General features: G+C 74.5%; 103 protein-coding genes and 3 pseudogenes (2 of these 106 only partly in view). 56 read left to right on the top strand and 50 right to left on the bottom strand.

Annotation, left to right across the window (positions count from 1 at the left end; all coding sequences use genetic code 11):
- Together AFB00_RS27885 and xsc are read right to left on the bottom strand one after the other, a co-directional pair.
- Positions 1-120, bottom strand: the beginning of a protein-coding gene (locus AFB00_RS27885) for a phosphate acyltransferase (RefSeq protein ID WP_068799651.1). 927 nt of this gene lie to the left of the window's left edge; 120 of the gene's 1,047 nt are visible here — the first part of the coding sequence; its start codon is at positions 118-120; its stop codon lies off the left edge, out of view.
- Positions 121-146: 26 nt separating this feature from the next.
- On the bottom strand, positions 147-1,901 hold the full coding sequence (gene xsc, locus AFB00_RS27880) for a sulfoacetaldehyde acetyltransferase (protein ID WP_068800749.1): 1,755 nt from the start codon (positions 1,899-1,901) through the stop codon (positions 147-149).
- A 178-nt stretch (positions 1,902-2,079) separates the two neighbouring features.
- On the opposite strand from xsc, the gene AFB00_RS27875 reads away from it, so the two are divergent.
- Genes AFB00_RS27875 through AFB00_RS27865 form a run of 3 tightly spaced genes read left to right on the top strand, consistent with a single transcriptional unit; the run spans position 2,080 to position 5,542 of the window.
- The gene (locus AFB00_RS27875) at positions 2,080-2,895 is read left to right on the top strand and encodes an IclR family transcriptional regulator (protein WP_068799650.1); all 816 of its coding nucleotides are present in this window, start codon (positions 2,080-2,082) and stop codon (positions 2,893-2,895) included.
- Positions 2,892-3,842: an AAA family ATPase gene (locus AFB00_RS27870; protein ID WP_068799649.1), complete on the top strand. Its 951-nt coding sequence runs from the start codon at positions 2,892-2,894 to the stop codon at positions 3,840-3,842. Before AFB00_RS27875 ends, AFB00_RS27870 begins: the two co-directional genes overlap by 4 nt.
- Positions 3,839-5,542 (top strand): cobaltochelatase CobT-related protein, encoded by a 1,704-nt coding sequence (locus AFB00_RS27865; RefSeq protein WP_068799648.1) that lies wholly within the window; start codon positions 3,839-3,841, stop codon positions 5,540-5,542. Before AFB00_RS27870 ends, AFB00_RS27865 begins: the two co-directional genes overlap by 4 nt.
- A 5-nt stretch (positions 5,543-5,547) precedes the next feature.
- On the opposite strand, the gene AFB00_RS27860 is transcribed toward AFB00_RS27865, so the two are convergent.
- The gene (locus AFB00_RS27860; protein WP_083275879.1) at positions 5,548-6,570 is read right to left on the bottom strand and encodes a YeiH family protein; all 1,023 of its coding nucleotides are present in this window, start codon (positions 6,568-6,570) and stop codon (positions 5,548-5,550) included.
- Positions 6,571-6,656: 86 nt separating this feature from the next.
- On the opposite strand from AFB00_RS27860, the gene AFB00_RS27855 reads away from it, so the two are divergent.
- Positions 6,657-7,586 carry a LysR substrate-binding domain-containing protein gene (locus AFB00_RS27855; RefSeq protein WP_068799647.1) on the top strand — a complete coding sequence of 310 codons (930 nt, stop codon included), beginning with the start codon at positions 6,657-6,659 and terminating at the stop codon, positions 7,584-7,586.
- A 44-nt stretch (positions 7,587-7,630) separates the two neighbouring features.
- On the opposite strand, the gene AFB00_RS27850 is transcribed toward AFB00_RS27855, so the two are convergent.
- The 6 genes from AFB00_RS27850 to AFB00_RS27825 all read right to left on the bottom strand — a co-directional run bounded on the left by AFB00_RS27850 (position 7,631) and on the right by AFB00_RS27825 (position 14,269).
- On the bottom strand, positions 7,631-8,533 hold the full coding sequence (locus AFB00_RS27850) for a succinate--CoA ligase subunit alpha (RefSeq protein WP_068799646.1): 903 nt from the start codon (positions 8,531-8,533) through the stop codon (positions 7,631-7,633).
- Positions 8,530-9,681, bottom strand: coding sequence for a succinate--CoA ligase subunit beta (locus AFB00_RS27845; RefSeq protein WP_068799645.1), 1,152 nt, complete (start codon positions 9,679-9,681; stop codon positions 8,530-8,532). Before AFB00_RS27845 ends, AFB00_RS27850 begins: the two co-directional genes overlap by 4 nt.
- 4 nt (positions 9,682-9,685) lie before the next feature.
- Complete coding sequence (gene sauS / locus AFB00_RS27840; RefSeq protein WP_068799644.1) at positions 9,686-11,122, bottom strand: acylating sulfoacetaldehyde dehydrogenase; 1,437 nt, start codon at positions 11,120-11,122, stop codon at positions 9,686-9,688.
- A 53-nt stretch (positions 11,123-11,175) separates the two neighbouring features.
- The gene (locus AFB00_RS27835; protein ID WP_068799643.1) at positions 11,176-12,489 is read right to left on the bottom strand and encodes an SLC13 family permease; all 1,314 of its coding nucleotides are present in this window, start codon (positions 12,487-12,489) and stop codon (positions 11,176-11,178) included.
- A 116-nt stretch (positions 12,490-12,605) separates the two neighbouring features.
- Positions 12,606-13,025 (bottom strand): aconitase X swivel domain-containing protein, encoded by a 420-nt coding sequence (locus AFB00_RS27830; protein WP_068799642.1) that lies wholly within the window; start codon positions 13,023-13,025, stop codon positions 12,606-12,608.
- Positions 13,022-14,269 (bottom strand): aconitase X catalytic domain-containing protein, encoded by a 1,248-nt coding sequence (locus AFB00_RS27825; RefSeq protein WP_068799641.1) that lies wholly within the window; start codon positions 14,267-14,269, stop codon positions 13,022-13,024. Before AFB00_RS27825 ends, AFB00_RS27830 begins: the two co-directional genes overlap by 4 nt.
- A gap of 79 nt (positions 14,270-14,348) precedes the next feature.
- On the opposite strand from AFB00_RS27825, the gene AFB00_RS33615 reads away from it, so the two are divergent.
- From AFB00_RS33615 to AFB00_RS27810, 3 genes are all read left to right on the top strand, one after another.
- Complete coding sequence (locus AFB00_RS33615; RefSeq protein WP_197519685.1) at positions 14,349-15,167, top strand: GntR family transcriptional regulator; 819 nt, start codon at positions 14,349-14,351, stop codon at positions 15,165-15,167.
- 77 nt (positions 15,168-15,244) lie between these two features.
- Positions 15,245-16,105, top strand: a complete 861-nt coding sequence (locus AFB00_RS27815) for an aldo/keto reductase (protein ID WP_068800747.1) — start codon at positions 15,245-15,247, stop codon at positions 16,103-16,105.
- A gap of 211 nt (positions 16,106-16,316) precedes the next feature.
- Positions 16,317-17,222 (top strand): type II CAAX endopeptidase family protein, encoded by a 906-nt coding sequence (locus AFB00_RS27810; RefSeq protein WP_083275877.1) that lies wholly within the window; start codon positions 16,317-16,319, stop codon positions 17,220-17,222.
- Positions 17,223-17,250: 28 nt separating this feature from the next.
- Here AFB00_RS27810 and AFB00_RS27805 read toward each other — a convergent pair whose 3' ends face one another.
- Genes AFB00_RS27805 through car form a run of 3 tightly spaced genes read right to left on the bottom strand, consistent with a single transcriptional unit; the run spans position 17,251 to position 22,693 of the window.
- Positions 17,251-17,925, bottom strand: a complete 675-nt coding sequence (locus tag AFB00_RS27805; protein WP_068799639.1) for a response regulator — start codon at positions 17,923-17,925, stop codon at positions 17,251-17,253.
- Entirely contained in the window at positions 17,922-19,163 is a 1,242-nt protein-coding gene (locus AFB00_RS27800) for a sensor histidine kinase (protein WP_068799638.1), read from the bottom strand. The genes AFB00_RS27805 and AFB00_RS27800 overlap by 4 nt, the downstream gene beginning before the upstream one ends.
- A 2-nt stretch (positions 19,164-19,165) precedes the next feature.
- Positions 19,166-22,693, bottom strand: coding sequence for a carboxylic acid reductase (gene car, locus AFB00_RS27795; protein WP_083276177.1), 3,528 nt, complete (start codon positions 22,691-22,693; stop codon positions 19,166-19,168).
- Between the two features lie 319 nt (positions 22,694-23,012).
- On the opposite strand from car, the gene AFB00_RS27790 reads away from it, so the two are divergent.
- From AFB00_RS27790 to AFB00_RS27775, 4 genes are all read left to right on the top strand, one after another.
- A complete protein-coding gene (locus AFB00_RS27790) occupies positions 23,013-24,299 on the top strand; it encodes an NAD(P)/FAD-dependent oxidoreductase (protein ID WP_068799637.1) in 1,287 nt (428 codons plus the stop codon).
- 229 nt (positions 24,300-24,528) lie between these two features.
- The gene (locus tag AFB00_RS27785) at positions 24,529-25,485 is read left to right on the top strand and encodes a glycine betaine ABC transporter substrate-binding protein (protein WP_068800744.1); all 957 of its coding nucleotides are present in this window, start codon (positions 24,529-24,531) and stop codon (positions 25,483-25,485) included.
- Positions 25,482-26,714, top strand: a complete 1,233-nt coding sequence (locus AFB00_RS27780; RefSeq protein WP_068799636.1) for a quaternary amine ABC transporter ATP-binding protein — start codon at positions 25,482-25,484, stop codon at positions 26,712-26,714. Before AFB00_RS27785 ends, AFB00_RS27780 begins: the two co-directional genes overlap by 4 nt.
- Positions 26,714-27,640 carry an ABC transporter permease gene (locus AFB00_RS27775; protein ID WP_068799635.1) on the top strand — a complete coding sequence of 309 codons (927 nt, stop codon included), beginning with the start codon at positions 26,714-26,716 and terminating at the stop codon, positions 27,638-27,640. Before AFB00_RS27780 ends, AFB00_RS27775 begins: the two co-directional genes overlap by 1 nt.
- Positions 27,641-27,688: 48 nt before the next feature.
- On the opposite strand, the gene AFB00_RS27770 is transcribed toward AFB00_RS27775, so the two are convergent.
- Positions 27,689-28,564, bottom strand: a complete 876-nt coding sequence (locus AFB00_RS27770; RefSeq protein ID WP_068800743.1) for an NAD-dependent epimerase/dehydratase family protein — start codon at positions 28,562-28,564, stop codon at positions 27,689-27,691.
- A 217-nt stretch (positions 28,565-28,781) separates the two neighbouring features.
- On the opposite strand from AFB00_RS27770, the gene AFB00_RS27765 reads away from it, so the two are divergent.
- Positions 28,782-29,432, top strand: coding sequence for a TetR/AcrR family transcriptional regulator (locus AFB00_RS27765; RefSeq protein ID WP_083275875.1), 651 nt, complete (start codon positions 28,782-28,784; stop codon positions 29,430-29,432).
- On the opposite strand, the gene AFB00_RS27760 is transcribed toward AFB00_RS27765, so the two are convergent.
- From AFB00_RS27760 to AFB00_RS27750, 3 genes are all read right to left on the bottom strand, one after another.
- Positions 29,411-30,433 (bottom strand): transcriptional regulator, encoded by a 1,023-nt coding sequence (locus AFB00_RS27760; RefSeq protein ID WP_068799633.1) that lies wholly within the window; start codon positions 30,431-30,433, stop codon positions 29,411-29,413. The genes AFB00_RS27765 and AFB00_RS27760 overlap by 22 nt on opposite strands.
- 73 nt (positions 30,434-30,506) lie before the next feature.
- Positions 30,507-31,235 (bottom strand): DUF1345 domain-containing protein, encoded by a 729-nt coding sequence (locus AFB00_RS27755; RefSeq protein ID WP_068799632.1) that lies wholly within the window; start codon positions 31,233-31,235, stop codon positions 30,507-30,509.
- Entirely contained in the window at positions 31,216-32,772 is a 1,557-nt protein-coding gene (locus AFB00_RS27750) for an alpha/beta hydrolase (RefSeq protein WP_068799631.1), read from the bottom strand. Before AFB00_RS27750 ends, AFB00_RS27755 begins: the two co-directional genes overlap by 20 nt.
- A 110-nt stretch (positions 32,773-32,882) precedes the next feature.
- On the opposite strand from AFB00_RS27750, the gene AFB00_RS33610 reads away from it, so the two are divergent.
- The 6 genes from AFB00_RS33610 (at position 32,883) to AFB00_RS27720 (ending at position 38,815) form a co-directional block, all read left to right on the top strand.
- Complete coding sequence (locus tag AFB00_RS33610; RefSeq protein ID WP_197519684.1) at positions 32,883-33,623, top strand: MerR family transcriptional regulator; 741 nt, start codon at positions 32,883-32,885, stop codon at positions 33,621-33,623.
- A 78-nt stretch (positions 33,624-33,701) separates the two neighbouring features.
- The gene (locus tag AFB00_RS27740; protein ID WP_068799629.1) at positions 33,702-34,661 is read left to right on the top strand and encodes a LacI family DNA-binding transcriptional regulator; all 960 of its coding nucleotides are present in this window, start codon (positions 33,702-33,704) and stop codon (positions 34,659-34,661) included.
- An 80-nt stretch (positions 34,662-34,741) separates the two neighbouring features.
- On the top strand, positions 34,742-35,686 hold the full coding sequence (locus AFB00_RS27735; protein WP_197519683.1) for a PfkB family carbohydrate kinase: 945 nt from the start codon (positions 34,742-34,744) through the stop codon (positions 35,684-35,686).
- On the top strand, positions 35,686-37,005 hold the full coding sequence (locus AFB00_RS27730; RefSeq protein WP_068799627.1) for an ABC transporter substrate-binding protein: 1,320 nt from the start codon (positions 35,686-35,688) through the stop codon (positions 37,003-37,005). The genes AFB00_RS27735 and AFB00_RS27730 overlap by 1 nt, the downstream gene beginning before the upstream one ends.
- A 14-nt stretch (positions 37,006-37,019) precedes the next feature.
- Entirely contained in the window at positions 37,020-37,976 is a 957-nt protein-coding gene (locus tag AFB00_RS27725; RefSeq protein ID WP_068799626.1) for a carbohydrate ABC transporter permease, read from the top strand.
- Entirely contained in the window at positions 37,976-38,815 is an 840-nt protein-coding gene (locus tag AFB00_RS27720; RefSeq protein ID WP_068799625.1) for a carbohydrate ABC transporter permease, read from the top strand. The genes AFB00_RS27725 and AFB00_RS27720 overlap by 1 nt, the downstream gene beginning before the upstream one ends.
- Before the next feature lie 143 nt (positions 38,816-38,958).
- Here the strand turns inward: AFB00_RS27720 and AFB00_RS27715 are convergent, their stop codons facing one another.
- Positions 38,959-39,789, bottom strand: coding sequence for an HARBI1 family protein (locus AFB00_RS27715; protein WP_068796054.1), 831 nt, complete (start codon positions 39,787-39,789; stop codon positions 38,959-38,961).
- 208 nt (positions 39,790-39,997) lie between these two features.
- Between AFB00_RS27715 and AFB00_RS27710 the strand changes: the two genes are divergently transcribed.
- On the top strand, positions 39,998-40,720 hold the full coding sequence (locus AFB00_RS27710) for an RraA family protein (protein WP_335726585.1): 723 nt from the start codon (positions 39,998-40,000) through the stop codon (positions 40,718-40,720).
- Between the two features lie 10 nt (positions 40,721-40,730).
- On the opposite strand, the gene AFB00_RS27705 is transcribed toward AFB00_RS27710, so the two are convergent.
- The 4 genes from AFB00_RS27705 to lanKC form a co-directional block, all read right to left on the bottom strand.
- A complete protein-coding gene (locus AFB00_RS27705; protein ID WP_068799623.1) occupies positions 40,731-40,973 on the bottom strand; it encodes a hypothetical protein in 243 nt (80 codons plus the stop codon).
- Between the two features lie 202 nt (positions 40,974-41,175).
- Positions 41,176-41,274, bottom strand: coding sequence for a SapB/AmfS family lanthipeptide (locus tag AFB00_RS33605; protein ID WP_156819744.1), 99 nt, complete (start codon positions 41,272-41,274; stop codon positions 41,176-41,178).
- A gap of 14 nt (positions 41,275-41,288) precedes the next feature.
- Positions 41,289-42,065 carry a hypothetical protein gene (locus tag AFB00_RS27700; protein WP_068799622.1) on the bottom strand — a complete coding sequence of 259 codons (777 nt, stop codon included), beginning with the start codon at positions 42,063-42,065 and terminating at the stop codon, positions 41,289-41,291.
- Positions 42,066-42,149: 84 nt separating this feature from the next.
- Positions 42,150-43,871 (bottom strand): class III lanthionine synthetase LanKC, encoded by a 1,722-nt coding sequence (lanKC, locus tag AFB00_RS27695; RefSeq protein ID WP_068799621.1) that lies wholly within the window; start codon positions 43,869-43,871, stop codon positions 42,150-42,152.
- Positions 43,872-44,156: 285 nt separating this feature from the next.
- On the opposite strand from lanKC, the gene AFB00_RS27690 reads away from it, so the two are divergent.
- The gene (locus AFB00_RS27690) at positions 44,157-45,239 is read left to right on the top strand and encodes an amidohydrolase family protein (protein ID WP_068799620.1); all 1,083 of its coding nucleotides are present in this window, start codon (positions 44,157-44,159) and stop codon (positions 45,237-45,239) included.
- Here AFB00_RS27690 and mgrA read toward each other — a convergent pair.
- A complete protein-coding gene (mgrA, locus tag AFB00_RS27685) occupies positions 45,227-46,228 on the bottom strand; it encodes an L-glyceraldehyde 3-phosphate reductase (RefSeq protein WP_068799619.1) in 1,002 nt (333 codons plus the stop codon). The genes AFB00_RS27690 and mgrA overlap by 13 nt on opposite strands.
- Positions 46,229-46,309: 81 nt before the next feature.
- Here mgrA and AFB00_RS27680 point away from each other — a divergent pair, with 81 nt between their 5' ends.
- Positions 46,310-46,732, top strand: coding sequence for a TIGR03668 family PPOX class F420-dependent oxidoreductase (locus tag AFB00_RS27680; protein ID WP_068799618.1), 423 nt, complete (start codon positions 46,310-46,312; stop codon positions 46,730-46,732).
- A 13-nt stretch (positions 46,733-46,745) separates the two neighbouring features.
- On the opposite strand, the gene AFB00_RS27675 is transcribed toward AFB00_RS27680, so the two are convergent.
- Both AFB00_RS27675 and AFB00_RS27670 read right to left on the bottom strand, forming a co-directional pair.
- Positions 46,746-49,157: an amidohydrolase gene (locus tag AFB00_RS27675; protein WP_068799617.1), complete on the bottom strand. Its 2,412-nt coding sequence runs from the start codon at positions 49,155-49,157 to the stop codon at positions 46,746-46,748.
- Complete coding sequence (locus tag AFB00_RS27670) at positions 49,154-50,155, bottom strand: Lrp/AsnC family transcriptional regulator (protein ID WP_068799616.1); 1,002 nt, start codon at positions 50,153-50,155, stop codon at positions 49,154-49,156. Before AFB00_RS27670 ends, AFB00_RS27675 begins: the two co-directional genes overlap by 4 nt.
- 216 nt (positions 50,156-50,371) lie before the next feature.
- Between AFB00_RS27670 and AFB00_RS27665 the strand changes: the two genes are divergently transcribed.
- From AFB00_RS27665 to AFB00_RS27650, 5 genes are read left to right on the top strand one after another with little or no spacing between them, the layout of a single operon-like run.
- A complete protein-coding gene (locus AFB00_RS27665) occupies positions 50,372-51,268 on the top strand; it encodes a polysaccharide deacetylase family protein (RefSeq protein WP_068800742.1) in 897 nt (298 codons plus the stop codon).
- A complete protein-coding gene (locus tag AFB00_RS35220) occupies positions 51,265-51,795 on the top strand; it encodes an MFS transporter (protein ID WP_231974109.1) in 531 nt (176 codons plus the stop codon). The genes AFB00_RS27665 and AFB00_RS35220 overlap by 4 nt, the downstream gene beginning before the upstream one ends.
- A gap of 5 nt (positions 51,796-51,800) precedes the next feature.
- The gene (locus tag AFB00_RS35215) at positions 51,801-52,550 is read left to right on the top strand and encodes an MFS transporter (protein WP_231974108.1); all 750 of its coding nucleotides are present in this window, start codon (positions 51,801-51,803) and stop codon (positions 52,548-52,550) included.
- The gene (locus tag AFB00_RS27655) at positions 52,547-53,359 is read left to right on the top strand and encodes an SDR family NAD(P)-dependent oxidoreductase (protein WP_231974107.1); all 813 of its coding nucleotides are present in this window, start codon (positions 52,547-52,549) and stop codon (positions 53,357-53,359) included. Before AFB00_RS35215 ends, AFB00_RS27655 begins: the two co-directional genes overlap by 4 nt.
- Positions 53,356-54,363: a ketopantoate reductase family protein gene (locus AFB00_RS27650; RefSeq protein WP_068799614.1), complete on the top strand. Its 1,008-nt coding sequence runs from the start codon at positions 53,356-53,358 to the stop codon at positions 54,361-54,363. The genes AFB00_RS27655 and AFB00_RS27650 overlap by 4 nt, the downstream gene beginning before the upstream one ends.
- A gap of 30 nt (positions 54,364-54,393) precedes the next feature.
- Here the strand turns inward: AFB00_RS27650 and AFB00_RS27645 are convergent, their stop codons facing one another.
- Together AFB00_RS27645 and AFB00_RS27640 are read right to left on the bottom strand one after the other, a co-directional pair.
- The gene (locus tag AFB00_RS27645) at positions 54,394-55,389 is read right to left on the bottom strand and encodes an LLM class flavin-dependent oxidoreductase (RefSeq protein WP_068799613.1); all 996 of its coding nucleotides are present in this window, start codon (positions 55,387-55,389) and stop codon (positions 54,394-54,396) included.
- Positions 55,390-55,468: 79 nt separating this feature from the next.
- Complete coding sequence (locus AFB00_RS27640) at positions 55,469-56,119, bottom strand: TetR/AcrR family transcriptional regulator (protein WP_156819743.1); 651 nt, start codon at positions 56,117-56,119, stop codon at positions 55,469-55,471.
- A 154-nt stretch (positions 56,120-56,273) separates the two neighbouring features.
- Between AFB00_RS27640 and AFB00_RS27635 the strand changes: the two genes are divergently transcribed.
- Positions 56,274-57,128, top strand: coding sequence for an alpha/beta fold hydrolase (locus AFB00_RS27635; protein WP_068799611.1), 855 nt, complete (start codon positions 56,274-56,276; stop codon positions 57,126-57,128).
- A gap of 79 nt (positions 57,129-57,207) precedes the next feature.
- Here AFB00_RS27635 and AFB00_RS27630 read toward each other — a convergent pair whose 3' ends face one another.
- From AFB00_RS27630 to AFB00_RS34310, 3 genes are all read right to left on the bottom strand, one after another.
- Positions 57,208-57,864: a hypothetical protein gene (locus AFB00_RS27630; protein ID WP_068800741.1), complete on the bottom strand. Its 657-nt coding sequence runs from the start codon at positions 57,862-57,864 to the stop codon at positions 57,208-57,210.
- Positions 57,861-58,880 (bottom strand): CPBP family intramembrane glutamic endopeptidase, encoded by a 1,020-nt coding sequence (locus AFB00_RS27625; protein ID WP_083275872.1) that lies wholly within the window; start codon positions 58,878-58,880, stop codon positions 57,861-57,863. Before AFB00_RS27625 ends, AFB00_RS27630 begins: the two co-directional genes overlap by 4 nt.
- A gap of 162 nt (positions 58,881-59,042) precedes the next feature.
- Complete coding sequence (locus tag AFB00_RS34310; protein ID WP_197519681.1) at positions 59,043-59,213, bottom strand: hypothetical protein; 171 nt, start codon at positions 59,211-59,213, stop codon at positions 59,043-59,045.
- A 288-nt stretch (positions 59,214-59,501) separates the two neighbouring features.
- On the opposite strand from AFB00_RS34310, the gene AFB00_RS27615 reads away from it, so the two are divergent.
- Together AFB00_RS27615 and AFB00_RS27610 are read left to right on the top strand one after the other, a co-directional pair.
- Positions 59,502-59,897 (top strand): hypothetical protein, encoded by a 396-nt coding sequence (locus tag AFB00_RS27615; protein ID WP_068799608.1) that lies wholly within the window; start codon positions 59,502-59,504, stop codon positions 59,895-59,897.
- Positions 59,894-61,009, top strand: a complete 1,116-nt coding sequence (locus AFB00_RS27610; RefSeq protein ID WP_068799607.1) for an FAD-dependent oxidoreductase — start codon at positions 59,894-59,896, stop codon at positions 61,007-61,009. Before AFB00_RS27615 ends, AFB00_RS27610 begins: the two co-directional genes overlap by 4 nt.
- Before the next feature lie 16 nt (positions 61,010-61,025).
- On the opposite strand, the gene AFB00_RS27605 is transcribed toward AFB00_RS27610, so the two are convergent.
- The 4 genes from AFB00_RS27605 to AFB00_RS27590 form a co-directional block, all read right to left on the bottom strand.
- Positions 61,026-61,730 carry a GntR family transcriptional regulator gene (locus AFB00_RS27605; protein ID WP_068799606.1) on the bottom strand — a complete coding sequence of 235 codons (705 nt, stop codon included), beginning with the start codon at positions 61,728-61,730 and terminating at the stop codon, positions 61,026-61,028.
- 38 nt (positions 61,731-61,768) lie between these two features.
- The gene (locus tag AFB00_RS27600) at positions 61,769-62,704 is read right to left on the bottom strand and encodes an alpha/beta hydrolase (RefSeq protein WP_231974106.1); all 936 of its coding nucleotides are present in this window, start codon (positions 62,702-62,704) and stop codon (positions 61,769-61,771) included.
- Between the two features lie 5 nt (positions 62,705-62,709).
- On the bottom strand, positions 62,710-64,128 hold the full coding sequence (locus AFB00_RS27595) for an APC family permease (RefSeq protein WP_068800739.1): 1,419 nt from the start codon (positions 64,126-64,128) through the stop codon (positions 62,710-62,712).
- Positions 64,129-64,222: 94 nt separating this feature from the next.
- Positions 64,223-65,878: a gamma-glutamyltransferase gene (locus AFB00_RS27590; RefSeq protein ID WP_068799605.1), complete on the bottom strand. Its 1,656-nt coding sequence runs from the start codon at positions 65,876-65,878 to the stop codon at positions 64,223-64,225.
- Between AFB00_RS27590 and AFB00_RS35535 the strand changes: the two genes are divergently transcribed.
- From AFB00_RS35535 to AFB00_RS27555, 8 genes are all read left to right on the top strand, one after another.
- On the top strand, positions 65,859-65,981 hold the full coding sequence (locus AFB00_RS35535) for a hypothetical protein (protein WP_257785245.1): 123 nt from the start codon (positions 65,859-65,861) through the stop codon (positions 65,979-65,981). The two genes, AFB00_RS27590 and AFB00_RS35535, sit on opposite strands and share 20 nt — an antisense overlap.
- Before the next feature lie 99 nt (positions 65,982-66,080).
- A complete protein-coding gene (locus AFB00_RS27585; RefSeq protein ID WP_068799604.1) occupies positions 66,081-67,298 on the top strand; it encodes a PucR family transcriptional regulator in 1,218 nt (405 codons plus the stop codon).
- 174 nt (positions 67,299-67,472) lie between these two features.
- Positions 67,473-69,701 carry a S9 family peptidase gene (locus tag AFB00_RS27580; RefSeq protein WP_068799603.1) on the top strand — a complete coding sequence of 743 codons (2,229 nt, stop codon included), beginning with the start codon at positions 67,473-67,475 and terminating at the stop codon, positions 69,699-69,701.
- A gap of 14 nt (positions 69,702-69,715) precedes the next feature.
- The gene (locus AFB00_RS33600) at positions 69,716-70,123 is read left to right on the top strand and encodes a hypothetical protein (protein ID WP_068800738.1); all 408 of its coding nucleotides are present in this window, start codon (positions 69,716-69,718) and stop codon (positions 70,121-70,123) included.
- A gap of 183 nt (positions 70,124-70,306) precedes the next feature.
- Positions 70,307-71,038 (top strand): alpha/beta hydrolase, encoded by a 732-nt coding sequence (locus tag AFB00_RS27570; RefSeq protein ID WP_068799602.1) that lies wholly within the window; start codon positions 70,307-70,309, stop codon positions 71,036-71,038.
- Positions 71,039-71,146: 108 nt separating this feature from the next.
- A complete protein-coding gene (locus AFB00_RS27565; RefSeq protein ID WP_231974105.1) occupies positions 71,147-71,728 on the top strand; it encodes a TetR/AcrR family transcriptional regulator in 582 nt (193 codons plus the stop codon).
- Positions 71,729-71,741: 13 nt separating this feature from the next.
- Entirely contained in the window at positions 71,742-72,998 is a 1,257-nt protein-coding gene (locus tag AFB00_RS27560) for a DUF418 domain-containing protein (protein WP_068799600.1), read from the top strand.
- 131 nt (positions 72,999-73,129) lie between these two features.
- A complete protein-coding gene (locus AFB00_RS27555; RefSeq protein WP_068799599.1) occupies positions 73,130-74,356 on the top strand; it encodes a metal-dependent hydrolase family protein in 1,227 nt (408 codons plus the stop codon).
- An 81-nt stretch (positions 74,357-74,437) separates the two neighbouring features.
- On the opposite strand, the gene AFB00_RS27550 is transcribed toward AFB00_RS27555, so the two are convergent.
- Positions 74,438-74,830 carry a hypothetical protein gene (locus AFB00_RS27550; RefSeq protein WP_231974104.1) on the bottom strand — a complete coding sequence of 131 codons (393 nt, stop codon included), beginning with the start codon at positions 74,828-74,830 and terminating at the stop codon, positions 74,438-74,440.
- A complete protein-coding gene (locus AFB00_RS27545; RefSeq protein ID WP_231974103.1) occupies positions 74,827-77,631 on the bottom strand; it encodes a BTAD domain-containing putative transcriptional regulator in 2,805 nt (934 codons plus the stop codon). Before AFB00_RS27545 ends, AFB00_RS27550 begins: the two co-directional genes overlap by 4 nt.
- Positions 77,632-78,077: 446 nt before the next feature.
- Between AFB00_RS27545 and AFB00_RS35210 the strand changes: the two are divergent.
- Positions 78,078-78,863, top strand: a pseudogene (locus AFB00_RS35210) (aldo/keto reductase); the annotation flags it as partial.
- A gap of 138 nt (positions 78,864-79,001) precedes the next feature.
- Here the strand turns inward: AFB00_RS35210 and AFB00_RS27530 are convergent.
- Complete coding sequence (locus AFB00_RS27530) at positions 79,002-80,327, bottom strand: MFS transporter (protein ID WP_068799596.1); 1,326 nt, start codon at positions 80,325-80,327, stop codon at positions 79,002-79,004.
- An 81-nt stretch (positions 80,328-80,408) separates the two neighbouring features.
- Positions 80,409-81,362: a LysR family transcriptional regulator gene (locus AFB00_RS27525; RefSeq protein WP_068799595.1), complete on the bottom strand. Its 954-nt coding sequence runs from the start codon at positions 81,360-81,362 to the stop codon at positions 80,409-80,411.
- Between the two features lie 101 nt (positions 81,363-81,463).
- Here AFB00_RS27525 and AFB00_RS27520 point away from each other — a divergent pair, with 101 nt between their 5' ends.
- The 4 genes from AFB00_RS27520 (at position 81,464) to AFB00_RS27505 (ending at position 86,188) form a co-directional block, all read left to right on the top strand.
- Positions 81,464-81,829, top strand: a complete 366-nt coding sequence (locus AFB00_RS27520; protein ID WP_068800735.1) for a glyoxalase/bleomycin resistance/dioxygenase family protein — start codon at positions 81,464-81,466, stop codon at positions 81,827-81,829.
- Positions 81,830-81,942: 113 nt separating this feature from the next.
- Positions 81,943-83,196 (top strand): alpha/beta hydrolase, encoded by a 1,254-nt coding sequence (locus tag AFB00_RS27515; RefSeq protein ID WP_068799594.1) that lies wholly within the window; start codon positions 81,943-81,945, stop codon positions 83,194-83,196.
- Entirely contained in the window at positions 83,193-84,884 is a 1,692-nt protein-coding gene (locus AFB00_RS27510; protein WP_083275870.1) for a DUF885 domain-containing protein, read from the top strand. The genes AFB00_RS27515 and AFB00_RS27510 overlap by 4 nt, the downstream gene beginning before the upstream one ends.
- An 86-nt stretch (positions 84,885-84,970) precedes the next feature.
- Positions 84,971-86,188: a PucR family transcriptional regulator gene (locus tag AFB00_RS27505; RefSeq protein ID WP_197519680.1), complete on the top strand. Its 1,218-nt coding sequence runs from the start codon at positions 84,971-84,973 to the stop codon at positions 86,186-86,188.
- A gap of 6 nt (positions 86,189-86,194) precedes the next feature.
- Here AFB00_RS27505 and AFB00_RS27500 read toward each other — a convergent pair whose 3' ends face one another.
- Both AFB00_RS27500 and AFB00_RS27495 read right to left on the bottom strand, forming a co-directional pair.
- Entirely contained in the window at positions 86,195-87,505 is a 1,311-nt protein-coding gene (locus tag AFB00_RS27500) for an NAD(P)/FAD-dependent oxidoreductase (RefSeq protein ID WP_068799592.1), read from the bottom strand.
- A gap of 96 nt (positions 87,506-87,601) precedes the next feature.
- Positions 87,602-88,639: an NADPH:quinone reductase gene (locus AFB00_RS27495; protein WP_068799591.1), complete on the bottom strand. Its 1,038-nt coding sequence runs from the start codon at positions 88,637-88,639 to the stop codon at positions 87,602-87,604.
- Between the two features lie 156 nt (positions 88,640-88,795).
- On the opposite strand from AFB00_RS27495, the pseudogene AFB00_RS35890 reads away from it, so the two are divergent.
- The 6 genes and pseudogenes from AFB00_RS35890 (at position 88,796) to AFB00_RS35885 (ending at position 95,011) form a co-directional block, all read left to right on the top strand.
- Positions 88,796-90,790 (top strand): annotated as a pseudogene (locus AFB00_RS35890) (prolyl oligopeptidase family serine peptidase).
- Positions 90,791-90,935: 145 nt separating this feature from the next.
- Positions 90,936-92,327 (top strand): hypothetical protein, encoded by a 1,392-nt coding sequence (locus AFB00_RS27480; RefSeq protein WP_156819742.1) that lies wholly within the window; start codon positions 90,936-90,938, stop codon positions 92,325-92,327.
- Positions 92,328-92,415: 88 nt separating this feature from the next.
- A complete protein-coding gene (locus tag AFB00_RS27475; RefSeq protein WP_068799588.1) occupies positions 92,416-92,772 on the top strand; it encodes a VOC family protein in 357 nt (118 codons plus the stop codon).
- 72 nt (positions 92,773-92,844) lie between these two features.
- A complete protein-coding gene (locus AFB00_RS27470; RefSeq protein WP_068799587.1) occupies positions 92,845-93,495 on the top strand; it encodes an acyl-CoA-like ligand-binding transcription factor in 651 nt (216 codons plus the stop codon).
- The gene (locus AFB00_RS27465; protein WP_335726547.1) at positions 93,492-94,580 is read left to right on the top strand and encodes an FAD-dependent monooxygenase; all 1,089 of its coding nucleotides are present in this window, start codon (positions 93,492-93,494) and stop codon (positions 94,578-94,580) included. The genes AFB00_RS27470 and AFB00_RS27465 overlap by 4 nt, the downstream gene beginning before the upstream one ends.
- Positions 94,487-95,011 (top strand): aromatic-ring hydroxylase C-terminal domain-containing protein, encoded by a 525-nt coding sequence (locus AFB00_RS35885; RefSeq protein WP_335726546.1) that lies wholly within the window; start codon positions 94,487-94,489, stop codon positions 95,009-95,011. The genes AFB00_RS27465 and AFB00_RS35885 overlap by 94 nt, the downstream gene beginning before the upstream one ends.
- 12 nt (positions 95,012-95,023) lie before the next feature.
- On the opposite strand, the gene AFB00_RS27460 is transcribed toward AFB00_RS35885, so the two are convergent.
- The 5 genes and pseudogenes from AFB00_RS27460 to AFB00_RS27440 all read right to left on the bottom strand — a co-directional run bounded on the left by AFB00_RS27460 (position 95,024) and on the right by AFB00_RS27440 (position 100,528).
- Entirely contained in the window at positions 95,024-97,159 is a 2,136-nt protein-coding gene (locus AFB00_RS27460; RefSeq protein ID WP_068800733.1) for a DEAD/DEAH box helicase, read from the bottom strand.
- Between the two features lie 325 nt (positions 97,160-97,484).
- Positions 97,485-98,291, bottom strand: coding sequence for a YbfB/YjiJ family MFS transporter (locus AFB00_RS27455; RefSeq protein ID WP_068799586.1), 807 nt, complete (start codon positions 98,289-98,291; stop codon positions 97,485-97,487).
- A complete protein-coding gene (locus tag AFB00_RS27450) occupies positions 98,292-98,615 on the bottom strand; it encodes a hypothetical protein (RefSeq protein ID WP_068799585.1) in 324 nt (107 codons plus the stop codon). It abuts the gene before it with no gap.
- Positions 98,616-98,880: 265 nt separating this feature from the next.
- Positions 98,881-99,875 (bottom strand): annotated as a pseudogene (locus AFB00_RS27445) (1-aminocyclopropane-1-carboxylate deaminase).
- A 2-nt stretch (positions 99,876-99,877) separates the two neighbouring features.
- Complete coding sequence (locus AFB00_RS27440) at positions 99,878-100,528, bottom strand: GntR family transcriptional regulator (RefSeq protein ID WP_068799584.1); 651 nt, start codon at positions 100,526-100,528, stop codon at positions 99,878-99,880.
- A gap of 145 nt (positions 100,529-100,673) precedes the next feature.
- On the opposite strand from AFB00_RS27440, the gene AFB00_RS27435 reads away from it, so the two are divergent.
- From AFB00_RS27435 to AFB00_RS27420, 4 genes are read left to right on the top strand one after another with little or no spacing between them, the layout of a single operon-like run.
- Complete coding sequence (locus AFB00_RS27435) at positions 100,674-101,705, top strand: ABC transporter substrate-binding protein (RefSeq protein ID WP_068799583.1); 1,032 nt, start codon at positions 100,674-100,676, stop codon at positions 101,703-101,705.
- A complete protein-coding gene (locus AFB00_RS27430) occupies positions 101,702-102,727 on the top strand; it encodes a FecCD family ABC transporter permease (protein WP_068799582.1) in 1,026 nt (341 codons plus the stop codon). The genes AFB00_RS27435 and AFB00_RS27430 overlap by 4 nt, the downstream gene beginning before the upstream one ends.
- Positions 102,724-103,761, top strand: a complete 1,038-nt coding sequence (locus AFB00_RS27425; protein ID WP_083275869.1) for a FecCD family ABC transporter permease — start codon at positions 102,724-102,726, stop codon at positions 103,759-103,761. The genes AFB00_RS27430 and AFB00_RS27425 overlap by 4 nt, the downstream gene beginning before the upstream one ends.
- Positions 103,758-104,540: an ABC transporter ATP-binding protein gene (locus tag AFB00_RS27420; RefSeq protein WP_068799581.1), complete on the top strand. Its 783-nt coding sequence runs from the start codon at positions 103,758-103,760 to the stop codon at positions 104,538-104,540. The genes AFB00_RS27425 and AFB00_RS27420 overlap by 4 nt, the downstream gene beginning before the upstream one ends.
- Before the next feature lie 13 nt (positions 104,541-104,553).
- On the opposite strand, the gene AFB00_RS27415 is transcribed toward AFB00_RS27420, so the two are convergent.
- Together AFB00_RS27415 and AFB00_RS27410 are read right to left on the bottom strand one after the other, a co-directional pair.
- Positions 104,554-105,291 carry a CbtA family protein gene (locus AFB00_RS27415; RefSeq protein WP_068799580.1) on the bottom strand — a complete coding sequence of 246 codons (738 nt, stop codon included), beginning with the start codon at positions 105,289-105,291 and terminating at the stop codon, positions 104,554-104,556.
- Between the two features lie 13 nt (positions 105,292-105,304).
- Positions 105,305-105,520: a CbtB domain-containing protein gene (locus tag AFB00_RS27410; protein WP_068799579.1), complete on the bottom strand. Its 216-nt coding sequence runs from the start codon at positions 105,518-105,520 to the stop codon at positions 105,305-105,307.
- Positions 105,521-105,601: 81 nt separating this feature from the next.
- Here AFB00_RS27410 and AFB00_RS27405 point away from each other — a divergent pair, with 81 nt between their 5' ends.
- Complete coding sequence (locus AFB00_RS27405; protein WP_068799578.1) at positions 105,602-106,198, top strand: histidine phosphatase family protein; 597 nt, start codon at positions 105,602-105,604, stop codon at positions 106,196-106,198.
- On the opposite strand, the gene AFB00_RS27400 is transcribed toward AFB00_RS27405, so the two are convergent.
- The gene (locus AFB00_RS27400; RefSeq protein ID WP_197519678.1) at positions 106,153-107,241 is read right to left on the bottom strand and encodes a LacI family DNA-binding transcriptional regulator; all 1,089 of its coding nucleotides are present in this window, start codon (positions 107,239-107,241) and stop codon (positions 106,153-106,155) included. The two genes, AFB00_RS27405 and AFB00_RS27400, sit on opposite strands and share 46 nt — an antisense overlap.
- A 103-nt stretch (positions 107,242-107,344) precedes the next feature.
- Complete coding sequence (locus tag AFB00_RS27395; RefSeq protein WP_068799577.1) at positions 107,345-108,136, bottom strand: sugar phosphate isomerase/epimerase family protein; 792 nt, start codon at positions 108,134-108,136, stop codon at positions 107,345-107,347.
- A gap of 345 nt (positions 108,137-108,481) precedes the next feature.
- Between AFB00_RS27395 and AFB00_RS27390 the strand changes: the two genes are divergently transcribed.
- Positions 108,482-108,967 (top strand): DUF1707 SHOCT-like domain-containing protein, encoded by a 486-nt coding sequence (locus AFB00_RS27390; protein ID WP_068799576.1) that lies wholly within the window; start codon positions 108,482-108,484, stop codon positions 108,965-108,967.
- Here AFB00_RS27390 and AFB00_RS27385 read toward each other — a convergent pair.
- A complete protein-coding gene (locus tag AFB00_RS27385; RefSeq protein ID WP_068799575.1) occupies positions 108,954-109,538 on the bottom strand; it encodes a TetR/AcrR family transcriptional regulator in 585 nt (194 codons plus the stop codon). The genes AFB00_RS27390 and AFB00_RS27385 overlap by 14 nt on opposite strands.
- A gap of 82 nt (positions 109,539-109,620) precedes the next feature.
- Here AFB00_RS27385 and AFB00_RS27380 point away from each other — a divergent pair, with 82 nt between their 5' ends.
- The gene (locus AFB00_RS27380) at positions 109,621-110,655 is read left to right on the top strand and encodes a zinc-binding dehydrogenase (protein WP_068800730.1); all 1,035 of its coding nucleotides are present in this window, start codon (positions 109,621-109,623) and stop codon (positions 110,653-110,655) included.
- On the opposite strand, the gene AFB00_RS27375 is transcribed toward AFB00_RS27380, so the two are convergent.
- Positions 110,639-111,457 (bottom strand): IclR family transcriptional regulator, encoded by an 819-nt coding sequence (locus AFB00_RS27375; RefSeq protein ID WP_068799574.1) that lies wholly within the window; start codon positions 111,455-111,457, stop codon positions 110,639-110,641. The genes AFB00_RS27380 and AFB00_RS27375 overlap by 17 nt on opposite strands.
- 110 nt (positions 111,458-111,567) lie before the next feature.
- On the opposite strand from AFB00_RS27375, the gene hutU reads away from it, so the two are divergent.
- A protein-coding gene (gene hutU / locus AFB00_RS27370) for a urocanate hydratase (protein WP_068799573.1) crosses the window boundary here: on the top strand, positions 111,568-113,221 show its 5' portion. It continues 14 nt past the right edge of the window; 1,654 of the gene's 1,668 nt are visible here — the first part of the coding sequence; the start codon lies at positions 111,568-111,570; the stop codon falls past the right edge of the window.

Below are 113,221 nucleotides of genomic sequence, written 5' to 3'. Positions count from 1 at the left end.
CCTGGGGTCGTCGCCGTCGGCCAGCGCGACGACGGGCCGCCGGCCGGCGAGCGTGTCCACCCACCGCCGCCGGACCGGGCCGGGCAGGGTGCCGGCGGCGTCCACCGTCGTCGCGTCCATGCCGTGCCTTCCGCTCGGGGGTGGGCTCACACGTAGTCGCGGTACTTCTCGAGCATCCGCACCGGCTTGCGCAGGGCGTCCCGCCGGAACGGGTCGCCGAGCTCCCGGGTGCACATGACCTCGACGACGGTGGTGCGCCCGCCGTCCATCTGGGCGTCGACCGCCTTGCGCAGCGCGGGGCCGACCTCGTCGAGGGAGTCGACGACGATCCCGTCGGCCCCCATCGCCTCGGCGATGCCGGCGAAGCTCTCGCTCTCCAGCTCGCCCGCCACGAAGCGGCGGTTGTAGAAGTCGACCTGGTTCTTCTTCTCCGCGCCCCACTGCCGGTTGTGGAACACGACCGCGGTGATCGGGATGTCGTGGCGGACCGCGGTCATGATCTCGCCCATGCTCATGGCCCAGGCGCCGTCGCCGGAGTAGGCGATCGCCGGTCGGTCCGGGGCGGCGACCTTGGCGCCGATGATCGTCGGCAGCGCGTAGCCGCAGTTGCCGAAGCTCATCGGGGCGAAGAACGACCGCGGCTCCTCGAAGCGCAGGTAGCTGTGCGCGACCGAGTTGATGTTGCCGATGTCGGTGGAGACCATGACGTGCGCCGGCATGGCCTTCTCCAGCTCGCGGAGCACCTGGCGCGGGTGCAGCCAGCTGCCCTCCTCCTGCTCCTGCTCGGCGATCATGTCGAGGCTGTACGGGTCCCGCTCGTGGGTCCACTCCGACAGCTCGGTCTCCCACTTCTCCTTCTCCGCGCGGATCGCACCGGCGCGGACCTCGCGGGAGCCGTCGCAGGCGAGGTCCCGGCCGGCGAGGCGCTCGGACAGGGCGGTGGCGGTGGCCCCGGCGTCGCCGCAGATCCCGACCGCGATCTTCTTGACCAGGCCGAGCTTGGTGTGGTCGGCGTCGACCTGGATGACCTTCGCCCCGGCCGGCCAGTAGTCCATGCCGTGCTGGGGCAGCGTCCCGAACGGGCCCAGCCGGGTGCCCAGCGCCAGCACGACGTCGGCCCGCGAGATCAGCGTCATCGCGGCCTTCGAGCCCTGGTACCCGAGCGGCCCGCACCACAGCGGGTGGCTCGCCGGGAAGGAGTCGTTGTGCTGGTAGCTGTTGACCACCGGTGCGCCCAGCCGTTCCGCGAGCGCCCGGCACTGCTCGACGGCGCCGCTCATCACCACGCCGCCGCCGGAGACGATCACCGGGAACTCCGCCGCGGCGAGCAGGTCCGCAGCCTCGTCGAGCGTGCGGGTCCCGCCGGGGCCGCGGTCGAGCACCTGCGGCACCGGGATCTCGGTGGTCAGCTCGCCGTAGAAGTGGTCGCGGGGGATGTTGAGCTGGGTCGGGCCCATCTCCGACATCGCCCGGTCGAACGCCCGGCCGGTCAGCTCGGCCATCCGCGCCGGGTTGTTGACGTGCGCCTGGTACTTGGTGAACTCCTGGAACATCGGCAGCTGGTTGGCCTCCTGGAAGCCGCCCAGTCCCATGCCCATCGTCCCGGACTCCGGCGTGATCATCACGACCGGGCTGTGCGACCAGAACGCGGCCGCGATCGCGGTGACGCAGTTGCTGATGCCCGGGCCGTTCTGCCCGATCACCACGCCGTGCCGGCCGCTCGCGCGGGCGTAGCCGTCGGCCATGTGTGCGGCACCCTGCTCGTGCACGACCGGGATCAGCTCGATCCCGGCCGGGGCGAAGATGTCCATCGCGTCCATGAACGCCGAGCCCATGATGCCGAAGATCTTGGTGACGCCGTTGGCGGCGAGGGTCTCGACGAACGCCTCCGACGGCGTCATCTTCTGCGGTCCGACCTGCTCCGGCACGGCAACCTCCACGTCTTGAAATCCGGTATGACCTGTCTCGATTACCTGGATGTGCTTCGACAGTAAGGACGGCCGTGGCGACCGTCAACGGCTACAGCTCGAAAAGCGAGACGCTGCGTGTTAGTTTTCGGTCCGACGGAGGTGGAAGTCGATGGAGCTCATCCGACCGGCGGAGGGCACGCTGAGCGGGGAGACGCCCGCCCTGCGGGTCATCTCGCTGCTGGAGCTGATCGCGTCGCAGGACCGGCCGGTCACGCTGCCCGGGCTGGTCGAGGCGACCGGCCTGCCCAAGCCGACCCTGCACCGCATGGTCCAGTCGCTGGAGGCGGCCGGCCTGCTGGTCCGCTTCGGCGACGGGCGGCAGTACACCACCGGGGCGCGGTTGCACGGCCTGGCGGAGAACCTGCTGTTCAACGCCTCGCACGGGGGCGGGCGCCGGGTCGTGCTGCGGCACCTGGTGACGACGGTGGGGGAGAGCTGCAACATCACCACGCTGTCCCGGGACGAGGTGATCTACCTCGACCGCGTCGAGACCTCGGAGCCGCTGCGGTTCTACCTCCGCCCCGGCTCCCGGGTGCCGGTGCACTGTTCGGCGAGCGGGAAACTGTTCCTGGCCCAGATGGCGCAGGCCCAGCGGGCGCGGCTGCTAGAGAGCGCGCCGCTGCGCGCCTACACCCCGAACACGACGACCGACGTGCGGGCCCTCTACGCCGAGCTCGACCGGGTCGCGGAACAGGGCTACGCCGTCGACGACGAGGAGTTCCTCCCCGGCCTGGTCTGTGCCGCCGTGCTCGTCCCGTCCGAGGGGAACCGGTCCGGGCTGGGGGTGGCGGTGCAGGCACCCGCGATGCGGCTGTCCGTCGAGCGCGCGCACGAGGTCCTGCCCGCGCTGCGCGAGGCCGCCGTCGCGCTGTCCGAGCTGCCCGCCGAACCGGTGACCGACGGCGCGGACGAGGTCGGCTCGTGAGCGGGCCGGAGACCGGGGTCGCCGTGCGCGAGGTCTTCGGGATCGACACCGATCTCGTCGTGCCGGGCTTCGCCGCGCCCGGCCCGCACGTACCCGAGCGCGACGACTCCTTCCGCTTCCAGCGCGACGTCACCCTCGCGCTGCTCGCCGGGTTCTCCCACGACCGCAGGGTGCTGGTCCAGGGCGGGCACGGCACCGGCAAGTCGACGCACATCGAGCAGATCGCGGCCCGGCTGAACTGGGGCTGCGTCCGGGTCAACCTGGACGGCCAGCTGGGCCGGATGGACCTCGTGGGCCGGGACGCCGTCGTCGTACGGGACGGGACGGCGGTGACCGAGTTCCAGGAGGGCATGCTGCCCTGGGCGCTGCGCCGGCCGATCGCGCTGGTCCTCGACGAGTACGACGCCGGCCGCCCGGACGTCATGTTCGTGCTGCAGCGGCTGCTCGAACGCGACGGCACCTTCACCCTGCTCGAACGCAACGAGGTGATCCGGGCGCACCCGGGGTTCCGGCTGTTCGCGACGGCGAACACGGTCGGCCTCGGCAACCAGGGCGGGCCCTACCACGGTGTCCAGCGGCTGAACCACGCCCAGCTCGACCGGTGGAACATCGTCGCCCGGCTGGACCACCTGCCACCGGCGGAGGAGGTCGCCGTCGTCCGGGCCCGGGTCCCGCGGCTGCCGGTGCACGGCGACCGGGACCCGGCCGCGGCGATGGTCGCGCTGGCGGGGCTCACCCGCACCGGGTACGCGACCGGTGACCTGTCCACCCTGATGTCGCCGCGCACGGTCATCACCTGGGCGGAGAACACGGTGCTGTTCGGGGACACCGCGCTGGCGTTCCGGCTGTCGTTCGCGAACCGGTGCTCCGACGACGAGCAGCAGGTGCTCGCCGAGTACTACCAGCGCTGCTTCGACGACGAGCCGGCGCTCGCCGAGACCGCGTGAACCCAGCGACGGGCACGGCCCTGCGCGAGGTGCGGGCCGCCGAGGAGCTCGCCGCGGGGACCGCGCGGGCCCTGTCCGGCGTGGCCGCCGTGTGGTTCCGCGGGCACCTGCTGTCCGACGGCGAGCGCTTCGGCGCCGCGCTGGCCCCGCACCTGCAGGTCGACGCGGCCCGGGACGACCCGGCCTGCCTGCGCGGTGCGGCGGACGGGGTCGCGATGCAGCTGCGGTACTCCGACCCGGCCCGGCACCGGGCGTACCGGCCGGACACCCCGGTGGCGCGCTACGTCCTGGACCTGCTCGAACAGCTGCGGGTGGAGAGCCTGGTCCCGGACGAGCTGCCGGGCGTGCGGGCGAACCTGCGGCACCGGTTCCGGCACTGGGCCGTCGCCGCGCACGACGCCGGCCTGACCGGCACCGCCGTCGGCCTCCTGCTGCACACCGTCGCCGAGATGGCCCGGTTCCGGATCAACGGCGACCCGAACCCGCCGGAGACCGAGCGGGTCACCGAGGCGCCCCGCTTCGCGCTGGGCCCGCGGATCGGCGCCGACCTCGCGCTGCTGCGCCGCCACCGCGGTGACCAGGACCGCTTCGCCGGGCACGCCCGCGACCTCGCCGAACGGGTCGCGGAGCTGGCCGGGCCGGAGTCCCCGGCCGGGCCCCGGGCCGCCCGGTCGGCCGGGGAGCGGGCGCTGGCCCGGCTGCTCGGCCACGGCGCCGACGACCCGCCCGGTGCGGACGACGGCGACGCCGCGCACGCGACGGCGGGGGAGCGGTCCGGGTACCGGGTGTTCACCACCGCGCACGACCGGCAGTGCCGCGCCGCGGATCTCGTGCGCCCGGCCCGGCTCGCCGAGCACCGCGCCCGGCTCGACGAGCTCCTGGCCCGGTCGCCCGCCGGCCGGCGGGCACTGGTCCGCCGGCTGCGGGCCGAGCTGACGACCCCCGTCGACGACGGGTGGGAGCACGGCCTGGAGACCGGCCGGGTGGACGGCCGCCGGCTGGCCGCGCTGGTCGCCTCGCCCGGCGAGCGCCGGGTCTTCCGCGACGCCGCCACCGCCCCGCTGGCCGACGCCCACGTGACCCTGCTGCTGGACTGCTCGGGCTCGATGCGCCGGCACGCGGAGTTCTCCGCGGTGCTGGTCGACGTGCTCGCCCGCGCGCTGGACGAGGCGGGTGTCCCGTGTGCGGTGCTCGGGTTCACGACGTCGTCCTGGAACGGCGGCCGCGCGCGCCGGGACTGGCACCGCGCCCGCCGCCCGGCCCGGCCCGGGCGGGTCGCCGAGCGGCTGCACGTCGTGCTGAAGGAGGCCGGCGAGCCGTGGCGGCGCGGACGGCACGGGATCGCCGCACTGCTGGCACAGGACCTGTTCCGGGAGGGACTCGACGGCGAGGCGGTCGACTGGGCCGTGCGCCGCACCGCCGGGTCCGGGTTCCGGCGCCGGATCGTGCTCGTCCTGTCCGACGGCGGCCCGGCGGAGAGCGCGACCACGGCCGCCGACGACGACGGGGGACTGCTCGACCGGCACCTGACGGGCGTCGTCGACGCCGCGACCCGGGCCGGGTGCGAGGTGCTCGGGCTGGGCCTGGGCCGCGACCTGGGCGCCTACTACCCGCGGTCGGTGATCCTCGCCGCGGCGACGGTGCCGACCCCGGCCACCGTCGGCGAGGTCGCCGGGCTCCTGCGGCGGTGCCGCCGGTGACCGGCTCAGCCGGCCACCGCGACCGCGGCCAGGCCGACCGCGCCGACCAGCAGCGTCGACAGCGCGCCGAGCACGATCCCGCGCCGCCCGGTCCGCAGCAGAGCACCGATCCGGACCGCGCTGCCCAGCCCGAACAGGGCGGCGGCGAACAGCACGGTCGTCGTGACCTGCACGACCGAGACCACGCCGTCGGGCACGAGGCCCGTGGTGCGGACCCCGAGCATGACCAGGAAACCGACCACGAACAGCGGGACGATCGGCGGCCGGGCCCCGGTGCCGGCGCCGCGGCGGCGCTCCAGCAGGCTCACCCCGGCCACCATCGGGGCGAGCAGCACCACCCGGGTCAGCTTCACGACGACCGCGACGGCGACCGCCGCCGCCCCGGCCGGCGACGCGGCCGCGACCACCTGGGCGACCTCGTGCACGCTCAGGCCGGCCCAGATCCCGAGCTGCTCCGGGCCCATACCCATCGCCGAGCCGAGCAGCGGCACCAGCGCGATCGCGATGCTGCCGTAGAGGGTCACCAGGGTGACGCCGGTCGCGACGTCCTCCTTCTCGGTCTCGCTCACGCTGTCCATGGCGGCGATGGCCGACGCACCGCAGATCGAGAACCCGGTCGCCACCATCAGCCCGAGGCCGCGCGACACCCCGACCAGCCGGCCGAGGGCGAGCGTGCCGAAGAACGCGAGCAGCACCGTCGCGACGACGGCCGCGACCGTCCCGGCGCCGAGCCCGAGCACCTGGCTCAGGCTCAGCTGCAGGCCGAGCAGGACCACCCCGAGCCGGAGCAGCTTCTTCGTCGCCCACTGCAGCCCGGCGCGGGTCGACGCGGGCAGCGCTTGGCCCACGACGACCCCCAGGACGACGGCGACGGTGAGCGCGCTGACCGCGGGCAGCAGCCGGTTGACCGCGAGCGCGGCACCGGTGCCGACCGCGACCGTGAGCAGGCCGGGCCCGACGGCGCGGAGCGTGCCCCGGAGCCGGTCGGCCCTGCTGGTCCGGACCTCGTCGTCCTCGGTCGTCGTCATGCTCCGACGGTGCGCCCGGCCGCGGGACCCCGGTACCCACTGATCACCTTCGACCCCATTCCGCCGCGGAATGTGCAGGGACGGCCATGAGCGAGGACCCCGATCCGGAGACGCTGCGGCTGCTCGTGCTCGTGGGGGAGTGCGGCAGCCTCGGGCTCGCCGCGGCCCGGCTCGGGATGAGCCAGCCGTCGGCGAGCAAGCGGATGACCACACTGGAGCGCCGGCTGGGCCTGCGGCTGCTCGACCGCTCCCGGCGCGGCTCGGTGCTCACCGAGGCCGGTGAGCTCGTCGGCGGCTGGGCGCAGCGGGTGCTCGACGAGTACGCCGCGCTGCGCGACGGCGTGGAGCTGCTCCGTACCCGCGCCACCGCGGCGCTGCGGGTCGCGGCGAGCCTCACCGTCGCCGAGCACCTGCTGCCCGGCTGGCTCGCCGGCCTGCGGCGCAGCGCGCCGGACGTGCGGGTCGGCCTGCAGGTCACGAACTCGACCCGGGTGTGCGAACTCGTCCGCGACGGCGGTGTCGACGTCGGCTTCATCGAGTCCCCGCAGGTGCTCCCCGGGCTGCGGACCCGCACCGTCGGGCACGACCGGCTGGTGCTCGTCGTCGGGCCGGACCATCCGTGGGCCCGGCGCCGGCGGCCCGTCGGACCGGAGGAGCTGGCCAGGACCCCGCTGCTCACCCGCGAGCCCGGTTCCGGCACCCGGGACACCGCCGAGCGGGCCCTCGCCGCGTGCGGGACGACGCCGGTGCCGCCGCTGCTGGAGCTCGGGTCCAGTGCGGCGATCCGCAGCACGGCGGTGACCGGGGCCGGGCCGGCGTTGCTGAGCGGGCTGGTCGTCACCGACGACATCGCCGCGCACCGCCTGGTCGAGGTGCCGACGACCGGGATCGACCTGGAGCGCCGGCTGCGTGCGGTGTGGCGGTCGGCGGCCGCGCCGTCCGGGGACGCGGCCGCCCTGATCGGGCAGGCGCTGCGGTCACAGCCGGCGGGCCGTCCGGGCCCGGCGCCGTCCTGAGCGGCGCGGGCCCCGCCGTGACCGCGGCGGGGCCCGGTGACGGGTCAGGCCGGGACGTGGTCCCGGTCGCCGGTGGGCACGATCCCGTGCGCGCGCAGCGCGCCGGGAATCTGCCCGGGCACGTCGACGACCGTGACCCCGGCACCCCGCAGGGCCTCCACCTTGGACGCGCCGGTGCCCCGGTTGCCGCTGACGATCGCGCCCGCGTGTCCCATCCGGGTGTCCGGGGGCGCGCTGCGACCGGCGACGAAGGCGACCACCGGCTTCGTCATCGTCGCGATGTACCCGGCGGCCTCCTCCTCCATCGCCCCGCCGATCTCGCCGACGAGCACGACCGCGTCGGTCCCGGAGTCCCGGTCCAGCTCGCGCACCGCGTCCAGGGTCGTGGTGCCGAGGATGGGGTCGCCGCCGATGCCGATGAACGCCGACTGCCCGTACCCGGCGTCGACCAGGTTGAGCGACACCAGGGTGCCGAGGCTCCCGCTGCGCGAGAGCACCCCCACCCGGCCGGGCCGGAATATGTTCCGGGCGAAGCCGGGCATGATCCCGACCGAGGACCGGCCGGGCACGACGAGACCGGCGGTGTTCGGGCCGAGCACCTGCGCCCCGTAGGTCCCGGCCTCGGCCAGCACGTACATGACGTCCTGGTAGGGCACGTGCTCGGTGAGCAGCACGATCCGGCGGACCCCGGCCCGGATCGCGTCCAGTGCCGCCGTCTTCGCCGCGAGCGGCGGCACGAACAGCACGCTCGCGTCCAGCCGGTGCTCGCGGGCCGCCTCGGCGACCGAGTCGTACACCGGGACCCCGGCGGCGGTACGGCCGCCCTTGCCCGGGCTCGCCCCCGCGACGACCGCGGTGCCGCACTCGGCCATCCGCTCGGTCCAGAACGAGCCCTGCCGGCCCGTGACGCCCTGGACGATCACGTTGTGCTCGCTGGTGATGATCACGCGGGAACCTCCTCACCGGCGGCGGCGCGCACCGCCGCGCGGACGGCGTCGTCCATCCGGTCGTAGGGCGTGACGCCGAGCCGGTCGGCCAGCAGGGCGACCGCCTCGGCCTCCCCGGTGCCGTGCACCGAGAAGAACACCGGGACGTCCGGCGACAGCTCCTCGATCGCCTGCACCACCCCGGCGGTCATGACGTCGGTGCGCGCGAACGCACCGCAGAAGTTGACCAGCAAGCTCCGCACCCGGGGGTTGCGCAGCACCAGGTCCAGCGCGGGGGTGGCCTTGGTGTAGGCGTCGCCGCCGATCTCCAGGAAGTTCGCCGGACGCCCGCCGTGATGGTGCACGGCGTCCAGCGTGGTCATCGTCAGGCCGGCGCCGTTGGCGAGCACGCCGACGTCGCCGTCGAGCTCGATGAACTGCAGGCCGAGCTCGCGCCCGCGCCGTTCCAGCTCGGTCCCGGCCGGGGCAGCCTGCTCGACGAGCTCCCCGGTGAGCTCCCGGTGCCGGGGCACGGCGCCGGGGTCGAGCGAGATCTTGCTGTCCAGCGCCACGACCTCGCCGGAGCCGGTGAGGACCAGCGGGTTGATCTCGACCAGATCGGCCTCGAGCGTCCGGTAGAGCCGGTACACGGCGAGCATGAGATCGGCGATCCGGTCGACGACGTCGCCGGGCAGGTCGGCCGCGCCCGCGACCAGCTCGCGGCACTCGTCACGGCCGGGCCCCCGGCGGATGTCGATCGGCAGCCGGGCGACCGCCCCGGGGCCGGCCTCCTCGACGTCCATCCCGCCGTGGGCACCGAACAGCAGCAGCGGTCCCTTCGTCGCGGGGTCGTTGAGCAGCGCCGTGTAGAGCTCGCGGTCGATGTCCACGCCCTGCTCGACCAGCAGCCGGTCCACCCGGAAGCCGGCGATCTCGCTGCCGAGCAGCCGTCCGGCCGCCGCGGCGGCCTGCCCGGGGTCGTCGGCGAACAGGATGCCACCGGACTTGCCCCGCTTCCCGGTCCCGATCTGGCTCTTGAGGACGACCCGGCCGCCGACGATCTCGGCGGCCGACGCCGCGGCGTCCACGGTGGACACCACCCGGCCGGTCGGCACCGGGATGCCGGTGCTCGCGAACAGTTCCTTGCCCTGGTGCTCCAGCAGGTTCATCGGCTCACCGTCCGTAGGTCTCGTGGTAGCGGCCCCAGAGCTGGTCCTCGGTCGGGATCCGCTCCGGGATCACCGTGGACAGCCGGGTGATGTTGAGGAAGTGCCGGTAGGACAGGTTGTCGCTGATGCTGTTCCCGGCCCAGGTCCCGGCGCCAATCGTGAGGGTGAAGCCGAGCCCGTTGTCGAAGCCGCCGCCGGTGCCGAAGCAGTGCGCCTGGTTGACCAGTACCCGTGCGACCTCCAGCCGGGCGGCCACCCGCTCGGCCCGGGTGATGTCGGCGGTGTGGATGCCGCAGGAGTGCCCGGCGCCCTGGAAGTCCAGCAGCCGCTGGATGCGGTCCAGGCACTCGTCGAGGTCGGTGAACCGGTAGACGGTGAGGACGACGGAGAGCTTCTCCCCGGAGAACGGGAACTCCGGCCCGACGCCGTCCTCGGTCACCAGGAAGAACGCCGCCGAGCGGGCCTCGGGGGAGTCGAGCCCGGCGAGCTCGGCGATCGTCGCGGCGGACTGCGCCGTCACTGCGGAGCTCAGTTTCCCGTCCGGCCACATGACCCGCTGCAACCGCTCCTTCTCCGCGCCGGTGAGCAGATAGCCGCCCTCGGCCCGCAGCGCGTCGATCGTCGCGTCGTAGCACGCGGTGTGGATGTGCACCGAGTTCTCCGAGGAGCAGCTCGTGGCGTTGTCGAAGGTCTTGCTGCGCCGGATCTTCTCCGCGGCCGCCGGGACGTCCGCGCTGTCGTCGACGATCACCGGTGCGTTCCCGGCGCCGACCCCGATGGCCGGGGTGCCGCTGCTGTAGGCCTGGCGCACGTTGCGCTGCGACCCCGTGACGACGACGAGATCGGCCTGGCGCATGAGCTCGTAGGTCAGGTCCTTGCTGGGCCGCTCCACCATCTGCACGAGGTCCTCCGGCGCCCCGACCTTCCGCAGCTCGGCCCGCATGTGGTCGACGAGCAGCCGGCAGGTCGAGGCCCCCTTGGGCGAGGGGGAGAGGATCACCGCGTTGCGCCCCTTGAGCGCCATCATCGTCTTGTTCGCCGGTGTGGCCGCCGGGTTCGTGGAGGGGCAGACGGCGGCGATCACCCCCATCGGCTTGGCGTAGGAGACCAGGCCGTCCCCGGGGGACTCCTCGATGACGCCGACCGACCGGGCCCCGGTCAGGTCGCGCAGCGTGCCGAGGGTCTTGCGCCGGTTCTTCGCGATCTTGTCCTCGACGTTGCCGAGGCCGGTGTCGGCCACGGCCAGCTCGGCGAGCTCCCTCGCCCGGTCGGGGCGGTAGATCGCCCAGGCCACGCCGGCGACGACGTCGTCGATCCGGTCCTGGTCGTAGCCGGCGGCGACGCGCTGCGCGGAGCGGGCCCGCGCCACGAGCCCGGCGATGACGCTCTCGGCCGGCTCCGGTTCGCTCGCCGGACGCGGAACGGTGGGACTGACGGACATGCGCTGCGCCTTTCGTACGTGGGGTCGGGACCGGGCACTCGTCGCCCGGGGGATCAGAACGGCAGGACGAAGACGGACCAGGTGACGATCGGGATGACGGCGACGAGCGACATCCCCCAGATCATGAGATTGCGGAACACGGCCTTCTGCTCGGATTCCTGGCTGTTCGCGACGATCAGCGCGCCGTTCGTGGAGATCGGGCTGGAGTCGACGACCGACGCCGAGATCGAGAGCGCGACGAGCAGGCCGATCACGCTGACCTCGCCGCCGACGAGGATCGGCACGGCGAGCGGGATCAGGGCCCCGAGGATGCCGACGGTCGAGGCGAAGGCCGAGACCAGAGCGCCGATGTAGCAGACCACCAGCGCGGCGACGATCGCCGCGCCGATCCCGGCCACCGCGGCGCCGAGGTTGTCGATCGTGCCCATGTCCTCGAGCAGCGAGATGTAGGTGATCACCCCGCAGATGAGCAGCACGGCGCCCCAGCTGATGTCGTTCACCGCGCTGCCGCTCGTCCTCGGGAACGCCAGCGTCAGCCCGACGGCGATCGTGACGGCGACGAAGCCGACGTCGAGATCGAGCAGGACGGTCCCCAGCACCAGCCCGACCAGCCCGGTCACGGTGACCCACTGCTCGGTGGTCATCCGCCGGGTGGCCGGTGCGGCCTCGATCGTCGCCACCGGCCCGGGAGCGGGGTGGGTCCCGGAGGTACCGGACGTCACGTCACCGCCGGTCGGCCCACCATCCCGCACCCGCGGCCTGCGCATCAGCTCGCGCCCGCCGAAGAGCAGGAAGGCCACGGCGGCGAGCACGACGTTGAACGCGAACGTCGCCGCGTAGAGCACGAACGGGTCGGTCGGCAGGCCGTTGCGGTCCGCGACGCCGTTGGTGATCACCCCGAACACGCCGATCGGCGAGAAGCTGCCCGCACACGCCCCCTGCACGACCATGATCCCGACGAGCAGGGTGGAGATCCGGTGCCGGGCCGCGAAGCTCAGCCCGATCGGCGCGATGATCGCGACGCCCGCCGCGGAGACCGCACCGACCGAGGTGACCAGCGCGGTGCACAGGAACATCACCCACGGCATCAGCGCCAGCCGGCCGCCGATCATGCGCACCGCACCGTGCACGAGGAGATCGATGGTCCCGTTGCGCCGGGCGATGGCGAACAGGTAGGTGACGCCGACGAGGATGATGAACAGGTCGCCGGGGAACCCGCCGAGCAGTTCGCTCGTCGAGTCGCCGACGAAGGCGAGGCCGACGAGGAAGGTGGCGACGAAGGCGACCGCGCCGACGTTCACCGGTCGGATCATCGCGATGACGAATATGGCGATCAGCACGAGGAGTGCGATCAGGTCGGGATTCATGTGACGGTGCTCCCTGGTCCACGCTGACGAGAGAAACGAGTGATCGACTTCCATTTCCGCGGTGGGATCCGTTCCGGACCGGCCACCACCGGTTCACGGCCCGCGGCGGGACCGGATCAGCGCAGCACCGTCACCCGGAACGACCGCGGCGAGATCCGGATCCGGTCGCCGGAGCGCACGTCGTCGAAGAAGGCCGGGTCGACGCCGGCGACGATGGGGATGCCCGCGGTCACGGCCCCCTGGACCATGACCGGGTTGACGGCGCCGAACACGAGGCCGGACGGCCCCACGCCGAGGCCGCGCATGGACAGGAACGCCCAGCCCGCGGCCACCCCGCCCTGCACCCCGGGCGCGACGAGGATCCGGCCGGCGACCGAGCGGCCCTGCAGCGGGTGCCCGGTGCGCGAGACGATCCCGGTCTCGCGGTCGAGGTCGTAGCGCGCGCTGAACGCGACCGGGCTGACGAGTGCCTCGGCCTCGACGTCGGAGCCGGTGGCCCGGTCCACGGTGTACCCGGTCCGGTGCGCCGCCGTCATCGGGCGGCGACCTTCCCGGTCAGCGCGGCGTCGAGGCACTCGTCGGTGCGGCGCAGCGCGGGTGCGTACCCGTGCGCCCGGATGATGTTGACCAGCTTCGCCGAGTTGGTGACCAGGTTCGTCCAGCCGAAGTGGGCCCGCTGGGCCGCGGGATCCATGACGTACCAGCAGGTGCCGCGCAGGACGATCCCACCGGCGTCGGTGATCGCCGACAGCTGGCCCTGCTCGCGCAGTGCCTCGCAGACCGAGCCGTTCGTGGTGACCAGCAGCCGTACCGAGTCGGCCACCGTGCGGCCCTGCAACCGGTCCGCGATCCGCCCGGCCTCGAAGAACGAGACCTGCGGCCCGCTGAAGACGACGAGATCGACCGGGCCGCCGTCGGGCAGGTCCCGGTGCATGAAGTCGTCGATGTCCGCGCCGGTCACCTCGAACTCGTCGACGACGGTGCGGCCGCCGTTGGCCGCCTCGAACGTCGGGGCCTCCGGGGTGGTGCCGACGACGTGGTACATCGCCATCGACCCGAAGCTGGCGAGGCTGGCGCCGAAGTGCTTGAGCTCGTCGGACAGCGGCCCGTCCCGGTGCACCAGCTCCACGGCCGGGACGTTCCAGTAGCCCCTGGCGCGCTCGCCGATGATGCCGCCGAGGGCGCCCCAGTCGGCGAGGTCCGGCAGCGGCGCGGTGACCCGGACCCGGACGTTCGCCCGCCGGTGGGTGTCGAGGTGGTACCCGTACGCCGGGGTCCGGCCGGTCAGCGCGGCGGCGAGCCCGGCGGCCCCGGACTCGTAGTTGGTCCGCGCGCCGAGCACCGAGTTGGCGTAGGCGACCGTGCCGGTGTCGCCCCAGGCGACGTGCTCGCCGAACCGGGGCTGGTAGACGCTCTGGTAACCGATGCAGGTGTTGACCGTCGCGACGCCGAGGCTGCGCAGCAGCGGGCGGGTCTCGGTCTCCCCGTCGACCAGCTCGGCGGACTGGGCGAGCAGATGGGCCTGCTCGAGGTCGACGGACTGGGCGTTGCGGGTGGTCGGGACGCGTACCCGCAGTCCCGCCGCGGCGAGCCGGTGCAGGTACTCCGAACCGGCCCGGCCGAACACCTCCCGGTCGCCCATGAAGTGCGCGTTGGTGATCTCGACGAACCGCTCGGCGCCGAAGAACTCACCCACCCCGACCTGCTCGCGCAGGACGTCGGCGAGGGCCGCACCGTGCTTGCCGTTCAGGATGTCCCGTTCGCTCGCTGTCAGGTGCATCGAGCCTCCTGCCGGAGAGGTAACCTTGGGACCTAGAGGGCACACTACAACTAGGTACAAGTCAAGCGGCTTGGAAGAGATGACTGAAGACAATTCGTCGCCCGGCCTGCACGCGAGCGGTCTGGCGAACATGCACGAGCAGCTGGCGGCCCGGCTCCGCGACCTCGCCACGCGTCTCGGTCCCGGTGGGCGCATGCCCCCGGAGCTGGAGCTCTCCACCGAGTACTCGGTCAGTCGCACCACGGTCCGCCGGGCCGTCGCGACCCTGGTGGCCGAGGGGCTCCTCATCCGCCGTCAGGGGTCGGGCACGTTCGTCACCGAGGGGCGGGTGAGTCATCCGCTGGACAGCCTGCGGCCGGTCGTGTCGATGTTCGCGGGTGCCGGGCGGTACCCGGAGGGGCGGATCCAGCGGTTCGAGTGGACCGAGCACGGCCCCGCGCTGGCCGCGCTGAAGAGCGCCTCCGGGCTGGCGATCCGGCGGGTCTACCTGATCGACGACGTCCCGCAGGGGCTGGTCGACATCACACTGCCCCGGGAGATCGGGGCCCGGATCACCCGGGAGCAGATCGAGGAGAAGCCGATCTACCAGATCCTCGAGCGCGACCTGGGTCTGACGCTGGGGCACGGCGACATGACCTTCGCCAGCATCTCCGCGTCGCCCGATGCGGCGGAGGTCCTCAACGTGCCGGTGGGGGACCCGCTGCTCTCGCTGTCCCGGCTGACCTACGACGACGACGGCCGGATCATCGAGCACGCGAGCTACAGCCTGATCGCGGGGCTGTTCGAGCTGCAGCTGACGGTGCAGGCGAGCGGCCTGGAGGGGATCGACTACTCGTTCAGCCGGCCCGGCCCGAAGATCGTCATGCGGTCCACGTCCGGGGGAGCGGCACCGGCATAAGCGGAGGGCGCTCCGTTTGAGTGGTAGCGTCGGGGTGCGCGGCGCCGCACGGCGCCGTCCGGGTGGAGGGACCGACGATGACCAGCACCGACACTTACCCCGGCGGAGCGGGCACCCTGGCCGGGCGCCCGGTGGCCCGGATCGGCTACGGCGCGATGCAGCTGCGCTGGGCGGAGACCGACGACGAGCCGGTCGCGCTGCTACGCCGTGCCGTCGAGCTGGGTGTGAACCACATCGACACCGCGGAGTTCTACGGCCACGGAGTGGTCAACCGGCGTATCCGGGCGGCGCTCGCGCCGTATCCCGGCGATCTCGTGATCGTCAGCAAGGTCGGGGCCACCGCACACCGGGGCGGGGAGTTCCCGCTGCGGCTGGCCCAGCACCCCGCCGAGCTGCGCGCCGAGGTCGAGGCCAACCTGCGCTCGCTCGGCGTGGAGCGCCTCGACGTGGTGAACCTGCGCCGCGGCGACAGCGGGCCCGGGCTGATCGCCGAGGGCGACCAGATCGTGGACTTCGACGACCAGCTCGCCGAGATGGCCGCGCTGCGCGCGGAGGGCAAGATCGGCGCGATCGGGTTGTCCCACGTGTCGGCCGACCAGGTGCGACGGGCCGCTGGGCTGGGCGTCGTCTGCGTCCAGAACGCCTACTCCCTGGTGGACCGCAGCTCGGAGCCGGTGCTGGCGGAGTGCCGCGAGCGCGGGGTCGCCTGGGTCCCCTACTTCCCGCTCGGCTCCGGATGGGCCGGTGCGCCGAAGGTCGTGGACCTGCCCGAGGTCGGCGCGACCGCCGACCGGCTCGGGATCACGCGCTCGCAGGTCGGCCTGGCCTGGCTGCTGGCACACGCCGCGGAGACCCTGCTCATCCCCGGCACGCGGAGCATCGCCCATCTCGAGGAGAACCTCGCCGCGGGCGACGTCGCTGTGACCGACCCGCTGTGACCGCGTTGCTGTGACGATCCGCGCCGGTCGACCCGCGCCGGCCGACCCGTGCCGGCGGATCCGTGCCGGCGGATCCGTGGTGACCGACCCGCGCTGACCGTTCCGCGGTGGCGGACCGGCCGCGCGAGCCGTCTCCACCTTTCGACGGCACCGCCCGGAGTCGATCCTTCGCCGCTCGAACCACCCGCCGTCGCCGCACAGACTTCGGGTCATGACGATCCAGAACGAGAGGCCCCGGCACGCACCCCCGGTGCGGTCCGGGCGGGGCGTGGCGGGCCTGATCCGCCGTCGGCCGCTGACCGCCTTCTGCACGCTCGCGCTCGGCATGAGCTGGCTGGCCTGGCTGCCCTACGTGCTGTCGGAGAACGGCATCGGCGTGTGGTCCTTCCGGTTCCCCGAGCTGCTGGGCACCGCCCAGTTCCTCGGCGTGCTGCCCGGTGCCTACCTGGGACCGATCGCCTCGGCGGTGCTCGTCACGGCGATCGCCGACGGCCGCCCGGGCCTGCGGCGCTGGGTCGGGCGGATGTGGCGCTGGCGGGTGAGCGGGCGGTGGTACGCGGTGACCCTGCTCGGTGTCCCGGCGGCCATGGTCGCGACCGGATACGTGTTCTCCGGCGGCCAGATCGCCGCCCCGACGACGATGGCGCTCGCCGCCTACATCCCCGGCCTGCTGATCCAGATGCTGACCACCGGCCTGGCCGAGGAGCCCGGCTGGCGCGACTTCGCGCTGCCCCGGCTGCAGCGCCGCTTCGGGCCGCTGACCGGGTCGATGATCCTCGGACCGCTCTGGGCCCTCTGGCACGTCCCGCTGTTCCTCACCGACTGGGGCGGCTACCCGGACGCGGGCTGGGTCCGCCCGGTCGCCTTCACCGTCTTCTGCGTGGCCTTCAACCTGGTGATGACGTGGGTGTTCAACCGGACGGGGGAGAGCCTCCCGCTGTCGATGCTGCTGCACGTGAGCGTCAACAACTTCGCGTCGATCGTGTGGGCCGACATGTTCCCGACGATCGACGCCGACGGTGCGATCGTGGCGATGGCGGGGGGTGCGGTGGTCGCCGCCGTCGTGGTCGTGGCCGGCACCCGGGGGCGGCTCGGCTACCGCGTACCGGCCGCGTGACCGGGTCCCGCCGCCCCCGCGGCCCCGCTCAGGCCGGCGGCCCGGGGACGGCGACGACCCGGTTCTGGTACGCCCACACGACGGCCTGCAGGCGCGAGGTCACCCCGAGCTTGGGCAGCATCCGGGCCAGGTGCGACTTCACCGTCGACACCTCCACCACCAGCGCCCGCGCGATGTCCTCGTTGGACATCCCCTGGGCGAGCAGCAGCAGGATCTCGTGCTCGCGCGGCGTGAGCAGGTCCTCCACCCGCCGGCCCGCCACCGGCTGCAGGCTGCGCCGCTGCACGAACTCGCGCAGCACCCGCCGGGTCAGCGTCTGGTCGATGGTGCCCTGCCCGGCGACCACCTGGTGCACCGCGCGCACGATGTCGTCGGGGTCGCTGTCCTTGAGCAGGAACCCCGAGGCGCCCGCCTCCAGCGCCCCGAAGACGTAGTCGTCCAGGTCGAACGTGGTCAGAACCAGCACCGGGACCACGACGGCGGCGTCCGGCCCGGACAGCTCCCTGGTCACCTCGATCCCGTTGCGACCCGGCATCCGGATGTCGAGGCAGGCGATGTCCGGCCGCAGCTCCCGGGCCATCGTGAGTGCCTGGTCGCCGTCCTCGGCGACACCGACGACCTCGAGGTCCGGTTCGGCGCCGAGCAACGCGCTCAGCCCGGTCCGCACGAGGTGCTGGTCGTCGGCGATGAGCACGCGGATCATGCGGTGTCCTTCCCGGACGACGGCGGTACGGCGGGCACCGTACCGACGACGTCGGGTGGCGGGAGCCGCAGCCCGACCTCCCAGCCGCCGTCCGCGGTCGGCCCGTGCACGAGACCGGCGCCGACCAGCCGGGCCCGCTCGGCCATGCCGAGCAGCCCGAACCCGCTGCCCGGCCCGGGATCGGGTCCGGTGGCGCGGCCGTTGCGGACCGACAGGCCCACCCCGCCGTCGGGCAGCGCCTCGACCCGCACCGTGCACGGTGCGCCCGGTGCGTGCACGGCGGCGTTCGTGAGGGACTCCTGCACCGTGCGGTGGGCGACGAGCTGGGCCAGCGGACCGGGCTCCGGCAGGTCCTCCGGAAGGTGCAGGGCGACCTCCGCCCCGGTCGCGCGGTGCCCCTCCACCAGCGTCGCGATCGTGGCGAGGGTGGCGACCGGCCGGTTCACGTCGGCGTCGCTGCGCAGCAGGCCGACCAGGCGCCGCAGGTCGTCGAGGACGGCCCGGCTCTGTTCGCGGACCTGTGCGGCGGACCGCTTCGCCGCCGCCGGGTCGGTGTCGACCTGCCGCCCCATCGCCGCGGCCAGCACCGCGATCCCGGACATGTGGTGGGCGGCGATGTCGTGCAGCTCCCGCGACATCGCCGCCCGCTCGCGCGCCGTCACCGCCTGCAGCAGCGCGTCCTGCTCGCGGCGCAGGGCCCGCACCTCGTGGCGGCGCGCCTCGGCCGCGGCCCGCTGCGCGGCGAGCGTCGACCCGAGCAGCAGCGGCAGGCCGAGCACGACGAGCGCCTGGCCCGCGCCACCGACGGCGGCCGTGCCGACGTCGACCCCGGTGCGGACGCTGCTGCCGAACTGCCCGGCGGCCAGCAGCACGCCGGCCAGCACGAGGTAGGGCCACCAGCCGCGCAGCGGCCGGGCCACGACGGCGACGAACACGGCCGCGATCTCGGCGATCGCGGTCAGGGTGAACACCGATCCCGGCTCGGCCCAGACCAGCGCCACCGGCAGGCCGGTGATCAGCGGCAGCACGACCGCCGGTGCCCGGGCCACGAACGCCACCAGCACGGCCTGCGCCAGCAGCACCGCGGTGACGGCCCACCAGCCGGGACCGCCCGGCGACGGCGCCGAGCCCAGCGACGGGTCGTCGGCGGCGACGACGGGCAGCACCAGCAGCAGCACCAGCGAGAACACCGCGCAGGCCGCGGCGGTCACCAGGTGTGCCGGTCGGGGCACGGCCACGGTCAGAGCATCTCGTGACGGCGCAGGTCGGCCACGTACTTGGCGACCAGCCCGCGGTCCAGGCGGGGCACGTCGGCGTGGCCGCCCGGCCGGGCAGCGCGGACCGCCGCACGGAACCGCTCGACCGGCACCGGGGCCGAGCCGGCCGCACCCTCCCGGTCCAGGTAGGCCAGCGCGGGCAGGATCGACCCACGTCGCCGGCGCTCCGGCAGGGCTCGCAGCGCCGTCTCGGTCCGGCTGCGCCACGCGTCGTGCTCCGCGAGCCGGGTGATCGGGTGCCCGTCCTCGACCAGCCAGTCGACCACGTCGTCCAGCGACGGTCCGTCCGCGTGCGGGTTGGCCATGTGGAACGTCCGGAAGTCCCGGCTCGGTGCGGCCCCGAGCGCCGCGACGGCCGCGGCGGCGAAGTCGACCGGCAGGCCGTCGTAGGGCCGGGCCGCCGACCCCGGGGCGAAGGAGCCCGGGGCGATCCCGGTGGTGAGGACGCTCGACAGCAGCCTGGTGAAGACGTCGGTGGTGTTGAGCTGCCCGGCGTAGCCGGGGTGGGCGAGCAGCATCGAGGACCGGAACACGGTGACGGGCAGCCCGTAGCGCTCGTGCGCCGTGCGGAGCAGCACCTCGCCGGCCCACTTGCTGGTGGCGTAGCCGCTCGCGTAGTCCGCGCTCGGCGTGCGCTGCGGGCTCACCTCGCGGATGTCGCCCTGCTCGTCGAACCGCGCGGGGTCCATCTGGTCGGCGACGGCGACCGAGGAGAGGAAGGTGACCGGCTTGAGCCGCCCGGTCAGCGCGAACCGGAGGACCTCCGCGGTCCCGGCGACGTTCGGGGCGAACAGCTGCTCGTAGGGCAGCGCGTGGTTCACCAGGGCGCCGGGGTGCACCACCGCGTCGACCCGGTCGGCCAGATCCGCCCAGGTCCGCTCGTCCAGGCCGAGCCTCGGGGCGCCGAGGTCACCGGCCAGCACCTCGAGCCGGTCCGCCGCCCGCTCGCCGAAGCGCCGCTCCAGCTCCGGGTCCCCGGACAGCGCCTCGTCGAGGCGGCGGCGGGCGGCCGCGTCGTCCGCGGCGCGGACCACGCACACCACGCTCCCGCCGGCCGGCGAGACGCGCTCCAGCCACTCCAGGCACAGGAACCGGCCGAGGAAGCCGGTCGCGCCGGTGAGCAGCACGGTCCGCGGCGGCGCCGCCGGCGGCGCGGGCAGCGCGGCGGCGGCCGCCAGGACCGCCGCGTCGACGAACCGCTCCGGCTCCAGGTCCGCGGCCCGGACGACGCCGGCGCCCGGGCCGTGCACCGCGGCCGCCGTGGCGAGCCGGTCGGCGGACCGCTGCCGGTCCCGGACGTACGCGGCGATCGAGCGCAGGTCGGCCGCCGGGTCGACGAGCACGCTCGCCGGGACCTCGACGCCCAGCACGTCACCCAGCAGCGCGGACAGCGAGACGGCGGTGAGCGAGTCCCCGCCCAGGTCGACCAGCCGGGCGCCGGGCACGGTGTCGGCGGCCGGGCACCGCAGCCGGGCCCGCACGACCCGGGCCACGACCTCCTCCGGTGCCAGGCCGGCGGCCCGCTCCCGCAGCGCCGCCAGCTCGTCGGACTCCGTGCGGGCGTGCTCGTCGTAGAGCCGGTCGAGCTGCTCGCCGTAGCGCGCCCGCAGCTGGGGGCGCAGCAGCTTGCGCACGTCGGACAGCAGGCCGTTCGCGAGGTCGAAGGGCTCCCGCTCGACGAGCACGTCGCGCGGGGTCTCGTAGCCCTCCAGCCCGGCGGCCCGCGCCGCACGGCGCAGTGCCTCGACGGACCGGTCCCGCAGCTGCTCGTCGGACAGTGCGGCGTCGAGCAGGTGCCGGGCCGGGACGACCACGGCGAGCAGGTAGGACCGCTCGCTGTCGCCGTGGACGAAGACCTGCTCGATGTCGGCGTCGGCCGTCAGCGCGGCCTCGACCCTGGCGAGCGCGACGAAATGGCCCTGGGACAGCTTCTGCACCGTGTTGCGGCGGTCGAGGTGCACGAGCCGGTCCGGGCCGGTCCGGGCCACGATGTCGCCGGTGCGGTAGAAGCCCTCCTCGTCGAACGCGGCGGCGGTCGCCTCGGGCCGGCCGTGGTAGCCGGCGAACATCCGGGTGCTGCGGACCAGCAGCTCGCCGCGGGGGTACGGCCGGTCGGTGGAGAAGTAGCCGAACTCGGGCACGTCGACGAGCTTGTAGTCGATCGTCGGTGGCCGGCTCACGGTGCCGTTCACCACGACCATCCCGCACTCGGTGGCGCCGAACCCCTCCACCAGGGGGACACCCAGGCACGCCTCGGTGAAGGCCTTCGTGGCCGCCGAGACCGGTGCGCCGCCGACGAACGCCTGCAGGATCCGCCCGCCCAGCACCCGGTCGCGCAGGTCGGCGAGCACCTCGGCGGTGTCGGTCCCGTCCGGCTCGCGCCCGCCCCCGGTGCGCAGCTGCAGCCGGGCGCGGTACAGGTCGTGGAGCATGTCGAGCACCCGCGGCACCGTGGTGATGCCGGTCGGGCGCACGAGCGCGAGGTCGTCGAACAGCGTCGACAGGTCGCCGCTCGCCGCGAACATGTTCGTGCCGCCGCGGCCGAACGTGCTCAGCACCGCGTGCCGGCCCATGAGGTGGCTCATCGGCAGGTAGGCGAGCGAGATCGCCGGCAGCGAGGTGGTGATGCCCTCGCCGTTCAGCAGGGCCAGGACCAGCCGCTGCGGGTACATGGCGCCCTTGGGCACACCGGTGCTGCCGGAGGTGTAGGACAGCAGCGCCAGCCGGTCGGCGGGCTCCGCGGGCTCGAACAGCGGGACGAACGGGACACCGGCGTGCCCGGCCAGCACCTCCTGCACCGTGCGGACCTCGCGACCGGAGGGCCGCAGCGCCGCGCGGGCCGTCTCCAATCGCTCGCGGTGGTCGTCGAGCCGCGGGTCGTGGTCGAAGACCAGCACCTCGCGCAGCGCCGGGCAGCCCTCGGCCGGCCCGGTCGCCGCCGCGAGGCAGTGCGTGCTCACGGCGAGCACGCGGGCCCCGGTGTCCCCGGCGATCCCGCGCAGCTGCGCCTGCGGGGCACCCGGCTGCAGCGGGACGGCGACGGCCCCGAGCGCGATCACCGCGAGATCGACGAGCGCGTAGTCCGCGCTGGTGAAGCCCAGCGTCGCGACCGGGTCGCCGGCGCCGACACCGAGCCGGGACCAGGCGGTGGCCAGCGTGCGCGCCCGGTCCCACACCGCGGCGTAGGTCACGGTGGCGAAGGTGTCCCCGAGGGTGCCGGTGACCCGGCCGGTCGACGGGTCCACGACGGCCGCCACCTCGCGCCATCCGACCGCCGCGCGGTCGGCGTAGCCGCGCATCAGGCGGTCGATGCTCGTGGCGAGGCTCAGCCCGGGTTCGGTCGCCGCCGCCCGCACGTCGTCGTCCGGGCGGGCGGCACGGAACTCCGCGTCGTGCCGCCCCAGCTCCGCCGCGAGAGCGGCGGAGCGCTCGGCGAGCGCGGCCGCGCCCGCTGCCGGGGTCGCCTGGGTCGTCGCCGGGGTCGTGGTCATCGGGCCGCCCACTCGTCGTCGGTGCTGGTCGTGTGCGCGGAAGGTACCGGGGAACCCCGACATCCACCCGGCAGCGGTGCCCGTGTCCCGCGACGGGGTTCACGCACCGTGGGCGTAGGGTGCCGCAGCGTCGTCGAGCCGATGGTGTTCGCAGGGGAAGATCCCCGGAATCCCGCCGGGACGACGGCCGGTGCCGTCCGGTCCGTGCGGCGGTGCCAGGGTCGCCGCGTCGCGGATCGGGGTGCGCAGCAAGACATCCCGTCCGGTCCCCGTCCGATCACCGCCCCGCGGTGCCCGGCCACACACTGCGAGGAACGCCATGACCCCCGATCGCACCCCCACCGGCCGCCCCGACGAGCGCACCCACGTCGTCGTCCTGGGGGCCGGCTACCTCGCCATCTGGTCCGCCCGCGCGCTCGTGCGGCACGGACGCGGCCGGCTGCGGGTCACGGTCGTCGCACCGTCGCCGGTGCACGCCTTCCACGGGTGGACCGGTGAGGTCATCTCCGGTGAGCTGCCGACGACGGCGCCGCACAGCCCGATCGCCGAGGCTCTCCCGCGGGCCACGCACGTGCGCGGGAAGGCCGTCCGGGTGGACCGGGAGGCGCGCACGGTCGAGGTCGAGCTCACCGACGGCGGCAGCACCCGGCTGGAGTACGACCAGCTCGTCGTCGGCGTCGGTGCGCAGGAGAAGGTGGACCTGGTCCCCGGCATGGCCGAGCACGCGTTCACCCTGCGGGAGGCGATCCGGGCCGGCCGGCTCGTCGAGCACCTCGACGAGCGCGTCGCGCAGGCCCGCGCGGTGCCGGCCGGCGAGCGGGCCGACGGGGCGCTGGACGTGGTCGTCGTCGGTGGCGGGCTGGCCGGTGCCGAGACCGCGATCGCGATCGCGCAGCGGCTGGAGCGCAACGGTGCCCGCACCGAGGGCGGCCGGGTGCGGGTGGTGTCGGCCTCGGAGACGATCGGCCGGGAGTTCTCCCCGGCGCTGCGCGCCCGGCTGGTCGCGGCGCTCACCGCGAACGGCATCGAGGTGCTGGCCCCGGCCCGGGTGGTCCGGGTCGCCGCGGACGGCGTCGAGCTGTCCGACGGGACGTGGATCGCGGCGACGACCACGGTCGCGACGGTCGGGAACCGGGCGGTGTCGGTCCCCGGCCTGGACGACCTGCCGCGCAGCGAGCAGGGCCGCCTGGTCGTCGACGACACGTTCCGGGCCGCCCCGCGGGTGTGGGCCGGCGGGGACGCGGCCGAGATCCCGCTCCCGTCGGGCGAGCCGTGCCCGAAGGACGCGGCCTGGGCCATCGGCCAGGGCAGCTGGCTGGGTCGCAACGTCGCCCTCGTGCTCGCCGGCCGGGACCCGCGCCCGTTCACCTGGCGCAGCGTCGGGGTCACCGCCGGGCTCGGTGGTGGCGAGGCCCTGCTCGATGCGTGGGGGATGCCGTTCCACGGCCGGATGGCCTGGATGTCGCGGGCGATGTTCTTCGGCTCCTACCTGCCCTCGCGGCGCCAGCTCGGCCGGGTGCTGAACGGGCTCGTGCGGTCCCGCACGAGGCGGGCACGCCCGGCGGTCGGCGCCGCCACCCCGGACACCGCCCGCTCGGGCAGGTGAGACGGACCGCGGGGGAGGGCGGTCGGTGACCGCCCCGCTCCGTGTTGCGGGGGGCGGTGCCGTGCAGGAGGCTGCCCCGGTGATCCTCGAGCTCCGGCTGGTGGCGCGTCTGCACCTCGACCTGTGCCGGATGTGGTCGTCCGCCTGTCGGTGACCGGGTGAGACCGCCGGTGCTCCGTGCGCAGCGCCGGGACGCCGACTCGACGACCACCGAGAGGACGTGCCCTTCGTGGCCGATCCGCCCCCTGCCGTGGCCCGGCCACGGCACCTCCGCCTGTTCGTGGCCCTGCTCGCGCTCCTGCTCGCCGGCTCCGGCTGCGCTTCGACCGGGAACGACGGCGCCACCGTCCGGATGGCGCAGTTCCCGTGGAGCGCCGCGAAGCTGACCAACGCCATCCTGGCCGAGGTCGTCGCGACCCATCCCGAGCTGGGCGTCGGGGAGCTGAAGACGATCCAGGTCGGGCCGGCGACCGCCTGGGCGGGTGCCCAGCGCGGCGACGTCGACGCCCTCACCGAGGTCGCGATGCCCAACCAGTCCGAGCTGGCCGCGAAGGCCGCGGACCGGATCGAGCTGGTGCACCCGACCTACTCCGGTGCCGAGCAGGGCTGGTACGTGCCGAGCTACGCCACGGAGCCCGGCCAGCCGCTCGCCGGGCTCACCGACGTGGGCCAGCTCAACGACTACGCCGACGCGCTCGGCGGCCGGCTCGTCGACTCCGACCCGAGCTTCCTGACCACCGAGTACAACGCCAAGCGCCTGGCCGGCTACGGGCTGGACCTGGAACAGGTGACCTCCAGCGAGGCGGCGCAGATCGCCGAGCTGCGCCGGGCCTACGAGCGCCGCCAGCCGATCCTGGTCTACCTCTACCGGCCGCACTACATCTTCCAGGAGCTGCAGATGACCAAGCTCTCGGAGCCGAACCCGGCCCGCGACGACTGCTACACCACCGGCGACGGCGCCTGCGCGATGCCGGCGTACTCGGCGTGGACGGCGGGCAGCACCGAGCCGGGTGCGCTGCCCCCGCGGTTCGACGCCCTGCTGCGGCGCCTGGAGATCCCGCTGGCCGACGTCGAGGAGATGCTCAAGCGGGTGGACGTCGACAACGAGGACGTCGAGCTGGTGGCCGGGGACTACGTCGCGGCGAACCCCGACCGCGTCCGGGCCTGGGTCGGTGACGCCGCATGATCGAGGTCCGCAACCTCACCAAGGTCTTCGGCGACGCCGCGGCGGTCGACGAGGCCGTGCGCCTCGCCGGTGACGGCGTCGGCCGGGGCGAGATCCTGCAGCGCACCGGCGCCACGCTGGCCGTGCACGACGTCTCCTTCGACATCGCCCCCGGCGAGCTGTTCGTGATCATGGGCCTGTCCGGCTCCGGGAAGTCGACGCTGGTCCGGCTGCTGAACCGGCTGATCGAGCCGACCTCGGGCTCGATCGGGGTCGACGGTCGCGATCTCGGCTCGCTCGGCGACGCGGAGCTGCGCACGCTGCGCAACGAGCGGATCGCGATGGTGTTCCAGCACTTCGCGCTGCTGCCGCACCGCACGGTCCGGCAGAACGCCGAGTACGGCCTGCAGATCCGCGGTGTCGCCGCGGCGCAGCGCCGGGAACGGGCCGAGTGGGCGCTCGACCAGGTCGGGCTCGCCGACCGGGCCGACGCGACACCCGCCCAGCTCTCCGGCGGCATGCAGCAGCGGGTCGGGCTGGCCAGGGCGCTGGCCAGCGACACCGACGTCCTGCTGATGGACGAGCCCTACTCCGCCCTCGACCCGCTGATCCGTCGCGACATGCAGCAGCTGCTGGTCCGGCTGCAGAAGGACCTGCGGAAGACGATCGTCTTCATCACCCACGACCTCAACGAGGCCATGCTGCTGGGTGACCGGATCCTGCTGCTCAAGGACGGGCGGCTGGTCCAGGTCGGCACCGGCCCGGAGATCCTGGAGTCCCCGGCCGACGACTACGTGGCCGAGTTCGTCGCCGACGTCGACCGCAGCCGGGTGCTCACCGCCGCGGACGTCGTCGTGGAGCCGCGGATCACCGTCCGGCTCGACGAGCGGCCGGCCGACGTGCTCGTCCGGCTCGGCCGGGCCGAGGCCACCGGTGCCTACGTCCTGGACGACGACCACCGCATCCTCGGGGTCGTCCGGGACGACCGGCTGGGCGTGGCCGCGGCCCGCCACGCGACCGCGATCGAGCCCTCGGCGCTGGTCGAGGAGTTCCGGACCACCGAGCCGGACCGCCCGCTGATCGACCTGCTGCACCAGGTCGGCCGCAACCCGGTGCCGCTCGGCGTCGTCGAGGACGGCCGGCTGACCGGCGTCGTCCCGCGCGGGGTCGTGCTCGCGGCACTGTCGACCGAGGACGCACCGTCCGCACACGAGTCCGCCGGTGCCCCGGCCGACGGGGGGAACGCCTGATGCCCAGGATCGAGCTCGGGAGCTACATCGAGGCCTTCGTCCTGTGGCTGCTGCAGGTCGCCGGCGGGTTCTTCGACGGCATCGGCGCGGTCGTCACCGTCGTCGTGGACGGGGTGACGACGGTCTTCACCGGACCGCCGTGGTGGTTGTGGCTGGTGCTGCTGGTCGCGCTCGCGCTGCTGGTGCGCGGCCCGGCGTTCGCCGCGTTCACGCTGGTCGGATTCGCGCTGGTGTCGTCGTTCGACCTGTGGACCGAGACGATGGAGACGTTCGGCCTGGTACTGGTCGCGGCGCTGATCGCGGTCGCCGTGGGCATCCCGCTCGGCATCTGGGCCGCGCGCAGCCCGGCGGCGAGCCGCACCCTGCGGCCGCTGCTCGACCTCATGCAGACCGTCCCGGCGTTCGTCTACCTGATCCCGGTCGTGCTGCTGTTCGGCATCGGTGTGGTGCCCGGCGTCGTGGCGACGATCGTGTTCTCGATCGCGCCCGCGGTGCGGCTCACCGAGCTGGGCATCCGCGGCGTCGACGGCGAGGTCGTCGAGGCGGCCCACGCGTTCGGCGCCCATCCCCGGCAGATCCTGCGCGAGGTGCAGCTGCCGATGGCGCTGCCGTCGATCATGGCCGGGGTGAACCAGGTGATCATGCTGGCGCTGTCGATGGTCGTCGTCGCGGGGCTCGCGGGGGCCGACGGTCTGGGCACCGTCGTCGTCAGCGCGGTGACCCAGCTCGACATCGGCACCGGTGCCGAGGGCGGGCTGGCGGTGGTGATCGTCGCGATCTTCCTCGACCGCTTCACCTCGGCGCTGGCGGAGCGGCCCGGGTCGAGCCTGCTCACGACGCTGCGCGCCCGCTCGAACCCGGCCGCCACCCCGGGCGCGGCCGCCGGCCTGGGAGTGGCGACCGCGGCAGCCGGCGCGGGTCGCTGAGCGGCCCCGCACGGCCGGCCGGCGCCGGTCCGGCGCCGGCCGGGCCGGTCAGCGTGCGGCCAGGCCGCTGCGGGGCTCCCAGCCGAACAGCCGGCGCGCCTTGGCGATGCTCAGTGCGCCGGCGTCGGGCCGGTCGAGGTCCCCGACCGGCGGGGCGTCGTCGCCGAAGGCCCGGGCCACGAGCTCGGCGAGGGGCTCGCCGAGCAGGTTGTCCGGCTGGGCCGCGTAGACGACCTCGTGCCCCGGGGTGTCGGCGGTCGCGGCGCGCACGGCGAGGTCGCCCAGGTCCTCGGCGTCGACGAAGGTCCACTGGTTGAACGACGGCACCGGGCCGGCGTCGCGGGTCCGCCGGACGTACCCGTCGTACATCTCGCCGGTCGTGACCAGCGACGGGCGGATCGAGACCGCCGTGACCGGCACGGCGTCGTCCTGCCGCCGGACCAGCGCGTCGAGCATCTGCTCGCCGAGCGCCTTGCTCAGCGCGTAGGCCTCCCGCGGGCGCAGCGGATGGTCCTCGTCGACGGGCAGGTAGTCGGGCAGCAGGACGGGGTCGCCGGTCATGTAGCCGGGTGCGGTCTCACTGGACATCGCCACCAGCCGCGGCACCCCGACGATCCGGACGGCCTCGGTGACGTGGAACAGGGCCGGGACGTTCGTGTCGAAGACGGCGCCCTCGGTGTCCTGGAACGGTTCCGGGATACCCGCGGTGTGCACGACCGCGTCCGGGCGGATCCGCCCGACGAGGTCGACGGTCTGCCCCAGGTCGGTGAGGTCGGCGCGCAGGTACGGAGCGGCGGCGGGGTCCGTCGGGCCGTAGGAGGGCGGTGCCTGGTCGGTCGCGGTGACGTCGTGCCCGGCGGCCCGTGCCGCGGTGACGGTCGCCTGCCCGACCTTGCCCAGCGCTCCGGTGACGAGGATCTTCATGCCCGGTGTGGTTCCCCGGACACGGGCCGGGCAACCTCGGATCGGCGCACCGCCGGTTCGACGTTCCTCGAACGACCGCCCGTGCCGGTCCCGGGGGCCGTAGGTTCCGTGCATGACCGGAACGGACCGGGAGCCGGCCCGGCGCGGGCGGCGGGTCCGCCCGCCGTCGGCCTGCCGTCCCGGCCGGTGACCGCGGTCGAGTACGGTACCGGCCAGCATGTCGCGAAGCACTCCGCCACCGCCCGAGGACCGTCCGCAGTCACCGCGGGTCCGGATGGACGTCGAGGCCCGCCGCGCGCAGCTGATGGCCTCCGGCGTCCGCCTGTTCACCGAGCGGCCCTACGACGACGTGGAGATCGGCACCATCGCGCACGAGGCCGGGGTCTCCCGCGGGCTGCTGTACCGCTACTTCCCGGACAAGGCGTCGTTCTTCGCCGAGGTGGTGGCCGACCGGCTCGTGTACCTGGCCGGGCGCAGCACCCCCGATCCGGCGCTGCCGCTGCTCGAGACCTCGCGGGCCGCGATCGACGGCTACCTGGACGTGGTCGGTGAACGCCCGCAGTGGTACGTCTCGATGTACCGCGGGTCGGCGTCCTCCGCGGCGCCGGTGCGGGACGTGCTGGCCCGGTTCGACGAGGAGCTCGTCACCGGGCTCCTGACGCTGTTCGGCGCGGACGACACGGAGCTGACCCGGGTGCTGGTCCGGGGATGGCTCGCCTACCTCGCGGCGATCGGCATGGCGGTCGTGGACGGTGCCGAGGTCGACCGGCCGGCGCTGCGGGAGCAGTGCCTGCGCGTGCTGGCGTCGGTCGCCGAGTCGGTGGCGCCGCCGGGTGGTGGCCGGGGTCAGCAGCCGGGAGCCGAGTAGAGGTCGAGCAGGCGCCGCCCCCTGGCGGTGACCGTCACCTGGACGGTGCGCCCGTCCCGCCGGCGGACGACCAGCCCGCTGCGCTGCAGCCAGTCCACGTGGTGGGTGACCGAGGCCGGGGTCAGGTGCATGGACCTGGCCAGCTGGGACATGCCGGGACCGTCCTGGGCCAGGCGCAGGACCGCGGCCCGGGGACCGGTCAGCAGCGCGTCGAGCTGGCTGCCCGCGACGGGATCGGGGGTAGGCCGCCGGGCCGGGTAGGCGAGGTAGAGATCGTCCGGCCGGTCCAGGTTCGCGACGGTCAGGCGCAGCCCGGCCAGCAGCGGGTTGAGGACCAGGGTGCGGGTGCCGATCCGGCTGTGCACCCCGTCCGGGTCGGGGTACTCGAATCCCGACGGCGTGGCACGCCCCCGGGGATGGGCGTCGGCGAGCTCCTCGGCGAGCGATCCGGTGACGGCGGCCCGGCCGATCCGGTGGGCCTCGTCCTCGCGCAGGCCGCGCTGCCGGTGCCACTCCGGCGCCAGCGCGGTCCAGAGCAGCTCCAGACCGTCGGTGAGGTCCCGCAGCCACCTGCGCGGGGCCGGGCGGATCGCCTCCCAGTGCGCCGGCAGCCGCCCGTCGAAGGTCCGGTCGAGATCGTCGCCGAGCTCGCCGTCGGAGACCGACCGGAGCCGGTCGAGGTGCTCGCGCATCCGGCGGTGCGCGGACGGGGCCGGATCGCCGTCTAACTCGGGGGTGAGGCAGTCCGGGGACAGCGAGGCACCGGGGGCCACCACACGCCCGGCCGCGAGCAGGCTCTCCGGTCGCAGGCCGGCGCAGGCGTCCGCGAACGCCGTGCGCCGGCCCGCCGCGCGGTCGCGGACCCCGGCGCAGGCGAGCCCGAGCACGCTGGCGAACGGGTCCTCGACCACCCGGACCGGCACCGGCTGATCGAGCGTGACGTGGGTCGACCGCAGCCGAACCGGAGCATCCGAGCAGACGATGACGACCCCCCAGGTCACCGGGACCGGAATGAACCCAGTTCATTAGTGAGGAAACCGTAGACCGCCGGGAGGGTCGGTGTCAAAGGGCGGATCAGGTGGAGACGGTGACGAGCATCGACACGAGCAGGGCGACGATCACCGTGTTGAAGACGAACGCGACGACCGTGTGGACGGTGGCCGCGGAGCGCATGCCGGTGCTCGTGACCGTCACGTCGCCGCTGTTGTACGCGGTGCTGATCCCGACCGACAGGTACACGTAGTCGGCGAGCCGGGGCGGGGCGGGGCCGGGGAAGCCCAAGCCGCCGGAGCGGCCGTTCTCCCGGGCGTAGTGCACGGCGTAGACGATGACGATGAGCAGCCACGACGCGACCACCGCGAGGACGGCCAGCCCGACGACGACCGGGTCCTCCCGCAGCTCCCGCAGCACCATCACGCAGATCACCGCGGCGATCGCCACCGCGCAGAACGTCAGTGCCCCGAGCGGGCCGCCGCTGCCGGCGAGCCACTCGGTGCGGCGCCTGCGCCGGCGCCCGATCCGGTCCTCGGCCAGCCAGTCCACCAGCGTGAACCCGTCCGCCCGGCGCAGCGCGATCCAGGTCAGACCGGTGTAGACGACGGAGTAGGCGGTCCACGCGCCGAAGTACACGGTGACCACGGTCCCGGGCGAGACGGCGCCGTCGGTGCGCAGGACCGGGGCGATGGCGCCGTAGATCGTGGCCAGCACGGCGGTGAGGACGATGGTGACGACGTAGCGGGCCCCGTCCGACGCCAGCCGCGGGCGCCGGGTCCGGGGTGCGACGTCAGAGCCGGCAGCGCGCATCGGTGGGCACCTCGAGATCGATGAGATAGCGGGTGACGATGTCGTCGACGCACCCGTTGCCGGGCACGAGCACGGCACCGTGCCGTTCGCCCTCGACGGTCAGCAGCTCCGAGCCGAGGGTGTCGGCGAGCGCGATGCCACCGGCGTGCGGCGACGAGGGGTCACCGGTGACCGACACGACGAGCGTCGGCGGCAGGCCCTGCACGTCGGTGGCGTAGGGGGTGCCGAGGGTGGGCTCGGCGGGCCAGTGCTCGCACACGTCGCGGGCGGTGCGTCCGAGGCCGTCGTCGAGGAAGGGGGCGGCCTGCAGCATCGCCCGGCGCATGTCGGTCTCCTGCTCCGGGCTGAACCGCTCCCGGTCGTTGCAGTGCGTGGCGAACGCGCCCTCCACGAAGGTGGAGTAGCTGCCGTCGTCCTGGACCTGGTGGGCGGCGTCGCGGGCGGCGAGCAGCGCGTCACCCCGGCCGGCTGCGAGCTCGGTCAGGCCCGCGGTGATCGTCGGCCACTTCTCCACGCCGTAGAGGTTGAACAGGACGGCCTCGATCGCGCCGCGGTGGGTCAGCTCGCGGTCGGCACCGACCGGGACCGGGTTCTCGGTCAGGGGCCGGACCAGCTCGTGGAACCGGGCGGTGGCCTGCGCCGGGTCGTCGCCCAGCGGGCAGTTCCCGGCGGCGGCGCAGGCGGCCGCCATCGTCTCGAACGACCGCTGGAAACCGGCGAACTGCTGGATCATCCGGTCCCGGATCCCGAGGTTCGGGTCCATCCCGCCGTCGAGCACCATGGCGCGGACCCGGTCGGGGAAGGTCTCGGCGTAGACCGCGCCCAGCCGGGTGCCGTAGCTCGCACCGAAGAAGGTCAGCTGCTCGTCGCCGAGCACGCCCCGCAGGACGTCGATGTCCCGTGCGGTGTCGCGGCTGCCGAGGTGGGAGATGACGTCCGCGCCGCCGGAGCCCTCCGCGCAGCGCTCGGCGACCCGGCGGGTCTCGGCCTCGTCCCAGGTCTCGCCGCCGAAGAGGAACGTGGCGATCAGCCGGTCCTCGCGCCGCTCGGCGTCGGAGAAGCAGTCCACGGTCGGCGTGGACCCACCGGTGCCGCGCATGTCGAAGCCGACGAGGTCGAACCGCTCGCCGAGCGGGGGATAGCCGGGGAACGTCGACAGGGCCGCGGCGAAGGACGTCCCGGGTCCCGCCGGCCCGCCCGGGTTGACGACCAGCGAACCGATCCGCTCACCGGACGCGGCGACCCGCAGCACGGCGAGCTCCACGGTGCGGCCACCCGGGTCGGCGTAGTCCAGCGGCACCGTCAGCCGGGCGCACTCGAGGTTCCCGACGACCCGGTAGACCTCGGCCTCGTCGTCGGTCGTGGCGTAGTCGGTGCAGGACCCGAACGCGAGCTCCTGGTCGTAGAACTCCGCCAGCTCCGGCGGTGGTGCGCCGGGGGCGGGACCGATCGCCGCCGGGGCGGTGGCGCACCCCGCGGCGAGGCAGAGCAGGACGGCGGACGCGATCAGCGGGCGGAGTCGTACGAGACGGGGCACGGTGCGCAGCCCACACCTGGCCCTCACGTCCACCTCAACATGTACCGGTGTGGCGGCGGTCACCCGCTAGGCTCGGCCCCGAGCACCGTCGGGAGGGAGGCAGCGCCGTGGTGTGGAGCCCCAGCCGGCTCGCCGAACTCGCCGGGACCAGCCGTCGCACGGTCCGGCACTACCACCAGCTCGGCCTGCTCCCGGCCCCCGAGCGGCGTTCGAACGGCTACCAGCACTACGGGGTCGACCACCTGATCCGGCTCATCCGGATCCGGCGGCTGGCCGGGCTCGGGCTGACGCTGCCGCAGATCGCCGCCGTCGGCGACACCGACCGGGTGCCGCCGGACGTGCTCCGCGACCTCGAGGCCGAGGTGGGCCGGAGCATCGACCGGCTGCAGGCGACCCGCGCCGAGCTGGTGGCGATGATCGAGCAGGCCGCCCCGATCGACGTGCCGGGGGTGGTGGCCCGGCGGGTCGAGGGGCTGCCCGCGGCCGAGCGGGCCCTCGTCGTGGTCCTCACCCGGCTGCTCGGCCCGCAGCCGCTGGACGCCTACCTCGACCTGCTCGCGCCGTACCGGGCGCACGCGGCCGTGATCGCCTTCGACAACCTCCCGGCCGACGCCGAGGGGGCGGCCCGCGAGGTCGTCGCCACCGGCGTCGCGGACCACCTGCGCGAGCTGTCCGCGCTGCGGCCCGCCCAGATGCAGCTCATCGACGCCGCGCTGCAGGACACCGGCGTGAAGCGGCGGACCGTGCAGGAGGCCGTCGGCAACCTGTACAACCCCGCGCAGCTCGACGTCCTGGCCCGGGCGCTGCGCCGCAACGGCCGGCCGCGTCCGGCGGGGTTCGGCCGGAGCTGACGCCGCGGGGCCGGGTCCCCCGGCCGGGTAGCGGACGAGCGGCCACCGAGTGTCCGGCACCGGGTAACGTGGCCGGTCGTGGTCACGCGCAACGACGTCGCCCGGGCCGCCGGGGTGTCGTCGGCGGTGGTGTCCTACGTGGTCAACGACGGCCCCCGGCCGGTCGCCCCGGCGACCCGTGAGCGGGTGCTGGCCGCGATCCGCGATCTCGGCTACCGGCGGGACAACGTGGCGCGGTCCCTGCGGGTGGGGCGCACCCAGTCGACCGGACTGGTCGTCCCGGATCTGGCGCTGCCCTACTTCGCCGAGTTCACGAAGTTCGTCAACGCCGCGGGGGAGCGCGCCGAGCACCAGATCCTGCTGGGCGCGTCCGGCTGGAGCGTGGAGCGGGAGCGCGCCATGGTCCTCGACCTGGCCGAGCGGCGGGTGGACGGTGTCGTGCTGCTGAGTGCCGACCCGCTGCAGGACTTCACCGGCCTGCACGATCTCGGGATCCCGGTCGTCGTGGTGGACCGGCCGGTGGTGACCACGCTGGGCACGCACGCCGCCGTCGACCATCTCGTCGGGCACGGCCACGAGCGGATCGGGCTGCTGTGTGGTCCGCGCGAGCACCGATTGTCCCGCCGCAGGGTGGCGGCGTGGCGGGACGCCATGCGCCGCAACGGATGCGATCCGGACCCGCGGTGGCGCCGGCACTCCGAGATCTCCCGGCGGGGCGGGCACGACGCGACCGGGCGCCTGCTCGGTTCGCCGGACCGGCCGACCGCGCTGGTGGTCGGGTCCGACGCCCAGGCGGTGGGGGTCCTGCGGGCGGCCTACGAACGCTCCGCGGGGGTGCCGGAGCAGCTCGCGGTGATCACGACCGAGGGCACCGAGCTCGCCGAGTTCTCCACGCCGAGCCTGAGCTCGATCACCCAGCCGATCGACGGGGTCGCGGAACTGGCGTTCGCCCGGGTCGTGACCGCACCGCCGGGGGTCGTGACCGTCTCCGACGACCGGTTCTCGCTGCGTGGCCGGGAGTCCTGCGGCTGCGCTTGAGCCCGTACGGAGCATTGACGACTGATTCTACTCGTGTAGATACTCGACGCACCATCCGGTCTACACGAGTAGCTCTGGAGGTGGCAGTGCAGCCATCGGGTAAGAAGCACGTGCTCGTCGTCGGGTCCGCCAACGTGGACGTCACGCTCCGCGTGGGTGTCCTCCCGCAGGCAGGGGAGACGGTCCTCGCCCGCTCGGTCCGGGAGACCGCCGGCGGGAAGGGCGCGAACCAGGCCGTCGCCGCGGCCCGGGCCGGAGCCGGCGTCCGCCTGGCCGCCCGCCTCGGCCGCGACGGCGCCGGGGACCGGCTGGTCGCCGCGATCGAAGCAGCCGGGGTCGACGTCCGGGCGGCCGGGAGGGATCCCGACCATCCGACCGGCCGGGCGACCGTCCTGGTCTCCGACGACGGCGACAATTCGATCGTGGTCGTCGCCGGCGCGAACGGCGCGCTCGGCCCGGGTGAGGTGGCCGCGGCCGTCGGGTCGACGGGACCGGGCGACGTCGTCGTGGCCCAGGCCGAGATCCCCGCCGACGCCGTCGCGGCGGCCGCCGCGACGGCTGCCCGCGCAGGATCACGGTTCGTCCTCAACCTGGCGCCGTACCGGGCGCTCACCCCCGGCCTCCTGGCGCCGGACGCGATCCTGGTCGTGAACGCCGTGGAGGCCGCCGCGCTGGCCGCCGACTCGGGGGCCGACGGGGTCGAGGGGGCCGCTGCGCTGGCCGGGCGGCTCGGGTGCACGGTCGTGGTCACCCGCGGTGCACACGGCGCCGAGATGGCCGGGCCCGGCGCCGCCGCCGTGCGGGTGCCGGCGCTCGCCGTCGATGCCCCGGTGGACACCACCGGCGCCGGTGACGCGTTCGTCGGGGTGTTCGCCGCGGGCCTGGCCGAGGGCCGGACGGTGCCGGACGCGGCCCGTCGCGGCTGTGTCGCCGCCGGTCTCAGCGTGCGCGGGGACGGGGCGCAGGCCTCGTTCCCCGACCGCGCCGGGATCGACGCCGCGGAGCGGGCCCGGGTGGACGCCTGATGCCCGCCCGGCACCGTGCTGCCCGCCGGTGGCCGGCGCTCGCGCTGCTCACCGTGACCGCACTGCTCGCCGGCTGCGGCGGGACGCCGCAGGACGAGGGCCCGCCGGGCGAGGTCGGGGGCACGATCTCCTACGGGTACTGGGGCAATCCGAGCCGTGCCGAGCGGGTCGACGCGATGGTGGACCGCTTCGAGCTCGCCCGCCCCGGGGTGGAGGTCCGGAGCCAGATCGGCGCCTACCAGTCCTACATCGAGCGGCTGACCGTGCGCGCCGCCGGCCGGGACCTGCCGTGCGTCACCAGCATGCAGAGCACCTTCTTCGCCCCGTACGCCACCCAGGGTGCGCTGCTCCCGCTCGACGGGCTGATCGCCGAGGGTCGGATCGCCGTCGACGACGTCCCGGCCGACGTCCTGGTCTCCGGTCAGGCCGGCGGGCGGCAGTTCATGATCCCGACCGGTTCCTACGTGCGCCCGGTCGCCTACAACGTCGATCTGCTGGCGGGCACCGGCGTGCCGCCGCCGCGGCCGGGCTGGGACTGGGCGGAGTACGCGGACTGGCTGCGCGCGATCCAGGCGCGGCTGCCGGAGGGGGTCTACGCCACCGAGATCGAGGCATCGAACCTGATGTCGCTGTTCAGCTGGGTGGCGAGCCACGGCGAACCCTTCTTCGACGAGTCGGGCCTGGCGTTCGACCCGGCGCTGCTGCGCGAGTGGTTCGTGCTCTGGGAGGGACTGACCAGGGAGGGCGTGACCGTCCCGCCGTCGATGATCCCCGACCAGACGAACAACCTGGAGCTCGCACCGGTCGCCCGCGGGGTCGCCGTGGCAGGGACCCGGGACATCCCGCAGCTGACGATCACCGAGAGCGCACTGCGGGGCGTCGGGCTCGGCCGGAGCGTCGGCTGGGCGTCGAACCCGGTCGCCGTGGCCGGTGCGTCCGGCAACGTGATCGGCTCGAACGGCCTCGCCATCTCGGCGGACTGCGACAACGTCGCCACGGCGGCCGCCTTCATCGACTTCTTCGCCAACGATCCGGCGGCGATCACCGCCTACCGGTCGGACAACGGCGTGGTGCCCGGAGCCCGGGGCCAGGAGGTGCTGCTCGACGACGCCGCGACACCCGAGGGAGTCCAGCGCAGCGTGCGCGTGCTGCGCGAACTGAGTGAGAGCGGCGACATCGCCTCGATGACCTACCCGCAGGGGATCCAGATCCTCACCGGCGAGCTGCGCCGGCTCTTCGAGGACATCGCCTTCGGCCGGACCGACGTCGACACCGCTGTCGAGAGCTTCTACGCCGAAGCCCGACAGGCGCTGAGCTGAACCGAGGACCCCACATGGCATCGACGACGACGTCGCATCGCCCCATCTCCGCCCGCCCCGACCCGCCGCCCCGGCGCCGCCCCTCCCGGCAGCGCCGTGACGACCTCGCCGGCTACCTGTTCCTGACCCCCTGGCTCCTGGGGATCGTGGTCATCGTCGGCGGACCGATCCTGGCCTCGCTCTACCTGTCGTTCACCGACTACTCGATCCTCGGCGTGCCCCGGCTGTCCGGCCTCGACAACTACGTCCGGATGCTGACCGACGACCCGCGGTTCTGGACCTCGCTGGGGGTCACCCTGGCCTATCTGTTCCTGTCGGTGCCGCTGGTCGTGGTGTTCGCGCTGCTGCTCGCGATGGTCCTCGACCGCGGGGTGCGCGGGCTGCCGGTCTACCGCGCGGTCTTCTACCTGCCGTCGCTGATCGGGGGCAGCGTGGCGATCGCGATCCTGTGGCGGTCGGTGTTCGGTGAGGACGGGCTGTTCAACGCCGGTCTCGGCCTGGTCGGCATCGACACCGACTTCTCCTGGATCGGCACGCCGGACACCGCGCTCGGCACTCTGATCGCGCTCAACGTGTGGCAGTTCGGTGCCCCGATGCTGATCTTCCTCGCCGGGCTCCGCCAGGTCCCGGCGGAGCTTCAGGAGGCGGCCCGGATCGACGGCGCGGGTGCGGTACGCCGGTTCTTCTCGGTGACGCTGCCGATGCTCAGCCCGATCATCTTCTTCAACGTGCTGATGAGCACGGTGAACGCGTTCCAGGCGTTCAACACCGCCTACATCGTGAGCAACGGTACCGGTGGGCCGGCCAGCTCGACGCTGTTCTTCACCCTCTACCTCTACCAGCGCGGATTCACCAACTTCGAGATGGGCTACGCCTCGGCGCTCGGCTGGGCGTTGCTGGTCGTGGCCGCGTCGGTGACCGCGTTGCTGTTCCTGGCCTCCCGCAGGTTCGTGTTCTACGGAGACCGCTGATGACGATGCTGCGCCGACCGGAGTTCCTGCGCCACCTGCTGCTCCTCGCCATGGCGTCGGTCATGTTCTACCCGCTGGCCTGGATGGTCAGCGCGTCGGTCCGGGACGACAGCCGGATCGGGGATCCCGGGCTGCTGCCCGGGCCGGACCCGACCTGGAGCGCCTACGCCGAGGGCTGGGCCGGACTCGGCGGAGTGGGATTCGGCCAGTTCCTGCTCAACTCCCTGCTGGTCGCCGTGGCCTGCGTGGTGGCGAACGTGCTGGCCTGCTCGGTCACCGCCTACGCGTTCGCCCGCATCGACTTCCGCGGCCGCCGGGTGCTGTTCGCGCTGATGATCGGCACGTTACTGCTGCCGCACCACGTGATCCTCATCCCGCAGTACCTGATGTTCCGCGAGTTCGGTTGGGTGAACACCTATCTCCCGTTCGTCGTGCCGAAGCTGCTGGCGACCGACGCCTTCTTCGTGTTCCTGCTGGTGCAGTTCTTCCGGGCGATCCCGCGTGAGCTGGACGAGGCCGCCCGGCTCGACGGCTGCGGTCACCTGCAGATCTTCTGGCGGATCCTGCTCCCGCTCGCGAAGCCGGCGCTGGCCACGACCGCGATCTTCACGTTCATCTACAGCTGGAACGACTTCTTCACCCCGCTCATCTACCTGACCGACACCGAGATGTACACCGTCCCGCTCGCGCTGCGCGGTTTCGTCGACGCGAACGCCGAGTCCGCATTCGGGGCGTTGTTCGCGATGTCGGTGGTGTCGCTGCTCCCGGTGCTCGGGGTGTTCATCGCCTTCCAGCGGTTGCTGGTCAACGGCATCGCCACGACCGGGCTCCGTGGATGAGCGGCGCCGGTCACAGAACCCGCGGGGCCCGGTCGGGCTCCGTGCCCGTCCCACCGACCCCACGGAGGCCGCACGACCGATCGAGAACCGGAATCCGTCCGCATCCGACGGAGCACACTGAGGTGTTCTCAGTAGCGTGGTGATCATGTTGTGCGGTCGTATTCGGTGTGGAGTAACACGAGCGCGGCGGCGGTGATCGCGCCGGTGCGCCAGGGACAGAGGGTGACTCGCTGTAGCGTTGCGAAGGTGGTCTTGAGCAGGGCGTTTGCTCGTTCGGCGAGTGCTCGGGTGGCTGAGTGCAGGCTGTTGACGGTGCGCTGATCGACTGTTCGGCCGCCGGCGGGGATGGGTTTGATCGGCACGGTGAGTCGGTGGGCCTCACCTTCGTAGCCGAGATCGCCCAGCGCGGCGTGGTCATCATCGATCCAGTGATCGAGGTCTTCGAGCAGACCGGGGTGGGCTCGGGCACAGGTCACGTCGTGTTCGCGCCCGGGTCTTCCCGGGGATGTCCATAGCGGCCATCCATCCGGGGCGGACACGACCTGGACGTTCCCGCCGTGGCGGTGGTGTTTACCCGACCACCACAGGTCGACCCCCGCGGTGGGGCCGAGCGCGCGGCAGCGGTCGGTGGCGATCAGGGTGCCGTCCAGGTGAACGTGGGTGTGTCCGGCGAGGCGGGCGGCGAGCAGGGCACCGTGCAGCCCGGGTGCGGCGCTGGCGAGGACGTCGATGCCTTCGTGCAGGTAGCGATAGGTGGTCGCGGTACTGATCGCGTTGTCGCGGGCCAGGTGCCGGACCCGGGTGGCGTCGCAGAACCAGCGGATCACCAGCACTGCCTGGGCGAACGGGGTCAACGCCCGCCGCCGGGGGCGGGTACCGCGGCGACAGCGTTGAGCGGCCAGAAGCCGAGCCAGGTAGGCCACGGTGTGCTCCCCGATCGGGAGGACAGCGGTGTAGGTGACAGGATCGGACATGCGGGGCCTCGGAGAGTTCGTTGATCTTGGTCGACCAACTGCTCTACCGGGGCCCTGCCCCATGTCCTAGACATCTCCACTCCCTCGGCGTGTCGCAGCGGAACGACCACCACTACTGAGAACACCTCACTCACACAGGAACGGAAGAGCGTTGTCGCTGAGCAGTGAACGCAAGAAGGAAGTTCTGGACACCGTCAGCAAGCTGCGGGTGACCGATGTCCGTGATGGTCTGGACTGGGTCGGTCTGCATCACACGGGGACGGTGTCGCCGGAGATCCGTCCGTTGTGGCGGACGAAGGCGGCGGGGTTCGCCACGACGTGTCGGCATGTGCCGACGCAGCAGACGGTGCCGACGATGTCGCCGCAGGACTACACGAAGTGGGCCTACGAGTACTGGTACGGGAAGGTCTTCGCCAACGACCTCGCCGACCAGATCGACGAGCACACCTTCCTCGTCGTCGACACCTGTGACACCGCGACGCCCGCGGTCGGCTCGGCAGATTCGATGATGTACGCCGCGCTCGGCGCGCGCGGGTGCCTGACCAACGGTGGTGCGCGGGACACCGACGAGACGCTGGCGAGCAAGCACCTGCCGGTGTGGTCGCGGTGGATCGTGCAGCCGATGTACCAGGGCCGGGTGGAGTGGGGCGGGCACGGCATGACCGTCGAGATCGGCGGGCAGCCGGTGCGTCCGGACGACCTGGTCGTCGCCGACGGCGACGGGGCCGTCGTCGTGCCGGTTGCGTACGTCGACGACGTCCTGACCTACGCGATCCAGGAGTCGGAGAAGGACAAGGCGGCGCGGGCGGTGCTGTTCGACCGGCTCGGGATCGAGCGCGACGACTCGGTCCGGCCGGTGTTCGACGTCGCGCCGCACCCGTACGCGAAGTCGGCCGAGGAGATCACGGCGATCCTCGACCGCCGGCGCTGACCCGGGGCCCTCACGTCCAGACGCGGTTGCGCCGACGGAGGTGGTCACGGACCAGCAGCGCGCCGACGCCGAGGGCGAGCAGCCCGAACACCACCCCGACGACGGTGGGCAGCGACGACAGCGACGCCGCGCCGTTGACGGTGAGCAGTGCGACCAGCGCGGCCCACAGCACCCAGCGGGGCGGCCCGCCCGGTGCGGGGCGTGCGGGGCCGGAGGGTCCGGTCGGGTCCTGGCCGGTACCGGTGTCGCTCATGATCGTCCTCGGTGTCGGGGGAGGCTGGGTCACCGCCCGGTGCGGTAAGCCTGCAGCGGGCCGGTGGGCCGACACATCGGAGGAAGGTGGGTGATCGGGGACCTGCATCCTTCGATGCAGGCGGGGCCGGAGGGCCGGTGGGGCCTGCGTGGTGCAGGCCCCACCGGCGAGCCGCTCCCCGGTCGTCAGACCGCGGCGGTTCCTAGTCGCAGAGCAGCAGGCTGACCCGGCTGCTGTGCCCGTACTCGCCGTTCTCGAGGGTCTCGGCGGTCATGTTCTGCAGCTCCAGGATGGTGTCCATGGCTGGTTCCTCTCTCAGTGGGTTCCCCGACCGGATCCGGTCGAAGTCAGGGGGCCGGCGCCGGCGGTCGGGGACCGGTGCGCGTGGCCGGGGAGGGGCAGGATCGAGGGGTGCCCGCCGCGGGCGGCGAGCGCGAGCAGGACGCCGGCGTTGCCGGTGTCGACGTCGGTGGACAGCCGCAGCAGCTGGTGACCGCCGACGGCGATGCCCGGTCCGGCCGGGGCGGCGAGGCGCCCGACCAAGGCGGTCAGCTCGTCCATGACCCGGGTGGTCGCCGGGTCGGGCGGTGCGCCGGCCAGGGTGAGGAGGAGTCCGGCGGCGCCGAGGCCGAGACCGGGGTGGACGACGAAGCCGGTGCGGCAGGCGGCGAGCAGGCCGGGCAGCGCGGCCACGCCGGCGTGGCCGGGATCGTGGCGCGCGAGCGCGAGCGCGGCCAGCGCCACCCCGGCGCTGCCACGGGCGAGGTAGGGCAGCGTCCGCGGGTGGCCGGGGTCCTCGGCCTCCAGGGTGCCGTCGCCGGTGGTCCGGCAGCGGGCCAGGTCGCGGCGCAGCGCGGTACCGGCCCGGTCGAGCCACACCGGGTCGCCGGTCCGCTCGAACGCCAGGACGTGCAGCAGGCAGATCCCGGACCAGCCGTCGAGGAACCCGGCCGCCGTCGGGCCCGGACCGTGCTCGCCCGCGCCGGCGAGTCGCTCGGCGATGGCGAGGCCGCGTGCCTGCAGGTCGCTGTCGTCGTGGGTGGCGGCGAGGTCCAGGGCGACCAGCGCGGTCCCGGCGAGTCCGCCGCGCACGCCGGGGTCCGTACCGGGTGCGCGGTCGAGGTGGTTCCGGAGCAGGTCCCCGGCGATCTCCGTGTGCCCGAGGCCGTCGAGGGCTTAGGCGATCCCGGGGGCACCGAGCCACAGCCCGGCCCGGTCGGGCTCGTACCGGGCGAGCGCGTCGAGCAGCCAGGCCTCGTGCGCGGGGCGCGGGTCGGCGCCGGCCACGCGCAGGGCGTGCAGCACGCCGGCGGCCCCGTGGCCGAAGCACAGCCCGTCGACGTCGAACTGGGCGATGTCGCCGGGGAACAGCCGGTCCCGGCGGTCCGGGGTGGCCGAGCCGAGGATCCCGGCGACCAGACCGGGGCCGAGCGCGCCGGCGCCGGCCGGTTCCCCGGTGACGCCGAGGTCCCGCGCCATCCGGTCCGACCAGCGGGAGCCGAGTGCGAACCGGCTCCGGGCGTGGTCGATCCACCCGGCCAGCGGGGCCCGGGAGACCTCGAGCAGCGGGGCGGTGGGATGGAACATCCACAGCCGCAGCACCGCGCGGGCGTGGTCGTCGGCGGCGCGTCCGGCCGGCCGCCCGGGCAGCCGGAAGCCGGGGGTGCCCAGCCCGTGGCCGTCGCGGTCGTCGAGATCACCGGCGACCTCGAAGTCGACGAGCGAGACCCGGACGGTGCCGTCGGTGTCGTCGATGTCGTCGGTGTCGTCGACCAGGACGTTGTCCGGGTTCAGGTCCCGGATCGCGATCCCGCGGGCGTGCACGGCGGCGACGACGGCGTCGATCCGGTCGGCGACGGCGGTGGCCCGCCGCGCGTACCCGGCGCCGGCCGCAGCGTCGTGGTCCTGCGCCGGCAGGTTCCGCGCCACCCAGGTCGACAGGGTGCTGCCGGGCATCGTCTCCAGGGGCAGGAAGTGGTGCCCGCCGGCGACGACGATCTCACCGGACCGGGGCAGCCCCGGGATCCCGGACAGCCGCCGCAGCATCGCGTGCTCGTGGGCCAGGCGGGCCACCGCGTCGCGTCCGGAGGCGTCCCAACCGGCATCCGGGCGGGCCTCCTTGAGGACGACGGTCCCGCCGAGACCGGCGGCGGGGGTGCCGGGGCCCGGGACGGCCCGGTAGATCCCGCCGGCGTTCGAGAACCGCACGGCCGAGGTCACCGTGAAGGGCAGAGCCGAGCCGCCGGTGACGGTCGCGTCGCGGTGCGGGACGAGGCAGCCGGGAACGTCGACCCAGTCCGGGACCACGAACCGGGGCAGGCGCCGGTCGGGGACCAGAGCCCCGTCCGGACGGCGCACGGCGGGGACGCGAGCGCCGTCGGTGTCGTCGCACCACAGGTGCCGGAAGCCGCCGTAGCGCACGTGCAACGGCCCGTCGCCGATGCGCAGGTCGCTGAGGATCCGTGGTCCCTGTTCGCCGGCCAGGAGGGGGGCGAGCCCGGCGAGCAGGCCGGCCAGGTCGGCGTCGTCGCGGGGGTAGACGGTGACGAACTTGCCGCTGCTCGCCCGGTCGGCGTCCTTCGCGTTGCCGGACAGCAGGACGCGGCGTGACCGGAGGTGCTTGAACGGCGTCCCGGTCGCGACGCAGTGCGCCGCCACCGCGGCCAGTACGCGCTCGGCGTTGTCGAGCAGCGCCGAGACGTGGATCTTCCAGCCCTGGTCGGGCAGTCGCGTCCGCGGCGGGGCCAGGTGACGCCAGGTCGGGTCGAGGACCTCGCGCCATCCGTCCGGGACGGCGGCCGACCCGTCGTACCGGTCACCCGGCCGGTCGTCGCGGGCCTCGGGCCGATCGTAGAACGTCGGGTCGGACCGGCAGTGCGCCCAGTACCGCTGCTGCACGGTCCTCCTCCGTCGAGCCATCAGGGAACGCACGGAAGGTGTTCGGTCACTTACGTTCAGTCACCCTCGGCGCTGCTCGATCCTGGCCATCGAAGGCGTTGTGGCGCAACAGGACAGGCGCGCACAGGCCGAAAATCTGCACCGCGGGACAGCGTCCATAGCGCGTTCGGGTGGCAGGTCTGGACGTGGCGCACCCGGTCGTCCGGCGGTACCGGCCCGCGGCGGCGACGATGGACGCGAGGACGGGCGCCCCGTCCCGGCGCCCAGCCCGAGGACGGGAGAACGATGAGCACGATCGCCATCACCGGAGTCCGGATCTTCGACGGGGAGCGCTCCGCCGGGACCGGCACCGTGGTCGTCGACGGCGGCACGGTCGTCGCCGCCGGGCCGGGGGCCGCCGTGCCGGCGGGGGCGGAGGTCGTCGACGGGGCGGGTGGCACCGTGCTGCCGGGCCTGATCGACGCGCACGTGCACCTCACCACCCGCCGCCACCTCGACGCGCTCGCCGCCCACGGTGTGACGACCGCGTTCGACATGGCCTCCTGGCCCGCGTCGACGACGGCGGCGCTACGGGCCGAGACCGGCACCGCCGACCTGCTCAGCGCCGGGGTACCGGTGATCGGCCCGGCCGGGCCGCACTCCCGCTTCGGGATGCCGGAGTACGCGGTGGTGACCGATCCGGACGCGGCCGCCGAGGGCGTCGCCCGCCGGATCGCCGACGGATCGGACTACCTCAAGGTGGTGGTCGAGGCCCCCGGCCGCGGCGGACCGTCGCCCGAGGTGGTCGCCGCGGTGGTGCGGGAGGCGCATGCGCTCGGCCGCCGGGTCGTCGCGCACGCGAGCCATCACGACGCGTTCGTGCTCGCCCACGAGGCGGGCGCCGACGTCCTCACCCACGTCCCGACCGGCACCCCGGTCGGTGCCGACCTCGCCGCGGCGATGACGGCCGGGGGACGGCTGGCGATCCCCACCCTCACCGTCGCGGAGGTGCTCACCGCGGCCCGGGCCGCACCGGGGGAGACCTACGGGGCGGCCCGGGACTCGGTGCGGGCGATGCGGGAGGCCGGGGTGCCGGTGCTGGCCGGGACGGACTCGGTCGAGCAGCCGGGGCTGCCGTTCTCGATCCCGCTCGGGGCGAGCCTGCACCACGAACTGGAACTGCTGGTCGGGGCGGGGTACCCGCCGGTCGACGCGCTCGTCGCGGCCACCTCGCTGCCCGCCGCCCGGTTCGGGCTCACCGACCGGGGCCGGATCGCACCCGGCCGGCGCGCCGACCTCCTGCTCGTCGACGGCGACCCGGCCACGGACATCACCGCCACCCGGGCGATCCGGGCGGTGTGGATCGCCGGCGAGCCCTACCGCCGCTGACGGTCCACGGCGTACCGGTCGATCGTGGACAGCTCCTCGTCGTCGAAGTCCAGCCGGTCGACGGCGTCGAGGTTGTCGTCGAGCTGGGCCACCGAGGACGCCCCGACCAGGACGCTGGTGACCCGGGCGTCACGCAGCACCCAGGACAGCGCGAGCTGGGCGAGGCTCTGCCCGCGGCCCGCCGCCACCTCGTTCAGCGCGCGGATCCGGGACAGCGTGTCCTCGTCGAGCATGTCGGTGCGCAACGAGCCCTCCCGGGCGGCCCGGGACCCGGCGGGGATGCCGTCGAGGTAGCGGCCGGTCAGCAGGCCCTGGGCCAGCGGGGAGAACGCGATGCACCCGACACCGAGTTCGCCGAGCGTGTCGAGCAGCCCGTCCTCGACCCAGCGGTTGAACATCGAGTAGGACGGCTGGTGGATCAGCAGCGGTGTGCCCAGCCCGGCCAGGATCTCGGCCGCCTGCCGGGTCCGCTCGGGGGAGTAGCTCGAGATCCCGGCGTAGATCGCCCGGCCGGACTGCACGGCGGTGTGCAGCGCGCCCATCGTCTCCTCGAGCGGGGTGTCGGGATCGGGCCGGTGGGAGTAGAAGACGTCGACGTGGTCCAGGCCCATCCGGCCCAGCGACTGGTCCAGGCTGGCCAGCAGGTACTTGCGGGAACCGTGGTCGCCGTACGGGCCCGGCCACATGTCGAACCCGGCCTTGGTCGAGATCACCAGCTCGTCGCGGTGGGGGCGGAGGTCGTCGGCGAAGATCCGCCCGAAGTTGGTCTCGGCGCTGCCGTAGGGCGGGCCGTAGTTGTTCGCCAGGTCGATGTGGGTCACCCCGCGGTCGAACGCCCGGCGCAGGATCGCCCGCTGGCCGTCGATCGGGTTGACGTCGCCGAAGTTCTGCCACAGGCCCAGCGAGACGGCCGGGAGGAGCAGGCCGCTGCGCCCGCTGCGGCGGTAGGGCATCGTCGTGTAGCGGTCGTCGTCCGCCCGGTAGCTCATCGTCTTGCCCTTCGCGTGGGGAGTCGTGGTGGCGACGTTACGGCGGCCCACCGACACTGCTCGCGTGCCACACTCACCGGCGTGCCGACGCTCGATCCCGACGCGTGCCGCGACCGGCTGGCCGCGGCCCCGGTCGCCCGGTTGGCGACGCTGCGCCGTGACGGCACGCCCCGCCTGGTCCCGATCACCTTCGTGCTGGTGGACGGCCTGGTGTGCTCCGCGGTGGACCGGGTGAAACCGAAGTCCGGCACCCGGCTGGCCCGGCTGCGCGACGTCGGGCGCGACCCGCGGGTGGGCCTGCTCGCCGACCGGTACGACGACGACTGGTCGCACCTGTGGTGGGTGCGTCTGGACGCGACGGCCGCCGAGCACACCGACGGCGGGCTGCGGGACCGCGCGATCGACGCGCTCGTCGGCAAGTACCCGCCCTACCGGGCCGACCGTCCGGACGGCCCGGTGCTCGTGCTCTCCCCGCAGGCGTGGAGCGGCTGGTCGGCGGTCTGAGCGACCGACCCGCTCACGCCGGGTCGAGCCATGCCGCCGCGGCCACCACCAGCGCCTCGGCCGCCCGGTTCAGGGTCGGCTCGACCCCGGTCGGGACGAAGTCCGGGGAGTGCCCGCCGGGCGCCAGACCGGCGGCGACGGCGGGCTGCGGGCGCTGCGGGCCGTCCGGGTAGAGGTCGGGGTCGAAGCCGCCGAAGTTCCAGAACACCGACGGCACCCCGGCCACGGTGCCGAACATCCCGAAGTCCTCGCTGCCCGCCTTGGCGATGGTGTCGTGCACCTGGCCGGCCCCGAAGTGCCCGGTGAACGCCTCGACGAGCCGGGCGGTCGCGGTCTCGTCGTTGCGCAGCAGCGGGAAGTCGTTGAGCGGCGCGATCTCCGGCGGCCGGGGAGCACCGCCGGCGGCCGCCTCGGCGTCGACGATCCGGCGCACGGCGGCGAGCACCGTCTCCCGGACGTCCGGGTCGAACGTGCGGATGTTCAGCTTCAGCTCCGCCCGGTCCGGGATGACGTTCTCCTTCGACCCGGCCCGGATCGCGCCCACGGTGACGACGGCGACGTCGGACGGGGCGATCTCGCGCGCGACGACGGTCTGCAGCCGGAGCACCATCGACGCCGCGATGACGATCGGATCGACGCACGCCTGCGGGGTGGAGCCGTGCCCGCCCCGGCCGAACACGGTCACCCGCAGGCTGTCCGCGGCGGCCATGAACACGCCCGGCCGGGCGTAGAGGTGCCCGCGCGGGGCGGAGGTGATGTGCTGGCCGAGCGCCACGTCGTAGGCGGGGAAGCGGTCGGCGAACCCGTCGTCGAGCATGGCCCTGGCCCCGGCGCCGATCTCCTCGGCGGGCTGGAACACCGCCAGCACCGTGCCGGACCAGTGCCCGCGGTGCGCCGCGAGCTGCGCCGCCGCACCCAGCAGCGCGGTGACGTGGGTGTCGTGGCCGCAGGCGTGCATGACCGGTGTGGTGTCGCCGTCCGGGCCGGTGGTGGTGACCGTGCTGCGGTAGGGCACCTTCTCGACCTCGGCGACGGGGAGCGCGTCCATGTCGGCGCGCAGCAGTACCGAGGTGCCGGGGCCGTTGCGCAGCACGCCGACCACGCCGGTCCCGCCGACCCCGGTGCCGATCACCCGGTCCAGCGAGGCGCTGATCGCGCCCACCGAGTTGAGGTCCCCGAGGAAGACCATGTCCCAGTCCGAGTCGCCCTCGGCGATCGTGGACCAGAACGTCGCGTTGTCGACCTTGTCCATGCGCACCTGGGCCCCGGCGTCGGCCAGGGCCGCGTAGAGGTAGTCGGCGCCCCCGGAGAACTGCCGGTTGGCGGTGTTGCCGATCATCGTGATCGGGCCCTGCCCGGTGAGGGTGCGCGCGGCGAGCTCCGGGTCCCGTTGCTGCATCAGCGACCGGTCGGTGTTGGCGCACTCGAAGCTGGCCGGGGACACCGAGGCGAGCACCTCGGCGGTGCCCTTGGAGAACACCTGGTTGAACGCCCGCTGGTCGATCGCCGCCGCGACGCCGCGGCGCAGCTCGGGCCGGTCGGCGAAGATCCGCCCCGGACGCTGGTTGAACACCACGTAGGCGGTCGACGTCGTGACCGGGTAGCGGTGCACGTCCGGCTGGGCCTCGAACCGGGCCACCGCCGCCGGGTCGGCGAACTGGCCCAGGTCGATGTCGCCGGCCAGGATCTGGTTGGCCAGGCTCGACTGGTCGGTCGAGATCGCGGCCTCGATCCGCTCCGGCGGCCTGCCCTGCAGCGGGGTCGAGAACCGCGGCCAGGCGTCGTAGTCCGGGCGGAGCGCGAAGGCGTAGGACAGTCCCTGCTGGGCCTGCTCCAGCACCCACGGCCCGGAGAACGCTCCCGGCACCGAACCCGCGGCGAGGCCGTCCGGGTCGGCGGTCCCGGCCGGGCAGACGATGCCGGCCTGGGCGATGGACAGCCCCTGCGGGAGCGTGGTGAACGGGGTCGCGAGCTGCACGCGGACCCGGCCCGCCGCGTCGTCCGCGGTGACGGTGACCGCCCCGGTGCCGAACACGAGGTTCTTCCAGGTGGACTTCAGCTCGGGGCTCGAGAGGCGGCGCAGCGAGTCGGCGACGACGGTCGCGGTGATCGGGGTGCCGTCGGCACAGGTGGCGTCGCGCCGAACGTCGAACGTGTAGTCCGAGGGGGAGACGGCGTCCCAGCCGGTAGCCAGGCCGCCGACCAGCCGCCCACCGGCGTCGCGGCGCAGCAGGGTGTCGTAGAGCAGCCCGGCGACCTGGAAGGTCTGCTGGCCCTGGGCCAGCGCCGGGTCGAAGCTCGACGGGTCCGACAGCAGCACCGTCCGGACGGTGCCGGTCTCGGCCGGGCCGGCCGGTGCCGGCGCGCACCCGGCGAGCAGGGCGCCGGCGAGGACCAGCGCTCCGGCGAGCCACCGGGTGCTCATGCGACCACCCGCTCGTCGTCGCCGAGCCGCAGCCAGGCCCGTTTCAGCGTTCTGGCCTGCAGGGTCATGTCGGCGGCCTGCACGCCGGGCAGGGACCCGACCACCCGGGTGAGGTAGTCGTAGAGGTCCCCGTAGCCGGGCAGCGACCCGTGCAGGACGAGGTTGAACCGGCCGGTGGTGGCCCCGACGTAGCGCGAGGACGGCTCCTTGGCCAGCAGCCGCCCGGCCTCCTCCAGCCGGGACGGCTCGACGGCGAGCCACTGCATGAAGTTGACGTCGAAGCCGACGACCTGCGGCTCGAACATCGCCCGGAACCGCAGGCAGCCCCGGGTCACCAGGGACTCGACCCGGCGGGCCACGGTCGACTCGCTGGCCCCCGACGCGGCGGCGATCCGGGTGTAGGTGGCGCGGCCCTGGCGGGCGAGCAGCCGGGCGATGACCAGCTCCGACTCGCTGAGCCGTTCGATCCGGCTCCAGTCGGTGTGCTCGCCCACCGCGCGGCGCGGGCGCAGCGCCGCGGTCGCGGCCGGGCCGAGCAGGCCGGTGTCCCACTCCTCGAAGGCGCGGAACTTGCGGACGACGACCATCGACTCGGTGTCGACGATGTCGTCGGGCCGCGGGAGGTCCTCGACCAGCACGGACGCGACGTCCTCGTGGCGGGGGACGACGAGTTCCGCGGCGACGTCGGCGCTGCCGGACACCACGGTGACGAAGCGGACGGTCGGCAGCTCGGCGAGTGCGTCGGCGACGGCGTTGGCCCGGCCGGGCCGGCAGCGCATGCGCACGATGATCCCGATGCCGAGCCCGCAGCGCAGGTCGTCGAGCAGGCCGGTGACGGTGACCGTGCGCGAGTCGAGCAGGTACTGGCCGCGCCGGGCCACGGTGGTCTCCGAGGTGCCCAGCGCGTGCGCCACGGCCGACCACGACGCCCGCCCGTCGACCTGCAGGGCGGCGACGATCTGCCGGTCCAGCTCGTCCAGCCTGGCGATGTCACCCATTGCGCCACTGTGATGTGAGCGAAGCCACCAGTCAACGGTTTCTCGTGATGGAAACCGGCAATTTACGCGAGCGGCTGCCGGGATCCGGCGATCCGTAGTCGGTTCTGACGGAAGGATGCGTCGGGCCCCATTGCCCTGACGGATTTCATCGTGGACGGTGGTCGCGAGGCGCCGGCCCGGCCGGTCGGTGACCATCCGCGGAGAACGGAGGGCTCCATGACCGGACCGGAGGACGCACCCTGGCGGTGGCCCGAGGAGCGCTGGCGCGGCCACGTCGAGCACGTTCGTGCCGGGCGCTCGCTCACCCCGGCCCGGTGGCCCGGCGGCAGGCGGGTGGCGGTGGCGATCTCGTTCGACTCCGACCACGAGACCCCGGCCCTGCGCGACGGCGAGGTCCTCCCCGGCAAGCTCGCCGCCGGTGAGTACGGCGCCCGGGTCGCCGTGCCGCGCATCCTGGAGCTGCTGCGCCGGCACGAGGTCCCGGCGTCGTTCTTCGTCCCCGCGGTCTCCGCGCTGCTGCACGACGGCGAGGTCGCGCGCTACGCCGCCGAGGGGCACGAGGTGGCCCTGCACGGCTGGATCCACGAGCGCAACACCACCCTGGCCCCGGCCGACGAGCGCGAGCTCATGCTGCGGGCCGCGGACGTGCTGACGGCGCAGTCCGGGACCCGGCCGGTCGGGCTGCGCACCCCGTCCTGGGACTTCTCCGCCGCCACCCTCGATCTCGTCGTCGAGCTGGGGCTGGCCTACGACTCGTCGCTGATGGCCGACGACGAGCCCTACGAGCTGCTCTCCCGCGGCGAGCCCACCGGTGTCGTCGAGCTGCCGGTGGAGTGGATCCGCGACGACGTGCCCTACTTCGGGATGGACCGCTTCACCGGGCTGCGCCCGTACACCCCGCCGCGCGAGGTCGGGCGGATCTGGCGCGACGAGTTCGACGCCGCCCGCGCGGCCGGCGGACTGTTCCAGCTGACGATGCACCCGCACGTGATCGGGCACCGGTCCCGGCTGGTCGTGCTCGACGAGCTGCTCGGGCACATCGCCGGCACCGGCGACGCCTGGTTCGCCACCCACGCCGACGTCGTCGCGCACGTGCTGGCGGCGGCCGGGTGAGCGCCGCCGAGCCGGGGACCCGGCTCGCGCCGCACCAGCGCAAGGCCCTCGTCGCCGGTGCGGTCGGGAACACCGTCGAGTGGGTCGACTGGGCCGTCTACGCCACCTTCGCCCCGATCTTCGCCGCCCAGTTCTTCCCGGACGGCGACGGCACCGCCGCCCTGCTCTCGACCCTGGCGGTCTTCGCCGTCGGGTTCGTGATGCGCCCGGTCGGCGGCGCGGTGCTGGGGGCCTACGCCGACCGGCACGGGCGCAAGAAGGGCCTGACCCTGACCATCGGGCTCATGTCCGGGGCGTCCGCGGTGATCGCCGTCGCCCCGACCTACGCGCAGGTCGGGGTCGTGGCGCCGCTGATCCTGCTGCTGGCGCGGCTGGTGCAGGGGTTCTCCGCGGGCGGGGAGTTCGGGTCGTCCTCGACGTTCATGGTCGAGTCCGCGGCACCGCGCCGCCGGGCGTTCGCCGGGTCCTGGCAGCAGGTGTCGGTCGGGGCCGGGACACTGCTCGCCGCGGGGATGGGAACCTGCTGACGACGGTGCTCGACGAGGCCGCGCTGCAGAGCTGGGGCTGGCGGGTGGCGTTCGGGATCGGCGCGCTGCTGGGGCTGGTGGGCCTGTGGCTGCGGGTCTCGGTCGCGGAGACCGACGCGTTCGCCCGGGTGGCGCAGACCCCCGGGCCGCGGCGCAACCCGTTCGTCGTGATGGTGCGCGAGCACCCGCGGGCCGCGCTGCGCGTCGTCGGGATCACCGTGGCCGGGACGTTGATCTACTACATCTGGGTCTCGTTCATGCCGGCCTACGCGCACCTGCGAACCGGCATCCCGCTGCGCGACGCCCTGCTGGCCAACACGATCGCGCTGGTGGTGTTCCTGGTCGCGCTGCCGTTCGGCGGGATCCTGTCCGACCGGGTCGGCCGCCGGCCGACGATGCTCGCCTTCGCCGGCGGCTTCGTCGTGTTCGCCTGGCCGGCCTTCGCCCTGCTGGGGAACTCCTTCGCCGGGCTGCTCGCGATCGAGATCGTCGGGCTGCTGCTCATCGTCGGCTACTCGGCGAACTGCGCGGTCGTGATGGCCGAGCAGTTCCCGGCCGAGGTCCGCAGCACCGGCGTGGGACTGCCCTACGCGCTGGCGGTGGCGTTGTTCGGCGGCACCGCCCCCTACGTGACCACCGCGATGACCACGAGCGGGCTCGGCGACCTGGTGTGGCTCTACGTCGCCGCCGCCGCGCTGGTCGGCGTCGTGGTGTACGCGACGATGCCCGAGACGAAGGGACGGCCCCTGCCGTGAGTCCTGTTACGCCGACCGTGCTGGTCACCGGGGCGTCCGGCGGGATCGGGGCGGCCGTCGCCGCCCGGTTCGCCGCGGACGCGACGCCGGGGAGGCCGGTGCGGATCACGCTGGTCGACCTCCGCGCGGCCGAGCTGGCCGAGCGCGCCGCGGAACTGCACGAGCGGTGTCCCGACGCCCGGGTCACCACCGTGGTCAGCGACCTCACCGTGCCCGGCGCCGCGGACGACGTGATCGACCCCGGCGACCCGCCGGACGTGCTCGTCAACGCGGCCGGGGTCTACCCGGCCCGGCCGCTGCTGGAGATGACCGAGCAGGCTTGGGACCGCGTGCAGGCGCTCAACGTGCGCGCACCGATGGCGCTCACCGTGGCCACCGGGCGGGCGCTGGCGGCTCTCGGGCGGCCCGGCGCGGTCGTCAACATCTCCTCCGGCGCCGCGACCCGGGCCCGGCCCGGTGCGGCGCACTACTGCACCTCGAAAGCGGCCCTGGAGATGCTGACCCGTGCCTGCGCGGTCGAGCTGGGACCGCTCGGCATCCGGGTCAACGCGGTCGCCCCCGGTTTCGTGACCGTCGACAGCGCGGTCAACCCGGTGTCGGAGACCTACGCCGCCGCGGTCTCGGCGAACCCGCTCGGGCGGCGCGGTGTGCCCGGCGACATCACCGGGGCGGTGCACTGGCTCTGCGGCCCGGACGCGGGCTGGGTGACCGGCGCGGTACTGCGCGTCGACGGCGGCTCGACCGCCGGGACCACCACGCTGCCGCTGCACTGGGACGGCGAGTCGGACCTGCAGGAGGGGACCGGATGAGCCGCTACACCGTCGTCGGCGGGGGAGCGATCGGCGGGACGCTGGCGGCGCACCTGCACCGGGCCGGGCACGACGTGCAGGTCGTCGACGCCGACACCGCGCACGTCGCCGCGATCCGGTCCGGTGGGCTGCGGGTGCGCCACCCCGACGGGAGCGAGACGGTCGCCGACGTCGTGGCCCGGACACCCGACGAGGACGCCCCCGGCGATCTCGGCGCGGTCCTGCTCGCCGTCAAGTCCCAGGCCACCGCGGCGGCGCTGGACCTGATCGCACCGCGGCTGCGCCCGGACGGCTGGGTCGTGTCGCTGCAGAACGGCCTGAACGAGGACCGGATCGCCGAGCGGATCGGCCCCGGCCGCACGGTCGCGGCGTTCGTCAACCTCTTCGCCGACGTGGAGTCGCCCGGCGTGATCCGCGACGGCGGGCGCGGTGCGCTGGTGGTCGGCGAGACCGACGGCCGGCCCAGCGCCCGGGTCGACACGCTGGTCGCGGACCTGCAGGCGTGGGGACCGGCACGGGCCGACGGCAACGTCACCGGGTACCTGTGGTCCAAGCTCGGCTTCGGCGCGTTGCTGACGGCGACGGCGCTGGCCGACGCCCCCATGGCGGAGCTGATCGACCGGCACCGCGCGCTCATGCACCGGCTCGCGGGGGAGGTGCTGGCCGTCGCGGTGGCCCGCGGTGTGCGCCCGGAGCCGTTCGACGGCTGGGACCCCGGCCCGTACCTGCCCGGCGGGTCCGGCGCGGACGCCGCGACCGACCGGCTCGTCGCGTGGCTGGCCACGATGCCCAAGGACCGCAGCGGGATCTGGCGCGACATCGCGGTGCGGCGCCGGCCGGTCGAGTCGTTCCACCACTTCCGGCCGGTGCTCGCCGCGGCGGCGGAGCGCTGCCTCCCGGTGCCGGCGCTCACCGCTCTGCTGGAGCGCCTGGCCGACGTCGAGAACGGCCGGGTGCCGATGTCGGAGTCCCACCTCGTCGCGCTGGCCGGGGCCCGGGCCTGACCGGCGCCGGCCCGGTACCGGCGGGCCGGGTCAGGACCCGGTCTGGACCTTCGACGCGAGCAGCTCCCAGCTGCGCCACCACCTCTCCCGGCGGGTGGCGGCCCCGGCGACGATCAGCTCGTCGGCGTCGGCGAGGGCGGCGAACTCCTCCAGGTAGCGGGTGACGGTGTCCGGCGTGCCGACCGCGCTGTGCCGGGTCATCGACCGGATCTGGTCACCCGCGGGTCCGTCGAGCACGACGTCGGTCTCGGCGTCGGTGAGCGAGGTCCCCCGGCGACCGGCGAACAGCCGCACCCGCTGGCGCTGGACCTGCCGGAGCTCGTCCTGGGCCTCCTCGTCGGAGTCCGCGGCGATCACGTTCACCCCGGCCAGCACCCGCGGCGCGGAGAGCTGGGCCGACGGGCGGAACTCCGCGCGGTACAGGGCGACGGCCCGCTGCAGGGCGTCCGGCGCGAAGTGCGAGGCGAACGCGTAGGGCAGGCCGAGTGCCGCGGCGACCTGGGCCCCGTAGAGCGAGGAGCCCAGGACGAACAGCGGGACCCCGGTGCCGCGGCCCGGATAGGCCGCCACGTTGGGAATCGTGCTGTGCTCGCCGAGGAACCCCTGCAGCTCCTGCACGTCCTGCGGGAAGCGCTCGGACGCGGCCGGGTCCCGGCGCAGGGCGCGCACCGTCTCCTGGTCGGTCCCCGGCGCGCGGCCCAGCCCCAGCTCGATCCGGCCCGGGTGCAGCTCGGCCAGGGTGCCGAACTGCTCGGCGATCTGCAGCGGCGAGTGGTTGGGCAGCATCACGCCGCCGGAGCCGAGGGTGATCCGCTCGGTGCGGGCGGCGACATGCGCGATGAGCACGCTGGTCGCGGCGGAGGCGATGCCGCGCATGTTGTGGTGCTCGGCGTACCAGATGCGCCGGAAACCCCATTCCTCCGCACGCTGGGCCAGCGTCGTGCTGGCCTCCAGCGCCTCGCCCACGCTCTCGTCCCGGGTGACGGTGGCCAGGTCGAGGATCGACAACGGCAGGGGGAGTGACACGGCAGGACCTCTCGTTCACGCGGGGCCGGACCTCCGGTCCAACAACGGAGGGGCCCTCCGTCTTCCGCGGGCCGCGCACTCAGGACCGACGTGTACCGAGCCGCTCCATGATCTGCTGCATCTCCTCCGGCGGCACCGGCGGGAGCGGAGCCGCCGTGGCGGCACCCGCCCGGAAACCGTCCAGGAGGAACGCGAGGTGCCGCCGCCAGATCTCCGGCCGGTCGGTGAGCGCGGCCGCCTCCAGGATCCGGGCGTGTCCCCAGGTGAGGAACACCAGGTCCTCGGCCCGCAGGTCGGCCCGCAGCGATCCGTCCTCCTGCGCGCGGGCGATGACCGCACACACGGTGCGGTAGTGCTCCTGTTTCGCCGCCCGGCAGGCCGGCGTGCCGTCGAGGTCCATCGAGAGCAGGTCGTTGAGCCCGCGGTCCGCAGCCTCCAGACGCGTCGTCCGCTCGAGGAACGTGACGAAGCCGCGCCAGGGATCGGGGTCGTCCAGCGCCGCCCTCGCGAGATCCGCGTACCTGCCGAGGACCTCGGCCAGCACGGCGTCGAGGAGCTCCGCGCGGTGCGGGAAGTGCCGGTAGAGCGTCGCGACTCCGAGCCCGGCCCGCTGGGCGACCCGCTCCAGGCTCATGTCCAGCCCGTGCTCGGCGAGCTCCGTCCGGGCGGCGGACACCAGCGCGGCACGGTTGGTGCGGACGTCCTTGCGCACGCGCCTGCCGGAGCTCACCGCGTCAGCCTAGGCCGTCACGCGTCCGGGCCACCGGATCTGTACCGTCTGAAACGGAGTCACGCCTACGTTTTGGTGTCGATGCTGCCGTCCGGTCACGGGGAGATCCCCGTCGTCGGCGCGAGCACGGTGCGGAACCGGTGAGGAGTCGTCGTTGTCCACCCGTTCACTCCGGCTGAGCGACGGCCGGGAACTCGTCTGGGACGAGCACGGCCCTGCGGACGGGATCCCGGTGGTCTACCTGCACGGAGCCCCCTCCTGCCGGGTCATGGGGCGCGGTCTCGCCTCGGCCGCCGCCGGGACCGGTGTCCGGCTGATCGTTCCGGACCGGCCGGGATGCGGGCTGTCGACCTTCCTCCCGGACCGCCGCATCATCGACTGGCCGGCGGACGTGAGTGCACTGGCCGAGCACCTCGGACTCGACCGGTACCGGGTCGTCGGGACGTCGGGTGGCGGCCCCTACGCCCTCGCGTGTGCCGCGGCCGGGGACCCCGGGGTGGTCCGGACGGCGGTGGTCTGCGGGGTGGGGCCCCTCGACGGCCCGCAGCGGATCGCCGGGCTCCACGAGGTGAACCGGGCCGTCTTCGCTGCGGCGACCGAGGGGATCGACGCCCTGACACCGATCGTCGAGCGTCTCGTCGCCGGCGGGGCCGCGGCCGCCGTCCCCGGGGACCTGCTGCCGCGCGAGGACCGGGAGAACATCGCCGCCCACCCGGAGCTCGCGGCCGACGCCGCCGCGATGCTGCGGGCCGCGACCGTCCACGGGCTCCACGGCGTCGTGCACGACACCTGGCTGCTCGTCCGGCCGTGGGGATTCGAGCTGTCCGAGGTCGGCGGCCCGGTCGACTTCTACGCCGGTGACCACGACCGCAACGTGCCCCTCCAGCACGTCGTCGACCAGGCGGCGGCCGTACCGGGGAGCACGCTCACGGTGTGGCCCGGATCGGGCCACAGCCACGCGCTCACCAGGCTCCCCGAGGTCCTCCGGCGGATCTGCGCGGAGCCCTGAGCCCGGAAGACCCGGAGTCCGGTGGACTCCGGGTCGTCGACGCCCCGACGACGGCGGGGTGGACGCTGCGACGAGGCGTCTAGTCCGAGGTGTGCATGTCCAGCAGCCAGTGGTGGCGCAGGGTGAGCGCCCGTTCCAGGGCGGCGAACGCCCCGGCGACGGCGAGCGTCACGGTGGCCCAGACCGGGAGCCGGACCGGCGAGGTGAACGCGCCCACGTGCTCGGCGACGACCGGGATGTGGGTGAGCGTCTCCGCCGTCTTCGGCAGTGCGACGGCGAGCCCGGCGAGCAGCACACAGACGGCCAGCGCGCTCACGACGGAGCTGGTCCGCGGGAACCGCCTGCCGAACCGCGCCCGCAGACCCTCGTGCGAGCGCGGATGCGGGCGCAGCACCTCCTCGTGGCCGTCGTCGCGCACGTAGTGGATGCGCTTGAGCCCGAACGCGCTTGTGGCGACCTCGATGCACCCCCCGGGCACCGGGAACACCACCGGGATGCGGGACCGGTGGACCTGCACACCGTTGCGGTAGAGGGCCGCCGGACTCGCCGTCGTCGAGCTGTCCGCGTAGTAGCGGACGTCGACCTCGAACACGTCGGGACGGCCGTACGGGCCGGGCAGCTCCAGGACGAACATCGAGCGGGAGAACAGCTGCCAGAAGCGGTACGGGGCCGGCGGGCTGCCGTCCCCGGGCCGCACCTTCGCCTGCTGCCAGCGCCGCCGGTACCTCCCGATCACGGCCGGGCACCTCGGGCGGCCACGGTCCGGGCGGGCCCGGTCCGCCGGGTGGACCACCACACCACCGCGGTGATGAGGGCCACCGTCGCGGTGGGCACGAGCTGGTAGGCCGACACCACGGCGGTCGACCGCTCGCCCAGCGCGGCTCCGAGATCGATCCGCAGCAGCGGGGCCATCGCGAGGCTGACGGTGTTGATCACGGCGTGCACGACGACGGTGACCTCCAGGCCGCCGGTGCGCCAGGTGATCAGCGCCGAGCTGGACCACCACACCAGGTACCAGAGGATGATGTACGGGTCGGTCGCCATGTGGACCGCGGTGAACAGGACGCTGGAGACGACGACACCGAGGACGAGCCCGGCCCGCGGTCCGCGCGTCCAGCTCCCGAGCACCCGGAACACCAGCCCGCGGACGCCGTACTCCTCGCCCGCGGCCTGCAGCGGTGTCAGCAGCAGGATCCCGAGCAGGACGCCGACCAGGTCGGCCTGCGACCACGGGACGCCCTCGACCGGGCCGACCGCCCCGAACAGGGTGACGACCACCAGCACCGGCCCCGCCAGCAGCAGCGCCCGCCCGAACAGGTCGAACCGGAACCGCGAGACGACCGAGTGCAGCGTTGCGCCGCGCACCCCGTAAAGCAGGCGTTGCAGCGTCATGGCCCACGGGATGAGCAGCGCGAGCCCGAGCATCCCCGAGGCGTGGTGCAGCGGCGTGTAGACCGTGCCGGGGACGGCGTCGGGCGTGGTGTTGCCGAGCTGCACGTCGACGAGGAAGGCGAGCCGGCCGAGGACGACCGGGAAGACGACGAGCCCGGCGAGCAGCAGCACGATGGCGAGCACGCCGCGCCCGATGCGCCGCTTCTCCCCGGCCAGCACCCGGTGGTACTCGACGCCCGGCGGGACCGGGCGCGGCCCGCGGCTCGGGGCGGGCGCCGCACGTCGATCGTCCGGTGCGGTGCCGGGTGCACCGGCCACCCGGACCGGCTGGGTGGGGGCGGAACGGTCGTGAGGTCGCATGACGACGACGCTAGGAGCGGACCGGCCCGCTACGGAGTGCGGTGGATCATCGGATTCCCGGTGTCGCGCACGGGTCCACCCATGACAGATGTCATGCGGATCCCGGGCGGGCGGGCTCGTCCCCGGCCCGCCCGCCCGGCGGTCCCGCCCGGGGGGCGCCCGCTAGCTCGTGAAGATCTCCAGTTCCTCGGCGGTGAAATAGTTCTGCGTCACGGCGCTGATCCGCACCAGATACTTCTCGTTCTTCTTGTCGAGATGGATGACGGTTCCCACGTTTCCCGTCATCGTCCGGCCCGTGATGCGCACGGTGTCGCCGACCGAGAATTCGTCCATGCCGGGCATGGTAGCCAGGGCGTTCCGACCTGCGCGAACCCGCATCGGGTGAATCTCGGAGAATCGTCGGAACCGTGCCGTAACGGCAGGGCCTCGTCGGGTTCCGGATGGTTCCCGAATGGGTTCCGATCCGGACCGTGCGTTTCCGGCGGTGGTCGCCGACCGGCCGTGCCGACGGCCCGTTCCCGCCTGCGAGGGTCCCGGACCTCCCCGGGTGCGGGCAGCGCATGGCCTTCTTCTTGCATCCACCGCTTGCTACATTGCATCCCAGTCGAGCGAGGGAGCGTCATGGCCGAGCATCCAGCCACCCCTGGCGACACGCTGATCTTCGAGAACGACCGGGTCCGGGTCTGGTCGATGACGCTGGAGGCGGACGGGGGGATGTTCGACTTCCACCAGCACCACCACGACCACCTGGTCCTCTGGCCGGACGCGGGCACGGCCGAGGCCCAGGAGCTGGGCGACACGGGCTGGGGCGTCCGGCAGGTCGCCGAGCCGGGGTTCTGCATGTTCAAGACCGTCGGCTCCGGTGGCCCGATGCGCCCGCACCGGATCCGCAACGTCGGCCCCGCCGCGGTCACCCACTACGTCGTCGAGTTCGTCGGTGAGCGGTCCCTGAGCCCGGTGACGCTCCCGGCGCAGACGAACGACCGCGGCCGGCTCAGCCATCCGGACCTCGGATGAGGGTCCTCGTCTCGGGCGCCGCCATGGCCGGGTTGTCGGCCGCCCACTGGTTCGCCCGGCACTCCTGCGACGTGACGGTCGTCGAGCGTGCACCCCGGATCCGCCGCGGCGGTGCGCCGATCGACGTCCGCGGTGCGGCGCTGGGCACGGCGGAGCGGATGGGCGTGCTCGACCGGATCCGGGCCGAACGGGTCCCGCCCCGGGTGCCGGACGACGTCGTCGGGCCGGACGGCGCCGTGCGCGCCCGGTTCGCGGTGGCCTGGTTCGGTGACGAGAGCCCGGACGACGTCGAGATCACCCGCGACCGGCTCGCCGACACCCTGCGCGCCGCGGTCGGGGACGGTGCACGGTTCCGCTTCGGCACCGAGGTGACCGGCCTGGACCAGGACGACACCGGGGTGACCGTCACGACGACGCAGGGCGTCGACCGCTACGACCTCGTGGTCGGCGCCGACGGGCTGCACTCCTCGGTGCGGCGGCTGGCCTTCGGCCCGGAGGAGCGGTTCGTCCGGCACCTCGGGCTCTACGTCGCGCTGGTCTCGCTGGATCCCGGCCGGGCGTGGCGCCCCGGCATGTTCAACGCACCCGGCCGGATGGCCTCGATCCGCGACGACGCCGACGGCCCGCTCGGGATGCTGATGTTCCGCAGCCCGCGGCTCGGTGACGACCGCGACGCGGACGCCCAGCGGCGGATCGCCGGTGACGTCCTGGCGGCCGACGACGTCTGGGAGGTCCCCGCGCTGCGGGCCGCGTTCCGGGCACCGGACTCGCCGGGGTTCTACTTCGACTCGGTCGCCCAGACCCGGATGCCCGCCTGGCACCGGGGCCGGGTGGTGCTGCTCGGCGACGCCGCGCACTGCGCCGCGCTGCTGTCCGGCATGGGTACCAGCCTGGCGATGACCGGGGCGGAGTTCCTCGCCGACGCGGTGCGCCGGTCGCCCGGTGACCTCGCGGCGGCGTTCGCCGACTACGAGGCCCGCCAGCGCCCCCTGGTGCGGCGGGCCCAGGGCAGCGTCGCGGGCAACGCCGACATCATGGTCCCGGCGACCGCGGCGGCGCTCGACCGGCGCAACGCCCTGCTCCGCGAGACCGCGGCGGCGGTCGGGGCGTGACGGCCGGGACCGGCGGTCAGCGGCCCGGGCCGCCCGAGCGGTCCAGCCAGTCGGCGACGGCCTCGACCGAGGACCGGATGTGGGCGGTCATCAGCTCGCGGGCACGGTCGGCCTCGCCGCCGAGGACGGCGCGGGAGATGTCGTCGTGCTCGGCGAGGTTGCGGGCGAGCAGCCGGGAGTTGCCGGCGTAGGCACCGAAGGAGATGTTGTGCGGCAACCGCCGCCGCAGCTCGGCGACCGACAGCGAGAGGTACTTGTTCCCCGCCGCCTCCAGGATCACCGCGTGGAACTCCTCGTTGGCCGCGGCCCACTCCCGGGCGAGATCGCCGGGCGCGGACCCGTCCGCGATCTCGCGGAACCGGTCCCACGCCGTCTCCAGCCGGGTGGAGAGCCGGTCGTCGATCCGGCCGGCGGCCCACTGCGCGGCGAGCCCCTCCAGCTCGGAGCGGACGGCACCGATCAGGCGGATGTCGCTCGGCGACTGCCCGTTCACCCGTGCGCCGCGGTTCGGCACGATCGTGACCACGTCGCGCTCGGCGAGGATCCGCAGGGCCTCGCGCACCGGGGTGCGGCTGATCGCGAACTCCTCGGCCACCGCGCCGTGCCGGATCCACGAGCCGACCGGGATCTCCCCGGAGATGACCCGGCCCTGCAGCGTCTCGGCGACCCGGTCGCTGAGCGAGATCCCGGAACCGTCGTCGAGCGGCAGAGCGGACGCCACGGCTTCCCCAGGGTCGAGCAACAGGTGCAATGCGGAGACTACTGCATCCGATCCGTGGCGGACGCGGCGTCGCCCCAGTGCCGCCGGAGGAACCGGACCGCCGGATCGAGCACGGCCGGCGCGCCGAAGACCGGCGCGCCGTGCCCCGCGCCGTCGACGAGCTGCAGCTCGCTGTGCCCGCCTGCGGCGCGGACCGCGTCGTGCAGCAGCTCGCTCTGGACGTGCGGCACCACCTCGTCCGCGGTGCCGTGGGCCAGGAGCAGCGGGGGCACCCGGCGGCAACGCGCGACGGCGGCGGGCAGCGCCCCGTGCCGGACCGGGGACAGGTCGCCGTCGCGGGTCACGCCGAACAGGTCGCAGGTCGTCGTCCACCACTGGTCGAGCCGCGGGTCGTCCGGTCCGTGCCCCAGCAGGGCGAGGAAGTCGACCGGCGGGTAGTGCAGGACCACCGCGTCCAGTGTGGCGTCGGTACCGGCCGGCGCCGGAACCGGATGGCCGATCGGCCCGCCGTCGGTGAGCGCGGCCCGGCCCACCAGGAAGGCGCCGGCCGAGCTGCCCCAGCCGGCCACCCGGGCCGGGTCGAGCCCGTACCCGGCGCCGTGCGCGCGGACCCAGCGCACGGCGGTGAGCACGTCCTCGACCGGCTCCGGGTACCGCGCCTCGCCGCACAGCCGGTAGTCCACCGAGACGACGGCGATGCCCCGGCCCGGTAGCGGGCCCCACGGCCCCATCCGCGGCGTCCCGGCGATGAACGCGCCGCCGTGCGCGTACACCACGACCGGGAACGGGCCGGAACCGTCGGCGGGGACGTGCACGTCGACGGTGAGCGGCCGCCAGCCCGGGATCCGGGCCACCACCACGTCGAGGAACGAGCGGGTACCGGGCAGGACCCGCAGCTCGACCGGCTCGCCGAACCCGGGGTCGACCAGATCGAACGGGCGCACGACCCCCGAGCGGGGGCGGTCGTCGAACACCGGGTTCACCCCCGCCCCCGGCCGCCGTCGGGCCGGAGCCGGGTGGCGGCGGCTCCGGTCACCGCCGCGACCAGCACGACCAGCGGCATCGCACCGATCACCGGCGAGGTGCTGCCGGTCACCTCGGCGTAGTTCACGACGATCAGTACGAGCACCGCCACCAGCCCCGCCCCGGCCAGCACCGGCGCCACGACGGTCGACCACGCCGATCCCCGGACCGCTCCCCGGGCCCGTGCGGTCACCACGCTGGCGCAGCAGCCGGTCATCATCGCGACCAGCGAGATCGAGGTGATCCCGGAGACGGCCGGGAACAGCGTGACGAGCGGATCGGCGCCGGTCAGCGCGAACGGTACGAGCACGACGACCGCCACCGCCGCGACGACCACGCACCCGACGTACGGCGTCTGGTAGCGCCCGTGCGTCCGTGCCAGCGCCCGCGGCAGCAGGCCGCCCCGGCCGAGGGTGAACAGGTAGCGGATCGCGAGGTTGGCGAAGGCGACCGCGGCGGCGAGGAAGCTGATCGCGACCAGGACGCCCAGCAGCGGCCCCGACCACGGCCCCAGGAAGCGGTCGGCCGCGGACAGCACCACGGCGCCGGGATCGGCCGCGGCGACGGCGCGGACGTCGTCGAACGCGGCGACGAGCGTCCAGGTGCCGAGGACGAACACCGCGAGCAGCAGGCCCAGCGCCGCGTAGGTGGCGAGGGTGATGCTGCGGGCCGGGGCGTCGGTCTCCTCGCCGTAGGCGGCCGCGGCCTCGAACCCGGCGAAGGAGAGCAGGCAGAACACCAGGGTGACGGCGAGGCCGGGGCCCAGCGCCGCCGCGGGGGAGAGCAGCCGCTCGTCCGTCCACGCCGACACCGGGCGCGCGGCCAGTACCGCCACGGCCAGCACCACGACGATCCCGAACTGCAGCAGCGACACCGCCGTGGTGAGCCGCTGGGCGACCTCGACCCCACGGATCCCGAGCGCGACGGTGACCAGCAGCGCCCCGGCGCCGTAGAGCCACCACGGCAGGTCCGTCCCGGTCACCGCGGCGACGGCGAGACCGGTGAAGTACCCGCTCGCGGCCACCATCCCGCCCGCGGCCAGCGTGTAGGCCAGCGTCGCCACGAACGCGACGGCACCGCCGGCGCCGCGGCCCAGTCCGAAGGCCACGAACGCCTGGTAGGCGCCGGCACACGTGACGTACCGGGCCAGCACCAGGTACCCCGCGGAGAAGATCGCGAGCAGCAGCCCGGTGCCGATCATCACGAGCACGGCGGCCGCGCCGACGCCCATGCCGAGACCGAGCGAGATGTTGGACGACAGCGCCGTCAGCGGCGCGGCCGCGGCCACCACCATGAACACCATCCCCGGCACGCCGACGGCGCCCGCCTTCAACCGGCCGGGAGCCGCCGCGGTCGCGTCCCGGGATCGTCCCACCGTGGCCACGCTGCCTCCTGGGATGCTGATTCAGTTAGATTGGATGCAACACGGTGGCACCGCCGCCCGCCGGGTGTCAACGGCGCGGCATCGGTCAGAAGCCGCCGGCGACGCCCTCCCGGCGCGGTCCGGTGCAGGTGGCCAGGCCGCCGTCGGTTGCGCGCCAGGCCATCTGGTAGGAGCCCATGTGGTAGTCGTACTCGGGCAGCGGGTTGGTGAGCACGCCCAGCCGGGCGAGCCCGGCGGACACGTCCGGGCCGAGCCGCATCTCCGCCGAGATCGTGTGGTCGTCGGCGTAGGGCAGGCAGCGGGGCGCGTCGTCCGCCGCGTAGGGGTCCATCCCGAAGTCGAGGATGTTCGAGAGCACCTGCGGCACGGTGCAGTGCACGTTGCCCGGCGACCCCAGCGAGAGCCACGGCCGGCCGTCGCGCAGGACCATGGTGTTGGACAGGATGGACCGCATCCGCCCGCCGACCGCCCAGCCCTCCATCGGCGAGCCGAGGCCGTTCATGTGGTGGCTGCCGACCATCGGCACCCCGCCGACGACCTCGCCGGGGATCCCGCCGCTCTGCAGGGTGTTCATCATCTGCACCCAGTTGCCGTGCTCGTCCACCACGGTCAGCTCGCAGCTGCCGGCCGGCTGCCCCGACGCGCCGCTCGCGGCCATCGCGGGTACGCCCCGGGTGAGCTTCACGTGGTCGGTGAGGTCGACCCTGGCGCGGGCGGCGCGCAGGATGTCGGCGACGCTGCGGATCAGGTCCGGTGAGGTGAGCGGGCCGGTGGTGTCCCCGAACAGAGCGGGGTCGTTGAGCAGGCCGGTCTCGAACGCGGCCCGGCGCAGGGCGTGCGCGAGGTAGTACAGCGCGTCGGCGTCCTGCGACCAGTGCCCGACCGAGGTGATGTCGAGCTCCTCGAGCAGGCCGAGCACGATCTGGCAGTACACGCCCTGACGCTCCGGGGCGGACAGCTGCACGACCGTGTCGCCCCGGTGCTGCCAGCGGTACCCGGTGTCCCAGACCGGGGGCTGCGCGGTCAGGTGCTCCAGCTCGACGGCCCAGCCGAGCTGGTTACCGCGGGCCACGAAGTCGCGCGCCCACCCGCCGGTCAGGAAGTGGTCGGGTCCCTCGGCGGAGAGCGCACGCATCGTGGCGGCCAGCTCCGGCGACGCCCAGCGGTCACCGACCTGCGGCAGGTGCCCGTCCGGGGTGAAGTGCCGGCGACCGGACTCGGTGTAGAGGAAGAAGTCGACCGTCTGCGCCATGACGAGGTGCTCGAAGGACGTGACCTCGTGGCCCTCCTCGGCCCAGTGCACGGCGGACTCGCACAGCCGGGCCCACGGCAGCGTCGCGAACCGCTCGAACAGGGCCTTCATCCCGGGCATGAAGCCGGGTACGACGGCGCGGGGGAGACCGGGAACGCTCGCGTAGAGGCCCTTGCCCATCGGGATCGGGGCGAACGGCGCGAGGCCGGGGACGATCCGGCCCATGCTGTTGAGCTCGGCGATCTCGCCGGTGGCGGCCTCGTACACCAGCGCGGTGACCGTGCCGGTGTGGTTCGTCATGTCCTGCTGCACCACCGCCTGCACGAGGTTGCCGGCGATCGCGGCGTCGATCGCGTTCCCGCCCGCACGCAGGACGTCGAGCATGGTGTCGGTGACGACCTGGTGCTGGCTCGACGCCACGGCCCGGTTGCCGGTGACGGTCTCCTTCGGCCCGACCCTGCCGTGACCGGTGGAGATGGTGCTGGCCATCGTCGTCTCCTCGCTGCCGTGGTGGCTGTTCCTCGCCCGCGCCGTGCTCCCGGGCGCGGGTGCAGGCCTCCACCGTCCCGCCGACCGGGACCGGCGACAATGAACATCCGTCGGAAGGGACCCGGTGACCGCACGACAGGGGTCGGCTCCGGTGGGCCCTCTACGGTGGACCGGGAGTACGGCGGGGGAGCGGAGGGCCGGCATGTCCCACGACGAGTTGCAGTCCATCGTGGACGCGCTCGCGGAGCGGCTCCGGCGCTCCGTCGCGGTCGACGACCCGGCCCTGCGGCTGCTCGCGGCCAGCCGGCACTTCGGCGACGAGGACGACCTGCGGGTGCGGTCGGTGCTCGACCGGGCCGTGCAGCCCGCGGTCGCCGAGCGCGTGCTCGCGGCCGGGGTCGCCGGCTGGGCCGAACCCGGGGTCGTCGCCGTCGAGGGGGCGGCCGCGCGGCTCTGCGCCCCGGTGCGCTGCAACGGGATGCTCCTCGGGTACCTGTGGCTGATCGACGCCGGTGGCGCGTTCGCCGATGCCGACACGGCCGCGGCCGGCGAGGCCGCGACGGCGGTCGGGACCGTGCTCTACCGCAGCCTGCTGCTGCACGAGCGGTCGACGGCCCGGCGGGAGGCGATCCTGCGCGAGCTCGTCTCACCCGACGGCGCGTTGCGGGCGCGGGCGACCGAGGACCTCTACGCCGAGCAGCTGCTCGGGGACGACTCGCTGCGCTTCACCGTGCTGGTCGTGCACTTCCGCCGGTCGGGGACCTGTGCCACCCAGCGGGTCGCCTTCGAGGCGGCGCTGGAGGAGGGCGTCCGTGCGGTCACCGACGACCTGGCGCTGACCGTGGCGAACCGGTCCTGGGCCTGGATGCTGCTGATCGGCCGGTCCGCCCCGTCGGGCACGCTTCTCGGCGCGGTCCGCAGCCGGATCACCGACCGTTTCCGGCGCCTCGTCGGCGGCGACGCGTCCCCGGTGTTCGGGATCGGCGGGACGGTCGAGGAGCCGGGGGCGGTGGCGTCGTCGTACCGGCAGGCGTTGCTGGCGGGGCAGGTCGCCATGCTGCCGGGCTCGGACGGCCTGGCCCGGTGGGGCGGGCTCGGCCCGTTCGGCCTGCTGCTGCGGCTCCCCCCGGAGGACGTGCTCGATCCCGCGGTGGTCCCGGCGCTGGCGGCGCTCGACGAGCAGGACCCGCAACGGGTGCTGGCCGCGACCCTGACCGAGTTCCTCGACCGCGGCGGGAGCGTCCGGCGCACGGCCGACGCGCTCTGCGTGCACCGGGCCACGCTGCACCAGCGGCTCCGGCGGATCGAGCAGATCACCGGTTGCGACCTCGACTCGGGTGACGACCGGCTGATGCTGCACCTGGGACTGAAGCTCCGGCTGATCGCCACCGTCGCACGGGAGCAGTTCGACGGGAGCTGAAGCGGGCCGCCGGGACCGGCCCCGGGATCGACACCTGTCGCGCCCGGCCGGTCCCGGGCGCGACCGCACGCGGTGGTCACGGGCCCGCGTGCTGCCGAGACTCGGGACCACACGGGCCGCGGTCGCAGCGCCGGCCCGTGACCCCCGCATCCCGGCGACGAGGAGAACCACCCGATGCCCACCGCCACCCCCACCGCCGGATCCGACCGGTTCCAGGAGTTCCTCGACGGCGTCGACCGCCTGGTGAGCGGTGGTGTCGTCGCGCCCGTCTGGTCACCGGACGGAACCGAGCTGGCGTTCCTCGACGGCGACGCCGACCACCGGACCGGCACCCGGGTCGACCTGGCGAGCGGGACGGTCCGGGACCTGTGCCCGGACGTCGCGGCGGTGCGCGCGCTGGTCCGGGAGGCGACCGGGGTGACCCCGGCCGGGCGGGGGCTGCCGTTCGACCACATCGTCTACGCCGCGCCGGGCCGCCTGCTCGCAGGAGTCGGCGCCGCCCGGGTGACCCTGGACCTGGACGACGGCACGGTCACCGCGGTGCCGGCCGAGCATCCGATGGACGTCGCGCTCGGCTGGGCCGAATCGGTCCGCGCCACCCCGCAGCCGTACCTGCGCAGCGTGCCGCTGATGGACCCGCGCGAGGCCCGGGAGATCCCGTCACCACGGGGCGACGTGCTCGCCTCGACGGTCGAGGGCAACGTCGTGCTGCGGGCCGTGGTCGACGGGCGCACGGTGGCGCTGACCACGGACGGCACGCCCGAGCACGAGTACCGGCTCGAGGAGCCGATCGCGGTGGCCGGGCCGGCCGCGCCGGCCGCCGGCTGGTCCCCGGAGGGCGACCGGCTCGTGGTCTCCCGGGCCGATCTGCGCGGGGTGCACCGGGCCGCCCGGATCCACTACGGCAAGCGCGGCGACGAGGTGGTGCAGCTGCCCTTCGCCCGGGCCGGCGGCGTGCTGGAACGCACCACCCTGCACGTGCTCGACCTGCAGGGCCGGCCGCCGGTCGAGCTCGACCTGGGCGACACCACCGACACCTACCCGGTGGTCGCGGGCTGGCTCGCGGACGGGGCCCGGCTGGTCGTCGTCGTGGTGAGCCGGGACTGCCGGCGCGCCGAGGTGCGGCTCGCCGACGCGGCCACCGGTGCCACCCGGGTGCTGTTCACCGAGGAGGCGGAGACGTTCCTGCGCATCCACCACGACGTCTACTACGGGCGGCGGACCGGGCTCACCGTCGTCCCGGACGGCGGCGGGCTGGTCTGGCAGTCCACGCGGTCCGGTTGGAACCACCTGTACCTCCACGACCTCGACGGGAACCCGGTCCGCACACTCACCGACGGCGAGTGGGCGGTCGACGACGTCGTGCACGTCGACAGCGAGCACGTCTACGTCACGGCCCGCCTCGACCGGGCCCGCCCCTACGACGTGCACCTCGCCCGGGTACCGCTCGCCGGCGGACCGGTGCAGCAGCTCTCGGAGGGGCCGGGCACCCACTCCATGACGATGGCACCGGACGGCGGGGCGTTCGTCGACACCTGGTCGACCCCGGCGGACCCGCCGTGCAGCGTCCTCCGGCGGGCCGACGGGACGCTGCTCTGCGAGCTCTCCCGGGCCGACGCGTCCCGGCTGGAGTGGACGCCGCCACGGGAGTTCACGGCGACCGCCGCGGACGGCGTGACGGAGCTCTGGGGCACGATGTTCCTGCCCGCGGACTTCACCGAGGACGGCCGGTACCCGCTGGTGGACTACGTCTACGGCGGCCCGCAGATCGCCGTCGCCCCGCACACGTTCAGCAGCGTGTTCGGATCGCACGCCCAGGCGCTGGCCCAGCTCGGCCACGTGGTCGTCGTCGTGGACGGGCGCGGGACCCCCGGCCGGTCGAAGGCGTTCCACGACGTCGTGTACCGGGACTGGGGCAGGGCGCTGGTCGCCGACCACGCCGCCGTGGTCGGACAGCTGCGTGAGCGGCACGCCTTCCTGGCCCCGGGCGGGGCCGGGGTGGTCGGGCACAGCTGGGGCGGGCACAGCGCATTCCGGCTGGCCGCCGAGCGCCCGGACGTCTACTCCGCCGCGGTCTGCTCCGCGCCGGGGTTCGATCCCTACTCCTCGGTCCTCTACGAGTGCTATCTCGGCTTCCCGCAGACCGATCCGGAGGCCTACCGCGCGGCCGACCCGTTCCGGCTGGCCGCCGGGCTGGAGGCGGAGGTCATGCTGGCCGTCGGCACGAACGACCACGCCACCGTCACCGACACCATGTCGATGGCCGACGCGCTGGTCCGGGCCGGGAAGCTGCACGAGTTCGTCGTGCTGCCGGGGGCCTACCACGGCTACGCGGCCGTGTACGACCGCTACTACTGGCGCAAGGTCGAGGCGTTCCTCCGGACCCACCTGCAGGGCGCGTGAGTGCCGTGGAGTTCATGTCCCCCGAGCACGTGACCGCGATGAACGCGCTCCTGCGCGACGACCCGACGGTCCGGGCGGCCTGCGCCCGGGTGCCCGGACGGCGGGTGCTGGCCTACCGGCTGGCCGACGGTCCCGGCGGGCGGGACGTGCACTGGACGGTCACCGTCGGCGGCACCGGTGGCACCGTCCGGTTCGGCCTGGACGAGGTACCGGATCCCGACGTCCTGGTCGTCGGTGAGTGGCCGCGGATGATCCGGGCGACCCGGGCGTCGCGGGACGGCGTCGAGCAGGACCCGGGCTGCACCGCGGAGGGGGACACGGCGGTGCTCGCCGAGATCGGCGAGGCGCTGGCGGTCGCCAGGGCGGTCGCGACGCTGCCGGTGGAGTTCCCGGAGCTGCCCGGCGAGCGGCACGAGGGCTGAGCGCGGCACCCGGAAACGGTTGGCGCGGAGGCGGTCGCCGGGACTAGCGTCGCGTCGACCGTGCCGGAGGACGAGGGGGTGGTACCCGTGAACGCAGTATCGACACAGGTGCTCCCCTCCGGGGTCACGGTCGGGCGATAGGTCGTCCGGGAGCGCCGCTCGGCACTCCCGAAGGGCACGACCATGCACATCACCTCCGACCGTCGTCTCGACGACGGGACTCTCGAACGCCGGTTCACCCTCGGTGACGTCCCCGGCATCCTCTGGACCTCCGGATCCACTGCCGTTCCCGCACCCCTGGTCCTGCTCGGCCACCCCGGCGGGCTGGAGCGGATGTACCCGCGACTGGCGGCGCGGGCCCGGGGAACGGTCGCGGCGGGCTTCGCCGCCGCGACGCTCGAGCTCCCCGGCAGCGGTGACCGCCCCCGCTCCGGGGCGGCCGAGCGGGCCCGCGCCGACCTGCGCCGGGCGGTGCAGGCGGGCGAGCCGGTCCCCGACGACGTCGCCGACCGGCTCATCCTCCCGCTGGTCGAGGAGGCGGTCCCGGAGCTGCGGGCCGCGCTGGACGCACTGCTCGCGCTCCCCGGGATCGGCGGCTCGGTGGGCTATGCGGGCGGGGTGATCTCGGTCGGCGTGCGGCTCGCGCTGGTGGAGCCCCGGATCGCGGCCGCGGTCCTGTTCGCCGGCAGCGTGGTGCCCCGCGCCGTCGTCGAGGAGGCGCGCCGGGTCACGGTGCCGCTGCACGTCCTGCTGCAGTGGGACGACGAGGGCAACGACCGGCAGGCGGCCCTGGATCTGTTCGACGCGTTCGGGTCCGCGGAGAAGACGCTGCACGCCAACACGGGCGGGCACACCGGCGTCCCGGAGTTCGAGGCCGACGCCGGCAACCGGTTCCTCGCCCGGCACCTGAGGTGAGCCCCGGACCACGGGGGAGCGGGTAGCCCCTGGCCGTTTTCTGACCGTCCGTGCTAATGTCTGCACATGCGAGCTAGAAACAGTACGGACGGTCAGAAGCGACGGTCCGTGATCGAGGACGTCCGGCGTGCGCAGATCGTCGAGAGCGCCGTGGACGTCGTCGCGGAGGTCGGCTACGCGCGGGCCTCGCTGGCCCGCATCGCCGAACGGGCCGGGATCAGCAGCAAGGGCGTGATCTCGTACCACTTCGACGGCAAGGACGAGTTGTTCGACCAGATCGTCGCGCAGATCTACGAGCGGATCACCGAGTTCGTCGTCCCGCACCTGGACCGGGAGACGACCGTGGTGGGCCGGCTGGGCGCCCGGTTCCGCTCGATCGCCACGTACGCGAACGCGCACCGGGCGGAGATGGTCGCGCTGACCGAGATCCTGTCCCACCTGCGTGACGCCGACGGCCGGCTGCGCTACGGCGACGCCTTCAACGAGCCCTATTACCAGCGGCTGGAGGAGACCTTCCGCGGCGGCCAGGAGTCCGGCGAGCTCTGCTCGTTCGACCCGCGGGTGATGGCCGTGACGGTCCAGGCCGCGATCGACTCGATGATCGCCTACGCCGACACCCATCCCGACCACGACGTCGAGGCACACGGCGCCGAGCTGGCGCGGACGTTCGAACGCGCCATCTCGCGCTGAGGAGAGGGAGACCATGACACTGCACGAGAAGAGCCCACCGGCACCCGGACCGGCCGGTGGCACCGGGCGGATCCCCGGCCCCGACCTGGCCCGCGGCATCATGCTGCTGCTGATCGTGCTGGCCAACACGACCTTCTACCTCTACGGCCGTCCGACCTCCCCGGCCGGCGCGCACCCGGTCGACGGCTCGGTCGCGGACCGGGTCGTCCAGGCCCTGCTGATCACCACGGTGGACCTGCGGGTCTACCCGATGTTCGCGTTCCTGTTCGGCTACGGGCTCGTGCTGATCCACCGCAGCCGCCAGTCCCGCGGGCTCGACGAGCCGTCCGCCCGGCGTGAGGTGCAGCGGCGCAACCTCTGGCTGCTGGCCTTCGGCGCGGTACACGCGCTGCTGCTGTGGGGCGGTGACGTCCTGGGTGCCTACGGCCTGACCGGGCTGCTGCTCGTCTGGCTGTTCCTGCGCCGGTCCGACCGCACCCTGCTGGTGTGGGCGGGCATCGGGACCGGGCTGCTGGCGGCCCTGACGCTGCTCACCTCGCTCGAGGCGCTCGCCGTGCTGGCCGGTGAGCAGACCGCGAGCGACCTCGGGGCCCAGGTCTTCGCGCTCGCGAACGCGACCGTCTCCACCGACGGCGTCCTCGGTGCCGCCGCCGCGCGGATGACGATGTGGCCGATCCAGTCGCTGGGGATCCAGGGCCTGGCCGGGATGGTCGTGCCGGTGTCGATCCTGCTGGGGATCTGGGCCGCCCGGCGCCGCGTCCTGGAGCGGCCGTGGGAGCACCGCCGGCTGCTGTGGACCACCGCGGTCGGCGGGATCGCGATCGGCTGGCTCGGTGCGCTGCCGTACGTGCTGACCCACCTGGGGGTGCTCGATGGCCTGGCGCCGGTGGCCTCGTTGTTCGCCGTCCCGCAGCTGCTGACCGGGCTCGCCTGCGGGCTCGGGTACGTGGCGGTGTTCGGGCTGGTCGGCGGCCGGCTCGCGGGCCGGGAGCTGGGGCCGGTCGGGGCGTCGGTGGTGGCGGTCGGGAAGCGGTCGATGACCTGCTACCTCGCCCAGTCGGTGCTCTGCGCCCCGCTGCTCGCGGCCTGGGGACTCGGGTGGGGCGCCCACCTCGGCAGCGCCGGGATGGCCGCGTTCGCCGTCGCGGTCTGGCTGCTCACCGTCGGCTACGCGGTCGTCCTCGAACGGCGGGACGCGCCCGGCCCGGCCGAGACCCTGCTGCGCCGGCTCACCGCCGGAGGGTCGCCCCGTCCCGCGGCCGCCGCCTGACCGGTGGCGGTGTATCGACACCTGTCGCGTGCGTGCGGCGGATCTCCGCACAGCTGCCCCTGGCCCGGGCCCGCCGTGGTCGAGCATCGTGGGCCCCGGTGCACCGTCGTACCCGGACCGAGGAGGACCACATGTGGTTGACCGGAGCGACCGTCGTCGACGGCACGGGGCGCGATCCGCGGCCCGGCACGGCCGTCCACGTCGAGGACGGCCGCATCGTCGCGGTGGGCGGCCGGCCGCCCCAGGGTGCCGAGGTGCTCGACTGCTCGGGCGGGTTGACGATCGTCCCCGGTCTCATCGACGCCCACGTCCACCTCGGCCTGTCCAGCCCGATCGAGGCGAGCGTGTCGCGTCGGATCTCGGTCGCCGAGCTGGCCGCGGACATGTTCGCGAACTGCCGGCGGACCCTCGACGCGGGGTTCACGACGGTCCGGGACACCGGCGGGGTGGACGGGGGGCTCGCCGGCGTCGTCGCGTCCGGCAAGATCCCCGGGCCGCGCATCATCCAGTGCGGCCCGTTGCTCTGCCAGACCGGCGGCCACGGTCACCTCGGTCAGGAGTGGGAGCCCGCGACCGACTGGGCCGGCCACGAGGTACCCGGGCTGCGCGCGCTCTCGCTGCTCTGCGACGGTCCCGACGGCCTGCGCCACGGCGCCCGGGAGGCGTTCCGCCGCGGGGCGCAGTTCCTCAAGCTGTGCGTCACCGGCGGAGTCGTGTCCCGGCACGACAAGCTCACCGACACCCAGTTCGACGTCGCCGAGATCGCCGCAGCGGTGGCCGAGGCGACCGCGCGGGGCACCTACGTCACGGTGCACGCGCACAACAACATCGGCATCCGCAACGCCGTCGCCGCCGGGGCCCGGTGCGTCGAGCACGGCTCCCAGATCGACGAGGAGACCGCGGCCCTGATGGCGGCGCACGACGTCGCGCACGTGCCGACGCTGGCCGTCGTCCACGCGTTGCTCGACGACGCCGCCGCGACCGGGCTGGCGGCCGACATCGGCGACCGGGTGGGCGTCGCACTGCAGGGGCAGATCGACGCGATCCACGCGTCCCGGGAGGCCGGGGTCCGCATCGGGTCCGGTTCCGACCTGATCGGCCCGGAGCAGGACGACCGCGGCCGCGAGCTGGTGCTCCGCTCGGCCGTCGAGACGCCGATGGACGCGCTGGTCTCGGCCACCCGGACGAACGCCGACATCCTCGGGATCGGCGACGAGGTCGGCACCGTCGAGCCGGGCAAGCGGGCCGATCTCGTGGCGTTCCGCGGCGACCCGCTCGCGACCCCGGAGCTGTTCGCCGACCGGGACGCGGTCGTGCTGGTCGTGCAGGACGGCCGGGTCGTGCGGGACACGCGCTGACCGCTCCGGTTCCCCGAGGGACGTCCGGTGTTCCAGCAGCTCCCGGTGCCGGTGGCGCTCACCGGTCCGGCGGGTCCGTCGTCACCGTGCCCGTCTCGCGCGGCCTCCGGACGGATCGCCTCGGACGGGATCGGTGAACGAGACCGGTGTGCCGGTGGCGTGGGCGTAGGCGATCTCCCGGCTCGTGGACTCACCGACGTACCCACCCGGGTTGACGACCAGGACCCGGTCGGCGAGATCGATCTTGCGCAGGTGGAGGGCGCCCAGCGCGGCCTTCTGCTCGCCGGTGATCGAGCCGTCCGCCGGGTGGCCCCCGGCGGGCGGGACGACGCACGGCGCGACGACGATCGCTCCGGCGACCGTCAGTTCACGGTTCGCCGCGCTCAGCTCGTCGGCGAACCGGGTGGATCCACAGATGCAGACGATCTCGGGTCGGGGGGACGGGCCGTGGCCGCCCGGGTCCAGCGGGCTCACGGGCGTCGCGCGGCGAGTCTGTCCTGCAGCCGGGCGTGCCGGAACTGGTAGGACGCACCGGCCTGGCGCAGCACACCGCGGCTGTGCGCGTCGTCGAGGAAACCCATCAGCCGCACGGGGGTGTGGCCGCGCAGGCCGAGCCACAGCCGGCTGACGACGAACGATCCCCACGCCCTGGACACGAACACCGCCATCCCGACACCCAGCCCGAACAGGACGCCGACGAGGACCGGGACGTGCGGGGCGTGGTCGAGCGCGAACACCTGGCCGCCCACGACGGCGCAGGCGATCCCGTACCCGACCGCCCCCCAGACCCCGAGCAGGAACTGGCCGAACACCGCCCCGGCCAGGCCCCCGGCGGCGGCGATGCCGAGGTCGAACAGCCCGCCGAGCACCAGGAAGTACTGGTCCTCCGAGGTGTAGACGTAGGCCAGCCCGTAGAACAGGCCCAGTGACACCGCCAGCGTGACGGTGAACGAGAGACCCGCCAGCCGGTCGCTGCGCAGCACGGTCCGCGGATCGGACACCCGTTCCACGTCGACCGGACGGTCCAGCCACGCGTAGGTCCCGGTGCTGAGGCCGAACACGAGCGCGATCGCGGCGATCGCCGTGGCGTGCAGGGTCCACGCCACGCCCAGCGTCGTGCCGATCCCGGCCCCGACGAGGAACCTCCTGACGAAACGGGCGGCGGTCGCCCGGAACCGCAGCTCGACGGCGACCGGTCCCGGGCGACGCCCGCAGGCGTGGGCGACGCTGCCGCCGACGGCGAAGGAGAGGCCGTAGACGAGCCCGACGCGCGGACCGCCGGCCACCCAGCCCGCGACGGCGAACAGCAGGGCGGGCAGGACACCGAGCAGCACGGCGTACGGGATCCGGGGGACGGCGCGGTCGAGCTGCCACCACAGGAGATCCCGGGTGCGCCGGGCGTGCAGGGTCCTGGCGAGGAAGGTCAGCCAGGCCTCCGCCCGCCCGGGGTCGTGCCGCGGGTCGGCCGGGGCGGTGCTCCGCCGGGCCGGTGGCTCGGGCCGCCGGGTGTAGACGGTCGGCAGGTAGGCGTCGAGCAGGTGCTCCTCGATCGCCCCGCGGTCGTCGGACTCGGCGGCATCGAGGAGCCCGGCGGGGTCGGCGCTCGGGTGGGAGTAGGTCGTCCGCGCCAGGTAGACCATCAGCGGGGTGCGCAGGGCCTTGGCGAGCGGGCCGTCCGGGTTACCCGTCAGGTGCTCGACGACGGGGTGCCACCGGTGCGCGCCCAGCCGTTCGCGCCCGGTGAGGAAGGCGACGGCGGCATCGGGCCCGACCGGGTCCACCTCGATCACGGCGGCGCTGGACAGCAGGGCGCCGGAGGTGTGGACGGCCCGTTCGTAGGCGTCGGCGCGGCAGGTGACCACGACCGGGCGATCGCTGGTGAGCGTCCGGTCGAGCGCGTCGATCGCGGCGGCGTGCAGCTCGGGTGCGATCTCGTCCAGCCCGTCGAGCACCGGCATGACGCGCCGCTGCAGGACGAGGGCGGTCGCCGCGTCCGGCCCGTACCGGGCGGCGTTGGACAGGCCCGGGTGGTCCTCGCGCAGCCGGCGTGCGAACCAGGCGTCCAGGTGCTCGACGGCCGGGTTCCAGGACGCGACCGGGAGCAGCACCGGGACCGGGTCGTCGTCGCGCCGGCCGTCGAGCAGCTCCAGGGTCAGCAGGATGGCGATGACGGACTTGCCTGCTCCGGCCTCGCCCAGCACCACGAGCTGTCGCGCCGGGAGTTCGCGGAACCGGGTGCTCAGCGTGCTCAGGTCCCCCTGGAACGCGGGGTCGGCCGTGGCCACCGCGGCGACCGGCCGGTGGGTGCTCGACCAGGTGAGGTGCACCGGCCTGGGCTGGCGCAGCGAGCGCGTCTCCGTCTCGGCGCGCCACTGGCGGGTGATCGCGTCGGTGAGTTCCCGCGCCGCCCGGTCGAGTCCGGCCGGTTGCGGTTCCGGTTCCGGGGTCGGTCCCGGTGCCGGCCCGGGTTCCTGCGCCGGGTCCACGGCCGGGCCGGTCCCGTCCGCACCGGTCAGGATGCGCTGGTGCAGCGCCACGATCGCCGGTCCGGGGTCGAGCCCGAGTTCGTCGGCGAGCCGGTGCCGGAGCTGCTGGAAGGTCGCGATCGCCTCCGCCTGCCGCCCGTCGCCGGCGAACGCGGTCATCAGCTGGCCGTGGGTCCGCTCGCGCAGCGGGTGCTCCGCGGCGACCTCGGCGATCTCGGCGAGCGCGGCCCGGTGCTCCCCGAGGGCGAACCGCCAGTCGGTGCACTGCTCGATGGCGAGGAGCCGGTCCTCGTCCCAGCGCGCCGCCCGGCCGGACAGTGCCGGTGAGCCGAGCCCGTCGAGGGCGGGCCCACGCCAGAGCGCCAGCGCCGTCCGGCACTCGGCGACGGCGTCGGCCGGCGACCCCGCGGCGGCGAGCCGGGCGGCGGCCTCGACCCCGCGGCGGAAGCGGTGCGCGTCGATCTGGTCGTCGGCGACGTCGATCCGGTACCCCGGCCCGTCGGTGACGATGACCTCGCCCGCCGTGTCGCCGAGGCGCCCCCGCAGCGAGGAGACGCAGTTCTGCACCTGCTTGACGGCGGTGGCCGGCGGGTCCTCCGCCCAGACGGCGTCGACCAGCCGGGGCAGCGGGACGACCGTGCGCGGCGCCATCAGGAGCGCGGCCAGCACGCGCTGGTGCCGGGGGCTCGGGAGGGCGATCCGCTCGTCGTCGCGCCGGACCTCCAGCGCCCCGAGTACCCGGAAGTCCACGCCGCGCAGCACCTCCCGATCCGGGTCCGGACGGATCATACCTACGCTTTGCGACACCTCCGGCCGGGTCGGTCGTCGCCGGGAGGACCACGTGATGACGCGATGATGACAGGCCCCGGTGATGATCTCGGTGGTGGATCGGCCGGTGGTGGGGAGCGACCGGAGGTTCACCGAGGGGGCGGGTGCGGCCCCCGGCGCCGGACCCGTCCGGTAACCGCGCACCGATCGCTTCGAGGGGTGGCGATCGGTGCACGGCCGGCCGCGGCACTCCTGCACGGAAGGCCCGGGGATGATCGCGACGTCCGCGTTCCGGGTCCCGATCGGCCTACGGGATCGTGCGGATCCGGGTCGAGTAGCTTTCTCGCGGTGGCGGGCTCTGCCGGAATGGGCGGAGGTCGTCCGGACCATCGAGAGAGGACGCCCCTGTGGAGAAGTGACACCTCGGCCGTCAGGGTCTGAGTCTTTCGGCCATCGGATACGGCGCGATGGGCACGGTGATGTCGTTCGGCCCGTCGAACGACTCTGACTCCGTCGCCGCGATCCGCCATGCGCACGACCTGGGCGTGACGCATTTCGACACCGCGGAGCTCTACGGCTGGGGTGCCGGGGAGAGGCTGCTCGGCGCCGCGCTGGCCCCGGTGCGCGACGAGGTCACCATCGCCACCAAGTTCGGCTTCCGGCAGCCCGACTTCGGCCTCGACTCCCGGCCCGAGCACATCCGTGAGGTCGTCGACGCGAGCCTGCGCAACCTCGGCGTCGACGTCATCGACGTCCTCTAGCAGCACCAGCCCGATCCGGAGGTGCCGGTCGAGGAGGTCGCCGGGGCGGTGAAGGAACTCGTCGACGCCGGCAAGGTCCGCCATCTCGGGCTGTCGAACACCGACGCCGACGGCGTCCGCCGGGCCCACGCCGTCCACCCCGTCTCCGTCCTGCAGGCCGAGTACTCCATCTTCGCCCGGGAGACCGAGCACCTGCTGCCGACCCTGGAGGAGCTGGGAATCGGACTCGTGGCCCATTCCCCGATCGCGCGGGGTTTCCTCAGCGGGTCGGTGCGCCCCCGCAGTGTCCTCGCCGCGGACGACATCCGGCAGAACTCCGGATGGTGGGCGCCGGAGAACTTCGACGCCAATGTCGACATGCAGCGCGCCCTCGCGGAACTCGCCGCAGATAAGGGTGTGGGGCTGTCCACTCTCGCCATCGCGTGGGTACTGGCACAACGCGACTACATCGTCCCCATCCCCGGTTCCCGTGACAGCGGCCGGGTCGCGGAGAACGTCGCCGCCGCGGAACTCGTCCTCACCGGGGCCGACCTCGCACGGATCGCCGGGATCGCACCCGACGGCGCCCGCGGCCCCCGGTTCGCCTGGTCCGCGTCGCACCTCGGGCCGCTGCGCCATCGCCGCATCGGCTCAGGACGGGGCCGTGACCCCCGTCCGCAGGTCCGCACCGCGGGTCTCCGGGATCGCCCGCAGGATCACCGGCAGCCCGATCAGGGCCAGCGCGGTGGCGTAGTAGGCGGGGGAGAGCAGGCTGCCGGTCGCGTCCACGAGCGCCTGGCTGACCAGCGGCGCGGTCCCGGCGAACACGGCGTAGGCCACGTTGTAGGGCAGCGCCATACCGCTGAACCGGACCTGCGCGGGCAGCATCTCCAGTACCGCCATCGCCCCGATGCCGAGCAGCGAGACGACCAGGAGCAGCGCGAGCATCGCGACGACGACCGCGGCCAGGTTGCGGGTGCCGATCAGCAGGTAGGCGGGGATCACCACGACCACGGCCATGACGGCCCCGGTCCGCAGCAGTGGGCGACGCCCGACGCGGTCGGCCAGCGCGCCGAACACCGGGCCGATCATCGCCGCGAACAGGGTCAGGCCGGTGATGATCGTCAGGGCGGTGCTCGACGCGATCCCCGCGGCCTGCCCGAGGTAGGTGGGCATGTAGCCGAGGAACATGTGGGTGACCACACCGAGCACGCCGAAGTAGCAGAGCAGCACGAGCAGCGTGCGCCAGTGCCCGCGCACCAGCGCACCGAACCCGATGCCGCGGGGCGTGCCCTTCTCGGCGAGCTCGGTGAACACCGGCGTCTCGTCCACCCCGAGCCGCAGCAGCAGCCCGACCAGCGACAGCAGCCCGCCGAAGACGAAGGTCCACCGCCATCCGCCGGCGGCGAACGCGTCCCCGGCCACGGCCTGGAAGACGACGATGGTCAGGGTCGCGCCGGTGACCCCGAGCATCGTCGAGCTGCCGACGACGGCCACCCACAGCGCGCGCCGCCGTGGCGGGGCGTGCTCCAGGCCGAAGGTCATCGCGCCGGTGTACTCCCCGCCGGCGGAGAACCCCTGCGCCATCCGGAACACCAGCAGCAGGATCGGTGCGGCCACCCCGATGCTCGACCAGCCCGGCAGGAGCCCGATGGCCGCGGTCGCCAGCCCCATCAGCAGCACCGACATGCTCAGCGCGGTGCGCCGGCCCATGCGGTCACCGATCCGGCCGAACACGACGGCCCCGGCCGGCCGGGCGACGAACGCGACGCCGTAGATCGCGAACGTGGCCAGCAGCGCCCCCGAGCTGCCCGGCGGGAAGAACGTCGCGGCGATCACCACCGCGGAGAAGCCGTAGAGGGTGAAGTCGAACCACTCCACGAAGTTCCCCGACGCCCCGGCCAGCATGATCCTCGCCGGCGAGCGCCGGGCGGGTGCCGTCGTCCGGTCGTCGTGCCCGGACACCACTTCAGCCATCACGTGCCTCCCGGCAGGTACCCCGTCGTCCCTGTCGTCAGAGGATCGCCGCGTGACCGGGGGCGTGGGCAGCGTCCGGTGTCACGGATTCCCGTCCGCCGCTACGACAGATGTCGCCCCGGACCGCCGTTCGAGCGCCTCGCGTACCTCGGAGCAGTGCTCGACGGCGACCGCGAGGAACGCCGCGAGGGTGGGGGAGCCGTCGTCGGTCCGGGTGACGAGGCAGAGGTCCGGCAGCCGCAGCGCCGGCCGCACCTCCAGCACGGTGGTCTCGGTGCGGGAGACCCCGCGGGCACAGGACGGCAGCAGCCCGACGCCGACCCCGCAGGCGGCGAGCCCGGCGATGGTGTGGACGTCGCGGGCCAGCGTCGTCGCGAGGGTGGGGCTGCGCCCGTCGAGCACCGCGGCGAGCGCGCCGACCGTGCCGGGTTCGTCCTCGTCCGAGGTCGTGACCAGCGGCGCGGACCGGAGCTGGTCCACGGTGACCGCCGGCCGCGTGGCGAACGGGTGCCCGCGGTGGCAGACCGCGACGAGCTGGTCCCGGCCGACCGGGATCGAGGTCAGCTGCTCGGCGCCGCGGCCGCGCGGGGCACCGCGGGACACCGCCACGTCGATCTCGCCGGCGAGCAGGGCCGCGGTGCTGCGGGTGCTCGCCAGCTCCGAGCACCGCAGCTCGACCGCACCGTGGGTGGCGCGGAAGCGGGCGAGCAGCGGGGGCAGCAGCTGGACCAGCGCCGAGCCCACGAACGCCAGGCGCAGGACGCCGCTCTGCCCGCGCGCGGCCCGGCGGGCGTCCTCGGCACCGGCCTCGACCTGCTCGAGGACGCGGCGGGCGTGCGCGATCCACACCTCGCCGGCCGCGGTCGGGACCACGCCACCGGGCCGGCGGTCGAACAGGGTGGTGCCCAGCTCGCGCTCCAGGGCCGCGATCTGACGCGACAGCGGGGGCTGGGCGATGCCGAGACCGCGGGCCGCCCGGCCGAAGTGCCGGTGTTCGGCCAGCGCGAGCGCGTAGCGCAGGTGGCGGAGCTCCACGGCCGGACGGTAGCCGACCCGCCGATACCGTGCAGGTATCGGCGCTGCTCGGATCCGGCATCGGGGCGGCGGAGCGGCGGCCGGACCGGTCCGATGGGGGCATGGCTGTTCTCAAGACCTATGCACGCGTGTTCGTCGACGATCTCGATGCGGCGCTCGGCCCGCTCGAGCAGGTGTACGGCCGGCCCGCCGATCTGCGGTTCCGGTTCGAGGAGGCGGAGCTGGCCGCGGTGGGCGACGTCCTGCTCGTCGCCGGGGACCCGGCCGCCTACCGGCAGGGGATCGGGCCGCTCGTGGTCGACGACGTCGACGCGACCGTGTCCGCGCTGGTGGAGCGGGGTGCGGAGATCCGGAGCGAGTTCACCGCGGCGACCGGGCGCGGCGCGTACGTGCACCACGACGGGGTCACCGTCGAGTACCTGCAGTGGGACGACGCGATCCTGGAGCGGGTACTGGGCCCGCGATGACCGGCCGCCCGACAGGTGTCCGAGCAGTGCCGCCGCATCCTCGACACCTGTCGGGTCTCCTGCTCCCGGGGGCGTCCTAGGCTCGGCCTGATGACCTGAACGGAGCGTGCTGCATGACCGACCCGGGGCGCCCGCCGACGTACGCCGCGCCCGACGGCCCGTACCCGGTGGGGACCCGGGAGGGCGGGACGGTCGACACCGTCCGCCCCGTCCTGCGTCCGGCCGACGCCGCCGGACGCCGCCTGCCGGTACGGGTCTGGTACCCCGCGGAGCCGTCCGGTGCGCGGTCCCGCGACTACGCCGCGGGCGACGAGACCGCGGTGCTGCGGGCGGCGCTCGCCGCGACCGGGGCCCCGGCCGACTGGGCGGCGTGGCTGGCCGCCGTGCGGACGTACGGGGTGGAGGGGGCGCCGCCCGCCCCCGGCCGGTTCCCCACGGTGGTGTTCTCGCACGGGGCGCTGGGCTGGGTCACCCAGAACACGCCGCTCATGGAGCACCTGGCCGCGCATGGCCACGTCGTCTGGTCGGTCGGGCACCCCGGCGAGGCCGGCGCGCTGCGCCACCTCGACGGCGAGCTGGTCGAGCACGACGCCCACTTCCGCGAGACGTTCGTCGCCATGCCCGGACGGCCCGGCTACCGGGACAAGCTCACCGGCGACGTCGCGACCCGGTTCGCGGCGACCCCCGGGTTCCTCGACGAGCACGGCATGGGCCCGTGGGCCCGGCGCTGGGTCGACGACCTGCGCGCGGTGATCGACGCGCTGGCCGCGGACGCGATCGACGGGCCGGCGGGGGAGATCACCGCGCACGGCGACCTCGGCCGCCTCGGCACGCTGGGCATGTCGTTCGGGGCCGCCGCGGCCGCGTCCACCGCGCAGCAGGACGAGCGGGTGCGGGTCGCGGTGAACCTCGACGGCGGCCAGTGGCTGTCGGACCTGTTCGACACCGACGTCCGGGTCCCCCTGCTGCACCTGTCGAGCGACCTGGGAGCCCAGTTCGCGGCGATGGGCCTGCCGGACGTGACGGCGATCGACGCCGACGAGTTCTTCTTCGAACCCCGGCGCACCGCCGGCACCCGGTCCGACGTGCACCGGATCTGCGTCGCCGGGGTGACCCACCTGGAGCTGACCGACGTCGTCCTGCTCCCGCCGCCGGACCGGGCCCGGGTGCTGCCCGGCGGCGGCACCGTGCGGTCGCAGCGGACGGTCGACCTGGTCAACGCGTTCGTCCGGGGCCACCTGGGCCGGGTGCTCGGCGACCCGGACCCCGGCTTCCCCGGTCCCCAGCTCGCCCGGTTCCCGGAGGCGCGCCGGGTCGACCTCACCGCCGTCCGTCAGTCCGCACCCACCCAGGAGGGTCACCGATGACCGTTGGGGACACGACGACCTCGCCCGTCGACGACCTCGGCAACACCTACCTCGAGCTGGCCGCCGCGGCGGACCCGTTCTTCGCCACGAGCTTCGGGCTCCCCGGCCACGACGACCGGGTGCAGGACGTCTCCGCCGCGGCCCGGGCCGAGTTCGGCCGCCGGACGGCCGATCTCCGGGACCGGGCCGCCGCGCTCGACCCGGACGCCCTCGACGACACCGGGCGGGCCTCCCGGGCCCTGGTCGTGCACGACGCCGGGGCCGCGGCCGAGGCGGTCGCGGCCCGGACGACGGAGTGGCAGCTGGGCGGGCTGGTCGGGCCGGTGTCCACGGTGCTCGGCGTCTGCCCCAAGGTCGTGCTGAGCGACCCGCGCCGGGCCGCCGACTACGCGGCCCGCTGCGCCACGCTCCCCGGCTACCTCGACGCGTCCGTCGCCGCGCTGCGCCGCGGCCTGGCCGACGGCCTGGTGACGAGCCGCCAGGGCGTGCGGTCGGCCGTCGGCACGATCGAGGGCTACCTGGCGAGCCCGGCCTCGGCCGACCCGCTGCTCGCCCCGCTGGGCGCCCCGGCCGCAGCCGGGGTCGCGGCGGCCGTCGAGACGGCGGTGGCCGACGGCGTCCGCCCGGCACTGGCCCGGCTGCGCGACATGCTCCGCGACGAGCTGCTGCCCGCCGCCCTGCCGGACGAGGCGTGCGGGGTGGGCAACCTGCCGGGCGGCCCGGAGATCTACGACCGGCTGGTCGCCCGGCACACGACGACCGCGCGGACGGCCGCGGACCTGCACGAGACCGGGCTGCGCCTGGCCGAGCAGCTGCGCGAGGAGTTCCGCGAGCTGGGATCGAGGGTGCTCGGCACCAGTGACGCCGACGAGGTCCGGCGCCGGCTGCGCGAGGACCCCGCCGTGCGCTACGGCAGCGCCGCGGAGATCCTCGCCGACGCCCGCGAGGCGCAGCGCCGGGCCGAGGAGGCCGTGCCGGACTGGTTCGGGCGCCGGCACCGCATCCCGTGCGACATCGAGCCGATGAACGACGCCGAGGCCGCCACCTCCGCCCTGGGCTACTACCAGCCCCCGGCCGGTGACGGCAGCCGCCCGGGGCGGTGCTGGCTCAACACGTCCGCGCCCGGGACCCGGTTCCGGCACGAGACCGAGTCGCTGACCTTCCACGAGACCGTCCCCGGGCACCACATGCAGTTCGCGGTCGCCCGCGAGCTGGGCGGCCTGCCCGCCTACCGGCGCTTCGCCTACGTCACCGCCTACGGCGAGGGCTGGGGTCTCTACACCGAACGCCTCGCCGACGAGATGGGTCTCTACTCCACCGATCTCGCACGGTTCGGGATGGTCTCGTTCGACGCCTGGCGGGCGGCGCGGCTCGTCGTCGACACCGGGCTGCACGCCTTCGGCTGGTCGCGGCAGCGGGCGATCGACTACATGGTCGACCACACCGCGCTGGACCGTCACGCGATCGTCCCCGAGGTCGACCGCTACATCAGCATGCCGGGGCAGGCGCTGGCGTACATGACCGGCCGGCTGGAGATCGTCCGGCTGCGCGAGCACGCCCGGGACGCGCTCGGAGCGGGATTCGACCTCCGTGGGTTCCACGACACGGTGCTCGGCAGCGGCTCCGTCCCGCTGTCCCAGCTCGCCGACGACGTCGAGCGGTGGATCGCGGCGCCGGCCGCCGGATGACCGGGCCCGCGCCGACGGCGGCGGAGCGGGCGGCACCACGGCAGACTGACCCCTCGGACGGTGGCTGGCGGAGAGGGGCGGCAGGCATGCAGGAGGAGCTGCGGGCGGTGGCCGAGGGGCTGGCCGCGCGGTTGCGCCGCGCCGTCGCGATCGACGACCCCGAGATCCGGCTGCTCGTGCACACCGCCCACGACGAGGACGTCGACGACTACCGCGTCCAGTCCGTGCTCGAACGCCAGGGGCCACCGGACATCGTCGAGTACGTGCGGAGCCTGGGCATCGCGACCTCCGACGGGCCGGTGCGGATCCCGGGGATGCCCGGGCGCGGGATGCTCGGACGCGCGTGCGTCCCGATCCGCTGCGACCGCCAGCTGCTCGGATACCTGTGGCTGATCGACGACGCCGGGACGCTCACCGACGGCGAGCTGCGCCTGGCCGCCGACGCCGCCGCGGCCGCCGGCCAGCTCCTGCACCGCCAGCAGCTCCTCGGCAGCCTGCGCGACAGCCGCGACCGGGAGCTGCTGCGGGACCTGGTGTCGGACAACGAGTCCGTCCGCACGCACGCCGCCGCCGAGCTGGCCAGGGCCGACGTGCTGCCGGCCGACGGCCAGGTCGTCGCGATCGGCGTGCGGATCGGGGAGGAGGTCCTCGCCGCCGTCGACGGTGCCGCGACCGAGCTGGATCTCGCGCTGCAGCGCGGCGTGCGGCACCTGGTCCCGCTCTGTCCGCTGGCGATGAGCCGCTCCGGCGGGCACGGCACGGTGCTCGTCGCCGACCGCAGGCTGCCGCCCGCGGCCACGGTGCGGTCGCACGCCGAGGAGCTGCAGTCGTCACTGGCCAGGGCGCTGGACAGCGACGACGTGCGGGTCGGCATCGGCCCCGTCGTGGCCGGCCTCCCCGCCGCCCACCGGTCGGCCGCGGCGGTCGAGGACGTCCTGCGGGTCACCGACGTCGTCCCGGGGTTCGGTCCCGTGGTGTCCTACGAGGAGCTGGGCATCTACCGGCTGCTGGTGCACCTGCCGATCGACGAGCTGCCGGTCGACGCCGTACCGGCCGGCCTGCGGACGCTGATGGAACGCGACACCGGCGGCCAGCTCGTCGAGACCCTGGAGACCTATCTCGACGAGGCGGGGGACGCCCGGGCCAGCGTGGCCCGGCTGCACGTGCACCGGGGCACGCTGTACTACCGGCTGTCCCGGATCGAGGAGATCTCGGGGATGCGCCTCGGTTCCGGCGGCGACCGGCTGGCACTGCACCTCGGGCTCAAGCTCGCCCGGCTGATCGGCCCGCCGGCCCGTCCGTGAGGGGGCTCAGCCCATCACGGTCCCGCTGGAGTCCGGGTTCAGCTCACGACGGCGGGAGAACGCCCCGAGATCGACGGTGAGCCCGGTGTGCTCGCCGCGGTACCCGACCGGATCGGCGTCGTGGTCGTGGCCGTTCTCCACGGCCGTGACGATCGCGGCCAGGAAACGACCGGCGACCGGCGCGTTCTTGAACTGGTTCCCGCTGGTCCCGATGGCGACGTAGAAGCCGTCCAGCTCCGTCCGGTCGTAGATCGGGGCCCAGTCGGTCGACACGTCGTACACCCCCGCGACGCCGCGCGGCCGGGGCGGCACGGCCAGCTCCCCGAAGCGCCGGGCGGCCCGGGTGACCTGGGCGTCGAACACCGCCGCGGTCGGGTTCGGGTCGGCGTCGTCGGGGTCGTCGAGCCACTGCAGCGGGTCGCACTCGGGTTCGGTGCCGCCCACGTAGAAGGTGCCGCCGGGGGCGCTGCGCAGGTAGGTGCCCAGATCCAGGTCGGCGACGACCGGGCCGGGGTGGTCGCCGTCGTCGTAACCGGGGGGTGTCGACACGGCGTGCACCTCCTGGCGCAACGGCCGGGTCGTCACGGAGAAGTCGGCACCGACCCCGGCGATCCGGTTGAGCTGTGCCGACCACGGCCCGGCGACGTTGACGACGACCGGCGCGTCGATCCGTTCCCCGCTGGCCAGGTCGACGCCGGCGACCCGGTCGCCGGCCCGGCGCACGGCCGTCACCCCGTCCCGGAACACGAACCTGGCCCCGGCGGCCCTGGCGGCGTCGGCGAGGTCGACCGCGGCGCGCATCGGGTCGTCGATCCAGCCGGCGTCCGGGGTCCACACCCCGCCGATCCGGCCGTCGGCGTCGGCCCAGAACGCGTCGTCGTCGAGCCTCCTGGGGGGCCAGAACCGGCCCGGGTCGAGTCCGGGCACCCGGCGCGCCAGCTCGGCGGGGTCCCACACCTCGTAGGGGACGCCGGCGCGGTCGAACAGCGGCAGCACCCGGTCCCGCGGCGCCACGTCGACGTCGAGGAAGACCATCCCGGTCCGCCGGAACCGCGCGGTCCCGCCGGTGCCGGCGGGCAGGCCGAGGTGCTCCGGCCAGGACTCCCAGCAGTGCCGGGCCTCCCACGCCGCGGCGACCCCGGGGAACGTCGAGTAGTTGAACCGGACGACGGCGCTCGACGCGCTCGTCGAGCCCTGGCCCGGCCCGGGGAGCCGGTCGACGACGACGACCCGCAGGCCGGCGCGGGAGAGTTCGAGGGCCGTCGAGGAGCCGATCACGCCGGCTCCGACGACGACGGCGTCCGCGGTGAGAGTCACCGTGTCATGGTCGCGCCCGGGCCGGTCCGGCCGGGATCGTCACCCGTCGAACAACCCGGACCCCGGGCGCGACACCTGTTCATCCGTCCCGGACGGTCAGGCCGGGGCCGGGCCGTCCGGTGCGACGTCCACCAGCACCTTGCCGACCGCGCCGCCCTCGACCGCCCGGTGCGCCTCCGGGGCGCGGTCGAGGGGGAAGCGCAGCAGCGGCAGGCCGTGCTCCTCGCCCACCGGCAGCGCGCCGTCCCGCACCGCGGCGGCGACGTCCGCGGCCCCGGCGGCCAGCGCCCCGGGACCGACGGTGTAGAGCACCAGGAACTGGAAACGCGTGTTCAGCGTCATGTTCTGCCGGACGTCCAGCCCGACCGGGCGGGCACCGTCGTTGGCGTAGGTCGCGATCGTGCCGCGGGTCCGCAGGACGGCCAGGTCCAGTGCGAGGTTCGCGCCGAGCGCCACCTCGGCGACGATGTCGACGCCGTCCGGGGCGATCCCGCGGATCTCCGCCGCGGGGTCGCCCTCCCGGTAGTTGACCACGTGGTGCGCCCCGGCGGCGGTGGCCAGCCGCGCCTTGTCCGGCCCGCTGACCGTGCTGACGACGGTGGCCCCGGCCCAGCGGGCGAGCTGGATCGCCGCGTGCCCGACCGCACCGGCCCCGCCCGCGGCGAGCACGACCCTCCCGTCCAGCGCGCCCGGTCCGAGGCGGCGGGGCCCGTCCTCGGCGACGGTGAGGGCACGGTGCGCGGTGAGCGCGGGGACGCCGAGCGCCGCGCCCAGCTCGAACCCCGCCCCGTCGGGCAGCGGCACGGTCAGCTCGGCGGGCACGACGGCGAACTCGGCCGCGGTGCCGGTCGGCCGTCCGGCCGCGGCCATGAACAACCAGACGCGCTCACCGACCCGGCCGTGGTCGACACCCGGTCCGACGGCGTCGACCGTGCCCGCGCCGTCGAGGTGCGGGACGACCTCGGGGAAGGGCATGACGGAGCCGGTGTCCGCGCGGGACTTCCAGTCGGTCGGGTTGATCCCGGACACGGAGATCCGGACCCGGACCTCGCCGGGGCCGGGTTCGGGGAGGTCGCGGTCGACGAGCCGGAGCACGTCGGCGTCGCCCTTGTCGCGGTAGACGATCGCTCTCATCCCCCCAGTCTGGACGGTGCCGCGGTACGGGGCGCGACGACGGCGTCCGACGGGTGTCGCACCGCCGGTGGCAGATCGGCGACGGCCGGCGGTGGAGCCGGGACCGGCCGGGCGGGGATCGTGACCGGCGAGTGTGGACCGACGGAGGGAGCACCCATGACGGCGAGGACGACGGTGACCGGCACGGCCCGCTACGAGGAGGTCCTGGAGTACCTGCGTGCGGTGCACGAACCGGGGTTCGGCAGGCCCTCGGACCTGCGTGAGCTGCACGTGAGCGCCGACGGGCTGCGCACCGTGGTGACCGCGAGCGTCCCGGGTGGGTTCGACGGGGTGGCACCCACCGCGCTGTTCACCGCGGACGACGGCGCGCTCCGCCGGATCTCGGCGGCCGGGTGCTCGGCCCGGGGCGCCCGGTTCTCCCCGGACGGGCACACGCTGGCTTTCCTGGCCGACCGGGCGGAGCCCGGGGTGTTCGGGCTGCACCTGCTGGCGGACGACCGGCTGGGGGAGGCGGAGGGGACACCGCCGGTGCCCGGCACGGTCGAGTACCTGCACTGGTCCCCGGACGGGCGGCGGATCCTGCTCGGTGTCGCCGGACTCGGTGCCGAGCTGTCCGGCGGGCAGGGCTCGGGGGTCAATCTCGCCGGGTCCGCCGACGCTCCGGCATGGGCCCCGCGGGTCGAGGGCGGGACACCCGGCGAGGCGTGGCGCAGCCTGTGGTCGTTCACCCCGGCCACCGGCGCGCTGGATCGGCTCACCCCGGAGGGACTGAACTGCTGGGAGGCCGGCTGGTGCGGCTCGGACCGGGTCGTGGCCGTCACCTCCGGCGGCCCGGGCGAGGACGACTGGTACGGCGCGGAGCTGAGCGTCGTCGGTGCCGACGACGGCTCGGTCCGGACGCTGCTGCGCAGCGCGGTGCAGCTCGGGTGGCCGGCCGGCTCACCGGACGGCCGGTGGATCGCGGTGGCCGAGGCGGTGTGCAGCGACCGCTGGGTGGTCGCCGGGGACCTCCTGCTCGTCGACACCGGGTCGGGTGCGGTCCGGCGGGTCGACACCCGGGGCGTCGACGTGACCCGGCTGCAGTGGATCGACGACGCCCGGCTCGGCTACCTGGGCCTGCGCCGCCTGGAGTCGGTGGCCGGCGTCCTTCCGGTCCCCGACGGCCCCGACGGCCCCGTGACCGAGGTCGTCGCCTCCGCGACCGCGCGCGGCGGCAGCACCTTCCATCCCGACGGTGCGTTCACCGCCGACGGCCGGGTGTGCACGATCGAGGAGTCCTACGGGCTGCCGCAGCAGGTCGTCCTGTCCGGGCCGGACGGCGACCGGGTGCTGGCGTCGGTCGCGCACCCGGGCACCGGCCACCTGCGCTCGGTCGGCGGCACGGCCCGGCCGGTCACCTGGGACGCCCCCGACGGCACCGAGATCGACGGCATCCTCTGCACTCCCGGCGGCGACGGCCCGTTCCCGCTGGTCGTGAACATCCACGGTGGGCCGATCTGGGCGTTCCGCGAGACCTGGTCGATGCGCGCGCAGTGGGTGCCGCTGCTGGTGTCGCGCGGGTACGCGGTGCTCAACCCCAACCCGCGCGGCAGCAGCGGCCGCGGGCAGGACTTCGCCGGACTGGTGGTGGGGGACATGGGCGGGGCCGACACCCACGACTACCTCTCCGGCATCGACGCGCTCGTCGCGCGCGGTGTCGCCGACGGCAGCCGGGTCGGCCTGATCGGCGGGAGCTACGGCGGGTACATGTCGTCCTGGCTGGTCACCCGGGACCGGCGGTTCGCCGCCGCCGTCCCGGTCTCGCCGGTCACCGACTGGTAGAGCCAGAGCTTCACCAGCAACATCGCCGCCTGGGGCAACCGGTTCCTCGACGCCGACCCGGAGCAGCACGGCACCAGGGCCCACACCCGCAGCCCGGTGCTGCACGCCAGCGCCGTCCGCACCCCGTGCCTGAACGTGGCAGGTGCGCTGGACAACTGCACCCCGCCCGGGCAGGCCCTCGAGTTCCACCGGGCGCTGCGCGCGCACGGGGTCGAGTCGGAGCTGGTGATCTACCCGCAGGAGGGACACGGGGTGCGGTCCTGGCCCGCGCAGATCGACTTCCTGACCCGGGTGGTGGACTGGTTCGGGCGGCACATGCCGGCCGGGTGACGCGGATCCACGAAAGAAGTTGTTGACACAACGATCGGTATGGCATCGACTGTGCGTGGGCAAGATCCCGTGGTCCCCGATCGGAGTGCAGATGCGAATTCCCCGGCTTCTCAGAACGGCCGGCGCCGTCGTGACCGTGGTGGTGGTGACTGCGTGCGCGGCGCAGGCATCCCCGGACGATCCGGCGCAGCAGGTCACCCCGATCGGTGCGGACGTCCTCGGCTCCTACTCGGCCGACGACGAGCAGAGCCGGCGCGTCCTGCAGATCCTGCAGGGCAGTTCCCGCTACCTCGCCGGACCGTGGTTCGACGAGACCTACCCGGCCGCGGAGGCCGACGCCCCCGTGGACCTCGGCGGCAACAAGGAAGCGAACGTCCGCTACCCCGCGATGACGGCGATGACCGTCGCGACCGCGCTCAGCCTCGACGTGTACGACCCGAAGGACCTGCCGGTGGAGGAGGCGACCGGCCGGGTGGTCTCGCTCGTGCGGGCCCTGGCCACGCAGCACCGGGCGAACAGCAGTGAGCCCGACGCCTGGGGCAAGCAGTGGCAGTCCGCCCTGTGGGCCTACTACGGCGGCGCGGCGGCCTGGATGGTGTGGGACGAGCTGGCCGAACCCGACCGTGCCGCCGTCGTCGCCATGCTGACCTCCGAGGCCGACGTGCTGACCTCGGGCGACGACATGTACCTCACCGCGGACGCGAACCTCGACCGTGGCGACCGGGAGAAGCTCTTCAGCAACGGCCGGGACGGCCGGCCGGTCGAGGGGGGCGAGGCCGGTGACAGCAAGTCCGAGGAGAACAGCTGGAGCGCCGCGCTGCTGGGGCTGAACGCCGCCATGCTGCCGGAGGCGCCGGGAGCACCGGGGTGGCAGGAGCGCAACAACGAACTGCTCGTGGCCGCCGCCGCGCGCCCGGCCGACCTCGCCGCCCAGGAGCCGCTCAGCGGCATCCAGCCGTCGACCTGGTTGCAGGGCTCCAACATCGACGACGACGGCGTCGTACGCAACCACCAGTTGATCCACCCGATCTACATGGTGGCGTTCGACCAGAGTCTCTACCAGGGCGCCATCTCCGCCCTGGGCGGGAAGTGCGCTCCGAAGGCCGCCCAGCACAACATCCCGCTCGTCTACCAGGCGCTGGTCGACCGGAAGTTCGACGACCCGGCCTCCGGTGCACAGAAGACGATCTACACGCCCGGCGCGCCTGACGTCTTCTACCCGGAGGGCAACGACTGGGGCTCCCCGGCCGGCTTCCCGTTCTACTTCGGCAACTTCGACGCCCTGGTCTCCCTGTACGGGCTCGACGGTGAGGCGTCGGTCCCGGCGAGCGAGTGGGAGGCTCTGCACAACGAGGCGCAGCTCGCCATGCAGGCGAGGTCCACCGACGGCCGTACCTACCTCGGCCCGCTGGAGGGCCCGGCGGCGGAGAACACCTACAAGGGTCGCGAGCAGCGCATCGGTGTGATGGCGGCGCAGACCTTCCTGTCGGTGTGGATGGTGCGCAAGTCCGGTGGCCCCACGGTCTGCTGGGAGTGATCCGGCGCCCCCGCCCGGCTCCGTTTCACCCCTCCGGGCGGGGGTAGCCATCTCCTGACAACCGGTGGCCGGAGGATGGAGAGAGCACATGGCTGAGCACGTGGCCGCGGTCTGGGTACCCGTCACCGACATGGCGCGGGCGACGGCGTTCTACCGGGACGTCCTCGGGCTGGACCTGACCATGGAGAGCCCGGACTGGACCGAGTTCGACGCGGGCGGTCTGACGATCGGGCTCAACGGCCGCGAGACCGCGGAGCTGGCCGACCACGGCGGCGCCGTCATCTCCTTCCGCCCGGAGACCAGCATCGAGGACGCCCTCGACGACCTGTCCCGGCGCGGCGGGCACGTCCAGGGCGAGATCAGCGAGCACTCGTGGGGGCGGATCTTCCCGTTCCGCGACACCGAGGGCAACGACCTGCAGTTCTACACCCCACCTGCCGGCTGACGGCGGCGGTGCACCTCTGAATGCCGGATCGGCATATTTGCCGATCCGGCATTTTCTTGTACGGTCCGGTCCGTGGAGCGAGTACCCGAACCGACCCTGCGGGAGCGCAAGAAGCGCGCGACCCGGGACGCACTGAGCCTCGCGGCGGTCGAACTGGTCACCGAACGCGGCTGGTCCGCCGTCACCGTCGACGACATCGCGGACCGGGCCGGGGTGGCGCCGCGGACGTTCCGGAACTACTTCCCGACCAAGGCCGCGGCGATCTCCGGGCGGCACGCCGACCGGATGGTCCGGGTGGCCGAGACGCTGGCTGCGCTGCCGGCCGGCACGCCGTTGCGTCCCGCGCTGGTCGACGCGGCGGTGGCCGAGTTCGCACCCGGGGCCGCGGACCGCTCCGCGCCGGACCCCGGACGGGCCGCCGCGATCCGGCTGATGCTGGCCGAGCCCGCGCTGCAGGGTGAGCTGGCCCGGGCGAGCGCCGCCGCCCGCGACGGGTTCGCCGCGGCGATCGGGTCGCTCAGCGGGACCGATCCGGCGCGCGACACCTACCCGCACCTCGTCGCGGCCGCGGTGGAGGCCGCCGTCGACGTCGCGATCACGCACTGCCTGGGCTCGGACCGTCCGGTGCCGCTCGGTCCCGTGCTGCGGGACGCGCTCGAACGGCTCACCGCCGGGCTCGAGGAGCCGGGTCGCCGACCGTCCGGTCCCGAGGGGGAGTCATGACCGGTGCCGATGCCGATGTCGTGGTCGCCGGAGCCGGCCCGAACGGGCTGATGCTCGCCTGCGAGCTCGCGCTGGCCGGCTGCCGTCCGGTGGTGCTGGACCGGGCACCGGGACCGGATCCCGAACCGAAGGCCAACGGGCTGGTCGGGCAGGTCGTCACGGTCCTGGAACGGCGCGGGCTCGTCGCCCGGCTCACCGGTGACGACCGTCCGGTCCCGCCGGTGCCCGGATACACCTTCGCCGGGATGCCGCTGGAGCTGGTCCGGCTCGCCGACAACCCGCTGCGGGTCGTCCCGGTCGGCCAGCCCCGGATCGCGGCGGTGCTGGCCGACCGGGCCGCCGAGCTCGGTGCGGAGATCCGGTGGGGGCACGAGCTGGTCGACGTCCGGCACGGTGCCGACGGGGTCGCCGTCGAGGTGGACGGCCCCGACGGCCGCTACCGGATCGACGCCGGATACCTGGTGGGTGCCGACGGCGGGCGCAGCACGGTGCGCCGGATCTGCGGGATCGCCTTCCCCGGGGTGAGCCAGGACCGCTCCACCACGCGGATCGGCGCCGTCCGGGTCCGGCCGGAGCAGCTGGAGCCGGCGAGCGGGGGGCTCGTCGTCCCCGGGTTCGGCACGCTGGCCCCGTTCGCCGGGGTGCGGACCGACCGTGGCGGCGTGACCTGGGCGCCGCTGCCGGGCCGGGACCCGCTGCTGACGGCCGTCGAGTGGGACCGCCCGCCGTCCGCGACGACCATGTCCCTGGACGAGCTGCGCGCGAGCGTGGCCCGGGTGCTCGGCGCCGACGTCGCGTTCGAGGCACCCGACGGTGCGGGCCCGCACGCGCTGCGCCGGATCGAGGGCGGCAACAACCGGCACGCCGAGCGGTTCCGGGACGGCCGGGTGCTGCTGCTGGGCGACGCGGCGCACGTTGACACGGCCGGTGGTCAGGGGCTCAACCTCGGCATGCAGGACGCGGTGAACCTGGGCTGGAAGCTCGCGCGGTCGTGCGCGGCGACTCCGGCGGCGATCTCCTGGACAGCTACGACACCGAACGCCGGGCCGCCGCCCGCCGGGTGCTGCTGCACGCGGGCGCGCTGAGCGCGCTGCTGATGCCCGGGCCCGAGGTCACCGCGCTGCGCGAGCTGTTCACCGAACTGCTCGCCGACGACGCGACGCTCGCCCGGCTCGCCGGGCTGAGCGCCGGTACCGACCTGCGCTACGACATGGGCGTGGGTGCCGACGCGCACCCGTCGGTGGGACGGCTGCTGGCCGATCCGCCACCGGAGGCGACGGCCGCGCTCGCCGCCGGCCGGGCGCTGCTGCTGGACCACACACCGGTCGGGTCCGCCGTCGCGGAGGACGACCGGATCGAACTCCTGCGGCTGCCCGCGGAACGGTCCCGGCCGGGGGCGATCCTGGTGCGCCCCGACCAGTACGTGGCCTGGGCCGGTGATCCGGCCGCCGACGCCGACGGACTGCGGGCCGCGGTCCGCCGCTGGTTCGGCACCCCGGCTGCCGTCGGCCGCTGACCGGTCCGGCGCTCAGGCGGCGAGATCCGCCTCCAGTGCCTCGGTCAGGAGCGCGACCAGCGCCTCCCACTGCACGTCGGCCGACGTACCGGAGACGTCGTCGGCGCCGTCCAGCGCGGCCGCGGCGAGCCCGGCCTTGCTGTCGATCAGGCCGGCGATCCGGGCGTCGATCGTCTGGGCGGCGAGGATCCGCCACGCGGTGACCGGCTCGTCCTGCCCGATGCGGTGGCTGCGGTCGATCGCCTGGGTCTGCTCGGCGGCGGTCCACGACAGCTCGGCGAGCACGATGTTCGACGCGACCTGCAGGTTCAGCCCCACGCCGGCGGCGGTCAGCGAGCAGACCGCGACGGCGACGCCCGGATCCTCGACGAAGGCGTCGATGTTGCGCTGGCGGACCGCGGGCGTCTGGTCGCCCCGGATCGAGGAGAACCGGACGCCGTTCTTGGCGAACGCCTGCTCGGCGGTGTCCATGACGTCGACGTGCTTGGCGAAGAACACGACCTTGCCGGCGCTGCGCGCGATCTGCATGGCGTAGTCCGCGGCGAGCCCAGCCTTGGCCCGGCCGAGGCGGCGCATCATCGTGAACACGTTGTCGCCGGTGCCGGCCTCTGCGGCGTCCTTCTGCTCCCAGCGCGCGACGTCGCGGACGAGTCCGTGGTCGATGCCCTCGGCCGGTGCGCCGGAGCGCCGGGCGGCGAGCGCGTCGTTGTAGCGCATCACCATCCGGCGGGCCAGCGCCCGCTCCGCGGCCCGGATCGAGCGACCGGCCGGGCCGTCCAGCTCGACGGGGAGGTCCGCGACCCGGCGGGCCGGGATGTCGGCGGCCACGTCGATCTTGCGCCGCCGGACGATGCCCATGTCGACCACGCACCGGCGGGCCGCCCGCTCGAACCCGGGATCGGCGGGGCTCATGCCGGTCGAGGTCAGCGCGTCGAGCAGGTCCGCACGGGGCTTCGTCGCGTCGATCCAGCCGAGGAACTGCCAGATCGCCAGGAAGTCCTCGACGTCGTTGATCAGCGGCGTCCCGGTCAGCGCCATCATCAGCGGCCGCTGGGTGAACGCCCGGATCCGGTCGGCGATCTCCAGCACGTGCCGGGACCGCTGCGAGGTCTTGTTCTTGATGAAGTGCGCCTCGTCGACGACCATCCCGCGGAACCCGAAGTCGCCGAGCCAGCCGATGTGGCGGTCGAGCACCTCGTAGTTGACGACGACGATGTCGGCGAACCCGTCGACCGAGTCGCCGTTGCCCTGGATCGCGGTGGCCGCGCGCCGTGGCGTCCACTGTGCGGCCTCGCGCACCCAGTTCGTCTTGACCACGTTCGGTACCACGACCAGCAGCGGGTACGCGTGCGCGGCCTCTGCGGACAGCAGTGCCTGCGCGGTCTTGCCCAGACCGGGCTCGTCGGCGAGCAGGAAGGTGCGGTGCCCGGCCTCGGTGGCGGCGACGAGCTGGCCCTGGTGCGGCATCAGCTCGCGGTCACCGGGGACCGGGCGCTGCGTCGGCTCGGGCAGGTCCATGCAGGCGGTCGCACCGGCGCCGGCCCGTTCGAACGAGCGCAGCAGCGGGCCGAGCAGCTCCCAGCTGGTCAGCGGCGTCGGGCGGGGTGCGCTGCGGGGGGCGGCGGAGAAGTCCGGGGCGAGGAACGGGTTCGCCATCTGCCGGGAGACCACCGACTGCGGGATCACACGCGGCTTCGCCGGGACCTCGGGGACCACCTCGACCGGCGGTGCCTCCTCGGGGGCGACCTCGATGCCGGCCGAGCGCAGCATCTCCCGCTTGAGCGAGCGCGCCTGGTCGGAGACGACCGCGTCCTCGGAGAGCAGCGCCAGCAGCCCGGCGTCGCGGACCGCGTCCATCGCGAGGGACTTGGCGATCTCGTCGAGCCGCTGCAGCTTCTCGGTGCGCTTGGACTCGTTGGTGTGCTCGCGGGCGCGGGCGCGCTCGTCGCGCAGCAACAGGGCCACGGTCTGGAACTTGGTGCGGGTCGCCGGGGTGACCCGGCCGTTCCGCAGCGCGGTCCGCACCTCGCGTGCCGCGCCGGTCAGCACCGACATGACGTCGGTGCCCCGGCTCGGGCCGCGACCACGGTCGCGGCGCTGCGCGGTGCCCTGGCTGGCCCCCTGGCGGGACCGGCCTCGTCGAGCCACGTACTTCTCCTCGGACGTCCGATGGGTGCCGGCCGGCGGGTGCGGCCCCGCGCGGGGCCACGCCCGCCCGTTCACGACCGCGGTGCGCGGGGCCGGACGGCCCTCCCGCGCCACGGCCCGGCCGGCGGGGGATCGGTGTCGCGGAGATCGGCGGCCCGGCTACTGCGAAGAGCCACGGTCCGACGTCGACGTCCGCGACCCGCCACGTGTGCCGGGCTGGCCGGACACAGCGCAACGGGATCGTCGACCATGCTACCCCGTCGATCGCGATCTGCGGAGCACCGGCACGCATCCGGGCCGCCTCGCCGCGGAGGTCCGGGTCACATCAGGCCCGGGCCGGCGTCGACCGCCCGGCCGGGACGGCGGTCACCGCGACCACCACGCAGAACACCGCTACCCCGAGCAGCGGCGCCACCGGACCGGTGCGGGCGACGAGCAGCCCGATCGCGGCCGGGGTGCCGATCGCGCCCACGGAGCCGACCAGGAGCGCGACCGCGAGCGCACCGGACGGCTGCTCCGGTGCGATCCGGGCGACCCAGATCGCGAGTGCCGCCGACCCGACGGTGTTGGCGGCACCGAAAGCGACCGCCGACCCGAGGACGACCGGCAGCGCCCGCGAGCCCAGTGCCAGCAGCGCGAGTGCGGCGCCGAGGAGGAGCAGGGCGAGCACGGCGACCCGTGCGGGCCCGACGCGCCGGGTGAGCGGACCCGTCCGCAGCCCGGCCAGCCCGGTGAGGCCCACCAGCACGAACACGAGCGGGCCCGCCGCCCCGCCGAGCCCGCCCCGGGCGGCGGCGTCGGTCGCGTAGGTGAGGTAGGCGGTCGCGCCGACGAACAACGCGAACGCGAACCCGAGCGCGGGAGCGAACCGGACCGGCGGGGTCCACCGGGCCCGCCGGTCCGGGGCCGGGGCGAGCGCAGGCGCCCAGCGCAGGTTCAACGCCGTCGCCGCGGCGGCGAGCACGGCGGTGCCCGTCCAGACCCAGCGCCACGACCAGGTCGAGACGGCCAGCGCCAGGAGGCCCACGCCGACCAGGCCGACGGCGGCCCCGGTGGTGATCGTGGCCAGCAGCCCGGGCCGGTCCGCGTCGCCGGCCACTCTCGTCGCCATCTCGGTGTAGGGCGCCCACACCTATCCCGCGGCGCTGCCCGCGACCAGCGCACCGATCGCGAGCACCGTCGTGCCCGGCGCGAGGGCGACGGCGGTGCAGCCGACGGTGGCGCAGACACCACCGACCGTCGTCGGCGCGCGCGGGCCCAGTCTCGCCGCAAGGGGAGTGGACACCAGGAGCGCCAGCAGGAACCCGCCGAAGGTGCCGGCCCCGACGAGACCGAGCGCGCCGTCGGACAGGGCGAACTCGGCCCGGACGCCCGGGAGCGTGAGCCCGTGGGCATAGCGGACCATGCCGAACGTCGCCGCCATCAGCAGGCCGCCGGCGAGCCCGACCCGGCGCACGGAGACGGGGGCCCCACACCCTGCCGATCCATGGCGCGACGGTGCCATCGTCCTCGGCCCGGCGCAGCCGTGTTTCACGCCCGTGCCCCTCCGCGCGACCCCGCTCCCAATCGCACGCTCCCGCTCCGTGCACCCGGGTGCCGACGCGCCGAGATGCACGTGACGGGGCGCTGTCGAGCCCCGGAGCTCGCTCACGTGCACCTCGGCAGGGATTCCGTGCCGCGCACCGGACGGGGAGGACGCGCGACGGTCGTGCCCGGGCCGCTCAGGTCAGTGCCCCCGCGTAGGCGTTCAGCGCGGGTTGCCCGCCGAGGTGGGCGTAGAGCACCGTCGAGTCCCGGTCGATCTCCCCGGAGCGCACGAGGTCGACCAGTCCGGCCATCGACTTCCCCTCGTAGACCGGGTCGATGATCATCCCCTCCAGCTCGCCGGAGAGCCGGATCGCGTCCACGGTGGACTGTACCGGTCCCCGGCCCAGCCGTCGCGCACCACGATCTCCTCGTCGCGCAGGTCCCGGCCGAGGCCGATCAGCTGCGCCGTGTGCCGGGCGATCCGGGCCACCTGCTCGCGGGTCCGGTCGAGGGTCGCGGAGGCGTCGATGCCGATCACCCGGCGCGGGCGGTCCTGCCCGGCGAAGCCGGCGATCATCCCGGCGTGCGTCGAGCCGGTCACGGTGCAGACGACGATCGTGTCGAAGAAGACCCCCAGCTCGGCCTCCTGCGTGGCCACCTCTCCGGCCCAGTTCGCGAATCCGAGCCCGCCGAGGCGGTGCTCCGAGGCCCCGGCCGGGATGCCGTAGGGGACACCGCCCGCGGCGCGGACCTCGGCCATGGCGTCCTCCCACGAGGCCCGGATCCCGATGTCGAAACCGGCCGGGCCGAGCCGGACGTCGGCGCCCATGATCCGGGACAGCAGGATGTTGCCGACCGTGGCGCTCGCCGGGTCCGGCCAGTCCACCCACTTCTCCTGCACCAGCCGCGCCCGCAGGCCCAGCTTGGCGGCGACCGCGGCGACCTGGCGGGTGTGGTTGGACTGGTAGCCGCCGATCGAGACGAGCGTGTCGGCGCCGGAGGCCAGCACGTCGGGGACGATGTACTCCAGCTTGCGGGTCTTGTTGCCGCCGAAGGCGAGCCCGGAGTTGCAGTCCTCGCGCTTGGCCCAGATCTGCGCTCCACCCAGGTGCGTGGTGAGCCGGTCGAGCCGGTGCACCGGGCTGGGGCCGAAGAGCAGCGGGTAGCGCTCGAAGTCGTCCAACGACATGGTCACTCCTGGTCGGGTCGCAGCGTCATCCAGTTGTCCCGGGTGGCCCGGGCAGCGCCCTCGGCGTCACCGGCCCGGGCGAGTCCGACGATCCGGTCGTGCTGGGCGACCGACGACCGCCCAGTGAGCGAGGCGAAGCGGACTCGTTCCATCCGCCGCAGCAGCGGGGTCACGTCGTCGAGCACCGCGGTCGCCCTGCGGTTGCTGGCGACCCGCACGAACACGCCGTGGAACGCGTCGTCGGCGGCGATCGCGGCGTCCACGTCGGCGACGGCCAGCGCGGCGGCGAACTCCCGGTTCGCCACGGTCATCGTGTCGAGATCCGCGGCCACGAGGCCCGGGACGGCGGCCCGGGCCGCCAGCTCGTGCATCGCCGCGGCGACGGTCTGGGCCTCCACGGTGCTGCGGACGTCCAGCTCGCTGACCGTGGTGGAACTGCCCGGCCGCACCGTGACCAGGCCGATCTGCTCCAGCCGGGCCAGTGCCTCGCGCACCGGCGTGCGGGACACGGCGAGCCAGTCGCAGATCTCCGCGTCGTGCAGCCGCTCGCCGGGGCGCAGCGTCCCGTCGACGATCGCGGCCCGCAGTGCCCGGAACGCCTGGTCGCGTAGCAGGGTGCGGGCGGCTCCGGAGCGCTCGGACGGGATCGGCATGACACGTACGATATGCAATATTTCGGATTCCGGTCAACAGGCGGTCTGCGTCACCGTCACGAGCCGGACTCTGGCGCACGAAGCGGTCCATGACATATGAACAGCTCGTCAATCTTGCCGATGTATCCGTCCGCTGGGAGCTGCGATGTCCGTTCGGTCCACCCGCCGGGGTCTGTCGGTCGCCGTGCTGTCGGCACTGGCCATCGGCCTGTCGGCCTGCGGTGGCCCGCCGGCCCCGGACGCCGCCCCGTCCGGCCCCGGGGTCACCGAGGTGAACTGCGGGATCGAGGTGACGGTCCCGTCCCCGCCGCAGCGGATCTACGCGCTCTACCAGCCCGCGATCGAGATGGTGCACGCGCTGGGCGCGTCGGACCGGCTGGTCGGCACCGCGTTCCTCGACGCGCAGGTGCTCGAGCCGTACGCCGGTGCCCAGGCCGCGGTGCCGTACCAGCCGGACCTGCCGCAGCGGGAGGCGCTGCTCGCGACGAACCCCGACTTCGTACTGGCCGGGTACAACAACGTCTTCTCCGCGACCGGCGACGAGTCGGTCAGCACCCGCGCCGACCTGGGCGCGCTCGGCGTGCGGACCTGGGTCAACGCGCCGCTGTGCCCCTCGGCGGACGGCCTGTCCGACGAGGCGATCGACCCGGCCCGGGTCTCGATGGACACGGTCTACGACGACCTCCGCTCGCTCGGCCGGGTGCTGGGCACCTCCGGGCGGGCCGACGAGCTGGTCGCCGACCTGCAGACCCGGGTGACCGCGGTCCAGCAGCGGACGGCGGATCTGCCGCGCCCGCGGGTGGCGATCCTGATCAACGACGACGACGGCAGTTACCGCGTCGCGTCCGGCATCGACTTCGGCAGCCGGGTGCTGGAGATGGCCGGTGCGCAGAACGCGTTCGGCGACCTCACCGGGCGCCGCCACGTCGCGGTGTCCAAGGAGGAGCTGATCGCCAGGAACCCGGACGTCATCCTCACCTCCACCTGCTGCGACGCGACGACCACGGAGGCCGACGGCGAGGCCGACGTGCAGCAGATCCGCACCGACCCGGCGCTGGCCGGCAGTGCGGCCGTGCGCTCCGGGCGGGTGTTCCCGTTCCTGTTCGCCGACCGCGCGGCGGGGATCCGGGCCCCGTTCGCCGCGAAGCGCGTCGCGGACCTGGTCCATCCGGAGTGACCGCCACGGCGCCGGCCCGGTTCCGGACCCGGGCCACGACGGCGTGGGCGCTGCCCGCCGCGGTGTCGCTGGTCCTCGTCGCGACGGTGCTGTCGATGAAGGTCGGGGCCCGGCCGCTGTCCTGGGGTGAGCTGGCAGACGGGATGCTGCGCTTCTCCGGAGATCAGGCGGACTTCGTCGTGCGGCACGTGCGGATCCCGCGCACGCTGGCCGGCCTGCTGGCCGGTGGGTGCCTCGGCCTCGCCGGCGCCGTAGCCCAGGGGGTCACCCGCAATCCGCTGGCCGGTCCGGGGACGCTGGGGGTCAACGCCGGGGCCGCCGCGGCGATGATCCTGGTGATGTCCACGGCCGGCATCGGCTCGCTGGCCGGGCACGTGTGGTTCGGGTTCGCCGGGGGAGCGGTCGCCGCGGCCGCGGTGTACGCCGTCGGCGGGTCCGGCCGTGACGGCGCGACGCCGGTGAAGCTGGCACTGGCCGGTGCCGCGGTCTCGGCCCTGCTCACCGCCCTGACGTCGGCGTTCGTCCTGCTCGACCGGGAACTGTTCGCGCGCTACCGGTACTGGGTGATCGGATCGCTGGCCCGTGCCGAGCTGACCACCGTGCTGCAGGCGCTGCCGTTCGTCCTGGCCGGGCTCGTGCTGGCGGTGGCGCTGACGCGCCGGCTCGACGCCGTCGCGCTGGGGGAGGACACCGCGCGCGGCCTCGGCGCGCGTCCGGGCGTCACCCGGGTCACCGGCCTGGCCGCCGTGGTCGTGCTCGCCGGGACGGCGACGGCGCTGGCCGGGCCGGTCGCGTTCGTCGGGCTGGTCGCCCCGCACGCCGCCCGGACGCTGGTGGGCACCGCACACCGGTGGGTGCTGCCGCTCTCCGCGCTGCTGGCGATGGGTCTGGTGCTGCTGGCCGACGTCGCCGGCCGGATCGTGATCGCGCCGGAGGAGATCCAGATCGGGGTCACCGCGGCGCTGCTCGGCGGGCCGGTGTTCCTCCACCTGGTCCGGACACGGACGGTGTCGGCGCTGTGACGCGGACGTTCCTGGTCCGCACCGGACCGGTCTCGGCCCGGCTGGGGGTCCGTGGTCTCGTCCTCGGCACGGTGGTGTGGGTGGTCGCTGTCGCCGTCGGGCTGGCCGCGGTGACGATCGGCGAGTACCCGCTACCGCTCGGCACGGTGCTCGACACCCTGGCCGGACACGGCACCCTGATCACCTACGACGTCGTCGTGACCCATCGTCTGCCGCGCGCGCTGGTCGGCATCGCGGTGGGCGCGGCGTTCGGCGTCGCGGGCGCCGTACTGCAGCGGCTCGCGGGGAACCCGCTGGTCAGCCCGGACGTCATCGGGGTGAACGCGGGTGCCTCCGCGGGGGCGGTCGTGATGATCATCGGGTTCGGCGCGTCGTCGGCCGGGGTGACCGGCGGTGCGCTCGCCGGGGCCGCGGTCGCCGCCGTCGCGGTGTACGCGGTCGCCTGGCGGAACGGGTACTCCGGCTACCGGCTGGTCCTCGTCGGCATCGGGATCGCGGCCATGCTGACCTCCGCGGCGACGTTCCTGCTCGGGCGGGCCGATGTGAACGCGGCCTACGCGGCGGCGATCTGGCTGGTCGGGAGCCTGTCCGGGCGGTCGTGGCCGGATCTCCTGCCGGTCGCGGCCGGGCTGGCGGTGCTGCTGCCGGTGGCGCTCGCGTCGGTGCGCCGGCTGCACCTGCTGGAGCTGGGGGACGACCTGGCCCGCGTGCTGTCCCCGCGGATCGGGCGGGCCCGGATCGTGCTGCTCGCGGCCGCGATCGGTCTCTCCGCGCTCGTGACGGCCTCGGCCGGACCCGTCGGGTTCGTCGCGCTGGTCGCGCCGCAGATCGTGCGCCGGGTACTCGCCGGGCGCAGCCCCGGCCTGCTCACCTCGGCCGGGACGGGCGCCGCCGTGGTCGTCGCGGCCGATCTCGTGGCCCGCGCCGCCTTCGTGCCGCACGAGCTGCCGGTCGGCGTGGTGACAGCGGTCGTCGGCGCACCCGTACTCATCGCGCTGCTGGTGCGCGGCAAACGGATCGGAGCGAGCGGATGACGCTGACCGGGCAGGACCTGCGACTGGCCTACGTGCCGGAGCGGACCGTGGTGCACGACGCCACGATCGCGATCCCGCCGGGCCGGACGACCGCGATCGTCGGTCCGAACGGCTGCGGGAAGTCCACGCTGCTGCGCGGGCTGGCCGGGCTGCTCCGGCCGCGGTCCGGCCGGGTGCACCTCGACGGCACCGCGCTGACCTCGTGGCCCGCGGCCGAGCTGGCCCGCCGGCTCGGCATGCTGCCGCAGCAGCCGGTCGCCCCGGACGGCATCACCGTGGCCGACCTCGTGGGCCGCGGGCGGCACCCGCACCAGCGCTGGTTCCGCCAGTGGTCGGCCGACGACGAGACGGCCGTGGCGGACGCGCTGGCGGCGACGGACCTCGCCGGCCTGGCCGACCGGCCGGTCGCGGAGCTGTCCGGCGGCCAGCGCCAGCGCGCCTGGATCGCGCTGGTCCTGGCCCAGTCGCCGGAGACGATGCTGCTCGACGAGCCCACCACCTTCCTGGACCTGGCCCACCAGCTCGACGTCCTGGACCTGCTGCGGCGGGTCAACCGCGAACGGGGGCGGACGGTGGTGATGGTGCTGCACGACCTGGAGCTGGCCGCCCGTTACGCCGACCATCTCGTCGCCCTGCGCGAGGGCCGGATCGTCGCCGAGGGGCCGCCGGCCGAGGTCGTGACCGAGGAGCTGGTCCGGTCGGTGTTCGGGGTCGACGCCCTCGTGCTGCCCGACCCGTTGACCGGGACCCCGCTGGTGCTGCCCCGCCCGCGGGTCTGAGGCCTCGGTAGCCTCAGCCGACGGCGGTGCGGTCCCCGGCCGGGGCGCTCCGGCGCTCGTGCACGAGCGCACCGAGCACGACGGCGAGCACCCCCCACACCACCGCCTGCGCGCCGAGCGCCGCGATCCGGAAGTCGTAGAGCACGGTCGCCGGGAAGTCGCCGGGGGTCTCGGCGACCGCCGGCATCAGTGCGCCGACGACGAGGAGCAGCACGACGTACCCGGCTCCGGCCGCGACCCCGGCGTTCCACCAGCCGAGCGTGACCGCGAGCCGGCGGGCGACGACGACGGCGACGACCACCAGCGCCACCGAGATCGCGACGAACACCAGGAACAGCCCGGTGCGCGAACCGATGGTCTCGTCCTCGGTCGAGGCCGGGGGATTGGCCGGATACTTCAGCAGCGGCAGCAGCACCGCCGAGACGAAGCCGAGCAGGGTGACGACCACGGCCGTCGCCCGCGACCCGGCCGGGCCCAGCCGCCCCCGCGCCCCGGCGACGACGAGCGCGACGATACCGCCGATCGCGACGCCGTAGACGACGTAGGCGACCCCGAGCCCGGCGTTCGCCTGGACCCCCCGGCTCACCAGCTCCTCGTGCTCGTGGGCTCCCGCGGCGTGCGCCATCGCGTCCTCGAAGGCGATGCCGCCGTCCAGCGCGGGCTCACCGACCAGGCGGGCGAACAGGAAGCCGGCGAGCCCGGCGACGAGGCCCGCGAGCATGCCCCGGACCAGCAGGTTCCGTACGACCATCACCCGACCCCGATCAGTGGCAGGGGAAGCCGAGCAGGTGCCGGCCGTCGTGGACGAACTCGTGGATCAGCTCGCCGGGCACCAGCGTCGTCACGCCCTGGTCCATGCCCACCAGGTAGAGCAGCGCCAGCAGGGCGACACCCCCGAACACCGCCCACGGTGCGATCTCGCGCAGCGGGACGGGTGCGGGGACGCCTCCGCTGATCGGGGTGGGTGCGGCCTGGGTCATCGCTGTCGCTCCGGAGGTCAAAGGGTGTACATCTGAAGAGATGCGCAGAGAAATGGTGCTCCCGGATCGGTGCCGGGTCAAGTGAACCGGGGGTCCGCGCGGATCACGTTCGTCGTGCACGCGGCGACCGCCGGGACGCGGGTCGCGGCGTTCCCGGCCGGTGAGCCGGCGGCCCCCGGCGCCGTCGCGGATCTCGCCGCGTCGCCCCCGCTGCGTGCGGACCGTCACCGGCACGCGCCGGACCCGGCCTCGGCGTCCACCTGCGCCGCGCTCGGCCGGGACGGGTCCCCGGACCGGGACCTGCGCGACTGGGACGCGGGACGCTGGTCCGGCCGGACCCTCGGCGCGGTGGCCGCCGCCGAACCGGCGGGGTTGCGGAGCTGGCTCGACGATCCCGCGGCCGCGCCGCACGGCGGCGAGTCGCTGCTCGACCTGCTGGAACGGGTGTCCGGCTGGCTCGGGGGAGCCGGCGGCGGCCACACCGTGGCCGTCTGCGGGCCGGCGGTGGCACGGGCCGCGGTCGTCCTGGTGCTCGGCGCCCCGCCCGCCGGGTTCTGGCGGATCGACGCCGGCCCGCTGACCGTCACCGACCTGCGCGGCGGCCCGGACCGCTGGACGGTACGGGCGTCCGGTCAGCCGCTGCGGGGCGCCGCGACGGAGTCGCGGGGGACGAGATAGGTGCCGAGCATGACCGTCCCGGACTGCTGGCGGGAGTAGGAGTCCGCGGACTCGGTCGCGACCCGGACCGCCTCCCGGCCCATCTCCTCCAGCGGCACGTGCACGGTCGTCAGCCGGGGCCGCAGCTCCGTGGACTCCGGGGTGTCGTCGTACCCGACGATCGACACGTCGCCCGGGACGGAGAGGCCGGCCTCGTCGAGCGCGTCGTACACCCCGGCCGCGACACCGTCGTTCCCGGCGAAGACCGCGGTGAAGTGCAGGCCCTCGGCCAGCATCGCCTGTGTCCGGTGGTAGCCGGAGACGCGGTTGTACCGGCCGGGCCGGACGAGGTCGCGGATGGGTTCGACGCCGCGCGCGCGCAGCGCCCGCCGGTAGCCGTCGACGCGGTCGTCGCTGGTCGAGAGTCCGGACGGCCCGGCGAGATGGACGATGTGCCGGTGGCCGTGCGCGAGCAGGTGCTCCGTCGCGGCGAACGCCCCGCCCTCGTTGTCGTAGGTCGCGCAGCGGGCGGGGATCGTCGAGGGCATCGGCGGGTGCCCGCAGAGCACCAGCACGCTGCCCATCCGGTCGAGCGTGCGTGCGCGGTCGGCGAGGCGCCGCTGGTAGGAGCGATCGGAGTGGGAGCCGCCCACCAGGATCACCGCGTCGGCCCGCTGCTCGGTCATCCGGTCGAGGAGCTCGATCTTGCGCTCGGGGTCGCCGCCGGTGGACGCGACCATGGCCACCCGGTTCGAGGACGTCGTCGCCCGCTCGACCCCGCGCAGGATGTAGCCGAAGAAGGGGTCGACGATCTCGAGGATGACGACGCCGATGGTGCGCGAGCCCGCACGGACCAGTGCCCTGGCGTTGGCGTTGGCCGCGTAGCCGAGGTCGTCGACCGCGTGCAGGACCCGGTCCCGGGTGCCTGCCGCCACCGGGTAGTTGCCGTTCAGCACCCGGGACACGGTCGCGGTCGACACCGCCGCCTGACGGGCGACGTCGACGATGGTCGCCGTCTTGCGGCGCCCCGTGGTCTCCACCTCGTCGCCGGAGGGGTCCGTCACGGAACCTCTCTCCCGACTGCTCGCTGGTCCCATCGCCGAACGGATGCCGTTCCGGCGCAGGATAGCAGCGGTCCCGGCCCGGCCGACCCGGCCGGTTGACCGGTCACGGAGCGGTCGGGGCACCGCCCGGGGTGGTGAGCAGGGCGCGCAGCTCCGCGGCGTCCTCGGCGAGCCGGTCCGGGGCGTCGCCGGCGACGAACTCGAGCAGGACGTCGAACGGCTCCCCGTGCAACCGGCGGGCCACCTCGTCCCACAGGTCCCGGCGCGCCGAGAGCGGCAGCCGCTCCGTCGCGGGCCACCAGGAGAACGCGTGCACGCCCACCAGGTGCCGGCGCACCTCGTCGAGACCGGCCAGCGCCGCGTCGGCGGGCAGGCCCACCGGCGGCTGCCAGTAGGTGCCCAGCACACCGGGCCGGTCGATCCGCTCGAGCAGCTCCAGGGTCGACGCCGTGGTGTCGGTGAGCGTGTTCCCGTGGAACTCCAGCCCGACGGTCAGCCCCTGCCCGGCGGCGCGGTCGGCGACCTCCCGCCCCGCGGCCGCGACCCGGGCCCGGTCCTCGGGACCGGCCTCCGCCGAGCCGACGGTGCCGGCCCAGACCCGCAACCGGGGCGCGCCCAGCGCTCGGGCCGCGGACACCACGGGGCCGGGATCCTCGCCGGAGCCGAGCCGCAGGTAGGTGCCGTAGGAGGCGATCGCGACCCCCGCGTCGCGGCAGCGCTCGACGGCGTCGGCGACGGCGGCCGGGTCGTCCGGCCGGACGTGCCGGTCGGCGCCCCACTCGATCGCGGCGAGCCCGTTGCGCCGGGCCAGCTCCACGACGTCCGCGCGGGAGTGCTCGCGCAGGGTCACCGAGCAGAGCCCGGGGCGCAGGGTCGTGGGCGTGGTGCTGGTCATCGCTCTCCTCGTCGGTGGTGCGACTGCCGTCTCGGGTGGATCCGTGGCCCGGCACCGGGACGCCGCCGGTGGACGTCTCCGGACGTGTGCGGCCCGGCTGCTGCGCTGCAGGCGAGGGGGGATCGCGCCCGAGGATCACCCTAGCCGTGGCTCCGGCCGCCCCCGGGGACGTACCGGGGATCAGCGCCCGGGCGCTCCCCGGACCGCCATGACATCCCGGGGGTGCATCCGGGGAAACCCCGGCGTAGGGGGCCGCGGGAATCCCTACCGTCGGGGCCATGGACACACACGAGGGCCCGGTCGCCCCCCCGTGACCTCCGCGTCTCGCACGCGGAACGCGAGCACGTGGGCGCGCTGCTGGACCGCCATCACCTCGACGGGCGGCTCGACGGCGCCGAGCTGGCCGGGCGGCTCGCGCAGGTGTCGGCCGCCGTCACCCGGGCCGACCTGAACCGGACCGTGGCCGACCTGCCCGGAGCGGCCGACACCGTACCCGTGCGGGACGTGCTCGAGCTGGTCGGCACCGGCGGTGACCAGCGCCGGTGGGGCGAGTGGCTGGTCCCGCCGCGGATCGTCCTGCGGTCGTGGTTCGGCAACGCGCATCTCGACATGCGGCGGGCCCGGTTCGTCACCGGTGAGGTGACGATCGAGTCCGACATCGTGATCGGGAACCTCGACGTGCGGCTGCCCGCGGGGGCCACCGCCGACCTGGCCGAGGCCCGGACCGGCTTCGGGTCGGTGCGAGACCGGCTCGGGGCCTCGGAGCGGCGGGGCGTCCCGCACGTCGTCGTCCTGGGTGGCGTCCGGTGCGGGAACATCACCGTGCGCTGAGGTCCGGGCCCAGCGCCGCGTCCCGCACGGCCGCTGCGGCGCGCCGGGCGGCGGCGACGGCGTCCGGGACCGCTGCCGCGCTGTGCGTGACGAGCGCGCCCTCGTGCAGCAGCAGCAGGTGCAGGGCGACGCCGTCCGGGTCGGCCGCGCCGGCCGCCCGCAGCTCGGTGGCGAACACCTCCCGCAGCCACGCCTTCTCCCCGGTGATGACGGCCCGCGCCGAATGCGCCGGATCCGGGAGCTCGGCGTGGGCGTTGACGAAGGCGCATCCCCGCGGGTTGCCGTCGCTCCACGGCCCCAGCACGTCGAACGGCGCGAGCACCCGGTCGGCGGGTTCGCCGAGCTCGTCGAGGCGGGCGCGCACCGCGTCCCGCCAGCGCTGGTCGCGCTCGGTCAGATAGGCCGTGACCAGGGCGTCCTTGGTGCCGAACCGGTCGTAGAGGGTCCGCTTGGTGACGCCCGAGCGTGCCGCGATCGTGTCCACGCCCACCGCGTGGATGCCGTGCTCGTAGAACAGCCCGGCGGCGGTGTCGAGGATCCGGCGGGCGCCCGGGGTGAGCGGTGTGGTCATCGCGCCTCCACTACTTCACAGATCTGCGTACTCTGACGACGTACTTCACAGATCAGTGTAGTTGGAGGTCGTGGTGACGACGATGCACGCCTGGGTCCTGACCGGGCACGGTGGCCCCGAGACGCTCGAGTACCGGGAGGTCGACCGGCCCGAACCGGGGCCGGGCCGGGTCCGGGTCGAGGTGCGGGCGGCGGCGCTCAACAACACCGACGTCTGGACCCGGACCGGCGCCTACGGGCTGCCCGGGGACCCGGACGCGGCGGCCGGGTGGCGCGGGCCGGTCGCGTTCCCCCGGATCCAGGGGGGCGACGTGGCGGGCGTCGTCGACGCCACGGGACCCGGGGTGGACGGCGACCTGCACGGGCGCCGGGTCCTCGTCGATCCCGGCTTCTACGACGGTCCCGGTCCCGACGCCCATCCGGTCGGCCTGATCGGCAGCGAGGCGGACGGCGGCTTCGCCGGGTACGTGGTCGTCGGCGCGGACCGGGTGCACGACATGACCGGCTCCCCGCTGTCCGACGCGGAGCTGGCGGCGCTCCCGGTCGCGTACGGCACGGCCGCGGGCATGCTGGAGCGGGCCGGGATCGGCTCCGGCGAGACGGTCGTGGTGACCGGGGCGTCCGGTGGGGTCGGCCTGGCGCTGGTGCAGCTGGCCACCGCCCGCGGCGCCCGGGTGCTGGCGGTGACCTCGCCCCGCAACGCCGGCGCCGTCCGGTCGGCCGGCGCCGTCGAGGTGCTCGACCGCAGCGGCGGCGCGGACGCCGTCGCCGCCGCGGTGCCGGACGGGGTGGACGCGGTCGCCGACGTCGCCGGCGGGGACCTGGTGGCCGCGCTGCTGCCGCGGGTCCGCGACGGCGGCCGGTGGGTGGTGGCCGGGGCGGTCGCCGGACCGGTCGTCCCGTTCGACCTGCGCCGGCTCTACCTGCACAACATCTCGCTGATCGGCTCGTCGATGCACACGCCCGCGCACTTCGAGCGGCTCGCCGATGACGCGCGGTCCGGTGCGGTCCGCCCGGTGATCGCCGCCCGGTTCGCCCCGGACGCGCTGCCCGCGGCCCAGGAGGAGTTCCTGCACGGTGGCCGGGCGGGCAAGATCGTGCTCACCCGGCAGGCGTGACGCCGGGGGCGGGCGATCGGTCGAACCAGCCGTCCGGGGCGCGGCCGGACAGGCGCCCGGTCAGGTCCCGGGCGGCGCCCCGGACGGCGGTGGCCAGCTCCTCGGCCGAGGTCCGGGCCCGGTCGGCGCGCCGGGTGACGCTGAACGCGGCGACGGGCGCGCCGGTGTGGTCGAAGGCGCACGCCCCGACCGACTGCATGCCGTCGGTGATCATCCCGTCCTCCAGCGACCAGCCCCTGGCGTGCTCGGAGCGCAGCAGCCGGCGCAGTCCGGGCAGCGTCGCCGGGCCGTGGGCGGTCCGGCGGACCAGCGCGGCCGGGAACAGCGCCCGGACCTGGGCGGACGGGAGGTGGGCGAGGATCGAGCGGCCGTTCGCGGTCAGCGAGGCCGGCAGCCGGACCCCGACCTCGGTCACCAGGGAGACGGGGAACGCCTGCCGGGCCGGGCGTTCCTTGACGAGGTAGAGGCTGTCGGCACCGTGCAGGACGCCGAGGTGGGCGATCTCGCCGGTGCGGGTCGCGAGCCGCCGGGCCACGGGACGGCCGAGCCGTTCCAGCGGGCCCTGGCGCAGGAAGGCGCTACCGATCTCGAACGCCGCGACGCCCAGCCCGTACGCCCGCTGCTCCGGGTAGTGCAGCACGAAGCCGCGCTCGACCAGCACCGTCAGCAGGTGGTACGCCGAGGACCGCGGCAGGTCCAGCTCCCGGACCAGCGCCGCGCCCGGCACGGGCCCGGGTCGCGAGGCGAGATGGAGCAGGACGTCCAGCGCCCGTCCGACGGCGGGTGAGGTGCTGCTGCCCACGGCCGTCACCCTAGCGCTGGTCTCGGATCCGAGACGACTCCGGGCGTCGGCCGCTGGTGTGGCCGTCGTCGGGCGGCTGCACTGGGGTGCCCCGACGTCAGGAGCACCCCATGACCGCCGTCCCGACCCGTGCCGCCGTCCGCGCCCCGCGCGGCACGGAGCTCAGCTGCCGCGGCTGGCAGCAGGAGGCGGCGCTGCGGATGCTCATGAACAACCTCGACCCGGACGTCGCCGAGCACCCGGAGGACCTCGTCGTCTACGGCGGGACCGGCCGCGCCGCCCGGAGCTGGCCGGCCTTCGACGCGATCGTCGACTGCCTGCGCCGGCTCGGCGACGACGAGACCCTGCTCGTGCAGTCCGGCAAGCCGGTCGGGGTGCTGCGCACCCACGAGTGGGCGCCGCGGGTCCTCATCGCGAACTCCAACCTGGTCGCCGACTGGGCCGACTGGTCGGAGTTCCGGCGGCTGGAGGACGCCGGGCTCACGATGTACGGGCAGATGACCGCCGGCTCGTGGATCTACATCGGCACCCAGGGGATCCTGCAGGGCACCTACGAGACCTTCGCCGCGGTCGCCCGCACGCGGTTCGGCGGCAGCCTCGCCGGGACGATCACGCTGACCGCCGGGCTCGGCGGGATGGGCGGGGCCCAGCCACTGGCCGTCACGATGAACGACGGCGTCGCGATCTGCGTCGACTGCGACCCGACCCGGGTGGACCGGCGCATCGCGCACCGCTACCTCGACGTCCGCGCCGACGACCTCGACGACGCCGTGGCCCGGGCCGTCGCGGCCCGCGACGAGCGGCGGCCGCTGTCGATCGGGGTGGTGGGCAACGCCGCCGAGATCGTCCCGGAGCTGCTGCGCCGCGGCGCCCCGATCGACGTGGTCACCGACCAGACCTCGGCCCACGATCCGCTGTCCTACCTGCCGGTCGGCGTCGACGTCGCCGGGATGCGGGCCGCGGCCGCCGCCGACCCGGCCGGGTTCACCGAGCGGGCCAGGGCGTCGATGGCGGCGCACGTCGAGGCGATGGTCGGGTTCGCCGACCGCGGCGCCGAGGTGTTCGACTACGGCAACTCGATCCGCGACGAGGCCCGCCGCGCCGGGTACGGGCGGGCGTTCGCGTTCCCGGGTTTCGTGCCCGCCTACATCCGGCCGCAGTTCGAGCAGGGCCGGGGCCCGTTCCGCTGGGTGGCGCTGTCCGGCGACCCGGCCGACATCGCCGCGACCGACCGCGCGATCCTCGACCTGTTCCCCGGCGACGAGAGCCTGCACCGCTGGATCTCCCTGGCCGGGGAGCGGGTGGCGTTCGAGGGACTGCCGGCCCGGATCTGCTGGCTCGGCTACGGCGAGCGGCACCGCGCCGGGCTGCGCTTCAACGAGATGGTCGCCTCCGGGGAGCTGAGCGCGCCGATCGTGATCGGCCGCGACCACCTGGACTCCGGCTCGGTCGCCTCGCCGTACCGCGAGACCGAGGCGATGCTCGACGGCTCCGACGCGATCGCCGACTGGCCGCTGCTCAACGCGCTGGTCAGCACCGCGTCCGGGGCGTCGTGGGTGTCGCTGCACCACGGCGGCGGGGTCGGCATCGGGCGCTCCCAGCACGCCGGCCAGGTGTGCGTCGCCGACGGGACCGCGCTCGCCGCGGCGAAGCTGGAACGGGTGCTGACCAACGACCCGGCGACCGGCGTCCTGCGGCACGCCGACGCCGGCTACCCGGGCGCCGTCGCGGTCGCCCGTGAGCGCGGCGTGCGGATCCCGATGG

This window comes from Pseudonocardia sp. HH130630-07 (genome assembly GCF_001698125.1).
Classification (GTDB): domain Bacteria; phylum Actinomycetota; class Actinomycetes; order Mycobacteriales; family Pseudonocardiaceae; genus Pseudonocardia.
Note: the sequence above shows the minus strand (reverse complement) of the source record. Positions and strands in the feature narration are given on the sequence as shown.

What these genes read in the sequence shown, in the direction of transcription:
- AFB00_RS27815 (WP_068800747.1), top strand. Translation starts at nt 15,245, where the DNA reads ATGACCAGCACCGACACTTACCCCGGCGGAGCGGGCACCCTGGCCGGG.
- AFB00_RS27435 (WP_068799583.1), top strand. Translation starts at nt 100,674, where the DNA reads ATGTCCGTTCGGTCCACCCGCCGGGGTCTGTCGGTCGCCGTGCTGTCG.
- AFB00_RS27765 (WP_083275875.1), top strand. Translation starts at nt 28,782, where the DNA reads ATGTCGCGAAGCACTCCGCCACCGCCCGAGGACCGTCCGCAGTCACCG.
- AFB00_RS27580 (WP_068799603.1), top strand. Translation starts at nt 67,473, where the DNA reads ATGCCCACCGCCACCCCCACCGCCGGATCCGACCGGTTCCAGGAGTTC.
- AFB00_RS27415 (WP_068799580.1), bottom strand. Translation starts at nt 105,291, where the DNA reads ATGGTCGTACGGAACCTGCTGGTCCGGGGCATGCTCGCGGGCCTCGTC.
- car (WP_083276177.1), bottom strand. Translation starts at nt 22,693, where the DNA reads ATGACCACGACCCCGGCGACGACCCAGGCGACCCCGGCAGCGGGCGCG.
- AFB00_RS27515 (WP_068799594.1), top strand. Translation starts at nt 81,943, where the DNA reads ATGACCGACCCGGGGCGCCCGCCGACGTACGCCGCGCCCGACGGCCCG.
- AFB00_RS33605 (WP_156819744.1), bottom strand. Translation starts at nt 41,274, where the DNA reads ATGGACACCATCCTGGAGCTGCAGAACATGACCGCCGAGACCCTCGAG.
- AFB00_RS27395 (WP_068799577.1), bottom strand. Translation starts at nt 108,136, where the DNA reads ATGACCAGCACCACGCCCACGACCCTGCGCCCCGGGCTCTGCTCGGTG.
- AFB00_RS27380 (WP_068800730.1), top strand. Translation starts at nt 109,621, where the DNA reads ATGCACGCCTGGGTCCTGACCGGGCACGGTGGCCCCGAGACGCTCGAG.
- AFB00_RS27675 (WP_068799617.1), bottom strand. Translation starts at nt 49,157, where the DNA reads ATGAGCACCCGGTGGCTCGCCGGAGCGCTGGTCCTCGCCGGCGCCCTG.
- AFB00_RS27810 (WP_083275877.1), top strand. Translation starts at nt 16,317, where the DNA reads ATGACGATCCAGAACGAGAGGCCCCGGCACGCACCCCCGGTGCGGTCC.
- AFB00_RS27845 (WP_068799645.1), bottom strand. Translation starts at nt 9,681, where the DNA reads ATGAACCTGCTGGAGCACCAGGGCAAGGAACTGTTCGCGAGCACCGGC.
- AFB00_RS33615 (WP_197519685.1), top strand. Translation starts at nt 14,349, where the DNA reads ATGACTGAAGACAATTCGTCGCCCGGCCTGCACGCGAGCGGTCTGGCG.
- AFB00_RS27835 (WP_068799643.1), bottom strand. Translation starts at nt 12,489, where the DNA reads ATGAATCCCGACCTGATCGCACTCCTCGTGCTGATCGCCATATTCGTC.
- AFB00_RS27705 (WP_068799623.1), bottom strand. Translation starts at nt 40,973, where the DNA reads ATGAGCGACACCGGTACCGGCCAGGACCCGACCGGACCCTCCGGCCCC.
- AFB00_RS27615 (WP_068799608.1), top strand. Translation starts at nt 59,502, where the DNA reads ATGGCCGAGCATCCAGCCACCCCTGGCGACACGCTGATCTTCGAGAAC.
- AFB00_RS27440 (WP_068799584.1), bottom strand. Translation starts at nt 100,528, where the DNA reads ATGCCGATCCCGTCCGAGCGCTCCGGAGCCGCCCGCACCCTGCTACGC.
- AFB00_RS27590 (WP_068799605.1), bottom strand. Translation starts at nt 65,878, where the DNA reads ATGGCCAGCACCATCTCCACCGGTCACGGCAGGGTCGGGCCGAAGGAG.
- AFB00_RS27555 (WP_068799599.1), top strand. Translation starts at nt 73,130, where the DNA reads ATGTGGTTGACCGGAGCGACCGTCGTCGACGGCACGGGGCGCGATCCG.
- AFB00_RS27505 (WP_197519680.1), top strand. Translation starts at nt 84,971, where the DNA reads ATGCAGGAGGAGCTGCGGGCGGTGGCCGAGGGGCTGGCCGCGCGGTTG.
- AFB00_RS27805 (WP_068799639.1), bottom strand. Translation starts at nt 17,925, where the DNA reads ATGATCCGCGTGCTCATCGCCGACGACCAGCACCTCGTGCGGACCGGG.
- AFB00_RS27690 (WP_068799620.1), top strand. Translation starts at nt 44,157, where the DNA reads ATGAGCACGATCGCCATCACCGGAGTCCGGATCTTCGACGGGGAGCGC.
- AFB00_RS27585 (WP_068799604.1), top strand. Translation starts at nt 66,081, where the DNA reads ATGTCCCACGACGAGTTGCAGTCCATCGTGGACGCGCTCGCGGAGCGG.
- AFB00_RS27875 (WP_068799650.1), top strand. Translation starts at nt 2,080, where the DNA reads ATGGAGCTCATCCGACCGGCGGAGGGCACGCTGAGCGGGGAGACGCCC.
- AFB00_RS27510 (WP_083275870.1), top strand. Translation starts at nt 83,193, where the DNA reads ATGACCGTTGGGGACACGACGACCTCGCCCGTCGACGACCTCGGCAAC.
- AFB00_RS27665 (WP_068800742.1), top strand. Translation starts at nt 50,372, where the DNA reads ATGACCGGACCGGAGGACGCACCCTGGCGGTGGCCCGAGGAGCGCTGG.
- AFB00_RS27855 (WP_068799647.1), top strand. Translation starts at nt 6,657, where the DNA reads ATGAGCGAGGACCCCGATCCGGAGACGCTGCGGCTGCTCGTGCTCGTG.
- AFB00_RS27495 (WP_068799591.1), bottom strand. Translation starts at nt 88,639, where the DNA reads ATGAGAGCGATCGTCTACCGCGACAAGGGCGACGCCGACGTGCTCCGG.
- AFB00_RS27730 (WP_068799627.1), top strand. Translation starts at nt 35,686, where the DNA reads ATGCCCGCCCGGCACCGTGCTGCCCGCCGGTGGCCGGCGCTCGCGCTG.
- AFB00_RS27650 (WP_068799614.1), top strand. Translation starts at nt 53,356, where the DNA reads ATGAGCCGCTACACCGTCGTCGGCGGGGGAGCGATCGGCGGGACGCTG.
- AFB00_RS27545 (WP_231974103.1), bottom strand. Translation starts at nt 77,631, where the DNA reads ATGATCCGTCCGGACCCGGATCGGGAGGTGCTGCGCGGCGTGGACTTC.
- AFB00_RS27670 (WP_068799616.1), bottom strand. Translation starts at nt 50,155, where the DNA reads ATGGGTGACATCGCCAGGCTGGACGAGCTGGACCGGCAGATCGTCGCC.
- AFB00_RS27725 (WP_068799626.1), top strand. Translation starts at nt 37,020, where the DNA reads ATGGCATCGACGACGACGTCGCATCGCCCCATCTCCGCCCGCCCCGAC.
- AFB00_RS27780 (WP_068799636.1), top strand. Translation starts at nt 25,482, where the DNA reads ATGATCGAGGTCCGCAACCTCACCAAGGTCTTCGGCGACGCCGCGGCG.
- mgrA (WP_068799619.1), bottom strand. Translation starts at nt 46,228, where the DNA reads ATGAGCTACCGGGCGGACGACGACCGCTACACGACGATGCCCTACCGC.
- AFB00_RS27420 (WP_068799581.1), top strand. Translation starts at nt 103,758, where the DNA reads ATGACGCTGACCGGGCAGGACCTGCGACTGGCCTACGTGCCGGAGCGG.
- AFB00_RS27530 (WP_068799596.1), bottom strand. Translation starts at nt 80,327, where the DNA reads ATGGCTGAAGTGGTGTCCGGGCACGACGACCGGACGACGGCACCCGCC.
- AFB00_RS27560 (WP_068799600.1), top strand. Translation starts at nt 71,742, where the DNA reads ATGACACTGCACGAGAAGAGCCCACCGGCACCCGGACCGGCCGGTGGC.
- AFB00_RS27410 (WP_068799579.1), bottom strand. Translation starts at nt 105,520, where the DNA reads ATGACCCAGGCCGCACCCACCCCGATCAGCGGAGGCGTCCCCGCACCC.
- AFB00_RS27520 (WP_068800735.1), top strand. Translation starts at nt 81,464, where the DNA reads ATGGCTGTTCTCAAGACCTATGCACGCGTGTTCGTCGACGATCTCGAT.
- AFB00_RS27385 (WP_068799575.1), bottom strand. Translation starts at nt 109,538, where the DNA reads ATGACCACACCGCTCACCCCGGGCGCCCGCCGGATCCTCGACACCGCC.
- AFB00_RS27610 (WP_068799607.1), top strand. Translation starts at nt 59,894, where the DNA reads ATGAGGGTCCTCGTCTCGGGCGCCGCCATGGCCGGGTTGTCGGCCGCC.
- AFB00_RS27715 (WP_068796054.1), bottom strand. Translation starts at nt 39,789, where the DNA reads ATGTCCGATCCTGTCACCTACACCGCTGTCCTCCCGATCGGGGAGCAC.
- AFB00_RS27465 (WP_335726547.1), top strand. Translation starts at nt 93,492, where the DNA reads ATGACCGGTGCCGATGCCGATGTCGTGGTCGCCGGAGCCGGCCCGAAC.
- AFB00_RS27720 (WP_068799625.1), top strand. Translation starts at nt 37,976, where the DNA reads ATGACGATGCTGCGCCGACCGGAGTTCCTGCGCCACCTGCTGCTCCTC.
- sauS (WP_068799644.1), bottom strand. Translation starts at nt 11,122, where the DNA reads ATGTCCGTCAGTCCCACCGTTCCGCGTCCGGCGAGCGAACCGGAGCCG.
- AFB00_RS33600 (WP_068800738.1), top strand. Translation starts at nt 69,716, where the DNA reads ATGTCCCCCGAGCACGTGACCGCGATGAACGCGCTCCTGCGCGACGAC.
- AFB00_RS27570 (WP_068799602.1), top strand. Translation starts at nt 70,307, where the DNA reads ATGCACATCACCTCCGACCGTCGTCTCGACGACGGGACTCTCGAACGC.
- AFB00_RS27830 (WP_068799642.1), bottom strand. Translation starts at nt 13,025, where the DNA reads ATGACGGCGGCGCACCGGACCGGGTACACCGTGGACCGGGCCACCGGC.
- AFB00_RS34310 (WP_197519681.1), bottom strand. Translation starts at nt 59,213, where the DNA reads ATGGACGAATTCTCGGTCGGCGACACCGTGCGCATCACGGGCCGGACG.
- xsc (WP_068800749.1), bottom strand. Translation starts at nt 1,901, where the DNA reads ATGACGCCGTCGGAGGCGTTCGTCGAGACCCTCGCCGCCAACGGCGTC.
- AFB00_RS27755 (WP_068799632.1), bottom strand. Translation starts at nt 31,235, where the DNA reads ATGCGCGCTGCCGGCTCTGACGTCGCACCCCGGACCCGGCGCCCGCGG.
- AFB00_RS27475 (WP_068799588.1), top strand. Translation starts at nt 92,416, where the DNA reads ATGGCTGAGCACGTGGCCGCGGTCTGGGTACCCGTCACCGACATGGCG.
- AFB00_RS27790 (WP_068799637.1), top strand. Translation starts at nt 23,013, where the DNA reads ATGACCCCCGATCGCACCCCCACCGGCCGCCCCGACGAGCGCACCCAC.
- AFB00_RS27770 (WP_068800743.1), bottom strand. Translation starts at nt 28,564, where the DNA reads ATGAAGATCCTCGTCACCGGAGCGCTGGGCAAGGTCGGGCAGGCGACC.
- AFB00_RS27625 (WP_083275872.1), bottom strand. Translation starts at nt 58,880, where the DNA reads ATGCGACCTCACGACCGTTCCGCCCCCACCCAGCCGGTCCGGGTGGCC.
- AFB00_RS27825 (WP_068799641.1), bottom strand. Translation starts at nt 14,269, where the DNA reads ATGCACCTGACAGCGAGCGAACGGGACATCCTGAACGGCAAGCACGGT.
- AFB00_RS27860 (WP_083275879.1), bottom strand. Translation starts at nt 6,570, where the DNA reads ATGACGACGACCGAGGACGACGAGGTCCGGACCAGCAGGGCCGACCGG.
- AFB00_RS27775 (WP_068799635.1), top strand. Translation starts at nt 26,714, where the DNA reads ATGCCCAGGATCGAGCTCGGGAGCTACATCGAGGCCTTCGTCCTGTGG.